The organism is Guyparkeria hydrothermalis (assembly GCF_023555385.1).
GTDB lineage: Bacteria > Pseudomonadota > Gammaproteobacteria > Halothiobacillales > Halothiobacillaceae > Guyparkeria > Guyparkeria hydrothermalis_A.
Genome location: NZ_JAJSED010000001.1, coordinates 914,956 through 1,028,921, shown reverse-complemented (window position 1 = coordinate 1,028,921; position 113,966 = coordinate 914,956). Strand labels below are relative to the sequence as shown.

The window sequence follows — 113,966 nt, the reverse complement described above, 5'->3', positions numbered from 1 at the left end:
AAAGGGGGGAGTCGCAGTGAGACTACCTTCCTTGCAGCGCGTTGAGCTCCAGTGGCGCGGTCCTGATTTGGAGGCTTGGCAGGACCTGCGTAGCCGCGCCGATCGCCAGGCCGCCAAAGTGGGTGGCGGCGATGCTTTCGAGCGGATGGCCCACTTCATCAGAGATGTGGCCGACAAAGGGGATACTGAGCGACTTGTTTCCGTTCTTTCGCAGAAATTGGCTGCCAGAGCTCTGACTTGGCTCTGGTTGACGGACAAGTCGGTGCGAAAGCAGTTGCTAAAGACCCAGTGGGTCGACGCGCTAATCGCTGCACAGCAGCCGAGGATGACACGCGTTACCCTTCTTCAGCTGGCGCAGTTGTACTTCCAACTATTCGATCAGTTGGATGACTTGGATCGCAGCTCGGATCGAAATCTGCGAGAAGTCCTCGAGAGCCAGTTGCTCGATCAGATTGAACGTCTCCCAGCCACCCGAACGCTCGTTCCTGTTGCCGACCCACTGCTCTCCCTCAAAGGAGAGAGTGATGCCCTGATTAATCTGGATGGCCCCAAGAAGCTCGCGACTCGCCTGCGGCATGAGGGCCGAGAGCTAGGGCAGTTTCTGGCAGAAAAAGGTCTGGATGGCTTTGGCGATGGGCGCTATGGCGACGTATGCCGCACTCACTTCTACCTCGAGCATTTGGCCGAGATTCCTCATGGTGAATGGGATCCGGTGTTGGATGAGCTCCTCAAGCCGGAGGTAAGCCACGCCCCCTACGAGGGCGATCAACGTATCGGTCATGCGGCGCTTGGGATTTTGATCGACCGGTGCGAATCGGATGCCCCGGAGGCTTGGCAGAAGTTCATCCTCGACCTAGCAGGTGATCCCCGAATCGCGAGTACCGCCAGGAACTATCGTGAGTGGTGGAAACCGCTGGGTGAGCAGCGCATCGAGAAGGTGCGCGGTTGGCTGGCGAAAGAAGATCTAGCGCTGTTCCTCAGGGCCTTGGAGCAATACGGGGCTGAGGCTCAGGATCCAGACTTCGAACGGATGTTCCCGGAACGGAAGCGGTTCCTTGAGGGACTCTTCGCGATGGGTATCGTGCGGCATGCGCGCCTGATGTTGGGACGCCGGACCAAGCAGACGGTCAGCAAAATCCTCGGGGATGAGATCAAGACCAACTTTGCTCGACTGGGCGACTCGGCGATGGCTGACAAGGCGGTGATCTATCTGGACTGTGGTGACTTCTATCTGATCGAGGGTTCTCACAACTTCAAGCTCTGGGCCTATTTGCGCCACCCCGGCGATATGGTCGTCTCTTACGACCAGAATGAGTTCTCACACTACGATCTTACTGTTCGCATACCTGGCCTTTATAAGCGCCACCATCCCAACCACCCCTATAAGGGGATTGTCCATAACGGCAACTGGCACAAGAACCTGCTCGAATTCCTCGCAGACAATGGGATTCAGCTCGACATCGAGAAAGTGCTTGGCGAGGAGGACTACCGTGCCTATCTCCGCAAACACGGCATGCCTACATCGCGAGGGGGTAGCGCAACCGTGTCAGGTGAGGACAGTAGAAATGACATGCCGCGCGGAGGCTACGTGAGCCCATCCGCGCTGGGGAAGATACGGCAGCCGAAAAGATCGGAACGTGTGAACAAGTTTGCCGGTTTGTCAGGTCAGCAGATATCGATCCTGATGTTCTTCCAGTACAACCCGGGCGCAAGGGCGAAAGAATGCGCAGGCGAACTTGGTTTGAATCAGAAGTTCGTGAACCAGAATCTTTATGGTGACTTGCAGCGATACGTTAGCCAATCGGAAGCTTTCGGTTGGGTCGTGAAGCCAGAATATGGCTCATCTTTGAGAAGTTCTTAATCTGATAAGGAAAGCTCTGTGGGCTTGTTTAACGTCTTGCGTTCGCTGGTCGGTGCTGCTGCCGAGGATCAGGCAACACTGCAGGTGGGGTTCGAGAGCAGCCCGGACTCGACCGGCCTCAATTTCTATTTGCCCCACGGCGACTTCGACCGATTGAAGGCGAGCGCTTCCGGAACCGGTCTGCAGAAAATGCAGATCATCCTTTTGCGGATGCTCGAAGAGCAGGGGATGGCCGAACCTATCGCAAACGGCTTTCACGTTCCCTCGGAGACAGTGGTTCGCCTCGATGAGGAACAGGCGAACGTTTTGCAGTTGCCGCCCATGTTTCCTGGGCGGTTTGAGTCGCATATCTCGAGCCATGCGCGGAACAGCGCCTTCCGTGTGAACCTTTTTGCGGCGTTTCCGGAAGGGAGGGCTCCGTTCGAACGCGTTGGTCCCTTGTTGCGTTTTGGTCCTAGCGAGGCATATCGCCTGAACCCGGGGGAGTTGCTGGGTGTTCAGTCATGGGAGGCCCACCGTGATCTTGAGCCAGGAGAGAGAGGTGAGGCGGCCAACCTTCGGCTGATGGCGGAACTGCAGGTGGCGCAGCGCTCGGGTATGAATATCGATCTCAGCCATTTCGACAAGATCGACGTAGTGGTGCCCGAGCATATTGGTGTCGTGGCCACACAGCATTCCGATGGCAGTGTGACACTAAGCCCGAGTCTGGGTGATGGCTCGACGCCGGATGAGCTTGAGCGTCGTTGGGGCCAGGTGGACATGAACGCCGAAGGGGGCGTCATCCGGGTGGGGAATAGGGTTGTCCTGTTAGAACCGGAAAAGATGGCCGGCGTTAAGGAGGTGCTGGGATCACGGCATATCCCGGCGGACCGAGTCGCAGATTTCATCCGCTCTCCCAGTGCGTTTCTCGATGCAGCGCTGGTAAACCTTGATCTCGGCTTCTCCGCGCGCGTTGAGGGCGTTGGGCGCCTCACGCACATGGACTTTTCCGACCCGGATGCCAAGCCCATGGACTGGTTCGCCACCAGCGTCAGAGCTGAGTCCCCGGGGGCCCTGAAGACCGTCATCAAGTCGGACGAGGATCTTCAGCGCGTGGAGGAGGTTTTTGCCGCCGCGCGAGAGCAGGGTGCGGATACCCTCGAATATGGCGGTAAGCAGATCGACATCAGCGATGCCGAGGCGGTTAGCGCGGTGCTTGACGGCATCAAGCGCGACGGTATTCCATCACAATCGTCCGCGGAGTCAGGACCCAAGGAGGAAAAAGAGCCTGAGGAGACGGTTGGCGTCATTCTGAAGGATGCCGACGAACTTCATACCGAGCTGATTCAGAAGGCGGAAAACGCTCGGGTCACTGCCGAGCCCGACTGGTCCCGCTACGCCCGGTCGCCGTTTCCCCACCAACGCGAAGGCGTCCTCTGGATGCTCGGTTTGATTCGCCAGGCTTTGGCGGAGAAGGCGGACGACCTCTACCGCTTGCAGGGTGGTCTGCTGGCCGACGACATGGGCTTGGGCAAGACCTATATGGGGCTTGTTGCCATGGGCGAATATCTCGCCTCGAGCCTGTCCGATCGATCAGCGAAGAAGCCGATGCTGGTTGTGGCGCCGCTGACCTTGCTGGAGAACTGGGAAGAGGAAGTCCACAAGACCTTCGGCGACATCCCGTTTCGAGACATTGTGGTCCTTCAATCCGGGCGGGATTTGAAGGATTACCGTGTCAGCGGTGCGGCACGAGAGTCCGCGCAGCTTTCATCGCTCCTTGATGAACAGGACCGCGTCGATGAGTCCGACATTCGCTATGCCCTTAATATCGGACCGGATGCCGGGGCGCGGCGATTGGACATGGATCGTCGCCTCGTTCTCACCACCTATCAAACACTGCGCGACTATCAGTTCTCTCTGTGCAAGATCGACTGGGGAATGGTCGTTTTCGACGAAGCGCAGAACATCAAGAATCCCAACACCCTGCAGACACGGGCAGCCAAAGGCCTGAAGGCGGACTTCAAGCTGCTGGCGACCGGGACGCCGGTGGAAAACAGCCTGGGAGACTTCTGGTGCCTGATGGATACGGCGCAGCCCGGTTTACTAGGTAGCTGGGATCACTTCAGGGATGCCTGGATCAAACCGATATTGGCAGCAGACGAGAAAGACCGTGACCAGGTCCGGCAGGAAATCGGCACCGAGCTCCGTCAGACCGTCGGGCCGTTCATGCTGCGTCGGGTGAAGGAAGATCAGTTGCCGGACCTGCCGGTCAAGAAAGTCCATTTCGGCATTGTCGAGTCCACCGATTCGCCGGCCGGAGCATCGAGGAACATGGCAGCTTATATGCGAGGGTCCCAGCTTCAGGCCTACGATGCCGTACTCAATGACTATCGGGCCCAGAGCGAGTCGGAGGACATGAGAGGCCGGGCGTTGTCGGCTCTGCAACGCCTAAGGGAGGCCTCCTTGCACCCGCGCCTCCATTCGGAGGGGGAGCTTTACGCTTCGACCTCTGAAGAGGCCCGTTCCTTCATGCGCGAGTCGGCCAAACTGGGGGTCCTGCTGGACCTCCTGGACGACATCCGCCAGAAGGATGAGAAGGCGATTCTCTTCATGGCCACGAAGAAGTTGCAGCGGGTGCTCAAGCTCTGGTTGGACCAGATTTACGGTCTGGATGTCGGCATCATCAACGGCGACACGCCAAGTGCTCCCCGCAAGTCAGATATCCGTACTCGGAAGCAGTTGATCCGGGACTTCGAGGCCCAGCCGGGCTTCAACCTGTTGATCATGTCACCGATTGCCGCGGGTGTCGGCCTGACAGTGGTGGAAGCCAATCACGCTGTGCACATCGAGCGTCACTGGAACCCGGCCAAGGAAGCGCAGGCCTCCGACCGTATTTACCGTATCGGGCAGAAGCGGGATGTGCACATCTACATGCCGGCGGCCCTGCACCCCGAATTCGACTCGTTCGACCTGCACCTGCATCGCTTGTTGAGTCGCAAATTGATGCTCAAGGATGCCGTGGTTACGACTGAAGAGGTGTCGGAAAGCGAACTGGTTCGTTCGATGGGGCTGTGAGTTCACTCGCGTCGGGCAAACATAGTGGGCGAAACCGGCCTACCCAGGTTGCGAGAGCCAGGTGGCTGATGCGGAGTCATATGGGTACCTGTGATGGTGGGGCAGGGAGAGGGCCCGCTAGGAAGTGCGGGTCAAATATCCAGGTTCAACTGCGCGCAGATGTCTTTCCACCGCTTGCGAATCATGTTTTGCTCCTCGCTCGCGATTGTCGCGTTGCGCAACACGTTTAGCGGGTTCCAAATGCCGTTTTCTTCTTCATAAAAAATGCGTTCATAAACGCTTCCGGTATGGGATTGCCGCCACGGCTCATATGTCTCGGAAAGCACCGTAAATGCGTGGTTCAGTGAGTCGATCCTTTGGTCGATAACTCCTTCTGGAAGGATGAGTGAACTCACGCTCACCCCTTGAGGCTCCATCCCTTCAAACTCCAGCCAGATGCCGCCTTCTTCAGTCCGACTTCGTTGGCGGTTCGGCGTTTTTGCCCCAACTGTAATCTCTATAAAGCGTGTGTGGGGCTGAACTCCGAAGCGAGTGAATCTCTTGTCAATTGAGATCAGACCGCTCGGGATGGTCTTTAGGTGTTTTGATAGCTCTTTTCCTATTCGAGGGTCGGTTTTGATGTTTAGGGCCACCATGAGTCGTGTTCCCTGATCCATTATCTTATGTGATGACTTTTTCTTCAGGCGAGCGAGAAAATCGTCATCATTGAGGTGTCTTTTGTCGACGACGATCTCGCCGGTGGCGCCATCCGAGACGGGCACTTTCCCACCGTAAAAGAACTCCCACCGGCCATCGACCAGCTTGACCGGCACACGAACCTTGTCTTCAGGGAGTTTGCTCATCATTAATCATCCTTGTGGTAACTGATGCCGAGGTGCGAGTGGGGTTGACTATAGGGGCTCTCCAATTTGCGCGAGGCCGCTAGCCAGTTTTTGAGACTACTCTGGGTTGTGTTGACTTCAGGGCGCCAAATATTCCCTCGATAACGTTGTCCTTTCCCGCAAACAGCGCGTCGGGTCCGCCAGAGTGCAGATGACTGAATGGCGGCTCGTACAGCGCCTTTGCGTCCATGACCCCACGAGCGGTCAGCTGGTCGATTACCATTTCGATGAATCGTACCTGTGATGAGGTGAGGCTGCGGTCGGCCAGAAACTGGGAAAACGCTGCTTGCGCGGCCTCGCGGTCCATGCCGACCAGGCTGCGGATGAAGTGGGCCAGGGAGGGAGCTTGACTCTGTTCCAGCAAGCTTGCCAGCAGCGTCTCGCCGTCCTCTTCGCCGATCCGAGTCAGGGTATTCTCCAAGTTTTCGAGGTCCACTTCGGTCAGCGGCTGATTGGTCCGCAACTTGTGGATCACGATGTTATTGAGATGGTCATTCAGGTAGGCCTTGACCTTCTTCGCGTACTGCGTGCCTGTCATCTTGGGCATATCGACAACCGTTTCTTGTCGTACACCCAGCACCTCGTCCTCGAAGTCGGTGTAGACGATCTCACGCCGCTGCTTGTCGAGGAATGGGACAAGGGGACGGAGCCGTTGGCGCATCTCCTCGAGCATCGGAATATTGATGCCTTCCCAGAACTCTTGCTCCTGCAGTGCCTGAAGGTAGCCAAGCTGCTCCTTGACCTTCGGAATGCTGGTCTTCTCTTCGAGCAACGCCGCAATCTCCATGACCCGCCTAAGTACTCTGTCGAATCCCCCTGCATCGGTCTCGATCAGAGCCAGTTGCAATCTCAGGGCGGTGAGATCGAACATTCTTGACTCGATGGCATCGGTTTCCTGTTGGCTGGGTAGCCCAGCGATTTCGTTCGACAAGGTCTCACGCTCTTCTGATCCCAGATGATTCCATGTCTTGCGGTCCTGAAAGCGCTCGACAGCTTGCCGGTGCATCCGCACGATGAAGTTGTCCGGATTCATGGCAGCCACTTCACCATGGAGCCCGTCGGCAAGGCTGGGGGCCACTGAGTTGTCGGGATCCAGGTCCGGTGTCGACTGCAAATGGCTGAGCAACTGTACCCGGGAGCGGAACAGCCGTTTTCCCAGCGGGACGCCACCGCTCGCCTCGATGCCGTCAGGGTTCTCTCGGAAGAAGTCGAAGTTGAAACAGAAATCGAACACCCGGAAGTTTTGCTTGTCGTCTTCCTCGCGTGGCCCGAAGAGTCGTGGGCATAGGCGGGTGCCGCGCCCGATCATTTGCCAGAACTTGATTTTGGAGTAAACGGGCTTGAAGAACACCAGGTTGGCGAGCTCCGGTACATCGATCCCGGTATCCATCATGTCGACCGAGATTGCGATATGTGGTGCCTTGTCTGCCTGTGAAAAGTCGTCGATCAAGCTTTGCGGGTACTTGGCTTGATTGTCGATCACCCTGGCGAAGTGGCCGGCGTAATGGGGATAGTGGTGATTGAAGCGCTCCTCGATGAACTCGGCATGGTTGTGGTTGCGCGCGAAAATGATGGTCTTGGCCAGTCGGTCTCCCCCTTCTACCCGGTGACCGTGTTCCATCAAGTGCTGCAGTACCTTGTCCACGGTGTCCTTGTTGAACAGCCAGTTATTGATGGCTGATGCGTTGACCTCCGTGGGCATGCCCACCTCGTCGGTGTCATCGCCCCAGTCGAGGCCTTCCCACTCGGCCTTTTCGTCGTCACTGAGATCCTCATAGTCGATCCCTTCGCGGGGGAACTTGAGGTCTACCTGCTCGACCTTGGGCGGCACCAGGAAACCATCCTGCACCCCTTGGTCCAGCTCGTAGGCATCAGTGGGCACGCCTGGCTCCAGCTCGAACAGGTCGTAAGTGTTCTTGTCCACCTGCTCCCGTGGGGTTGCGGTCAGGCCGACGAGGAGGGAGTCGAAGTAGCGGAAGATCTCGCCGTACTTCTGGTAAACCGAGCGGTGCGCCTCATCGATGATCACTAGGTCGAAATGCCCCACGCCAAAACGGGCCTCGTCTCCCTGAGTGTCATCGATTAGTCCCATCATGGTGGGATAGGTACAGACGTAGACCCGCCCCTCGGTATCCTTTTCGGTCACCAGGTTAACCGGGCTTGAGTCCGGCAGGAGTGCCTTGAACGCATTGGTTGCCTGGTTGACCAGGGAGACGCGATCGGCCAGAAACAGGGCACGCTTGACCCAACCGGCACGCTGCAGGACATCCACCAGGGCGATAGCGGTGCGGGTCTTGCCGGTACCGGTGGCCATCACGAGCAAGGACTTGCGTCGAGCCATGGCGAACTGTTCGAAAATGCTCGCAATCGCGCGCTTCTGGTAGTAGCGCCCGGCGATTTCGTCCTTTACCTCGGAGGCGTCTAGCCTGTCGCGCTGGGCGCGGCGACGGATCAGGCTGGATAGCTCGTCCTTTTTGTAAAAACCGGCCACATGGCGGGGAGAGTAAAAGGTATCGTCCCACAGCCAGGTCTTATAGCCGTTGGTATAAAAGATGAGCGGGCGCTGCCCGTGCATCCGCTCCAAACAGTCGGCGTAGAGCTTGGCCTGCTGGCGTCCGGCCTTCGGATCTGAGGTGGTTCGCTTCGCTTCCACGACCGCCAATGGCTTGCCGTCATCCCCCCAGAGCACATAGTCGACATATCCCACACCCTTGCTGTTGGGCATGCCGGTGACCTCGTACTCCCTGTCTTCACGCCGATCCAGTGGCCACCCTGCGCGACGGAGTTCGAGATCGATCAGATAGTGGCGTGTCTCCGCCTCGGAGTAGTCATGAGTGTCCGGTTGCTGCTCGGTTTGCTCACGAACCTGGGCGATACGTTCGCGTAGCGCCTGGACCTCGGCGTCGAGGGCATCGCGCTCCTGTTGCTGTTTGAGCGCCGCCTTGTTCTGTTCCTCGAGTTTGGCTTCCAGCGCTTCCAGTTCTTGTCTCGGCACTACATCTTCGTGACTAACCGGTTGCGGGACACGCTCATCACGCCAGGCGGCTCCTGCTCGGGAGGCATCAGGCGTGTAAGTGCGTGTCAGCCAGTAGCAGACATGATGGAGCTCCTTGACCACCTGCCTGGCGTCCGTGTCCGACACCGGCCGCGGGTGATGGACCGCCTGGTTGCCCATCTTCTGGATGACACGCGCCTTCTGGAAGACGGCTTCCGGCAACAGGTTCTGGAAGCTGGGCTCATGGAGGAGCGCCCCCAGATTCCGGTCATAGGGCATCCGCAGCTTGGCGTCGTGCCGATACAGCCAGTGGACCGCCGACTCCAGCGCAAAACGTGCATGAAAACAGGCTGCCCGTGGATCGCCCACGATGTGGCTTTCCGCCCGGGTGGCGGACTCGGCGACGGTGCTGAATTCACGGGGTAGGAAGGTGAAATTGCTCATTAGCTACAGCGTCCCGTTGAAGGCGCGGTGTTGGAGTGAGGCAAAGAGGGCATTCAGCTCGTTTAGGTGGGCACGCATGCGATCCTTTTGGTCTTCGACCGACTCCACGATGGCAGTGAAACGACGTTGAAGATCGAGCGGAGGAACAGGCATTGGATGCGTCTTAAGCTTGCCTGCTGCAATACTTGACTGGTTTACGGCTCGGTTTTCGTGCTTCATTAGTGAAGCGCGATAACCTGGCGATTTTATCAAATAAAGCAAAAAATGCGGCTCGATTCCTGCCGCACACCTCAGTCGTAAAAGGTTCATGCCATGGGCCATAGGGCCATGATGGTCAAGGAATATTGCACATTTGCAAAGGTGTTGCGTGGAATTGATGTGACTAAAAAGAATATCTCCATGCTGCAAGAGATGCTTCTTCACATCATCCAAAGTGAGGTTGGCAAACCCGACCTTATGAGGGTTAACAACGCCTTCTGATATTGTCTCGATCCTCGATATAGGAACCCCTGACGAGTCCTTGCTTTGCTTCACAGAAAATCCGTTACGGATTTCTTCACACTCATCCCCCAGTGTTGATGACCGCCACCCCATCGGGTTGGATGCTGGGTCACCAAACATGTCGATAAAGGTGGATTGCAGGAGGTTGTCGAGCTGTGCGAGCGCTTCGCGCCGTTTGGCCCGCAAGGCGTCTGCCGCATCAAGGGTGGCCGCAATGCGTTTTTGCTCAACGATCGGGGGGAGAGTTATTTTCCAATTTTCAAGGGTGGTTTTTCGTATAGATGGAGGGTTCCCTGTGTTTGCAAAATCAGAAATATTCTTGTTTGTGAAAAGCTGATAGAGATAATTGGTGTCAATCCTCTCGGATGGGTGCACGCCAATGATATTGTTATCGAAGCAAGATTTTCGGCTCAAAATTCTTTTTTTATTTGTTGCTATTGCGGCTCCGATTTTTGGGAAAATAATAGTCCCTTTGGGGTGCACCTTTGCCTTTATTTTCTTCAGGTCTTCTTCATCAACAGAGTTGTTGTGGAATGTCATCCATGACTCGTTACCCACTATGTTCATGTCGGAAACCTTGTAAAAAGGGATTTTCCCCTCTTTCTTTCCCTGAAACTTGTTCGGAAAGGTAGATCCCGAAGCAATGGTCGTCAATTCCCCTAACGAGACAGGCTCCTGAGTGACTTTATTGTCCATTGCTTTAGTCATCCCAGCATCCTCTCCAGCTCCTTCCGCCCTTCGGCAATCTCCTCTTCCAGCGTCGTCAGCCGTTGGAGAATTTCCAGCGGTGAATCATGCTCCACTGCCTCGTATTCGACCTCCTTGTAGCGGTTGATGGAGAGGTCATAGTCGTTGTCGGCAATCTCGGCTCTTGGTACGAGGAAACTACGGTCGCTGCGTTTGCGCTCCTGTTCGGATGCCAGGTCGTGCCAGCGGGCGAGAATATCGGGAAGGTCGCTCTCGTCCGGCTGAGGGTTGCGTTTGTCATCAAGGGAGAAGCCATCTGCCTGCATGTCATAGAACCAGACGTGGTCGGTGCCACCGGAGTTGGTTTTTGTAAATAAAAGGATGGCAGTAGTGACGCCCGCATAAGGTTTGAAGACACCAGACGGCATGGAGATGACGGCGTCCAGTTTTTGGTCTTCGACCAGAAGTTTGCGCAGGGTCTTGTGGGCCTTGCTGGAATTGGAGGTTACGCCGTCCGGCACGATAACGGCGGCTCGGCCACCGGTCTTGAGCAGGCGCAGGAACAGTGCCAGGAACAGCAGCTCGGTCTTTTTGGTCTTGACGGTCTGCAGCAGGTCCTTGGCGGTCGACTCGTAGTCCAGGCTGCCCGCGAAAGGGGGATTTGCCAGGATCAGGGAGTATTTTCCCGCATCGTTCTCGTCCGCCTGGGCCAGCGAGTCCTTGTAGCGGATGTCGGGATTCTCCACGCCGTGCAGCAGCATGTTCATGCTGCCAATGCGAAGCATGGTGGAGTCGAAGTCGTAGCCGTGGAATGTCCCCTCGTTGAAGCGTCGGCGCGAGGCCTCGTCACGGTAGATCTCGCCGCTGTGGTGCTCTCGCAGGTATTCGGAGGCCGCGATCAGGAAGCCCGCCGTGCCACAGGCCGGGTCACAGATCACATCCTTGGGAGTCGGGGCGGTCATCTCCACCATCAGCTTGATGATGTGCCGCGGGGTGCGGAACTGTCCGTTCTGCCCGGCACTGGCGATCTTGCCGAGCATGTACTCGTAGAGGTCACCCTTGGTGTCGGCATCACTCATGTCGATGCTTTCGAGCTGGTCCACTACGTTGGCCAACACCTTCGGGGTCGGCATCAGAAACAAGGCATCCCGCATGTGGTGGGTGTATGTTGAGCCGCCTTCGCCGTCGGCATCACCTTTCTGGCCGAGGGTCTTGATGAACGGGAACACCTCGTCGCGGACGGTGGTGAACATCTGGTTGGGCGCGGTCTCGCTGAAGCGCGACCAGCGTAGGTGGTCCTGGCCAGCCTCGAAGATAGGCTCCTCGATGCTCGCCCCGGTTCGTGCGGCCTTACGCTCCTTGAGCGTATGCAGCTCATCGAGACGCTTGATGAACAGCAGATAGGTCAGCTGCTCGACGACAGTGAGAGGATTGGAGACACCCCCTGCCCACATCGTGTTCCAGATGCGGTCTACCTTGGATTTCAGGTCGCCAGTGATCATTAAGTAGTCCTTGTGTCTTTTTCTGTAGTGTGCCTGACAGGGCCGTTTGCTGTCGGATGAGCTATACGGTTCTGCCGGGCTGCCTTGTGCAATGGGGAAACGCCCCCGGTGCGTCCAAAGCGGCTTAGGCGATGGACTGGGTCTTGTCTCTCGCCAGTCGCTGGAGGGGGGCGAGATATCTCTCCCAGCTCCGCACGATGTCCCTCTCGTGATCCTCCACATCCACGCGACGCCATGTGTCGTGTCGGGAGTAGATCAGGTCCAACTTTAGGGAGGAGGGTGTGTCTCGCCTGACTTGTCGGTACTTCGACCGCTTCTGCTGGAAGATGTCATGGCCAAATCGTGAATTTTCCTCGTGACTGATCAAAGCCAAGTTGGCAAAGGCGTGCAGCAGGTCCCCGGCCCCCTTGCCATCTTCATCGATCGGCTTCTGGGGAGAGATATGCTCGATCGAGTTCTTTGCGGTAATGCGGAAGCCAGCGAGCTGGGAGTCCTGCCTTCGCAACCATTTCCAGAGGACATACTCGGTCTTGTAGAACCAGTAATGCGGGATGTGGTAATCATCTCCTCCCTTGCGTGTGAGTTCGGTCGGGACCTCTTCATGAATTGGAGTTGACCACCGTTCCCTCAGCATCTTGAGTGTTGCCTCGCGCTGCGTGTCCGCGATCCCTTGGGTAAACAGGCACTGTTCAAGATATTCGAGGTATTGCCAGGCGTCCTGGTAAGAAGGGTTTTCGAGTGCCCAGTCGAGGAACGGGGTTAACCAGTAGTGTGTGGTCTTTCCAAGCGAGTGGTAGATCACTGCCTGAAGGAGACAGAGTTCCTTTGGAACGCCGTCTGCTGTTCGTGTGATTCCCTCTGTCGACTTGCGAATCTGGCGAACATCCAACTGCCGATCCTGTTCATCTCTCTCTACCCACTTCACGACATAGCAGTCAAACGCTACCCGCACCTCCCACAGCAACTTAATGAACGCCTTTACGTGCGGTTGGCGCGGCCCCGGCTCCTTGAGGAAAAACTGTTGAAATATCGACAGTAGGTCGCTCTCCCGAATGTGTTCCATGTCCGCCAGCCCGGCCTTGTAGCGGTAGAGGCGGAGACAGTGCTGTAGCAGCATCGGGAAAGAAATAATGCTCTGGACGGAGCTGTCGTCATCGCCCGTGTCGGCTCCTGAGGGTGCGTGCTCTTCGTTGGTCTTGTCCGATTGGAGTATCTCGTCGATACGTAAGGGTCTGGATTCACTGGCCGTCTCTTGCCGCTGAAGTCGATCGACCAAGTCCTTCGTCTTTCCTAATGAACCTGGTGGGCTGAAGTCATACCAGTCGGCGAAGAAGCTGGTGATGGAAGAGCCGAGGGTGCTGGGCAGGTTGCGTTCCACGTACTGATCCAACGCGGCACAGGCATCCCAAAGCCGAGCATAGGCGGTTCGCTCCGACGGGTCAGGGATCTCCTTCAATAGCAGACTCTTGAGGATATCGTGGTGCTGGAGTTGCTCTCCGCGATTGTTGATCACTTCAAACAGCTTGTTCAGATCTGTGCTGGGTGGCACTACGGTCAGTGCGAGCTTCACGTTCTCGTTCACGTAGCGGGCCAACGATTGACGGTCAGGTAGCGTTTTCGCCTCTGTTCGTGACAGGGAGAATTCCGGGTATCGGGCGAGTCGTTCGAGGATCATTTCCAGAGCCGCCGTTTCTGTACTGCTCTCGATCTGATTCGTTAACAACGCATTTTTGAAAAATTCGTTGACGGGTTCGCGCACTTCAAAATAGATGCGTGGTTCCCCGTCGATGCTGGCGAAAGATGCCAGCTCGCTTCCGCCGCCCTGGTCGAGCCAGGCAAGGGCCAGCAGCCAGAGCGTTGTCAGGCGTTGTTGACCGTCAATCAGTTCGAGTTCGGTGCGACCTGATCCCGGATCGGTCCGCGCAATCGCAAGGATCCCGCCGAGGTAATACGCCGACTTTCCTTCCTGCCAAGCCGAGATCAGATCATCCATGAGCCTGTCTACTTGCTCCTCCCGCCAAACATAAAGCCGCTGGTAGAGGGGGATGCGAATGCGCACAGCGCGTTTTGCAAAGTCGTGAAGTGTGACAATTTCGGCGTGAGTATCGACAGACCTCATCTGGCTAGCTCTACCTTCTTACGGAAAGATTGAAATTCGAGGCTTGTAACCCCTTGGTCTTCAACGAAATACTTCCTAAGGCGATCGTAATACCGTTGCTGCACCCGATTTATCTCAGAAACGGAGTCTTCCGGTTGCGTTTCCATTGATCGGAAGATACTTGCAACGGTTTGCTCGTCGCGAATCCGATGCTCCGGACGCATCAGGAAGCTCATCACTTCTTCCGGGCGGTAAGCGGAGGCAATTACATCCAGCAGGTTGTGGTTCGCTTCCTCTAGGTATTTCATGGGCGCACGCTTGAATACGCGCTGCTTTGCCATGCGGATGGCGCCAAGAACGTATTCGAGGGCCCAGCTAAATTTCAGCAGACCGTCTTCGCCGAATTGATCGTGGTACATCAGTACGGCGAGTCGATGTAGCTGGCGGAGATAGGGTGAGTTGTGAGCGGCGACACTCTGGTAAAAGGTTTGGTACCGGGAGAGTTCATGGTTGTTGGGCTTTTCCCAGAAAAGCCGCCTCTCAAGCGCGGAGTACTTCGCCGCATAGAGAAAGAACCCGAGGCCCTCGTGAATGGGCTGCCGCAGCGAGAAGGGCAGATTGGCGGGGTTTCCTGTGAGACGAATGGGCGCTGTGTCCAGTCTGGTGTCACCCTCTGGCCCGAGTCTGAGGCTGCTGGCTAGTTGGTTCCCCGGGGTCGGGTACAGCGGAATCGAGTCAATGCGCTCTGCTGGCGAAGAATGAGTCTGGAAGTGGTCCAGCAGTTGGTTTCGGCTTTCGCGGACGATGGACCGTTGTCCCCGCCAACTACGTGCGCGCCAGAGATAGTAATGGAACAGGTCGGATACCGGGTCCTTTCCCCTTTCGGTGTTTATGGGCACCCCTTCGCCTTCAAGTTTTCTTACCTGCATCTCCTCCCAGCGCCGGGCGCACATGCGCTGGATGGATTCCTGTTTCTCCGGCGCCTGATCGTCTTGAACAGCCCGCAGGTGGTAGGCCTTCAGTAGATCGGTGGTTGCAAGCGGGACGCCGCGGTTGTTCTGGGTGTCAAAAAATGCGAAGGCCAAGTCTTCCTGCCTGACCGCGATCACTGTGAAGCTCAACTTATCAAGCCGTAAAGCGACGTCCCTCAATCGTTGCTGGAGAACGTCGTGGGCTTGGCGGATGTGTTGATGAGAAATGTTGGACCCGAAGCGAAACTGGATGGAGTCCGGCACGGCTCCAAAAATGATGCGAGAAATCAGCGCCAGCGTGGTCAGCCTTTGTTGGCCGTCGATCACATTCAAGCGCCGGTTTGCTCGCGGCCACGCTTCTTCAGGCGCATGGAGAAGAAGCGTTCCCATGTAGTACGGCTCTTCCGTCCCGTGCTTGTCCTGATGGGATTCCAGGTCATCGACCAGCTGCCTCACCTTGTCTTCATCCCAGACGTAGGGGCGTTGATACGTATCTAGGTGTAGTGGGCCTGGTAGTTCATCGACGGTCTTCACCCCGATGTCGATTTCGTTGCTGAGGTCGGGGAACGTGGGATGCAAAGTGAGGCTCCTTGCCTGGGATTCCTTGAGTGCCGCCTAGGTGCCGCGATACCTGCAATGACTCGAGGCTCCTCAAAGCCGCACGGTCGATTTGACCCGATTAGTCTGCCGATCCCGCTCGATGTCAGCAAACGATGCATGGGAGTGTGTAGACGCCACGGAAGCAGCTAGTTGTGCATCGTCGAACCGGGTTGCGGGGATTTAATGGAAAATCTTCTGCTTGATTAGTCGAGATCATAATGTCACCGGATTTCTTTGAAAAAGAGCTCTTTTGTCTGGTTGGCTTCGTTGGTTAGAGCACCAACATGCTGTTTTTAAAAGAAAAAACCGACAATGATGGTGGTAGAGTTTCCTTGCGTATGGCAGGATCTAGCTTGCATGGAGCAACAAACGAGGGGCGACCCACTTTAATTTCTGAGGAATTTGGAAGACATGGACACGTTGTACGTGAGTGACAAAGTCGCGGCAGCTCGGTTTTCTGTCAGTGTGGCCACTTGGTGGCGGTGGACACGCTCTGGCCGAGCGCCGCAGCCGATCAGGTTGAGTCCAGGTTGCACACGCTGGTATGTGCCGGACTTAGACAAGTTTGCCCTTGAGCAGAGGCGGAAAGCCTTCAGTGAAGCGTAAGCCGAAGAGGAGAGGCCGCGAAGCTACTTGGGCTTAGCGGCCTTTTTCATTTCAGTGGCGATGTAGCGAGACCAGTCGGTCATCAAGGCCCTTCTTTGGTCCAGCAATTCGTCTCGCGCGTAAGCTGCACGGGTGGCGTCGGTCGACACGTGAGCCAGGGCGAGCTCGGACACCTCGTCTGGGAAAGAGGTATCGGCCCTCGCCCAGTCCTTGAACGTCGATCGGAATCCGTGGGGGACGATTCGTTGTCCGTCTCGAAATGGGTCGATGTAGCCGCTTCCTCCCCGCTTGATATGGGCTTCGTGCATGCGGCGCACGACGTTGTTTATCGCCATGTCCGACATCTTTCCTTCTCGGGCCGCGGGGAAGACGAGTGAATTCAGCCTTGGTAGGTCCGCGAGAATGCCGATCGCGTGAGGGCTCAAGGGGACACGGTGCGGTTTCCCGGATTTCATCCGTTCTGCTGGGATGGTCCAGAGCCTACTGTCCAGGTCGATCTCGTCCCATGTGGCGCCGCGAACTTCTCCTGAGCGTGCACCCGTATGAATCAGGAATTCTAGGGCTCGGGCACTCATCCCAGCTCGTAACCTCAACTCGCGCATGAATTCGCCCAGCCGCTCGCGGGGCAGGGCCGGGTAGTTGGCCTTTTTCTTGATCTTTGCTGGTTTGGGAAGCACAGCGTCGAGGTTGCCGCGCCAACGAGCCGGGTTATCTCCCTGACGATAGCCGGACACGGTGGCCCAGGAGAGAACGGCCTCGATGCGTTGCCTGACGCGTGTGGCCGTTTCCGTACGCTCGAGCCAGATCGGCTCAAGTGTCTTCAAGACATGGGGCAGGGTGATCTCCGATACCGGCAGGTGACCGATGACCGGGAAAGCTTCTCGCTCAAGAGAGCTGATCCAGTCATTGCTGTGCTTTCGACTCTTGAATTCGACGCTCTTAGAGCGGTGGTACTGACGAGAGGCCTCGGCAAAGGTGACCTCTTTTGCCTGCTCGGCGAGTAGACGTTCCTTGGCCGCCCGGCGCTCTGCGGCCGGGTCGATGCCTTGTCGGATTCGCCGGCGACATTCCCGAGCATCGTCTCGGGCCATCGCCAACGTGACTTCCGGGAAGCCTCCCAAGCCAAAGTGCCGGCGCTTGTTGCCTACCCTCACGCGTAGCACCCAGCTCTTGGAGCCGAATGGCGTGACTTGAAGGAGTAGACCGGGCACGCCACCCACGGCATGAAGTCCCGGCTTCTGGATCTGGCGTATTTCGACGGCGCTTTTCTCTGCAACTTTCTTCGGCATGACGGGTGTCCTGAAGGTGGGCTCGGAAGGCCATATCAATGACTTGCGAGGCGACAATATCCCGTCTCAAAACTATCCAAAACGTTGCGATGGCATGCGTTTTCCTGACACGAATTGACAGGAGGCGAAGGGTGAAACCTCAGCCACATCAACCGCATAGAGTCTCATTGATAGCGCTTGAGACCGGGTGAAATGTGGCAGAGGCCGAGCCTGGCTCCACCAAATCGCAAGAAAAGAGCCCGGATTCGCGCCAAGCGATCCGGGCTCTTTTTGTTGGTCACTATCTTGCGGGACGGTGATCGACCGCCTGGTCCGTCCCGTGGTCGGGATATGAGCGTCCGCGGCGGCGTGTGGTGACCTCCGCGGACGGAATCGGCCTCGGACCGGGCCTACGCGATTGCCGGTCCGGCAGGCTCAGGTGCGCCTGCCGTGGGCCGAGCGCTTACTGGTTGATCCAGTCCGGGATCGAGATGCGATAGACGTAGCGGTCCTGACTGCCGACAAACAGGGTGTCGCCGATCACGACGGGCCCAGCCGGCGCCAGCGCGGTGTTCTTCGTGTTGTTCAACGAGCCGCCCAGTTTGCGCGGTGGCAGGGGGCTGCCGTTCTCGCGCTTGAGGGCATCACCGCTTTCGGCATCGACGACATAAAGCAGGCCACTTGTGTCGCCGAAGAAGACAAGACCATCCGCGATGGCCGGAGCCCCCTTGACCTTGTCTTGTGCCGGGTGCTCCCAGAGTTTCTCGCCGCTGCTGACGTCGTAGGCGAATACCGACTTGGTGTATGGGCTGCCGACGTAGACGTGGCCATCGGCAATCGCCGGGGCACCGGAGGTGTTGTTGTTCTGTTTCGGCCCGCTACCCAGCAGGTCTTTCCAAAGCAGTTTCCCGCTGGCTGCATCGAAGCCGTAGATGAAGTGCATGTAACCCTTGCCGGTGTCCGGAAACTGCGCGCGTTCCTCTTTGGTGGCACTGGCATAGGCCTTCACCGCGGTGATGACGACCACGTTGTCCTTGCCAACGGCCGGCGGCACGTCGGTAAAGCTGCCGATCTCGTCATGCTGCCAAACGATCTTCTGCTGCTCGAGATCGACACCCACCACGGCATCCATCGTGCCGACGTAGAGCATCCCGTCATCGGTGACCGCCGGAGACGACATGCTGACCCAGCCCGGCAGTTCGAGTTTCCACGCCAGCTTGCCGGTCTCGGGGTCAATCGCCCGCAGGTTGGCTCCGCCGGTGGTGGCATACAGGAGGCCATTCCATAGCGCTGGCGTGGGCATCACTTCGCCCACCGTGGGATGGTTCCACAACGTACCGCCCGTTTCCGGGTCGACCGCCATGACGCCGCTCCTGCCGGTGCCGCGGACCCCGGCGCTCTGGAAGACCCGATTCCCGTAAGCCACATACAAGCGCTTGCCGTCCGTAATGGTTTCGGCATGCACCCAATTGGGCGCGTGGCGGAACCACGGGTGGTTGTCGGTCCACAGGGTGCTTCCGTCGTCCAGCGAGAATGCGAACAAACCGCCGGTGGCGTGGTTGCCGACATACAGCCGCCCGTCAACGATCACCGGAGTCGCACGCACCTGATCACCGGTCCGGTAGTGCGCATCCGGCAGGGCAGTGTCTTTCCCATCGTCGAACACCGCATTGTGCTCGGGACCCATTCGGTACTGGGTCCACTCTGTGGGACCAAATGCCAACACCGAACCTGCCCAGCCGGCCAGCAACAGGCCCGCCGATCCATACCTCAGTAGCGCTACGAACATGCCCAACTCCTTGCAATTGCTTGACTGTCGAAGATCCGCAGGCCTGCCCGTCGTTCGGGGCGCCTCGGGTAGCGCCCGCTAGGGCGCCGGGAGATCGCGCGACCGGACATGCGGCTCAGGCCGGTCCAGGTAACTCAGTTGTTTCCGTCGTAAGACCGCGGCGGAACGGGTCCGTTCCGCTGACGAAGAAGAGGGGCTCAGATGGAAATCGGCATTTGACGCCGCGATAGGCGGTCATTCGTGCGGAAAGGGGGCTGGAATAGGACCATCGGGACACCGTGCGGCATGACATCCGGGCATGGGAACGCGGCCAAGGCCGGCCTTGCCAACTATCAAGAAAAAGCCCGGACCGCTTGGCGCGGGTCCGGGCTTTTTTCGTTGGCTGCCTGGCTTACGGGAAGTTGATCGACTTGCTGGTCCGTCCGCTCGACGGTACCCGCAGATCGAAGTCGCGTACGTGGTCACGATAGTTGACCGTGGTCTGGTAGTTTCCGGCGGGCAGGTCGATATAGATCAGCGGCCCGTCGGTCGTCGCCTCGAACAGTGTCTGCCCACTCTGATCGTGGATTGTGACGTTCACCGAGGAGACAAATGCGCCTCGCTGACCCTTCGAAAACTGCAGGGTCACCGGGAAGGACGTTCCGTGCTGTTCAAGCCAGGCCCGTTCGCCCGACCCGAGGCCGCCGGTCATATAACTGACGCCCCGGTTCTCCTGGACGTCGACGGCACTCGAGTCGATCTGGTCCGGTGTCGCCGGCTGGCGTTCCTCCTCGCTGATCGGTTCCCAGCCTGGCTTCTTCCAGGGTTCGTCTTCGGCTGCCAGGACGGGAGGCGCCAGGGCGGTGGAGGCGAGGGTCAGGGCGGTTGCGGCAACAATCGTGCGCATGGCAATACCTCCTCGTTCGGTTGGAACTTGGCTCAGAATCGATGGGATTTGCCTGTCGTGGTCAAGCATAGACCCTCGAGCCGAAGCGGGAGTTCGTCGAACCCGCTGCTTCCCTCCATCGTTTCGAAACGGTTTGAAAACACCGACTCTCGGTGTCCATGCTCAGGGCCTGTCCATAGCAAACCAAGCCATTGTCTCAGGGCCGTTTCGCCGGCCTCATTTTCCAGTAGAGGAGTCGTGTCGATGATCCCGAATTGGTTCAGCCAGCTATCGGTCGCAATGCTGTTGCTGGGTGGTCTGTCGTCGCTTGTCATCGTTGTCGATCTGCTGCGGGGACACCGGCAGCACATGTGGATCATGAATGTCGTCTGGCCGGTGACCGCCCTGTTCGGCACCGTGATTGCGGTCTGGGGCTATTTCCGCTGGGGTCGGCTGGCCACGCGGGAGAAGATGATGGCGGCGAAGGCGCGGGAGCAGACACCGCCGAATCTTGCCCGGACGCCGTTCACGGTCATGGTGGGCAAAGGAACGACCCACTGTGGCAGCGGCTGCACGCTCGGTGACGTGACGGCCGAATTCCTGGCCGTGGGGCTGCCGGCCATCGCCGTCTGGTTCGGCTGGAAAACGCTTTTCGCGGACGACGAGACGGGCAAGATTTTCGCGGTGTGGATCTTCGACTACGTCCTTGCCTTCATCTTCGGCATCGCCTTCCAGTACTTCACCATCAAGCCGATGCGGAACCTTAACCCCATGGATGGCCTGATCCAGGCCATCAAGGCGGACGCGCTCTCGCTGACGGCATGGCAGGTGGGAATGTACGGCTTCATGGCCGTGGCGCACTTCATTCTGGCGGCCCGGGTCTGGGAGCATCCGATCAATCCGACCATGCCGGAGTTCTGGTTTCTGATGCAGATCGCGATGATTTTCGGCTTCATCACCAGCTACCCGGTGAACTGGTGGCTGATCCGGGCCGGTATCAAGGAGAAGATGTGACCGATCGGTCCGTAGAAGGAGATCATGACTCAATGACGACGTGGTTGAGATTTGACACACCCGAAGAGGCCGGCCGCTGGCAGGCGGTGAATGATGTGGTGATGGGCGGCATGTCCGTCGGGCGCTTCGCGGTGGAGGGCGAGCGTGGGGTCTTCAGCGGCACATTGTCTCTAGAGCGGGGCGGCGGTTTTGCTTCCGTGCGTCGGCCGGTTCCCACGGGGACGCTGGCCGGCAGTGATGGTGTTTCGATCCGTCTGCGCGGCGATGGACGCCGCTACCAGTGCCGTGTCGGCACCGAGTCGCTACCGGACGGCGCCTCCTATGCCGCCGGCTTCGACACCATTGACGGAGGCTGGTTGAGCATCACGTTGCCGTGGTCCGACTTCGAGGCCGTGTTCCGCGGCCGAGCCCTTTCCGATGCGTCGCCATTGAATCCGATGCAGATCGAGCGTTTCGGTTTTCTGGTCGCCGATCGTCAGCCGGGTGCGTTTCGTCTGGAAATCGCCACTATCGAGCTGATCTGAAGCCGCCAGCCGCCGCTCCAGTCCTCTCGCTATATCGGCCGTGTCATTCGGCAAACCTTGCCTAAACTGATACCTAGGCAACCGTCCCGTGCGTCCGTCGCGGCCGTGCAGTCGCCGGGCGTGTCATCCCAGGAGAGCATGCGATGAATGGTGAGATCAGCTTCCCCCTCGAGATCGAATTCCGGCACCTGAACCGTTCCGAGGTTCTCGACAACAAGATCCGCGAGAATGTGGCCCGGCTGACGCGCTATTACGAACACATCATGTCGTGTCGGGTGGTGGTCGAGCCGAGCCAGAACCGTCATACCAAGGGGAATCTCTACCACGTGGTGATCGACGTCACGGTGCCGACCGGTGAGCTGGTCGCCAGTCGGGACCCGTCGAAGAACCATGCGCACGAAGACCCGTACGTCGCCGTCCGCGACGCATTCAAGGCCATGCAGAGCCAATTGCAGTCATTCGCGGCGAAGCAGCGTGGTGACGTGAAGCGTCATGAGGCCCCGCCCCACGGTCGCATCGTCGAGCTGGCCCCGGATGGCTTCGGTGTGATTCTGGCCGCGGATGGGCGCGAGGTTAACTTCAGCCGAAACAGCGTGGTGGATTACGACTTCGACAAGCTTCAAGGGGGCGAGACGGTGCGTTTCTCCGAGGTCCAGGGCGAGGATGGGCCGACAGCCAGCACCGTGCACGTTGAAGGCAAGCACCACACGACGGGGTGATCGAAAGGCGCCCGTTTTGGTTGGCCCGACTCTGGTCCTTTGCCATGGGCCGGCCCGTTATCAGAGGAGAGATGCCATGCATGTCGGTGAAATCTGCAACCAGGAAGTCATCACCATCGGGGCGGACGATTCCGCCCAGGAAGCCGCGACCCTGATGCGAAAGGAGCACGTCGGCGATGTCGTGGTGGTGGAGGACGGCCGCAAGCCAGTCGGCATCGTCACGGATCGTGATCTGGTCCTCGAGGTGATGGTGCCCGGGCTCGATCCCGCCGATCTGTCGGCGCGGGAGATCGCCTCCGGCCCGCTGATCACGGTGCGAGCACAGGACAATCTCTTCACCGCCATGGAGATCATGGAGACCAAAGGGGTGCGTCGGTTGCCCGTGGTCCAGGATGATGGTTCGCTGGTCGGTCTGCTGACCGTGGATGATGTCTGGGAGCTGTTGGCCGGCCTCCAGACCCAGTTGGCGGGTGTGGTCAACCGGCAGCGCAAGCAGGAGCGGGAGCGTCGCCCCTGATATCAGGCCCGACCCGCGCCCGGTCTTGCCCGGCGCGGTTGGTCAGTCCGACTCGGCCTTGTCGTTCTGCCCTGCGGTTTCGCTGTCTGAGTCGGGCTGGATGAGCGGCAGGTCGCGGGCGTTCCAGCTACGCAGACCGGAATCGTGTACCCGCATGTTGCGAAAACCCGCCTGGTAGAACATCGCGTAATCGATCGCGCCGCCGGTCCCGCCCAGGCAGGTGATCAGAAACGGCGTCTGCCGCGTGACGCCGTGCTCCTCGAAGAATGACTCGATGCTGGTGGGCTTCATGTAAAGCCGGCCGTCGTCTGTTTCGTTGACGAAATCTTCCCAAGGCTTGTTGATTGTCCCCTCGATGCGGCCGTACTTGGGGTTGGCGGGAAACTTGTCGGTGCCGGCGAAATGCGTGGCCGGCCGTCCGTCGACCACCGGGTAGTCCTCGCGGATGGCAGCCAGTTCGTCGGTGGTTAGCACCAGAGCCGGCAGCGGGCGGGCGACGAAATCCCCGCGCGTCGTCTCGGGCTGGCTGTCTTCAACCGGCCCGCCGGCCTGCTGCCAGCCATGCCAGCCCTGGTCCAGCATGCCGACGTTGGTATGACCGAGGGTGTGCAGGAGCCAGAACAGGTAGTAGGCCCCCAGCACCTCGTTCATGTCGTTGCCCTTGTAATAGATGATGACGCCGTCACCGTCGTTGACGCCCAGATCACGGAACATGGTCTGCAGCGTCTCGGCCGGAAGGTGGACAAGGGCACCATCCTCGTCCTGCTCGCGCCAGGCGGACTTCGTGGTCAGCCGAGCGCCGGGGATATGCCCGTTGAACAGGAAGGAGGTCTCGTTGGAGACCTCGATGATGGCCAGGTCGGGCGCCTCGAGGTGTTCGGCCAGCCAGGCCGGTTCGGCGAGTGGCGGCACGCTGATCGCCCAGGCGCCAGAGGCCGGCAGGCAGGTCAGAAACAGGAAAAGAACCAGTCCTCGTCGCATGACGGACTCCAATGCGGATTCGAAAGACAGATGTCGTCCGGCTTTGGACCCGATTGGCGTTGGAGGTTCCGCTGTCCGCGCGGTTGGGTGCCCCAAAAGAGCCCCCGGGATGGGAGGCGACTCTGCGCCGTAATCACTCAGGGCAGGGGCAGGTGGCATTCACTCCCGGGGGCTTGATTTCGCCGGTCAGGGCCGGGAGCAGGAGAGGTTCAGGGCCGACGGAAGGAGTTGCCGCCGCACGCCGGGCAGGTGGGTAGCGGGCCGAACGTCTCGTGATGCAGGATCTCGCCGCAGTTGGTGCACTTCAGGCGCTTCGGGCTGGTGACGTGGCCGGCCACCCATTCGCGCGGCCGGGTGCGTTCGGCATCGTTGCGGATCTGCTCGAGTGTCACGTCGGTCTGGTCGGCAATCGAGAGCAGTCGGGTGCCGACGTCGCCCGCCCAGTCGCGCAGGGTGTCGCGGATGCTCTCGCCCTCGCTGGCGAGGCTCTCGCGGGTGTGTTCCAGGTCGTCCTTCACCGCCTCGACGATTTCGTGGCGGAAATCCTCGGTGTCGATTGTCGAGGCCTCTTCCTCGGCCAACTGGGCAATGCGGGCGCGATCGGCCGGCTTGTGGCCGGGCTCGTCGAGCAGGCGGGCATAGATCCGTTCGAGCAACTGGTAGTAGCCGTGTCGCAGGGCTTCGTAGGTTTCGCTGTGCTCGTGGCGGGTATCGGTCATTCGCTCTGGCCTCCGTGTTGCCGGCTGGATGGGCCACGTGCCGGTCGACATGGTGCTTGTCGAGTCGTGCAGGGGGTGGCTCCTTTCGGTATTCTAGTGCACTGGTCTGCCCCCGGTGGCGTTGTCGGATATCGAGCGACGCTGCGCCGGGGGCGTTGCCATTGAACAGGTGGCTTTATCGTGGCCGAAGGCCGGCCTCGAACGCAACGTGTCCCGGACGATCGTGGCCCCGCGTCCGGGCAGACGCACATAACCAAGGTAGAAACAGTCCCACATGCACGAGCAATACAACCCCGCGAAAGTCGAGGACGAGGCGCAACGCTTCTGGGAAGAGAACAAGGTATTCCACGTCCGCGAGGATCCGACCCGCGAGAAGTTCTACTGCCTGTCGATGTTCCCGTACCCCTCCGGCCGGCTGCACATGGGGCACGTGCGCAACTACACCATTGGCGACGTCATCAGTCGCTACCAGCGCATGCTGGGCAAGAACGTCCTTCAGCCGATGGGCTGGGATGCCTTCGGGCTGCCGGCGGAGAACGCGGCGCTGAAGAACAAGGCGGCCCCGGCGCGCTGGACCTTCGAGAACATCGACTACATGCGCGGCCAGCTGCAGCGCCTCGGTTTCGCCTACGACTGGGACCGGGAGCTGGCCACCTGCGACCCCGACTACTACCGCTGGGAGCAGTGGCTGTTCACCCGCCTGGTCAAGAAGGGGCTGGCCTACAAGAAGACCGCGGTGGTCAACTGGGACCCGGTCGACCAGACCGTGCTTGCCAACGAGCAGGTCATCGACGGCTGCGGCTGGCGCTCGGGTGCGCCGGTCGAGCGCCGCGAGATCCCGCAGTGGTTCATCCGCATCACCGACTACGCCGACCAGCTGCTCGAGGACCTGGACAAGCTCGAGCAGTGGCCCGAGCAGGTGCGTACCATGCAGGCCAACTGGATCGGCCGCTCGCGCGGCGTGCAGCTCGACTTTGACGTCGAGAGTGGCGAGCCGCTGACCGTGTTCACCACCCGTCCGGACACCCTGTTCGGCGTCACCTATCTCGCCGTCGCCGCCGACCATCCGCTGGCTGTGGCCGCCGGCCTGAAAGACGAGCAGATTGCCGCCTTCCGCGAGGAATGCCGCCACACCAAGGTCGCCGAGGCCGACATGGCGACCATGGAGAAAAAGGGCATGCCGCTGGGCGTGACGGCCACGCACCCGCTGACCGGTGAGTCGGTGCCGGTGTGGGTGGCCAACTTCGTCTTGATGGAATACGGCACCGGCGCGGTGATGTCCGTGCCGGCCCACGACGAGCGCGACTGGGAGTTCGCCAAGAAGCACGATCTCGCGATCAAGCCGGTGATCGAGGGCAGCGAGCCCGCACACGATTTCGGTGAAGGCGCGATGACCGAGAAGGGCACGCTGATCGACTCGGGCGAGTTCACCGGGCTTTCCAGCGAAGCGGCCTTCGATCGGATCGTCGCCAAGCTCGCCGAGGCCGGGCAGGGCAAGGAGACCATCAACTACCGCCTGCGCGACTGGGGCGTCTCGCGTCAGCGCTACTGGGGCTGCCCGATCCCGATCATCAACTGCGAGCATTGCGGCCCGGTGCCGGTGCCCGACGAGGACCTGCCGGTCGTCCTGCCCACCGACGTGGTGATGGAAGGGCCGGGCTCGCCGATCAAGTCCGACCGCGACTTCATCGACACCACCTGCCCGGAGTGCGGCAATCCGGCCGAGCGCGAGACCGATACCTTCGACACCTTCTTCGAGTCGAGCTGGTACTACGCCCGTTTCGCCAGCGCCGGTTCGGACGAGGCGATGCTCGACGAGCGCGCCGCCTACTGGCTGCCGGTCGACCAGTACGTCGGCGGTATCGAGCACGCCGTGCTGCACCTTCTCTACGCGCGCTTCTTCCACAAGCTGATGCGCGACGAGGGCCTGATTCCGGCCGACTGCGCCGAGCCGTTCACCCGCCTGCTCACTCAGGGCATGGTGAACAAGGACGGTGCCAAGATGAGCAAGTCCAAGGGCAACACGGTCGATCCGCAGGAGCTGATCGAGGAGTACGGCGCCGATACCGTGCGTCTGTTCATGATGTTCGCCGCACCGCCCGATCAGGGTCTGGAGTGGTCCGACTCGGGTGTGGAGGGCGCGCACCGCTTCCTCAAGCGCCTGTGGCGTCAGGTGGCCGAGCGCAAAGCCGCCGGCGTCGACCTGACCCGCCGGATCGAGTCGGCCGACGGGCTCGCCGATGCCGACGCGGCGGCCAAGGACCTGTACCGCAAGCTCCACGAGACCATCGGTCGGGTCACCGACGACATCGACAAGCGCCAGACCTTCAACACCGTGATTGCGGCGAACATGGAGCTGTTCAACGATCTGGCTCGTTTCGAGGCGAATGATGCGGCCGGAGAAGCGGTCGTGGCCGCCGTCATTCAGGACATGCTGCGCATGCTCGCGCCGATCGTGCCGCACGTTACCCACACCCTCTGGCACGAGGTCGGCGGGAAGGGCACCATTGCGGATGCGCCCTGGCCGACGCTCGACGAGAAGGCGCTGGTGCGTGACGAGATCGAGATGGTGGTTCAGGTCAACGGCAAGCTGCGTGCGAAGATCCAGGTGCCGGCATCCGCCGACAAGGGCGCCATCGAGACGCAGGCGCTGGAGAACGAGGATGTCCGGCGCTTTACCCAGGACGGCGAGATCAAGCGTGTGATCGTCGTGCCGAACAAACTGGTCAATATCGTGGTGGCAAAGTGATGACGACCCGGGACATGACACCTGCGCGGCAGGGACTCCGCGCACTTTCCTTCTGTCTGGCGACGGCGATGGCATTCGGCATGGTCGGTTCGCTGGCCGGTTGCGGCTATCACCTGCGGGGCATGACGGAGGTAGCGCCCACTTTCGAGCGGGTGCATGTCTCGGGGCTGTCTCGCTCGGGCGAGGTGTACCGCACACTAGAGCAGCAGTTTGCCAACGCCAATGCTCAGTTGGTCGAGGATTCCCGTCAGGCGACCGCCCAGCTGGTGGTCGAGGACGAATCGATCGAGCGCCGTGCCTCGGTGGTCGACCCGACCGCCAACGTCCGTCAGTACGAGCTGCGCCACGAGGTGACCTATCACATCGAGCTGCCCGACGGCTCGCGCACGCCGACGCAGCGCATCAGTCAGGCGCGCAACTACAACTACGACGCGACTGGCGTGCTCGCCTCATCGAGCAACGAGCGGCAGATCCGCAGCGAGCTGGGTGAACTGGTCGGTGAGCTGCTCTTCTACCGCCTGCTCGCACCGGTGGATCGTGACACCCTGATCGCACCCGGCGAGGGGGGCTGACCCGGGCGTGGTCGTCAAGCCGCCGGAGTTCGAGCAGCGACTGGCGCGCGGACTCGAGCCGCTCTATGTCCTGGGCGGTGATCAGCCGTTGCTGATCCAGGAAGCACGCGATGCGATCGTCGCCAAAGCCCGTGAGGCCGGTTGCGACGAGCGGCTGCGCTTCGAGGTCGACGGCAAGTTCGACTGGGGCACGCTGGAAAGCCAGGGAGCGAGCCTGTCACTCTTTTCTAGCCAGCGGATCATCGATCTGCGCCTGCCGACGGGCAAGCCCGGTCGGGTCGGCTCCAAGTCGCTGACCGCGCTGGCTGATCGGATCAAGGGCGGTGGCGAGTCGGACGTCTGGATCGTGAGCCTGCCGCGTTTGGACAACCAGCTGCAGAAGAGCGCCTGGTTCAAGGCGCTGGCGAACGCCGGCGTGGCGGTGCGCTTCAACGATATCCCACTGGCCGCGCTGCCGAACTGGGTGGCGCAGCGGGCCGGTTCGCAGGGCGTCAACCTGACGCGCGATGCCGCCGAGCTGATCGCCGGGCGGGTCGAAGGCAATCTGCTGGCGGCCGCCCAGGAGATCGAGAAGCTTGCCCTGATGGACCTCGAGGGGCCGGTGGACGCCGCCCGGGTCGCCCAGGGCTTGGCCAACCAGTCGCGGGTCGATACCTTTGCCCTGAGTGACGCGATCCTGGCAGCGGATCGCGAGCGGGCGCTCTACCTGCTTTCGCGACTGCGGGCCGAGGGCACCGAGCCGCTTTTGATCCTGTGGGTGATCGCCCGCGATCTGCGTGCGCTGGTGGCGCTGGCGGGCAACGACCAGGCCGGTTTCAAGAAGACGCGCATCCCGGCCTTTCTCGCCCGGCGCTACCAGGCGCGGGCACGCATGTTGCCGGCGAGTGCCTGGCAGCGGCTGCTGGCCGGCTGCGCCGAGGTCGACCGTTGCATCAAGGGCCTCGGCGAGGGCTGCAATGCCGCCGATGGCGGTGCCCGGGTCTGGGCGTTGCTGGACCAGGTGATGCTGCACGCGAGTCGGCCCGGACGCTGATCCGGCACGACACAAGACAATGAATGACGACGGGCGGGTGCTCCCGTCCTGGCAATGATCAGGAGACTGGTGACGATGGCCAACGACAAGACCGTGACCGAAACCATCCAGGCGATGGGCCAGGCGGCCCGACGCGCGGCCCGGGCGCTGTCCCGCGTCGATACCAACGCGAAGAACGCTGCCCTGACGGCAATCGCCGACCAACTGGTCGAGCATACGGGCACGCTGATCGAGGCCAACAAGAAGGACCTCGAAGCGGGGCGTGCCAACGGACTGGACGATGCCATGCTCGACCGGCTGGCCTTCGATTCCGCCGGCATCCAGAAGATGGCCGAGGGCGTGCGCCAGATCGCGGCACTGCCGGACCCGGTCGGCGAGATCACCGACACGGTCTTCCGTCCGTCGGGCATCCAGGTCGGGCATATGCGCGTGCCGCTGGGCGTGATCGGCATCATCTACGAGTCACGGCCCAACGTGACCATCGATGCTGCGGCCCTGTGCCTGAAGTCCGGCAACGCCACCATCCTGCGTGGCGGCTCGGAGGCCATCCACAGCAACCAGGCGCTAGCCGCCTGCATCCGTGACGGGCTGGAGGCCGCCGGCCTGCCGGCGGAGACGGTGCAGATCGTCGGTACTACCGACCGCGAGGCAGTCACCGCCATGCTGCACAGCCCGGAGGCGATCGACGTGATCATCCCGCGTGGCGGCAAGGGGCTGGTCGCGCTGGTTTCGCGCGAGGCGCGTATGCCGGTGATCAAGCACCTCGACGGCGTCTGCCACGTCTACATCGACCCGGACGCGGATCTCGACAAGGCCAAGGCCATCGCGGTCAATGCCAAGACGCACCGCTACGGCGTCTGCAACGCCATGGAGACGCTGCTGGTCGACGAGGCGGTTGCCGAGGCCGTACTGCCGGATCTGGCCAGGCGCTACGGCGAGTTGGATGTCGAATTGCGTGGCTGCGAGCGGTCGCGGGCGATCGTGCCGTCGATGACCGCGGCGACCGAGGAGGACTGGTTCGAGGAGTACCTCGGGCCGATCCTCGCCGTGGCCGTGGTCGACGGGCTGGATGCGGCGATCGAGCACATCGAGACCTACGGTTCGCATCACACCGACACGATCGTCACCGAGAACTACACCCGTGCGCGTCGCTTCCTGCGCGAGGTCGACTCGGCCTCGGTAATGGTCAACGCCTCGACGCGCTTCGCCGACGGCATGGAATACGGTCTGGGCGCCGAGATCGGCATCTCCACCGACAAGATCCACGCCCGTGGCCCGGTCGGTCTCGAGGGGCTGACCTCGCAGAAGTTCATCGTGCTGGGTAACGGCGAGACGCGTCACTGAGCCGCACGATGATCGGGATTTTTGGTGGCACTTTCGACCCGGTCCACATCGGGCACCTGCGGCTTGCCACCGAGGTGGCCGAGACGCTCGGCCTGTCGCGTGTGCACCTGGTGCCGGCGGCGATCCCGCCGCACCGGGGCGAGCCGTTGCTCGACCGGGCCACCCGCCTGGACCTGGTGGCCCGGTCGATCGCCGACGAGCCGGGTTTCGTCCTCGACGACCGTGAGCACCGCCGGGCCGGGCCGTCCTTCACCGCCGACACCCTGGACGAGTTCGCCGCGGAATTCCCGGGCGAGCCACTGGTGCTGATGATGGGTATGGATGCCTTCAACGGCCTGCCGGACTGGCACGAGGTCGAGCGCATCCTCGCGATCGCGCATATCGCCGTGGCTACCCGGCCGGGCTCGGAGGCCACCGGGGCGGCCGCGAAATGGTTGGCCGAGCGTCGGGTCGAGCCAGGCGAACTGGCCGGTGCCCCGGCCGGGCGCATCGTGCCGGTGACCATTACCCGGCTGGACATCTCTGCGACCACGCTCCGTGCGCTGGTCGAGCAGGGGCGGTCGCTGCGCTACCTGGTGCCCGATCCGGTCTCTGCATATTTTGCTTCTGGTTGACCGCCGTGGTTGACCGCATTGGCGGATCGGTCGACCATTTGCCGTCTTTCGACGCCGAATCGACCCCGTTTTGAATCACGGGCGGCCCGAGCCGCCTCAAGCCAAGGTTTTTCGCATGACTGCCAACCAACCGCCATCCTCCCGCACCGAGCCGGTCAAAGAGACCCCGCCGATGCCGGCCGAGGAAATCCTCGAGCACGTCGTAACCGCGCTCGAGAACCTCAAGGCCGTCGATCTGGTCAAGCTCGACGTTCGCGAGCGCTGCAACTTCACCGACTACATGGTGTTCGCCTCGGGCACCTCGGACCGTCACCTGCGGGCCATGGCCGATGAAGCGGTCAAGGAGCTCAAGAAGCACGGCATGCGCCCGATGAACGTCGAGGGCGACGATACGCCGCAGACCGAGTGGGTGCTGGTCGACTTCATCGACGTGATCGTTCACCTGATGATGCCGGAGACTCGCACGCTGTATCAGCTCGAGAAGCTCTGGTCGGCGCCAGCCGCCGACCCGTCCGCCTCGGACTCGTAAGTCGGGTGCGGATCGAGCTGATCAGTGTCGGGCACAAGCTGCCGGACTGGGCCGAGGAGGGCACGCAGACCTACCTCAAGCGCCTGCCGGCCGGTTGCCCGGTACGTCTGACCGAGATCCCGGCTGCACCGCGCGGCAAGAACGCCGACATCGATCGCATCAAGACGATGGAGGCCGAGCGGATCGAGCGGGCCATCCCCAAGGGCGCGCGCGTGATCCTCTTCGACGAGCGCGGTCGCGACCGGGATACCCGGCAGTGGGCGGCTGCCATGGGCGATTGGCTAGTCGAGGCACGCGACGTCGCCTTGATCATCGGCGGCCCGGACGGCGTGGCCAAGTCCCTCAGGCAGCGGGCCGACGAGACCTGGCGTCTGTCCGCGCTGACGCTGCCACATCCGCTGGTACGCGTGCTGGTCGCCGAGCAGCTCTACCGCGCCTGGTCGTTGCACCAGAATCACCCGTACCATCGTGACTGACCCGTGCCGGATCATCGTTCCGGCGGCGGGTCGAATCGTTAGAATGGAATCATGACCCCGACCCATTCGCCCACGCTCTGGCTGGCCAGCGGTTCGCCGCGGCGCCGCGAGTTGCTCGAGCAGGCCGGGTTCGTCATTGCCGGCCGGGCGCGGCCGGTTAGTCCGGTGAACGAATCGCTTGGGTCGACCGAGTCGGCCGAGCAGGGCGCAAGCCGACTGGCGCGGGCCAAGTTGGCTGCTGCACTGGCAGGCCCTGATCTGCCGGAGGGAGCGGTCCTGCTGGCCGCCGATACCCTAGTCTCCGGGTCGGATGGACGACCGTTGGGCAAACCGGCCGATGCGAATGACGCCGAGCGCATGCTGGCCGATCTGGCCGGAGGGTGGCACCAGATTACGACCGCCGTCGCCGTCGGCGACGGGGAGGAGCGCCGCGAGGCGTTGGTCAGTAGTCGGCTACGGCTGGCTCGCCTGTCCTCGGAGGAAATCCGCGCTTACGTGGCGACCGGGGAGCCGCTCGATAAGGCCGGCGGCTACGGCCTGCAGGGGCTTGCCGGCAGCTTCGTCGAGGCGGTCGAGGGCGACTGCAGCGCGGTGGTCGGTCTGCCGCTGGCTGCCACGCGTAGACTGCTTGCGGCATTCGGTATCCGTCCGGCATGGATGGATCGGGGCGAACAAGGAATACAACGAGAATTCAGCAATGAGTGAAGAAGTCCTGATCAACATCACCCCGCAGGAGACCCGTATCGCGATGGTCGAAAACGGGGTGCTCCAGGAGATCAATATCGAGCGTTCGCGCTCGCGCGGGATGGTCGGCAACATCTACCGTGGCCGCGTCACCCGCGTGCTGCCCGGCATGGAGGCCGCCTTCATCGATATTGGCGAGGAGCGCGCGGCCTTTCTGCACGTCTCCGACGTCGAGCTGAAGATGGACGATCCGGACACCGAGCTCGAATCGGCCACGCCCTCGATCGACACGCTGCTACGCACGGGGCAGAACGTGCTGGTGCAGGTGATCAAGGACCCCATCGGTACCAAGGGCGCCCGCCTGACCACCGAGATCACCATTCCCTCGCGCTATCTCGTCTATGTCCCCAACGGGCGCAACATCGGTGTCTCCAGCCGCATTGAAGACAAGAACGAGCGCGAGCGCCTCAAGACCACCCTGACCGAGATCATTCTCGAGGAAGAGGGCTCGCTCGAGGGCGTCGGCGGCCTGATCCTGCGCACGGCGGCCGAGGGCGTCGAGGACGAGCAACTGCGTCACGACTACCGCTTTCTGCGCCGGCTGTGGAGCAACCTCGCCGAGCGTCGCCAGCAGATGACCGACCCAGGGTTGGTCTACGAGGACCTGCCGCTGGCGCTGCGCACGCTGCGCGATACGCTCGGCCAGTTCGTCGAGAAGATCCGCATCGATTCGCGCGAGACCTATCACCGGGCCATTTCTTTCGCCGAGGAGATGGTTCCGGACATCCTGCCGATCGTCGAGCACTACCCGGGTGAGCGGCCGATCTTCGAGTTGCACAACATCGAGGAAGAGATCCAGCGCGCGCTGGAGAAACGTGTGGCACTCAAGTCGGGCGGCTACATCGTCATCGACCAGACCGAGGCGATGACCACCATCGACGTGAATACCGGTGCCTTCGTCGGTCACAAGACCCTCGAGGAGACGATCTTCAAGACCAATCTCGAGGCGGCCGCGTCGATCGCCCGGCAGCTGCGCCTGCGCAACCTCGGCGGGATCATCATCATCGACTTCATCGACATGGCCGAGCCCGAGCACCGCGTTCAGGTCCACCAGGCGCTCAACCGAGCGCTGGAGCGCGATCATGCCCGCACCAAGGTCTGCGACGTCTCCAGCCTTGGTCTCGTTGAGATGACGCGCAAGCGCACCCGCGAGTCGCTCGAGCACGTGCTCTGCGAAACCTGCCCGATCTGCGCCGGGCGCGGGTCGGTCAAGACCGCCGAGACCATCTGCTACGAGATCTTCCGCGAGGTCACCCGGGATGCGCGCCAGTATCGACCCAAGTCGATGCTGGTGATAGCCAGTGCCTCGGTGATCGACCGCCTGCGCGAAGAAGACTCGACCTCGCTGGCTGAACTGCAGGAATTCACCGACGTTCCGCTTAAACTCCAGATTGATCTGCACTATCAGCCCGAGCAGTACGATATCGTCCTGATGTGATTGGGCGTCGCCGGCCAAGCGGCCGGGACCGAGGTGCTGGCAGGCGTACGTGGAGTGGCCAGGTGATGGGAAACAGCAGCGCAAAACGGGAACGCCGTCTTCGCCTGGCGTTGCGTCGCCTGTTGACGGTGGGTGCCCTGCTGCTGGTCCTGGTGGCCGTGGTAAGCGCTGCCTCCCGCGCTCTGCTGCCCTGGGTGGAGCGTTACCAGCCCGACTTCGAGGCGATGGTCAGCGAACAGCTCGACGTGCCGGTTCGCTTCGGCAAACTCGATCTGCGCTGGCAGGGCTACCAGCCCCAGGTCATCCTCCAGGACGTACGTGTCGATGCCGGTCCCCGCGCCGATTCCCTGGCCCTGGGGCTGGCCTGGTGGCGCAGCCTGCTCGAGCGTCGCCTCGTTGCAGACAAGATCACTCTCGATGCGCCGCGTTTCACCCTGATCCGGGGAGCCGATAGCTGGTCGGTGGCGGACCTGTCCCTCGAACCGCGCCCCGGTGTCACCGGCCAGCGGGTGTCCTGGGCACAGGTCGAGGACCAGCTTGCCCGTCTCGGCCACGTCTCGGTGCGTAATGCCGTGGTCGAATTCCGCGACCCCGCCGGTCGGCGCGATCGCCTCACCTTCAGCCTGGCCGCCGAGCTGGATCGCAGCCAATGGCGCGCCTCGGGGACCGCCCGTCTCAGCGGTATCAGCGAGGAGGCCATGCACTTTGCCGGCTCCGGCAATTTTGGCGAGCAGAGCGACGTGTCGTTGTTCGTGCGGGTGGACGACTGGCGTCTGCCCGAGGTGCAGCGCACCCTTGGCCGCTACGGTGGCCCAACGGTCCAACGCAGTCTCGGTGGCTGTCCCGGCGACAATGACCCGATACGTTGCGAGGTCGGCATGCCGCGGGTGGACTCGGGCACGCTCAACGGGCGGCTCTGGCTCGACTGGCGCGACAGCCGGCTACAGGGCATCACCCTGCAGGCCGATATCCAGGACCTGGCGGTGACACGCGAAGCATTTCTGGGCGGCAAGTCGCAGCAGGCGGCTCTGAGCGAGGTGTCGACCACGATGGCATGGTCGCGCGTCGCGGACGGCTGGGATCTGGACGCCGAGGCGGTCCGGATTCGCCCGGTAGAAGGGGCGATGCTGCCCACCGAATTCGTGCGCCTGAAGAATCGCGGGCAGGAACTGCGGTTTGCCACCAATCATGCCGATCTCGGCCACCTCGCCGTCTGGCTGGCGGCCGCTCCGTTGCCCGCCGATTTCCTCGATCTTCTCGACCAGAACGTCCCCCGTGGGCAGGCCCGCGACGTACGCCTGCGGTTCGAGGGCGGGCGTCTGGTCGAGGGGTTCCTCAACCTGCGCGATTTCGGTAATACCACCGGTGTGCCGCTGCGGCCGGTCATCGGTACCCGCTCAGGCCGAGGGGGCGCGGACCTCACCTTGTATCGGCAGCCGGGCGGCTGGTTGGCTCAGGTCGACCAGCGGGACCTGATTCTGGCCGTGCCCGGCATGTTCCGCGAGCCGGTGCCGATCGACCACATCCAGGGTCGGCTGTACTGGTTCGATCGCCAGGGCCTGGCACTTTACAGCCCCGACCTCGTGCTTAACTCGGGCAGCCTCGATCTGGCCGGGCGGTTCTACTACCGCGAGGCCATCGACGACCGCCCCGGGTATCTGGGCATTGATACCGGTTTCGACCTGGACGACACCCGTGAGGCACCGACTTACCTGCCGCGTCACGTGATCGGCTCGGAAACCCTTGCTTGGCTCGACCGCGCGCTCGAGGGCGAGGGCGCGCAAGGGCGCGTGGATGACGGGCACTTCATTTTCCATGGCGATCCCGCGCGGGCGCCATTCACCAGTGGCGGTGGCTATTTCTCGGTGGTGTTCGACTTCGATGACGTGACCCTGCCGTACCGCCCGGGCTGGCCGCCGCTGACCGATTCCGGCGGCCAAATGGCCTTCGTCAACAAGCAGTATCACGTCGATATCGAGCGGGGACAGCTCGGCGAACTGGCGGTGGGCGACTCCCGGGTGAGCATCTTCGATCTCGACGCCCCCAAACTCCAGGTGGCGGTGGATCGTGAAGAGAGCCTCGAGGCGCTGATCTCGACGCTCGAACAGACGCCGCTGGTGGGTGCCTCGTCCTTCGATTGGTTGTCGGTGGAAGGGAACGGCCGGTTCTCGCTCGACCTGCTGATCGGCCTGAGCGACGGCTCGCCGCCGCCGAGCACGACCGGGCAGTACACCTTCGCCGGGAACCGCCTGTCGACCACCGACGGTAGGTTGGAGCTGAACGATGTCACCGGGCATCTGCACTTCACCGATACCCGCTTTTCCGCCGACGACCTGTCGGGTGTGTTCCTCGGCCGACCGTTCCGGGCCCAGGTCGCCCCGCGGGACGGTGTGCAGGGCACCCGGATCCGTGCCCAGACCAGTGTGTCACCCGCGGTTGTGCGCTCGTCCCTCGGTGAGTCCGGAGAAACGCCACTGGCCGCTGCGGTATTCGGATCGATCGACGGGATCACCGATGTCGGGGTACGGGTCGATGTGCCTCACGGCGAGGGTGCTGTGGGTGTACGGGTCGAAAGTGCGCTGACCGGCTGGCAAAGCCGGTTGCCGGCGCCGTTGAACAAGCCCTCGTCCATTAGCTGGCCGCTGCGGCTGGATCTGTCGATCGCCAGGGGCCGGGTCGATGCCGTCTCGGCCCGGATCGAGGGAACCGAGACCTGGCGGGCCGAGTTGGACTTCGCCGACGACGGGGCGCTGTCCAGCAGCCGGGTGGGCAACCGCGACCTCGGTACGGTCGGCGAGGGGCGCGCGGATGCCTCCCATCGGGTCGGCATCTCGCTGGCGTCGCTCTCCGTAGGGCCGTGGATCGATTGGTGGTCGTCCGTGGAGTGGCCGTCCGGCGGGACGAGCGGGGGGACCGGCGGCGGTCCCGCCGACATCTGGCTCGATGCCCGTCTGGGCCAGTTGCGCCTCGGCGACTGGTGGTTGGAGGACCTGAGTCTGGGCCTCTCGCCGCGGAGCGACGGCTGGTGGCTGGGTGTCTCCGGTGAGGAGAATCGTGGCGAGGTTCGCCTGGCAGGGCAGGGGGCGGCATCGCCGGGCCGCCTGGAAGGCAGCTTCGAGCAGCTCAAGCTGCACCGCGAGACGGATAAGCTGCCAACCCCACCGACCCCGTCGGCGGCATGGCCGCTGGCGTCGTTGCCCGACGCCGAGCTGGCGATCCGTGATCTGAGTGTTGACGACATGATGCTGGGGCGGCTCGAGATATCGGCCCGCCAGGGCAGTGGCGATTACCGGATCGACCGGATCGACTGGCAGCCTGTGCCGGCATTGTCCGTCTCCGGAAGCGGTCGGGTCGAGGACAATGTGGGCACCGGCCCCGACGGGCAGCAGACTCGCCTGTCCCTCATGCTCCAGGGTGATGAGTTCGGTCAGGCACTGGCGGCGATCCACGGCGATTCGCCCATCCAGGGTGGCACGGTCGAGGAGGGGAGCCTGTCGATCTCCTGGCCGGGGAGTCCGACGAGCTTTGCCGTGTCGCGGGCGGCCGGGCACGGTCGGTTCACCCTCAACGAAGGTCAGCTCAAGGGAATTGATCCCGGGGCAGGCCGCCTAGTCGGGCTCATGAGTCTGGGGGCGCTGACCGACCGGTTGCGGCTCGATTTCCGTGACGTCACCCGCGAGGGCCTCTATTTCGAGAGCCTGGAGGGGCAGTGGCGGCTCGATCGGGGAACCCTGACGGTGGACAAGCTCGAAATGACCAACCCGTCGATACGCTCGCTGATCGACGGCAACGTCAACCTGGTCGATCAGCAACTCGATCTGACCGCGCGCGTCTACGCCGATTTCGGCATGCTGCTGCCCCTGATCGGCACGGTGGCCGGTGGGCCCCTGGTTGGTGGTGCGGTGCTGGCTCTGCAGGAAACGTTCAGGCAGCTTGACGAGGCACCGGAGCCGTCGATGACCTATCACATTGGTGGCAGTTTCGATCAGCCGCAGGTGACGCGCGGCGGTATCCCGGCCTTGCCGGAAGTCACGGGAGGAGAGTCCGATGCACAGTGAACGTCCCGAAGTCGCCGTCGTGCAGATGAACGGTAGGGCCGACTGGTCGGCGAACCGGCCGGTGGTCGAGCGCCTGGTCGCCGAGGCGGCCGAGGGTGGGGCCTGTCTTGCGGTACTGCCAGAGAACCTGCTGGCGATGCCGGCACATCCCGCCGAGTTGGTGGCCATGGCCGAGCGTGACACCCCGGCCGCGATCGAGTCGCTGTGCGACATGGCGCGTCGTCACGGCATCTGGCTGGTGGCGGGCACGCTGCCTGCCGTTCCAGCCGAGGGCGGGCACGGTTCTCAGGTGGCAGCGCGCAGTCTGGTGATCGATGCAAAAGGCGAGGTCGTGGCCCAGTACGACAAGATTCACTTGTTCGACGTGGTGCTCCCGGACGGCGAGAGCTATCGCGAGTCGGCCACGTTCCGTGCCGGTGACAGCCTGGTGCTCGTCGATACCCCGGCCGGCCGGCTCGGCATGGCGACCTGTTTCGACCTGCGCTTTCCGGAGCTGTTCGCCCGACTGGCTCGTCAGGGGGCGGACTGGTTCTGTCTGCCCTCGGCGTTCACGCGGACGACCGGCCAGGCGCACTGGCATGTGCTGACGCGGGCCCGGGCGATCGAGAACAGCGCGTGGCTGGTGGCCGCCGCCCAGGTCGGCCGGCACGCCGACGGTCGGGAGACGTACGGCCACAGCCTGGTCGCCGACCCCTGGGGGCAGGTGCTGGTCGATGCCGGCAACGAACCCGACTGCGTGCGTTTCGCCCGGCTGGACTACGAGTGGCTGCGCGGCTTGCGGGAACGGTTTCCGGTTCGTCGCCTGCACCGGCCGGATCTCTTTGACGACGGGCAGTGAGATCGCGCCGTCGCCCATGGCGCAAAATGCGCTTGGCCTTTACCATGGTGGCCGTGATTACCCGCGCCGGGTGGCCCTGATGGCCGATCCGGCGCTTTCCTACGGAATAGTTGAGCGAAGATGACCGTACAGACCGACGACCTGCGTATCGAGGAGATCCATCAGCTGACCCCGCCCGAGGTCTTCCGGGCGGAATATGTCCTCTCGGAGAAGGGTGCGGAGACGGTGGATCATGCGCGCCGGACCATCCAGAACATTCTCGAGCGCCGCGACGACCGCCTGATGGTGGTGATGGGGCCATGCTCCATCCACGACGTCGACGCCGCGCGCGACTACGCCGCCCACCTGCGTGAGCTGGCCGAGGAGGTCAAGGAAGACATCTTCCTGGTGATGCGGGTCTATTTCGAAAAGCCGCGCACCACCGTCGGCTGGAAGGGCCTGATCAACGACCCGGACCTCGACGGCAGCTTCAACATCAACAAGGGGCTGGGCGTCGCGCGCCACCTGCTGGTCGACCTGGCCGACATGGGCGTGCCTACCGCGACCGAGTACCTCGACCTGATCAGCCCGCAGTACATTTCCGACTCGATCAGCTGGGGTGCGATCGGTGCGCGGACCACCGAGTCGCAGGTCCACCGCGAGCTGGCCTCGGGGTTGTCCTGCCCGGTGGGCTTCAAGAACGGCACGGACGGCGGCCTGCGCGTGGCGCTAGATGCCATCCGCGCCTCGGGGCGTCCGCACCACTTCCTCTCGGTGACCAAGGCCGGCCGTTCGGCGATCTTCGCCACCAGCGGCAATCCGGACTGCCACATCATCCTGCGCGGCGGTCGGACCACGAACTACGACGCCGCGAGTGTCAGCGAGGCACTCGAGCAGCTGCGACAGGCCGAGATGCCCGAGCGACTGATGATCGACTTCTCGCACGCCAACAGTCAGAAGCAGCACGCCCGCCAGATCCAAGTGGCAGAAGACGTCGCCGGGCAGATTGCCGGCGGCAATGCCGGCATCGTCGGCGCGATGATCGAGAGTCACCTGATCGCCGGGCGTCAGGATGTCGTTTCGGGCAAGTCGCTCACCTACGGCCAGAGCATCACCGATGCCTGCATTGGCTGGGACGACAGCCGCGCCGTCATCCATCGACTGGCCGAGGCGGTGCGCATCCGCCGCGCCGGTGGCGGTGTGCTCGACGAGCTGCCCGATCATGGCTGAACGGCACCGCGCACGGGCCCGTTGCCGCAACCGCCTTGCGGTGATGCTGGCCGGGCTGTGTTTGCCGCTGCTCTCCGCCCCGCTGGCTGCCGAACCGCCCGCCGAGCCGGATATCCAGGCACTGATCGAGAGTGCCGATGGCCACATCATGGCCATCGACCGCCTGACCGTGGCGCCGGCAGGTGCCTGGGTAACGCGCATCCTGTCGGTCGGCGAGCTCGCCGATGCGACCGCCGCGAAAGGCGAATCCACGGCCGGTATCCGTTTCGATTCGGTCGACCAGGGCGGCCGTCTGTGGGTGCTAGGCCTGCCGGCCGGGCTTGATACGGAGTCTCTGCGCGTCAACGGCGCACGGGTCGACAGCGAGGCGGGCGTGCGCGTGGAACGTGAGGTGATCCGCGAAACGCGGCATTACCGTCGCCTGGAACAGCGCCTCGAAACCCGGCAGGCCGACGCCCGTGAGGTGGGGGTCCAGCTCGAGGAAAATGCGCTGCGCCGCCGGATCGCGCGCGACCAGTTGGCCGCGTTGGTGCCTGAGCGGACGGATCTGGACGTGCTGTGGGGCGAGGACGGCCCGGTGGCCGGCCTTATGAACCGCCTGAGCCGCGAGCGGGCCGACTTGCTCGATCGGCAGGCGACAATCCGTGAGGACATCCAGGCTCTGCGTGAGGCACTCGACGAACTGGAAGCCGAGGCGCCCGGATGGCGCGTCGGCGTGGTGCTGAACGCTGATCCCGGTGGACTTGAGTCGGGACAGGATGCCCTGCGGCTCGAGTACCGGGTCGAGAACGCCGGCTGGGAGCCGGTCTACCGGGCGCGACTGGACACCACCGAGTCCCACGTGGACTGGCGTATGACCGCGCGGGTCCACCAGCAGACCGGGGAAGACTGGCCGGCGGTCCCGATGACGCTCGTCACCAGCGACCGGCGTCGCTTTTATCCGGTGCCGGAACTGGCCCCGCTGACCATCGGTTTCATCGACCCCGAGGCCGACCGCCCCGTACGGCCGCTGGCCAAGTCCCAGGCGATGCTCGCCGAGCGCGCGCCAGGGGCGGGGAGCACCCGGGTCGAGGACCGCACCGGCTTCGCCGCTGAGATTGCGATCAACAAGCCGTCGGCGGTGCCGAGCGGTGAGGGCGGCGTGAATCTCGCGGTGCTTGACCAGCGGCTCGATGCCGCGATCGAGCTGCGCGTCGCACCGCAGTCCAGCCGTGACGCCGTGGTGGTGGGCGAGTTCGAACCGAACATCGTTCATCCGCTGCCGGCCGGGCGCTGGGAGGTCTATCGCGACGGCCAGCAGCAGGCGGGGATATCTCGCCCGGCGCTCAAGCCCGAGGAGCCGGTGGAGCTAAGCTTTGGCGTCGACCCGCGCCTGGCAGTCGAGTACAGCCGTCCGCCAGACCAGCGCGCGGAGCATGGCGTGATCGGCAAGTTCCGCCAGATTGAGCGTCATCGACAGATTGCCATCACCAGCCGGCACGAGCAGGCGGTGCCCGTGACCGTGCTGATGCGTCTGCCGACAGCACTGGACGCGGACATCGTGGTCGAGCCGCTGACCGACACCACCAAGCCGGTCGAGCGTGGCTACGACGGCCAGAAGGGCGTCTGGGCATACCGGCGCAAGCTGGCGCCCAACGAGCCGTGGCAGATCGATTTCGCCTATCGGGTCCGCTGGCCCGAGGACAAGCGCATAACGCCGTTCTGATCCGTCCGAACGGCGCGGTTTTTCGTTTCAACCACACCATCCAATCGACTTTTCCAGGGAAGAGGGCCCACCGAGAACATGCTTGATCTGGTTCTGGCTGGCGGCGGCATGATGCTGCCCATCATTATCGCTTCGGTGATCGCCATGGCGATCATCTTCGAGCGTCTTTACACACTGCGTCGCCGTCGCATCATGGGAGGCGACCCGGTCGGGATGGTCGAATCCTGGCAGGGGCAGGGCGGTATCACACCCGGCCGGCTCGACGAGTTGTCGCGCACCTCGCCGCTGGGCCGCATCCTTGCCGCCGGGCTGGAGGGCAGTCACTCGGCCGAGAGCATGCGGGTGCGCATCGAGGACACCGGGCGACACGTGGCGCACGAGATGGAGCGCTACCTGAATACCCTGGGCACGATCGCGCTGATCTCGCCGCTGCTGGGCCTGCTCGGCACGGTGATCGGCATCATCGACGTGTTTCAGGCAATCACTTCCTACAGCGGCGCCGGTGCGGTGGCACCCGAGCTACTTGCCGGCGGGATCGCCAAGGCGCTGATCACCACCGCGGCGGGCATCATGGTGGCGGTGCCGGCGTTCATCTTCCATCGCTACTTCCGCGGGCTGGTCGACGAGCTGGTGATCGACATGGAGGCCGACGCGATTCGCCTGGTCGACATGATCCATCCCGCCGGTGCGGGCCGGAGGCGCGCGGCATGAATTTCCGGCAGCGATCGCGTGAGCCGCTCGAGCTCAACCTGATCCCCCTGATCGACGTGGTGTTCATGCTGCTGATCTTCTTCATGCTCACCACCACCTTTGTTCACGACCGCACGCTCAAGGTCGATCTGCCGGTGTCCGAATCGGGCAGCGCGGAGCGCGCCGAACTGGAGAACCACGTGATCGAACTCGACGCACGTGGCGAGATCGCGGTGGATGGCGACCGGGTCAGTGAACAGGAGCTGCCCGTGGTGCTGGCCGAGATTGCCGAAGATGGCCGACCGGTGGTCCTGTGGGCCGACGCGCAGGTCGTCAACCAGCGTGTGGTGACGGTGCTGGATCATGCGCGTCGCGCCGGCATCCAGAAGATCGGCATGGGGACGACGCCACCCTGATGAATCCCGAATCGCTCACACAGCGAGCTCACGACGTCGCCGGGACGGAGACCTACCGGCGGCTGCTTGGCTACACCTGGCGCTACCTGCGCGTGCTGGTGATCGCGATCGTCGGCATGGTGGTGGCTGGGCTTTCGGAGGTCGGCTTTGCCGCCCTGATGAAGCCACTGCTCGACGGCAGCTTCGTCGAACGCGACCCGACCCTTATCACGTGGATGCCGGTTGCCCTGCTGGGCGTGTTCGTCTTCCGCGTGATCGGTGAATTTGCCTCGAACTACGGCATGGCCTGGGTGGGGCGGTCGGTAATCCGTGATCTGCGCAGCGATACCTTCGACCAGGTCCTGCATCTGCCGCCGCGCTACTTCGATCGCGTGCCCTCGACCGAGGTGCTCACCCGCCTGAATTACCAGAGCGAACAGGTCTCCGAGGCCGCTTCCAAGGCCCTGACCATCCTCATTCGCGACAGCGTGACCGTGATCGGCCTGCTGGTCTGGATGCTGTATCTCTCCTGGCAGTTGACCCTGTTCATCCTGGTGCTGCTGCCGTTGCTGGTGGGGATGGTCGCCGGTATCTCGCGGGCGTTCCGTCGCTACGCGCGGCGTATCCAGGAGTCGATGGGGCAGGTCTCGCACGTCGCCGAGGAGACCATCACCGGGCATCGGGTGGTCAAGCTCTACGGTGGCGAGGACTACGAGAGCGCCCGTTTCGATCGGCAGAACCAGAGCAACTTCCGCGCGTTCATGAAGATGCAGGCGGTGCAGGCCGCCTCTTCGCCGCTGACCCAGTTCGTGCTGGCGATCGGCGTGGCCGGCGTGGTCTGGTTCGCCACCAGCGGCGAGCGCATGGAGCAGATCAGCGTTGGTACGTTCGTCTCGTTCATCACGGCCCTGGCCATGACGCTCGCCCCGGCCAAGCGGCTGATCAATCTCAACGCGATCATCCAGAAGGGCATCGCCGCCGGAGAGAGCCTGTTCGCGCTGCTCGATGAGCCGCGCGAGAACGAGCGAGGCGCCACCCCGGTGGACCGCGTCAGCGGCCGTATCCGCTTCGACGACGTCTGGCTGAGCTACCGCGACCCGGCCCCCGAGAGCCGCGAGGACGGCGACTGGGTGCTGCGCGGGGTCACGCTCGATATTCCCGCCGGTGAGACGGTGGCGTTCGTCGGTCAGTCCGGGGCAGGCAAGTCGAGCCTGATGGGCGTGCTGCCACGATTCGTCGAAATCCAGGCGGGGCGCGTGCTGCTCGACGACACCGCACACGATGACCTGCCGCTGACTGATCTGCGCCGCCAGTTCGCCTATGTCTCGCAGGAGACGGTGCTGTTCAATGCGAGCATCGCGGCGAACATCGGCTACGCCGACGGCGCTGACTATGACCTGGAACGAGTGCGCGAGGCGGCCCGGGCGGCTTTTGCCGACGAATTCATCGAGCAGATGCCCGAGGGTTTCGAGACGAGCGTCGGCGAGAACGGCGTGCTGCTCTCCGGTGGGCAGCGTCAGCGGATCGCCATTGCTCGGGCGTTGTACCGTGATGCCCCCATCCTGTTGCTCGACGAGGCTACCTCGGCGCTCGACACGCGCTCGGAGGGCTACATCCAGCGGGCGCTGGCAAACCTGACCCGGGGGCGGACCACGCTGGTGATTGCGCACCGCTTGTCGACCATCGAGCACGCAGATCGGATCGTCGTCATGGAAGGGGGGCGCATCGTCGAGCAGGGTCGTCACGACGAACTGCTGGCTGCCGACGGCGCCTATGCCGGACTGTATCGGCTCCAGTTCGCCGAACAGGCGGAAGACTGATGCGTTACCCCGGATTCTGGCAACGGCGCGGTCTGACGGCACGCCTGCTCTGGCCGTTAAGTCGGCTGGTGTGCGCGGAGGCCGCCAGGCGGCGCCGTCGCGCCAGCCGCGAGGAGCCTGCCTGCCCGGTGATCGTGGTGGGCAATATCACTGTCGGGGGGACCGGCAAGACGCCGGTCGTCATGGCGCTGGTTGAGGCGTTGCGAGAGGCCGGGTACACGCCGGGCGTGATCAGCCGCGGGTTCGGGGTCAAGGTAGGCATCGAGCCCGTGGATCTCGCCGAGGCGAAAGAGCCGTCCCGCTGCGGCGACGAGCCCTGGTTGATCCACCGACGGACGGGCGTCCCGGTTGTGGTTCACCCGCGTCGACGCCAGGCGGCCGACCAGTTGCTGGCCCGCTATCCGGAAGTCGACGTGATCGTCAGCGACGATGGCCTCCAGCATCACCGGCTCCCGCGCACGCTCGAATGGGTGGTGGTCGACGGCCGACGTGGGCTGGGCAATGGCTGGTGTCTGCCTGCCGGCCCGCTGCGCGAATCGACGGACGTGCTGGGCGAGGTCGACGCGGTCTTGGTCAATGGTGGCGAGCCCGCCGCGATATTGTCAGGCTTGGTGCCTGAAGGCCGGCGGATCGATTTCGCGCCGTCCGCACTGGTGGATGCCTTCGATGACCGTGAACTGCCGGTGTCCAGCTTGGCGGGCAAGGCGGTCCTCGCGGTCGCCGGCATCGGCAACCCCGATCGGTTCTTCGCCATGCTCGAGGCGCGAGGCGCCCGGGTCGCAAAACGTGCGCTGGACGACCATGCCGCGCCAACGACGGCGCAGGCGCGTGCTTGGATGGCAGATGGTCGTCCGGTTGTCATGACCCAGAAGGATGCGGTCAAATGGCCCGAACAGCCGACCCGCCCCGGCCAGGTCCTGGTGGTGCAAGGCGGCATCAAGCTGCCCGACGAACTGATGCAGGCGACCCTGAAGATGCTGGCTGAACGCCGTTCCCATCCCGAAGATTCCACAAGGTGACGTGAATCGATGGACAAGAAACTGCTCGATATCCTGGTGTGCCCCGTGACCAAGGGGCCGCTGATCTACGACAAGGCCAACCGGGAGCTGATCTCGCTTTCCGCGCACCTGGCCTATCCCATCCGTGACGACATCCCGGTGATGCTCGAGGACGAGGCGCGTCAACTGACCGACGACGAATACCAGGCCTGGCGCAAGAAGCACCCGGCCGAAGCGGGGGATGCTGCCTCATGATGGCCGAGACCGACTGGATCGTCATTCCCGCCCGTTACGACTCCAGCCGTCTGCCCGGCAAGCCGCTGGCCGAGATCGACGGCCGGCCGATGATCCACTGGGTTTACGAGCGGGCCATGGCAGCGGGCAGTGAGCACGTGGTCATTGCCACCGACGACGAGCGCATCCAGGAGGCGGCCGCGGAGATCGGTGCGCGGGCGGTGCTGACCAGCGAGGGGCACGAATCCGGCACCGACCGCCTGGCCGAGGTAATCGATCACCTCGAGTTGCCCGACGAGACCGTGGTGGTCAACCTGCAGGGCGACGAGCCGTTGATGCCGCCGGTGTTGCTCGCCCAGGTCGCCAACCTGTTGCGTGCCAAGCCCGATGCCGCGATGGCGACGCTGATGGTGCCGATCACCGAGCGCGAGGAGTTCCTCTCGCCGGACGCGGTGAAGGTGGTTGCCAACGGGCGGGCCGAGGCGATGTATTTCTCTCGCGCGCCGATCCCCTTTCATCGGGATGGCCTGCCGGAAGCAAGAGAAGCGGGTATCTTCGGCTTTCGACACCTTGGCCTGTATGCCTACAGGGCGGGATTCCTGCGCCGTTTCGTGCAAACATCCAGCCCCGAGATCGAGCGCCTCGAGAAGCTCGAGCAGTTGCGGGCATTGTCGATGGGGGAAACGATCGCGATCGCGATCGCCGAGGTCACACCGGCGCCCGGCGTGGACACCGCTGCGGACCTTGAGCGGGTGCGTGCGCTGATGGCCGAGGAGGCCGTCGACTGAACGAGGACCGGCGTGGTCGTCAGTCCTGGTCGCGCTTTCCCTTGCGCTTGAGGTAGATCGCCCCGGCGATGCCCCAGCCGATCAGGAACAGCACGCCGGCACCGTGGCCCAGCCACAGGGTGGCGGCCATGATGCTGCCGAAAACCAGGGTGATAAGCAGAAATTCGAAGGTGCTGCGCTGGATGACCATCGGGTTCGGACTCGTTATGGGCTCGTGTCGTCGGCGTCGAGGAATTCGGTATCCTCGTCGCGGTATGCCGGTTGGCAGATGCACAGGAATCGCAGTGGTGTCTCGCTCTTCGCCTCGATCCGGTGCGCCTGCTGGGGTGCGATGCGGATGATATCACCGGGTACCACCGCGATCCGCTCCTCGCCCAGTTGCAGGACGCCCGCCCCGTCGAGGATGTGATAGACCTCCTCGGCCAGCGGGTGGCGATGCAGGCGAGTACGTTGGCCCGGTGCGACTTCCGCCTCGGCGATGCTCATGCGCTCGATGGCGTGGTGTGTCGGGTGCAGCAGCTCGCGCACGGTCGAGCCATCCGGCGCGTCGATGGGTTCGACCGCGCTGCGGTGGTTGAGATAGGGGCTGCGATCGACTGCGGGCGTCCGGCGACGGGACATCGTTGCTCCTCGAGTACATTCCGACAAGGTTCAGGTAATCGACAGATCATGACAGAAATTCCCTCCAATCTCCCCGAGACCGGGCCGGACGCGCTCGACGATGAAACCCTCTACGCCGATCTGGTTGGGCAGACGGCCAAGATCGGCTGGAGCGAAATCGAGCGGTTCTTCGCCAAGGGGCAGATTCTCAGGATTGCCCCCTCGCTGGACCTGGTCGAGGTGGCGTTCGCCATGATCCGCGATCGCACCGAGCCGGTCGCCGCCTGGCAGGAGGCGGGTGATCTGGCCGCCCTGGATACCGATACCGCGCGCCGCTGGGCCGGTGGCGACGTGACCCTCTGGGCGGTGGTCACCCCGCCGTGGATCCTGGTGCAGGAGACCGACGAGGCCCCGGCCCGGCACTGACCCCGCGACGGAGGGCGGCTGGCATTTCGGCCCGACCTCGGCTACAAGTTAGCTGGCTAATCGAATTCTCCTGCCGGTCGGCTGGATTCGGAAAACGCCGCGGCCGGCACCCACCGTTTCCGAGGTTCCATGAGTCAGGATTCCGCACTGCTTACCCCGGTCGCTCTCGGCGACCTGCACCTGCCCAACCGCGTCATCATGGCGCCGTTGACTCGTTGCCGCGCGACCGTGCCGGGCAACATTCCCAACGACATGATGCGGACCTACTACCGGCAACGCGCCGGTGCCGGGCTGATCATCAGCGAGGCCACCCAGGTGGTACCGGAAGGGCAGGGATACCCTGCGACGCCCGGCATCCACAGCGACGAGCAACAGGCCGGTTGGGAGATGATTACCCGGGCGGTGCACGATGCCGGCGGACGCATGGTCCTGCAGCTGTGGCACGTGGGGCGCGTGTCGCACTCGGACTTCCAGCCCGGCGGCAAGCTGCCGGTGGCGCCGTCGGCCATCGCGATCGACGGGGAAGGCTATGTGCCTTCCGGCGAGAAGAAGCCCTTCGAGACGCCGCGTGCGCTGGAGACCGAGGAGATTCCGCCGCTGGTGGATGCCTATGCGCGGGCCACCGAGCGGGCGCTGGCAGCCGGCGTCGACGGGGTGGAGGTGCATGCGGCCAACGGCTACCTGATCGACCAATTCCTGCGCGACGGGACCAACAAGCGCACCGACCGTTACGGTGGCTCGCTGGAAAACCGCATGCGGTTGTTGCGCGAGGTGTTGGCAGCGGTCATCGGCGTGGCGGGAGCGTCGCGTACCGGCGTGCGCATCTCGCCGTTGCAGCCGATGAACGGCATCCACGACAGTGACCCCTGGGGCACGTTCTCCTACGTGGTGCGGGAGCTCAATCCATTCGGACTGGCGTATCTTCATATTGCCGGCATGGGTGAGGATGCTCCCGGAGCCGCCGGGCCGGCCTTTGATCTGGACGAGCTCGTACCGCTGTTCGACGGGCCGGTGATTCGCAACTACCAGTACGACCAGTCTCGGGCAGAAGCCGACGTGGCCGGCGGACGGGCGGCAGCGGTGGCTTTCGGCGTGCCGTTCATCGCCAATCCCGACCTGGTCGAGCGCATCCGCCGCGACGCGCCGTGGAATGAAGGCGATCCCACCACGTTCTACGGTGGTGGTGAAAAAGGTTATATCGATTACCCGACGCTGGCCGATCTGGCCTGACGTCGTGTCGAGCCGTGAAGACGATAAAAAAGAAAGAGGGAAGGGATAAGCATGAAAGCGATCAAGCAAGCCGTTCGAACCACCGTTGCGGGTACTGCGCTGGCCCTGGCGAGCACGGCGGCCCTGGCGGCCTCCGACCAGCCGGCCACCATCAGTGTCGAGCGACTCTCGATGGAGATGGCCCTCAAGGCCGCCCAGGGGGCGGTGGAGGCCTGCCGCGCCGAGGGCATTCAGATCGGAGTGACGGTAGTCGATCGTGGCGGCAACCCGCAGGTGGTGCTCCGCGACGTTCTCGCTCCGGACCTGACCCTGCGCATCTCGAAGATGAAGGCCTACACCGCACTGTCGTTCAACACCGCCACCTCCACGCTCGAGGAGCGGGGCCAGGGTGCACTCGGCAACGTGCCCGGCCTGATGATGGGGGCCGGTGGCGTCACCATCGAGGCCGGGGGCAAGATCTACGGCGCGATCGGTGTGTCCGGGGCGCCCTCGGGCGATACCGACGAGATGTGTGCCAGCAAGGGCGCCGAAGCGGTCGCCATGGATCTGGAGTTTCTTTGAGCGAATAGCGCCGCTTGGGTAGCGGCCAGCACATGGCCTCGATGCGACAGGCCCGGCAGTGGCCGGGCCTTTGTCGTTGCGGGGCGCGCTTTCAACGGGTTAGCCCCGGGAGGCGCTTCTGGTCGCATTTTTTCTCCCATCGGGTGTTGACGCACCCCCGGTGGATCATTAATATGCCGCCCCACGTCGAGAGACGTATTCCCCGATAGCTCAGTTGGTAGAGCAAGTGACTGTTAATCACTGGGTCGCTGGTTCGAGTCCAGCTCGGGGAGCCAAAGCGCCCGTAGCTCAGTTGGATAGAGCGTCTGGCTACGAACCAGAAGGTCGGGAGTTCGAATCTTCCCGGGCGCGCCAATCAGGTCCCCATCGTCTAGAGGCCTAGGACACCGCCCTTTCACGGCGGTAACAGGGGTTCGAATCCCCTTGGGGACGCCATATAGTCGGGCAGTGCGTGTCACGCGTGCTGCCTTACTTGTTGGTCACCGTAAAACGTGATCGACGCGGCCGGGTAGGCACCGGCCATCAACTAGGTCCCCATCGTCTAGAGGCCTAGGACACCGCCCTTTCACGGCGGTAACAGGGGTTCGAATCCCCTTGGGGACGCCATACGAAGAAAAAGCCCGCGCGGGAAACCGCGCGGGCTTTTTGCTATCCGGGAAGTGAGGTTCAGTGGCCGCCGCCGACCCCGGGGTTGCCGCCACCGAGGGCGCTACCCGTGCCGTCGGCTGTTGGCGAACCACCCAACTTGCCATAGGCGCTACGGTCCATCACTCCCAGCATTTCGTCCTCGCCTAGTGTGTCCTCGCTCTGTTCGAGGTTCTCGTCGTGATACTGCATCAGCAGATCGTCTTCCGGGGTCGCCCAGGGATTGGCATGGCCGGCGTGTGCCGCCCCGGTGACCAGTATGGTGCCGAGGAGGGTGGAAAGGGTGGTCAGTCGCATCGGAATACCTCTTGCGTCTCGTTCGTCAGCCGCCCCGACCGAGGGACGGACTGCTTGTTGTGACCCATAAAAAAATAAATTGTTCCATAAATAAAGACTTAGACGGATTGGCGAAATCGTCTCCGGCAAGGCTCGCTGATGGCTGCTTTACTCCCTAGGCATCACAGCCATCGTCATCATCGGGAGGGCGATATGGGCGGCAAAACCGACGGTCAGGATGGGCGCTTCGTGATCCAGCTCCATGACGCCAGCCAGCGGCATTACGACTTCCGTCTGGAGGTCGATGGCGTGCTGAAGTCGTGGGCGGTGCCCAAGGGGCCGTCCACCGATCCCGCCGAGAAACGCCTGGCCGTGGAGGTGGACGACCACGACATCGACTATGCCGATTTCGAGGGCGTGATTCCGGAAGGGCAGTACGGCGCCGGGACGGTGATGGTCTGGGATCGCGGGGCGTATAGAAACCTCGCAGACGAGGCCTCGGTGGCAGAGGGGCTCGAGCAGGGGCTGGTCGAGGTCTGGCTGGACGGCGAGAAGATTTCCGGCGGCTACGCGCTCAAGCGCATCCAGAAAGGCGAAAAGCCGCAGTGGCTGTTGATCAAGATGCGTGACGAGGCGGCTGATGCCCGTCGCAACCCGGTTTCGACGGAAACGGACTCGGTCAAGAGTGGCCGGTCGCTCGACGAGATTCGCCGGGAGGAGGCATGAACGAGGACGGTGACATCACTCGTCCGGACAAGATCCTGTATCCCGACGATGGCTGGACCAAGGCGGACGTGGTCGGCTATTACCGCCGCGTCGCCGAGTTCATGTTGCCCCATCTGGCCGGCCGGCCGCTGACGCTGCACCGTTTTCCGGACGGCCTCGGCGAGGAAGGGTTCTTTCAGCAGGCATATGCCGAGCACTTCCCCGAGTGGGTCGGTGCGCTGCTGGTGCGTCACGACGAGCCCACTGGGCCGGTCCGCCACATCCTCTGCGAGGACGTCGATTGTCTCGCGTTCCTGGCCGATCAGGCGACCATTACGTTCCATCGCTGGGCTGCGCGCGGCAATGTGATCGATCGACCGGATCTGTTGATCTTCGATCTCGATCCCCCGGACGACGACATGGGCTTGCTCAAGCGCACGGCCCGCCGTGTCGCGGCCCTGATGCGCGACTGTCAGATGTCACCCTTTGTCATGACGACCGGCTCGACCGGCCTGCACGTGGTCGCGCCGCTGCAGGCCCGGCAGGGCTTCGATGACGTGCGCGATCTCGCCGGGGGCATGGCCGAACGGCTTGCGGCTGCCTACCCGGATGAGCTGACCACAGAGCAGCGGCGCGAGGCACGGAAGGGACGGCTGTACCTCGACGTCATGCGCAATGCCTTCGGCCAGACGGCCGTCGCGCCGTATTCCCTGCGTGCCCGGCCCGGTGCGCCGGTGGCTACCCCCCTCGACTGGGTCGAGCTGGACAAGGGCGGCCTGCGTTCGGATAGCTACACCCTGGAGAACGTTTTCCGCCGACTCGGGCAGAAGGGCGATCCCTGGGCCGGCATGTTCGACCAGGCTGCTGACCCCGAGGCCGCTCGCCGGGCTCTTGATCAGCTCGGGTAGGGGAGGCGCCGCGGCGCGGAGCTCAGTCCTCGATCGGTCCGGGGATCTGCCGGCAGTCGAGAGTGGTCTCGTCGCGGGTGAACTGACCTTTCGTCCCTTTGCCGCTGAAGATGATTTGGCCGCTCTCGTCCTCGTAGTGCGAACCCGAAGCGCTGTCGGTTCGAGTCATCATGACGGTCGTGTCGCCGTGGGTCAGGTGGATCTCGCCGCGCCGGATGACGTCGAACACCACGCGTTCGCCCTGGCAGTCGAAGTGATAGGTGGGAATGATCGGTTCGAGCATCATGGCGAGCGTGCGGCTGGAGCCATCCTTCAGCAGCAGCCGTTCGCCGTCCATCTGCCACTCTTCAGTCTGCCGGAGGGCGTTCAGGAACGCTTTTTCCTGACGCATTTTCTCGGCTGAACATTGCTTGCGGGTGGTGCTGATCTCGCCGTAGCCATCTTCCTGACGCGCCTGGCGGTAGTGATTGCAGCCGGCAACGCCACTGAGGTTGCCCTCAGCGTCGACCATCAAGTCGGTGAGGCTGGGGTCGATCGTCGGCAGGGTGGCGATGTTCGAAAGCCGCCAGTGACTGTCGGCCGGTGGCGTGGACGCGGCGAACAGCAGCGGTGCGGCAGCGAGGCCGAGCAGGGCGATAGCCAGGCGGGGCAGGAGTGAAGAGGAAATGCCGGGTTTCATGCAGACAGGCTCCGTGTCGAAATCGAAGAAAGCAGTTTGATAGATCAGGATCGGCTGGACTTGATGAACTCGTCCAGTGCCCGGGCTGTCTCCAGCGGCAACTGGCGCTGAAGGTCCGGGTGCAGGTTCCCGCCGGAGCTGCCGACGATCGGCTGAGTCCAGGTCGGCTGCGCCATGGACCTCGGTCGGCCGAGGTAATCGACCTGAAAGGCGTCCGGGCTGTTCTCCGCGCGCAGGATCAGCGCCGGTGGATCATCGTGGATCTCGATGACCGTGCCGCGGTGCTCCCCGATGTGGATCTCCTGACCGATCAGGGGTTCAAGCAGCTGGAGGATGGTGTTCATGGGCTTCCCATGTGGCGGGCGAGTCGGCTCGCCGGAATGTAAGCTAGGCTTTGAGCCCGGTCGGTCCGATGCCGGCAGGTCGCCCGGGCGTTCAACCCAATCCGATTGATGGTAGCAGGAGCCACCCTTGATGCGTTTCGACCTTCTGGCCAATGAGACCCTCTATAGCGGTTTTTTCTCCCTGCAACGCTACCGGCTGCGCTTCGAGTACTTCGACGGTAGCTGGTCGGAGCCGATCGAACGCGAGATCTTCGAGCGCGGTCACGCCGTTGCGGTGCTGCCGTTCGATCCCGAGCGCGGCGAGGTGGTGCTGATCGAGCAGTTCCGCCCCGGCGCGCTGGAAGCGCCCACCGGGCCCTGGCTGGCCGAGATCGTCGCCGGCATGATCGAGCCGGGCGAATCGGCCGAGGATGTGGCCCGGCGCGAGTCAGACGAGGAAGCGGGGCTGGCCATCGACGAGCTCTATCCGCTCACCCGCTACTGGGTCAGCCCCGGCGGCTGTACCGAGAGCATCTATCTCTTCCTGGCGCGGGTGGACACCTCGCGGATCGATCGCGATGGTGACGGCCTGGTCGACGGCCGGTTCGGCCTGGATCACGAACACGAGGACATCCGGGTGCGGGTGGTGCCGATCGAGCAGGCGGTCGCCGACGTCGAAGGCGGACGGATCGTCGCCGCCGCCCCGGTGATCGCGCTGCTGTGGCTCGACCGGCTGCGGCTTGCCGGCAGGCTTTGACGGTGGCGGACGGGCTAGCCGGCCGGATTTGATAGAATCCCGCCTCTTTCGAATTTATCGCGGTCGGCCGGTCGGGCCGGTGCGAACAACAACCTTCCCAGAATTCATGATCACAAGCCGTTGAGGATCACCAATGCTTGAAGCCTATCGCGAACACAAGGCCGAACGTGCCGAGCAGGACATTCCCCCGCTGGCGCTGAACGCCGAGCAGACAGCCGAGCTGATCGAGCTGATCAAGAACCCGCCGGCCGATGTCGACGGCGACGAGCTCAAGTACCTGCTCTCCCAGCGTGTCCCGCCGGGTGTGGACAAGGCCGCCTACGTCAAGGCCGCTTTCCTCGCCGATCTGGCCAAGGGCGAAGCGAATTCGCCGCTGCTCGACCGTCACGAGGCGGTCGAACTGCTCGGCACCATGATGGGTGGCTATAACGTCGACCCGCTGATCGAGTTGCTCGACGACGAGACGGTCGGTGAGGACGCGGTCAAGGCGCTCTCGAAGCTGGTGATGGTCTACGACGCCTTCCGCGACGTCGAGGACAAGCACCGCGAGGGCAGCAAGAACGCCGGTCGCGTGCTCGAGTCCTGGGCCAACGCCGAGTGGTTCAAGGCCAAGCCCAAGCTCGAGGAAGAGATCGAGGTGATCGTCCTCAAGGTGCCGGGCGAGACCAACACCGACGATCTATCCCCGGCCCAGGAGGCCTGGAGTCGTCCGGACATCCCGTTGCACGCCTGCTCGATGCTGCAGTCGAAGATGCCCGAGGCACTCGACACCATCAAGAAACTGAAGGAGTCCGGCCACAAGATCGCCTACGTCGGCGACGTGGTCGGCACCGGTTCGTCGCGCAAGTCGGCGATCAACTCGGTGCAGTGGCACATCGGTCGCGACATCCCGCACGTGCCCAACAAGCGCACCGGCGGCGTGGTCCTGGGCAGCAAGATCGCCCCGATCTTCTTCAACACCGCCGAGGATTCCGGCGCGCTGCCGATCGAGTGCGACGTCGACCAGATGGAAACCGGTGACGTGCTCACCATCCGTCCCTACGCGGGCGAGGTGCTCAAGAACGGCGAGGTGATCTCGACGTTCAAGATGCGCCCGAGCACGCTGCCCGACGAGGTGCGCGCCGGCGGCCGCATCCCGCTGATCGTCGGCCGCGGCCTGACCGGCAAGGCACGCGAGACGCTCAAGATGGAGCCGTCCGACGAATTCCTGCGCGCCGAGCAGCCGGAAGACACCGGCAAGGGCTTCACGCTCGCGCAGAAGATGGTCGGTCGCGCCTGTGGCGTCGAGGGCGTCCGTCCGGGCACCTACTGCGAGCCGAAGATGGCCACCGTTGGCAGTCAGGACACCACCGGGGCGATGACCCGCGACGAGCTCAAGGAGCTGGCCTGCCTGGGCTTCTCCGCGGATCTGGTCATGCAGTCGTTCTGCCACACCGCGGCCTACCCGCGTCCGGTGGACGTGGCTCTGCAGCACGAGCTGCCGGAGTTCATCTCCACCCGCGGCGGCGTTTCGCTACGCGCCGGTGACGGGGTGATCCACTCCTGGCTCAACCGCATGATCCTGCCGGATACCGTCGGCACCGGCGGCGATTCGCACACCCGCTTCCCGCTGGGCATCTCCTTCCCGGCCGGCTCCGGCCTGGTCGCATTCGCCGCCGCACTGGGTGTGATGCCGCTGGACATGCCGGAATCCGTGCTGGTGCGCTTCAAGGGCGAGATGCAGCCGGGCATTACGCTGCGTGATCTGGTCAACGCGATCCCATACAAGGCGATCCAGAACGGCCAGCTGACCGTCGAGAAGAAGGGCAAGCAGAACGTCTTCAACGGCCGCGTGCTCGAGATCGAGGGCCTGCCGGACCTGAAGGTCGAGCAGGCGTTCGAGTTCGCCGACGCCTCGGCCGAGCGCTCGGCCAACGGCTGTACCGTCCGCCTCGGTCCCGAGCCGATCAAGGAGTTCCTCAAGAGCAACATTACGCTGCTCGAGTGGATGATCAGCCAGGGCTACGAGGACAAGCGCACCTTGGGTCGCCGCATCGAGGCGATGCAGGAATGGCTCGACAACCCCGAGCTGCTCGAGCCGGACGCCGACGCCGAGTACGCCGAGATCATCGAGATCGATCTCAACGAGATCAAGGAGCCGCTGCTCGCCTGCCCGAACGATCCGGACGACATCAAGCCGCTCTCCGAGGTTGCCGGCGACGAGGTCCAGGAAGTGTTCATCGGCTCGTGCATGACCAACATCGGTCACTACCGCGCCGCGGGCAAGGTGCTCGAGTCTTACGGCGGCTCGGTGCCGACCCGCCTGTGGATCGCGCCGCCGACCCGCATGGACCAGCACCAGCTCACCGAGGAGGGTTACTACAACGTCTTCGGTCGCGCCGGTGCCCGGGTCGAGATGCCGGGCTGCTCTCTGTGCATGGGCAACCAGGCGCGCGTCGCCGACGGGGCGACCGTCATGTCGACCTCGACGCGCAACTTCCCCAACCGCATGGGCAAGGATGCGCGCGTCTACCTCGGCTCGGCCGAGCTGTCCGCGGTCACCGCGATCCTCGGCAAGCTGCCGTCGGTCGAGGAGTACCAGGAGCACGTCGCGCACCTGGCCACGATGTCGGCGGACATCTACCGCTACCTCAACTTCAACGAGATCGAGGAGTACCAGGAAGAGGCCACCAAGGGGCTGCAGATGCTCAAGGACATCCCCGTGGTCACCGCCTGATCGGCACGTCCTGTTTTGCCCCGTGACCGGGGCAGGGCTGCTTTCGAACCGCCGGACCGAGGTATTCCTCCGAGAGGAGGGGCACTTCGTCCGGCGGTTTTCTGTTTCGGCCGAAGGCTTCGCGGAGGAAGACCCACAGCGACGAGGTGGTCCACGTCGGCTTAGGGCGCCTCGACGAGCGATCTACCTGCGCTTTCCCGAACATCTCATGGATCGCATGTTTCGTTGAAAATCGCTAATCCCCTGACTAGATTGAGGGTTTGGGCTGGCGAGCGCTCGCGTGTCGCCGGTCGGCGGCATGGTTCGTTACGGTGACGGAGGCGATCGATGAGCAAACGCATGGCTCTGGACGGGCAATCGCTGGATAGGCATGTGGTTCGTGCGGATTCCCCATTCGCGAAGATGCTGGCGCGGGCCGACGTCCGCCTCGACGGCGATCGCCCCTGGGACATGCGTATCCGAGACCCGCGCGCCATCGATCGCATACTCGGCTACGGCAATCTCGGTTTGGGTGAGGCCTACATGGCCGGTTGGGTCGATATCGACCGGGTCGACGAGTTCGTCGTGCGCGTGCTTCGCTCCGGGCTGAGCCGGGAGGTGGGACGCTCGCCGTGGCTGTGGTGGCACGCGCTCAAGGCGCGCCTGTTCAACTGCCAGACCCGCGATCGCTGCTGGGAGGTGGGCGAGCGCCACTACGATATCGGCAACGATTTCTACCGCGACATGCTCGACCCGCGCATGACCTACACCTGCGGTTTCTGGGGCGGAGGCGCCGAGACCCTGGCGGAAGCACAGGAGCACAAGCTCGACATCATCTGTCGCAAGCTCGACCTGAAACCGGGGCAGCGCGTGCTCGACATCGGCTGCGGCTGGGGCAGCTTCATGATCTACGCCGCCGAGCACTACGGCGTGGAATGCGTCGGCCTGACCATCTCGAAGGAACAGGCCGCACTCGGCCGCGAGCTGGCCGGCGATCTGCCGGTGGAATTCCGCCTGATGGACTATCGCGACGTCGACGAGCCCTTTGACCACGTGGTGTCGGTCGGCATGTTCGAACACGTCGGTCGCCACAACTACGACGAATACATGCAAGTCGCCCGTCGCTGCCTCAAGCCCGACGGGCTTTTTTTGCTGCACACCATCGGCACCAACCGCGAGGGCGCGCCGCCGGACCCCTGGATCAGCAAGTACATTTTCCCCAACGGCGAGCTGCCCGCCCTGCAGCAGGTGGTAGACGCCAGCGAGGGGAGGTTTGTCGTCGAGGACATGCACAACTTCGGCGCCGACTACGACCGCACCCTGATGGCCTGGTACGAGAATTTCGAGCAGGCCTGGCCGCTCTGGCGCACGAGCTACGGTGATACCTTCGGTCGGATGTGGAAGTACTACCTGCAATCCTGCGCCGGTGGTTTCCGGGCCCGCCAGATCCAGCTATGGCAGTTCGTCCTGTCGCCTTCGGGCACCCCCGGCGGCTACCGACGCCCCGTATGACTTTTGCCCCTCGACGGGGCGGCTTCTGTCGGTGATCATCGTCTTCCGGCTCAAGACGAACATCACCCACGGAGCCCGATCATGAAACAAGCTATCGAGACCGTCTCCCGCCTGACCTGTCCGGAGTGCGGCGAGTCGTCCCGGCAGACCATGCCGGAAGATGCCTGCCAGTGGTTCTTCGAGTGCCCGTCTTGCGGCGAACTGCTCTCGCCGCTACCGGGGGATTGTTGCGTGTTCTGCTCCTACGGCGACGTTCCCTGTCCGCCGATACAGGAGGCGCGCCGGGACGGCACGGCAGGCTGCTGCGGCAGCTAGATCAAGAGGGCGAGGTGCTGGTGAGGAGGGCGGTCGCCGCTAGCAGGGCCAGTACCAAGCCGATCAGGATGGCGAGATCCCGCCAGTAGCGCCAGTCCTCGCGAGGGTGACGGGAAAACGACCAGCCGCCGTTGTTGGGGCGCGAGCCGTTGGTTGGGGGGCGGCGACGCTGTCGGCGGCGGACGGCAAGGATGATCATGGCCAGCGCGACCAGGGCGACGAGCAAAAGGTCCATCGGATCAGTGCTCGTCGTGTTCCGGGCCGCCGAGGTCCTCGAGACGGACGCGATAGGCCTCTTCCAGCGAGGTGATGCCGGCCAGTGCCATCTCCAGTGCATGACGTGTCAGCGTGCGCATGCCCTTGTCGACCGACAGCTGGCGCAACTCCTCGGTGGTGACGCCGTGGGCGATGTGGTTGGCCATGTCGCGGTCGACGACGATCAACTCGTAGGCCATGGTGCGGCCGACGTAGCCGGTGTGGTCGCAGTGGTCGCATCCCTTGGATCGCCAGAAGGTCGCGTCCTTGTCGACACCCATGGTCTCTTTTATCAGCGCTTCGGGCTGATGCTTCTTCTTGCAATGCGAGCAGAGGATGCGCACCAGTCGTTGCGCGAGCACCGCCATGACCGTCGAGCTGACCAGATAGGGAGCGACGCCCATGTCGACCAGACGGGTGACCGCGCTGGGGGCGTCGTTGGTATGCAGGGTGGAGAACACCAGGTGGCCGGTCAGTGCGGCCTTTACGCCGCTCTCGGCGGTTTCGAGGTCACGCATCTCGCCGATCATGATCACGTCGGGATCGTGGCGCAGGATGTTGCGCAGCGCCCGGCCGAAGGTGTAGCCGATGCCGCCGTGCACCTGCACCTGATCGACGCCGTCCATGTCGTACTCGACCGGGTCCTCGACCGTGATGATATGCGGGTCGGCTGCCTTGACCTCCTGCAGCAGGGAGTAGAGCGTCGTGGTCTTGCCCGACCCGGTCGGCCCCGTGACCAGGATCATGCCCTGGGCCCGGGCGATCAGGTTGCGGATGACCCGCTCGTCGCTCTTGGAAAAGCCCAGTGCGTTGAGCGGTTTGAGGCCCATGTTCTTGTTCAGGATGCGGATGACCACGCTCTCGCCGGTGGAGGTAGGCATCACGGAGATGCGCAGGTCGACCTCCTGCTTGCTCATGTGCACGCGGGCGTGGCCGTCCTGCGGCAGGCGGTGCTCGGCGATGTTCATGCGGCCGAGGATCTTGATGCGGGCGACTACCGCCGCCAGCTCGGACTTCTCGATCGAGCGGATGGTTTGCAGGGCGCCGGAGAGGCGGAACCGCACCAGCACGTTCTCGCGCCGCGGCAGGAAGTGGATGTCCGATGCGCCGCGGCTTATTGCCTGCATCAGGATGGTATTGACCATCTTGACGACCGGCGGGCTGCTGGCCTGGTTCTCGATGTCCGGTTCCTGCTCGTTTGGCTGAACGTCGGCACCCGGCAGTCCGGTTTCCTCACCACTCGACTCGATTCGGTAGGCCCGGTTGATCGCGCTGGTGATCTGGTGCCCGGCGGCCAGTACCGGCTCGATGCCCAGCCCAGTGTAGAAACGCAGGATCGACAGTAATTCCTGGTCGGTGGGCTTCGCGCAGGCAACCACCAGCACCGAGTTACGGCGCGCCAGCGGCAGGACGTTGAGTCGCAGGGCCATTTCGTAGGGGATCAGGGCGGCTACCGTCGGCGGGGGGATGAACCCGCCGAGATTGACCTGCGGGATGCCCAGCTGCGAGCACAGGGCTTCCTCGAGCTGGTCGGGTGAGATCAGCTTGTGCTCGACCAGCCAGTCGCCCAGGTGCATTGCGGGATGGTGTTTGAGCGCCTCGAGCGCCTTTTCGAGGGTGTCGCGGGTGATCGTGCCCCGATGGACGAGTACCTCTCCCAGGCGTTCAACTCGCGCATTGCGCGCCGAGTGCAGCGCCTGGTTGATGTCCGCCTCGCTGCCGATCCTTGTGACCATTCTGGCCTGGGCCGCTTGCGTCATCCCTGTCCGTCTCCGTTTCCGCTGTTCATCATCCCGCTTCTTATCCTACACCCAGTCCGGGCAGGCCGTGCTAACCTGCCGAGCCCCACGGGCCACCCTTGAGCATGCGCATGAGCCACGACAGCCCGCCTTTCTGGCGCAGAAAGCGCCTGAGCGACATGACGCCCGCCGAGTGGGAATCGCTCTGCGACGGCTGTGCCAAGTGCTGTCTGGAGAAGGTCGAGGACGAGGAGGGCGACGTCTACTACACGGACGTCGCCTGCCATCTGCTGGATGCCGGCACCTGCCAGTGCACGGATTATCTCAACCGGCAGACGCGGGTGCCCGGCTGCGTCTGGCTCAAGCCCGAGGACCTCGACGAGTTCGACTGGTTGCCGTCGACCTGCGCCTATCGTCGCATTGCCGAGGGGCGCGATCTGCCGTCGTGGCACCCGCTGGTCACGGGCGATTCGTCGAGCACGGTCAGAAGCGGCCACTCGGTCGCCGGTCGGGCGGTGATCGCCGCCAGTGCCGACCGGGAATCGATCGACTGGGAAGCACATGTCGTCGACTGGCCGCTCGAGGAAAGCGACTGACCCGGCTTGCCCTGCCTGCTTGGCCCCTTGTCACCGCTTGAGCTTGTCCTTCAGGCACTGCATCAGGGCGTTCTCGTCGGGCGGGCCGCCATTCTGCTGAGCCTGCCAGAGTGCCTCGCCGAGGCAGTCGATCATTTCGTGCTCGGCCTCCAGCGGGTCGCCCTTCTTGAGCGAAAGCTCCGCATGCACCGAGCGGATCCCTGCCGGGCGGTCCGTCTGCACCATCTCGCGCAGGGACAGATGCATGCTCATGTGCAGGAACGGGTTGGTCACGCCCATTTCCGGCGGCCAGTCGGCCTCGAGGGCGAACTCCGGCTGGTCGAGCAGCGAGTGGTACTCGGGATGGTCGCGCACCACCTCGAAGATCATCTGTTCGATCGGGGCAAGCGGCTTTTTCTGCTTGCCTTTTGCCCAGGCGTCGATAAAGGGCTGGCGCATCTTGCGGCGGTCGCTTGAGTACATGCTCAGGTCTCTTCGGTAGCGTAACGGGCGATCAGCTCCGGGCTGCATTCCTCGGTCTTGTCGGAAAAGTCGCACAGGTCGCAGACGATGCAGGCGCCGCAGTCCGGCTTGCGCGCCTTGCAGACGTAGCGACCGTGCAGGATCAGCCAGTGGTGGGCATCGAGGCGGTATTCCTTCGGGATCACCTTCAGCAGGCGTTCCTCCACGGCACGCACCGTTTTGCCCTTTGCCAGTCCCGTGCGGTTGGCCACCCGGAAGATGTGCGTGTCGACCGCCATGGTCGGCTGACGGAAGACGGTGTTCAGCACCACGTTGGCGGTCTTGCGGCCCACCCCGGGCAGGGCCTCCAGGGCTTCGCGGTCGGCCGGCACCTCACCGTCGTGTTTCTCGATCAGCTGGCGGGAGAGTGCGTAGACGTTCTTCGCCTTGGTCTTGTACAGGCCGATGGTGCGGATTGCCTCGGTCAGTTCGTCGAGGCCCAGGTCCAGGATGCCCCGAGGCGTGTTTGCCCGTTGGAACAGCGGGCGGGTCGCCTTGTTCACGCCCGCGTCGGTCGCCTGAGCGGAGAGCACCACGGCGACGAGTAGCTCGAATGGGGTCGAGTACTCGAGCTCCGTGGTGGGCTCGGGAAGCTGGCGCTGGAAGCGCGCGAACATCTCGCGTCGGGTGCGGGGGTTCATCGGGTCCGGTCACTCGGGAATCGGGTGGAGGCGTGCATGATAAACTCCGCGCCCTTGCCAAAGAACCGCCAGACGGACATGGGTCCGGGAGAGTCGATTGTGGTGAACAAGCAACTGGGTGTCATCGGAGCAGTCTGGGGCGTGCTGGGCCTGTGCGCGCTGCTGCTCTGGGCCATCTACCGCCTGTCCTTCTATGCCGTCGCTGCCTGGGACGCGCCCTGGGCCTGGTGGCACTGGGCCTTCTTCGCCGTCTGGATGGTATTCATGGTCTACAGCGAGGGTTATAAAGGCTTCCAGAAGGGCTTTTCGCCGCGCGTGGTTGCCCGTGCCGTGCATTTGTCCCGCCACCCGGTGGGCTGGCATGTGGCCCTCGCGCCGCTCTACTGCATGGGCTACATCCACGCGACGAAAAAGCGTCGCATCGTCGCGCTTTCCGTGACCGCCGGCGTGGTGACGCTGGTGCTGTTCGTCAGTCAGTTGCCGCAGCCGTGGCACGGCATCGTCGATATGGGCGTGGTCGCGGGCCTGATCTACGGGGTGGCGGCGATTCTTGCCTTTGCCATCAAGGTCGTCGCCGGTCAGCCGCTCGACTGGCCCACCGACGTGCCGGCCACCGAACCACAGGCCGGCTGACCATGGCCAGGTCGCATGACGATCGCCCCCGCCTGTCGCGAGTCGTCACTCGCAGCGGCGATCGTGGCGAGACCGGACTGGCCGACGGCCGGCGGCTGCCCAAGCAGGACATCGCCATCGAACTGCTGGGTGAGCTCGATGAACTGAACGCACGTCTCGGCTTGCTAGCCGTCTCGCTGGATGATGAACCCCAACGGCTGGACTTCGTCCGCGAGCAGCAGCAGGCGGTATTCGATCTGGGCGGTTTCGTCGCCATGGGCGAGATGGCCGAGCCGTCGCAACTGCCGTCGATCGAGCGTCTCGAGGCCTGGATCGAGGCGGCCAACGCCGATCTGCCGCCCCTGCGCGAGTTCATCCTTCCCGGGGGCAGCGAGGCCATGGCCCGGGCGCACCTCGCGCGCACCGGCACACGTCGGGCCGAACGGTTGGCCTGGGCCTGGTGTTCAGCCGACGAGGGCGCCGCGCTGGCCACCTACCTCAACCGGCTGTCGGATGCCTGGTTCGTCTTCGCCCGCCTGCTCGATCCGGCAGGGCGGCATACCGTCTACTGGCGCGGCGCGTCGTCGGAAGACGCCTCGGATTGATCCCGCGCCGACAGCGAGGTCCGGCCCAGTTCCGCCTGCCATTCCCGATGGTGTTCGCCGAAGCGTGCCAGCGCGGGGATTTCCCTGAGCAAGGCAGCCGGCAGTTCCGGTGCATGCCCCTCGATGGCGTTCTCGATTTCTTCGAGGCTGATGGCCGATCCCGGCCGTGCCGGCAGGAAGCAGGTTGCGTCGTCCGATTCGGTCACGCGCAGCAATTCCGCTTCCACCAGTTTTTCCAGTAGCGGGTCGATCCACACCTCGGCCAGCACCCGGTATCGACCGACGCGCTCGGCCAGCTGGTCCCGATCCGGGGGCAGCTGACCGGCCTCGAAGCGTCGTTCGATCTCGTCGAGCAACACGATGGCGGCCGCGAGGCGCTGGCTGGGATGGGTGCCTTCCTCGTCACCCAGGCTCAGACGGTCGCTGTGCTGCCAGCCATAGCTGATGCCGGCGCCGATCAGCACGATCATCCAGGCGATCTGCAGCCAGACCAGGAACAGCACCAGCGAGGCGAATGCCGAGTACACGGCCGTGTAGCTGGTCGATCCCGCGATCAGCCCGCCGAATACCAGTCCCAGCAGGTTCCAGAGCACCGCGGCGACCAGACCGCCGACCAGGGCGGCGCTCGCCTTTACCCGCGTATTCGGGATGAACAGGTAGAGGAAGGCGAACGCCCCGGTCCAGATCGCCAGTGGCACCAGGTAGCCAAGCCACTTGAGCATGGTCGCCAGGATCGACAGCGCGGCGAAGTCGCGGATCACTGGTGCGGCGAGCAGGGTGGCCGTGAGACTGCCGGCAGCGATCACCAGTACCGGGCCGACCATCAGTACCGAGAGGTAGTTGGCGAAACGTGCCGACATCGAGCGCATCTGGTGCACATGCCAGATGCGGTTGAAGACCCGCTCGATCTTCTGCATCAGGGCGATGACGGTGTAGAAGAGCAGCGCGACGCCTACCGCACCCAATACGCCGACGCGGATGTTGTCGACGAAACTGAGAATCCGCAGTGTCAGCTCGTCGGCGGCATCACCCAGCGGGGCTAGCAGCGAGAGCAGGAACGGCTCGATCACGGATGCCGACCCGAACGCCTTGAGCACCGAGAACGTGACGGCAAGCAACGGCACCATCGACAGGAGCGTGGTGTACGACAGGCTCATGGCGTTGAGTTGCAGGTCGCCGCGGGATGCCGAGGACATCACGTTGAGGAACGCCCGCGTCAGGCGCTGGACAAACTGGGAGAGGCGGCCGGTTGGTCGGTCGTGCCAGATCCAGCGCTTGAGTGGTCGGATCCATTCTGACGGTTTCAGAGGCGTCATCGTGCGATGCGGTCCTTCGGCGAGGTGGTTGTCGGTGGTCGGGAAGAGGCCGATGCCAGCGGCGCTGGCTGCGTTATGATGTCGGGCCCGGCACGCCGAGGGCGTGTCGGCGCCGCGACGGCACCATTGTTCGAGGGAGCTTAGCACCAGATGGAAACGAGACAGACGCTCAACGACCTCCCCGAGGTTCCGGTGGTCCTGGCAATTGCCGGCCACGACCCGAGCGGCGGGGCGGGCATCCACGCGGACATCGAGGCGATCGTCAGCCAGGGCGTGCATCCGGCCACGGCGATCACGGCGCTTACCGTGCAGGACACGGTCAACGTGCACGGCTTCGTGCCCAGCGATCCCAAGCTGGTGATCGACCAGTCGCTTGCGGTGCTCAATGACATGCCGGTCGGAGCGATCAAGATCGGCATGCTCGGCACCGTCGAACTGGTGGAAGCGGTCGCCACCGTGCTGGCGCGTCACCCGGAAATCCCGGTGGTGCTCGACCCGGTGCTCGTGGCCGGTGGGGGCGGCTCGCTGGGCGACAATGCCGTTGCCGCGGCGATTGCCGAACACCTGTTCCCACGCGCCACGATCGCCACCCCCAATGCCCACGAAGGCCGGGTGCTGGCGCCGGAGGGTCGCGATTTGCAGGAGCGCGGCGCCATCCTCTCCGCGCTCGGTGCCGAATACGTGCTCCTCAAGGGTGGCGACGAGCCGGGCGAGAAGGTCGAGAACTGGCTGTTCGGAGTCGATCCGGCACGCCGCTTCGTCTACGAGCGACTGGCCGGCAAGTACCACGGCTCGGGTTGCACTCTCTCCTCGGCGATCGCCGGGCTGATCGCACAGGGCAGTGACCCGGTAAATGCCGTGCATGAGGGCCTGGAATACACGCACCAGACCCTGATGTACGCGGCGGCCATCGGCCGCGGCCAACTGGTGCCGCACCGGCTGTTCTGGGCCGACGACGAGGGTGGCGCCGACATGAACGACGAGCCCCCGGGCTCCTCGCGAGTACACTGAACGACCAAGAGGACGCGATGGAAAACGTTCGCCCCAGCACCGACCAGATGCTGCGTCAGCTCGACCACATCGCTCATGAAATGCAGCAGGCAGGCCTGTGGTCGGACGAGCGCCCCAGCGACGAGGCCCTGGCCAGCCCCAATCCGTTCTGCTTCGACACCCTGGCGTTCCAGGAGTGGCTGCAGTGGAAATTCCTGCCCCAGATGCGCGAGTTGCTGGAGCAGTTCGGCACGCCGCCTGAGAACTGCTCGATGGCGCCGCTGGCCGAGCATCAGTTCCTCGAGCTCGAGGAGGAGACGGACCGGCTGCTGGCGGAGATCGCCGAGTTCGACAATCTCGCCTGGCATTTCTTCAACGCCCGCTGAACCGGGCCCGACCGACTGGACCGGATACCCATGACCGATTCGAACCGCCGTTTTGAAAACGACTGGTCGCTCGCGACCCAGGCCATCCGCACGGGCCACCACCCGACGCCCGAGCGTGAGCACGGCGAGCCGATCTTCACCACTTCGAGCTTCACGTTCGAGTCGGCCGAGCAGGCCGCCGCCCGCTTCGCCGGCGACGAGCCGGGCAACATCTACGCGCGGTTCACCAACCCGACCACGCGCATCTTCGAGGAGCGGCTCGCCGTGATGGAAGGCGGCGAGGACTGCGTTGCCACCGCCTCGGGCATGTCGGCCATCCTGTCGACCGTCATGGCCCTGTGCGAGGCCGGCGACGAGGTCGTGATCGCCCGGCAGGTGTTCGGTACCACCAAGGTGCTGTTCGACAAGTACATGGCCAAGTTCGGCTTGGTGGTCCGCTGGGTGAACCTGACCGACTGGTCACAGTGGGAGGAGGCCGTCGGTGAGCGCACACGGATGCTGTTCATCGAGACGCCATCGAATCCGCTGACCGAGGTCGCGGACATCAGCCGGCTGGCCAAACTGGCCCACGGGCACGATGCCGCGCTGGTGGTCGACAACTGCTTCTGCACCCCGGCACTGCAGCGGCCGCTGAGCCTGGGCGCGGACATCGTCATCCACTCGGCGACCAAGTTCCTCGACGGTCAGGGTCGGGCAATCGGCGGGGCGGTAGTCGGTGACGCCGAGCGCGTCGGCAAGGAAGTGCGCGGTTTCCTGCGCACCTGCGGCCCGACGATGGCGCCGTTCAACGCCTGGATCTTCGCCAAGGGCCTGGAGACGCTCAACCTGCGCATGGAGGCGCACAGCCGCCACGCCCGCGAGGTGGCCGACTGGCTGGTCGCCCATCACAACGTCGCCCGGGTGCATTTCCCGGGACTGCCCGACCATCCTCAGGCAGACATCATTGCCGCGCAACAGACCGGCCCGGGTGCGATTGTCTCCTTCGTGGTCGATGGTGGCCGCCAGGCGGCGTGGAACGTGATCAACGGCACCCGGATGCTCTCGATCACCGCCAATCTCGGCGATACCAAGACCACCATCACCCATCCGGCCAGCACCACGCACGGCCGGTTGTCGCCGGAGGCGCGTGCCGAGGCAGGCATCGACGAGGGCCTGGTGCGGTTGTCTGTCGGACTCGAGGACCCGCAGGACATCATCGCCGATCTGGCTCGCGGGCTGGGCGAGCAGATCGACTGACCCGCCCGCCGGTCAGTCGGGCAGCCGCTTGAGTCGTTGCGGCTGAGGCCGGACCAGCACCAGATCGCCGCTTTCCACGGCTTGGCGGCCGGTGTATCGGATGGTGCTGTCGCGCTCGCCGAGGTAGGTGATGCGGGCCATTCCCAATGACTGCGGTTCGCGAACCGGTCCGGCCGTCGTCTCCGTGGACGGTCGAGTCAAGAGATTGACACCCAGCCAGTCGACCGGCACGCCCGGTTCGACGACCATCAATCGGTCGCCACCGCGCAGGCCGTCCTCACGTCCCAGATCGATCCGCAGGTCGGTAATACCGCCACGCGGTTGCGTGGAGAGTACGCGGCCGACCAACGGGCGGCAGCGGATGGTGTCGAGTACGCCGGTGGCGAGCCGCTCGACGCCCTCGTCGAGCGAGCGGCCCCATTGCGTTTCCCAGAACCGTTCCGAGTGCGCATTGATGTCGGGCGAGAACGGCTTGCCGCCGGTGGCCTCCAGATCGAAACGCCAGGTTGCCAGTCGTGCCCCTTGCGCGCCGTCATCCAGCGTCGCCTGTAGCTGCCCCGCGCGGGGCTGGTACTGATCCGGCACCAACAGGAAGCGGGAGGGACGGCCTTCGGTGGTCACGTCACTGGCGCCCAGGCGGAGGAAGTAGGGCGCGGCATGGCGGGCGAAGGCATCCATTGCCGGTGAAAGCCCTTCGCTACGGGTCGGCGGCAGGGTGCGGACTACCTGATGACCGCCCGCTTCCAGCCGGCGCTCAAGTCGGGCGGCGAGAGCGGACGCGAGCCCGGTCACGTCGCCGGGTTCGTGCACGATACGCGCCTCGGTGATTACCAGCCGATGGCTGGCATGGCAGGCTTCGCTGTCGGCCGCCGTTGCGGAAGATGTCGCTATCGGCAGGAGCAAGGCGGCGAGGGCCAGCCAGGTCGAGCGGCGCCGGATCGGCTGACCGGGGGTGGCAGGTCGAGTCGTTGGGGTCATGTTCGCCAGTATCGTGTTGAATGCGTCCCTTGTCGAAGCACGAGCTGTGCCATTCCGCTCTGTCATCGGTTCGGTGGAAAGAACGTCTATCGTGTTATCCGGATGAAGCGCATCACGACGATGGCGAAGCGGGAGGGTCACATGTCGGTAAACGGCCTCTGGTATCGAGTGCTTGAGTGGGGCTGGTTGCCGCTGTTCGTGCTGCTGGTGGCGGTCTCGCTGCTGACGCGGCCACTGATGCCCATCGACGAAACACGCTATCTCGGTGTGGCCTGGGAGATGTGGCACTCGGGGTCGTGGATCGTGCCGTTGCTGAACGGTGAGCCCTACAGCCACAAGCCGCCGCTACTGTTCTGGCTGATCCATGCCGGTTGGGCGGCGTTCGGCGTCAACGAGATCACTCCGCGTCTGTTAGGCCCGCTCTTCGCCTTCGGCAGCCTGTTCCTGATCCGCGCGGTGGCCAGTCGGCTATTTCCCGAGCGACCGATTCGCGCCGCGTTGGCGCCCTGGGTGCTGCTGGGCACGATCTACTGGCTGGGATTCGCCACCATGGTGATGTTCGATCAGCTGGTGGTGTTCTTCGTCCTGCTGGGCGTGTTCGGTCTGCTGGAAGTGGGGCGAGGCCGGCGACGCGGTTGGGTGTGGCTGTTTCTCGGTACTGCGTTCGGCACGCTCGCCAAGGGGCCGTTCGCCTTGATCTACCTGGTGCCGTTGACGGTCGCGGCACCGTGGTGGGCCGGTGTGGGCTTGTCGTGGGCGTGGTTCGTCCGGGCGGGGCTGGTCGGTTTTCTTGGCTCCTGCGTCGCGTTGCTCTGGGCGCTCTGGGCGGCGAACCTCGGCGGGCCCGAATACGCCGAGTCGATCCTGTGGGGGCAGATGGCCGGCCGCGCCGTCAACGCCTTCGACCACGCGCAGCCGATCTATTACTACCTCTGGGTGTTGCCGCTGCTGTTCCTGCCTTGGAGCCTTCTGCTCGGCCGGGTTCATCTCGTTATCGCCCGGCGCTCTGCAGATGGCAGGCACCTGATATGGCTGTTGATTGCCTGGGTCGGGGCACCGTTCCTGCTGCTGTCGCTCGCCTCGGGCAAGCTGCCCCATTACCTCCTGCCGATGATTCCGGCGCTTGCCGTGATGGTCACCGTCCTGCTGGACGATGCGATCGATTCGGACCGTCTCCTTCGGCTGCGCTCGGCCGCGCTGTTGTGGATCGGGGTCGGCCTGGCCCTGGCCGTTCTGCCCTGGATCAGCGGTCATGTGTTGTTCGAGATGCTGCCGGGTTGGGTTGCCGGCCTCGGTGCCGCCATGATGGCGATGGGCGGATGGTTATGGCGCGCCCGCCGTGCGGACCGGCAGGTGGTCGCCTTGTCGACGGCCACCGTGATCGGGCTCCTGCTCGGTCATCTGGCAATGGCACCGCTGCGGCCGGCCTTCGACCTGCAGCCGTTCGCCGTGCAGATAGGCGAGTGGCAGCACGCCGGCCGGCCGATCGCCTTCATCGGCAAGTACCGTGACGAGTTTCATTTCCATGGCCGCCTGAAGCGTCCAGTGGTGGTCCTGGGCAACGAGGCGGCCGTACGTGATTTCTGCGCCGGCTCGCCGAAGGGCCTTGTGGTGGAGCGATGGCGAGGATCGGTGCCGGCCGAGGCGATCGCGTCGACCCGCTTTCGCAGCAAGTACGATGTGGCCTTTCCCTGTTCGGCCCTGATGGCGGCAGAAGGGATGCCTTGAGACGTCGCTTGTCCGAGAGCTCGGGTCGGAAGGCATCCCTCCGCGGCATGGGCTGCGGTGGTGAAGCGCGGCGGCCCTTGACGGCGGCTTGGGGCTTGCCACCGGGCTGTAGCCGATGCTGCAGAGATGCCAATGGATCGTGCAGCGGGCCCTTAACCTCTATAATGTGGGCTTTGTCCGGCCGGGGCCGAATCTCGTCCCGCCAAGCGCGACCATCTTTCAGCAGTCCTCAGAGGTATCGATGACCGTTCGCACCCGTTTCGCTCCGTCGCCCACCGGCTATCTGCACATTGGCGGCGCCCGTACGGCCCTGTTCAGCTACCTGTTCGCCCGCCGCCACGGCGGCGAATTCGTGCTGCGGGTGGAGGACACCGACCGCGAACGCTCCACGGCCGAATCGGTCAACGCCATTCTCGAGGGCATGACCTGGCTTGGGCTGGACTACGACGAGGGGCCGTTCTACCAGACCGAACGGATGGAACGGTACCGCGAGGTGATCGACCGGCTGCTCGCCGAGGACAAGGCCTACTACTGCTACGCCACGCGCGAGGAGCTCGACGAACTGCGCGAGCAGCAGATGAAGCGCGGCGAGAAGCCGCGTTACGACCGGCGCTATCGTGACTTTACTGGCACGCCGCCGGCGGGCGTCAAGCCGGTGGTGCGCTTCAAGAACCCGCTCGACGGGCTGGTGGTGGTCGAGGACGCCATTCGCGGGCGCGTCACGTTCCGCAACGACGAGCTCGACGACCTGATCATTGCCCGCGGCGACGGCAGCCCGACCTACAACCTAACCGTGGTGGTCGACGACATGGACATGCAGATCACGCATGTCGTGCGCGGCGACGACCACCTCAACAACACCCCGCGCCAGATCAACCTCTACCGGGCGCTGGGCGTCGAGCCGCCATCGTTTGCGCACCTGCCCATGATCCACGGTCCGGACGGTGCCAAGCTTTCCAAGCGTCACGGCGCGGTCAGCGTGGTGCAGTACCGTCACGACGGTTTCCTGCCCGAGGCGCTACTCAACTACCTGGTGCGCCTCGGCTGGTCGCACGGCGACGAGGAGATCTTCTCGCGCGCCGAGCTGGTCCAGCTGTTCGATATCAAGGACGTCAACCACTCGGCGTCGAGCATCAACCCGGAGAAGCTGCGTTGGCTCAACCAGCACTACATGCGCGAGCTTCCGGTCGCCGAGGTTGCCTCCGAGCTGCGCTGGCATCTCGGCCAGCTGGGGATCGATCCCGACGAGCACGGCCCGAAGCCGGCGGCGATCGTGCCGGCCTACGTCGATCGGGTGCACACGCTGGTGGAGATGGCCGAGGAGGCCACTCCGTTCTACCAGGATGCCGTCGAACCCGACCCGAAGGCGCTGGAGAAACTCGACGCCTCGGCGGCGATGGTGGTCGACGCGTTGATCGTCGCGCTCGATGATGACGCCGTATGGGAAAGCAGCGATACGCTCGAATCCGCGGTCAAGGGCGTCGCCAAGACGCTCGACCTTAAGCTGGGCAAGGTTGGCCCCGTGTTGCGACTCGCGTTGCTGGGGCACACTTCCTCTCCCAGTTTCGGCGTGATCCTCCAGCTGATGGGACGCATGCGCAGTATCCAGCGTCTCAACGCCTTCCGGGACCGGATCGGCGCCTGACATGAGGATCGGGGCCATGCGACCGGCGCTTCCGATAACGGTCGCATACCTGTTGCTTGCTTCCTTGTGGATCTGGGCCACCCAGTGGCTGCTGGGTCGGCTGGGCGGCGCCCACTGGGAAATCTCCACCGCCGGGCTCGTGTTCGGCGAGATCTTCGTTCTGGTCACCGGCGCATTGCTCTATGTGCTGGTCGACCGTCTCCACGCGGCCCGCCAGGGTCAACTCGACTTCGGCACGGCGCCGGTTCGTGGCACTCGTTTCTGGTTGCGGGCGATGCTGGTTGCGCTGGTGGTGATCGCTGCCGTGCAGATCTTCATCGCGGCGGTCGCGGCGCGTCAGTACGCCCCCCTGCTGCTGGACAAGGCCCAGCGCGAAGTCAGCAATCTCGCCGCCATTCGCGCGATCGAGCTCGACAACTGGGTCGACCAGCGCGACCAGATGGTCCAGGGACTTGCCCAGCGACGCGAGTGGCTGCAGGAGTGGGTGACCGATCTGGACGATGGCCGCGTCGACGGTTTTCCGGACGATCTGCGTCGCGGTGGTCTGATGACCCGCTTCCAGGCCATCACGCTGCTGGACCCGGACCGTAATCCCCGCCTGCAGACCGGCTCGCCGACCGTGGTGGCCCCGGAGATGCGCCATTTCGACCAGGCCGCGATCACCACCGAGGTGCAGACGGTCAATCGGTTCACGCGCGGGCATGGCGGGGTCGATCTGTTCTGGATCCTGCCCGTCTACGACGACCGGACGGCCGTCAGCCGCGGTCCCTGGTACCTCGTGTTCTGGACGCGCCTGAACACGCGCGCCCTGGTCGACGATGCCGAGGCGAAGAACCGGCGCGTGCAGGCCGACGAGGGCCTGCGCACGCTGCTGATCCGGATGCCGGACTCGCCCGATTCCGGCTCGAGTTTCTGGCCCATGCTCACGCTCGACCCGCGCGGGCAGTCGACCTTGGTCGGGGAGACGCCGGCTCCGATAGTCGATCGGCTGCAGGAGGGTCTGTCCGAATCCGATCCTGAGGCGGCCGAGGGGGTCACTCGCATCGAGGGCAGTGATCGCGTGTACGCCACCGTCGCCCTCGAGCGCCTGCAGGCGCGCCTACTGGTGCTGCAGGACCGCAGGACGGTGCTCGCCCCGGTCGATCAGATGGAAAAATGGCTCAGTCTGACGGCGATCCTGTCCACGCTCGGCACCTTGGCCGCGCTGGTGTTCCTGTGGCGATTCCTGCGCGGGCGGTATCGGGCACAGAGCCGCAGTATCGTGCTGGAGCGTGATTTCTGGCATCACGCCTGGCTGGACATGCCCGCTCTCGGGCTGATCGAAGTCGATCCGAAACACCTCAAGGTGGTGGCCGCCAACAGACAGGCAGCCAATTGGCTGGGCCGGGCGCGCGACTCGCTGGTTGGGCGTTCGCTGTTCGACCTGTTCCGGACCACCGACCCGGCCTCGCCGATGTCGGATGACCCGGAAGTCGCCCTGCGGGCGTATTTCGCCCGCGGCGCGGCCGACCGGATCGCGATGGAAGGGCGAGTGACCGGTCCGGCAATGGTCGGACCGATGTGGCTCGAACTGCGTGTGCTGCGGGATGCCGGCGGTAACCCCGAGCGGATGATCGGCATGCTGCGTCCGGCGCGCGAGACCGACAACACCGCGGTACTCGCGCAGATTGACCACCTGGCGGCCTTCTGCGCGTCGCTGTCGCCCGATGAGCGCAAGCGGATGCGCGACCGTCTTGCCGATCACGCCGTGAGCCCGTTCCTCGAAGTCCTGCCGATTACCGTGAGCAGCGCCGAGGTGCTCGACCGCGATGCACTGCAGCGTCGGCTCGAGACCTGCCTGCCGCCCACCGTTCGCCATCACCACGCGTTGCTGCGGCCGCTGGCTGATGAACTGGGGCGCGTGCTGGTCAGCGGGGAATGGCGCTGGGTTCACAGCGACAACGAGCTGGTCGACTCGGGTCTCGAGGAGGACGGGGCGCCGGTGGTAATCAACGCGGCGGGGCACAGCGTGGTGATTCTGCCGGCGAAAGTCGATTCGACCACCGACGGTGACGCAGCCGCCTGGCTGTACGTCAGCCGCGACCGCTGGGAAATGACGCCGGGCCTGATCGAGGCGATCGAGCGCCTGCACACCATCTGCCAGTGACGGGTCGCCCGGCTGGGCGACCCAAGGCATCAATCCTTGTGCGTTTCCTCGTGGGCGGGGTTTTCCCCGCCTAGATCCCGGTGCATGCCGGCGCGTGCCATCAGCAGGGCGCTGACCGGGGCGGTGATGAAGAGGAAGATCAGGATCAGTATCTCGTGGACCGACAGTCCGCCCCGGCTCGAGAAATAGACCGCCGAGGCGAGCAGGATGCTGCCCACCCCGAGTGTCGAGGCCTTGGTCGGCCCGTGCAGGCGCATGAAGAAGCTCGGCAGCTTGGCCAGGCCGAGCGAGCCCAGCAGCACGAAGGCGGCACCGAACAGGATCAGGCCGCTGACGATCAGTTCGAAAATCATGGCAGGCCTCCGGTTATTCGACGATATCGCCGCGGATCAGGTATTTGCTGAGCGCGACCGTGGTGATGAAGCCCAGCACCGCGATCAGCAGGGCGGCCTCGAAATTGATCGTCGTCTCGAACCATATCCCCAACGCAACCAGCAGAGCGATGGCGTTGATCGACAGGGTGTCGAGCGCCAGCACCCGGTCGACCGTCTCCGGGCCCTTGAACAGGCGATACGCGGCCAGACCCATCGCGATGACGATCAGGATCAGGGCAATGCCCAGGCTGACATGGATCATGACTCGGCTCCCGGGTTGCTGGTTGCGTTTGAGCCCGCCGTGACCGGCTGGCCGAAGATGCGCTGCAGCCGCGCCTCGTAACGCTGCTTGATGCCGAGGATCTCCTCGTCGCGGTCGTCGGCATGCAGGGCGTGTACCCACAGGCTGCGCTGGTCCGCGCTGACCCGGCAGGAGACGGTCCCGGGGGTCAGGGTAATGGTCGCCGCAAGAATGCTGATCGGCAGGGCGCCCTGCAGGTCCAGTTCCAGTTCGAACAGCTGCGAGTTCAGGGCCCGGTTGGGACCGAGGACCTGGCGGGCGACGACGAAATTGGCGTGGATGATGTCCACCAGCACGACGCCCATGTAGCCGAGCAGGGCGGTGAAGTCCTTGATGCCGGCGCCGATTTCCCAGAACCGATGCGTGATCCACGGCACGACCAGCCCGACGATCGCGCCCATGACGATCGAGCCCGGCGCCACGCTGTTGTTGAGTACAAGCCAGGTGATCAGCAGCGCGAGGCTGAGGACCGGCTGGGGGAGGAAACGTCGCATGTCAGTGATGGCCTCCGTCGTTCTCGGCGCCGAACTTGCCGGGCGCGCTGGCCGGATCGAGGACGCCGTTCGGCATCACCGCGTCGAGATAACCGCCCGGCGTGGCCACCTGGGCGGCGGTGTCGGCAAGCCAGCCGGATAGTGGCTGGGCACCCACGACCATGGCCCCGGCGAGGACCAGCGGCAAGGTGGCCGTGCCCAGGCCCGGCATCGCCACGCGCGCATCGGCCGGTGTGGCGTGCGCCGGATGGCCCGGCGTGGCCTGGGCCTGGTAGAACAGGCGGCTGCCGGCCCGCGCCAGCGCGATCACCATGATCAGGCCGCTGGCGAGGATCACCGCGAATACCGGGGCCATCAGCGGGCTGTCTAGGGCCGCGGCGAGGATCATGATCTTGCCGAAGAAGCCGGTCAGCGGCGGCAGGCCGGCCATGGCGATCGCGTAGGCGAAGAACAGCGAGCCGACCAGGATCGCGTGCGGCATCGGCGGGGCGCTCTCGATCCCGTCACCGGCTTCCGGACGATGGCGCAGGATCAGGCCGGCCAGCAGGAAGAAGCCCGCGCTGAGCACGGTGGTGTGCATCCAGTAGTACAGCGCGCCACTGATGGCCGCCTCGCCGCTCTGGCCGGTGACCAGCCCCAGGGCGATCAGGATGGTGCCCACCGAGGCGATGATCAGGTAGGCGACCTGACGGCGAACGAAGCGCGCGGCCACGACGCCCAGCGCGGCGAGTAGCAGGGTGATCAGCCCCAGCCACAACAGCCACGGCGCGATCAGGGCGGTCGTCTCCATGATGCCGCCGATGGTGTTGCCCGAGAGCATGACGCTGTCGACACGCAATACCGAATACAGGCCGACCTTGGTCATGATCGCGAACAGGGCGGCCACCGGAATCGAGGCATGGGCGTAGGCACCGGGCAGCCACAGATACAGCGGGAAGGCCGCGCCCTTGATCAGGAACACCGTGAACAGCAGGAAGATCGCGGTGGTGACCAGCGGCACCGCATCCGGCGCGACCTCGGGCAGCTTGAGAGTGATGTCGGCGAGGTTGAGGCTGCCGACCGTGCCGTAGAGCGCGCCGACGGCGAACAGGAACAGCGTCGAGCCGATCAGGTTGACCACCACGTAGTGAAAGCCGGCCCGGGTGCGCTTGCGGCCGTTGCCGTGCAGCAGCAGGCCGTAGGAGGCCAGCAGCAACACCTCGAAGAACACGAACAGGTTGAACAGGTCTCCGGTGAGGAACGCGCCGTTGAGGCCGAACAGCTGCGCCTGGAACAGGGCATGGAAGTGCGGACCGGCCTGATCCTCGTCGCGGCGGATCGCGTACACGAGGGCGAGCAGGGCGACCGTGGCGGTGAGCAGCAGCATCAGCCCCGACAACCGGTCGAACACCCAGACGATGCCGAACGGGGCGGCCCAGCTGCCCAGCTCGATTACCTGCGGCGTATCGCCCGCCCCGGTGAGCAGCAGGCCGGCACTAACGGCCAGCAGGACGGCGACGCCGGCAATGTCCAGCCCGCGCGAGAGGTTCGGCAGGCGCTGGCCGGTCATCGTCAGGATCGCCGCCAGGCCGACCGGCAGCAGTACCAGCAGGGAGATCAGGTTCGCCGTCATGCGCGCGGCTCCTCGTTGCGGTCGAGGACCCGGTCGGCCTGCGGAATGTGGATGCCGTCGACGTGGTCATTGCCTAGTGCGGCGCGGGCCTTCAGGGCCAGCACGATCACGAAGGCGGTCATGGCGAAGGCGATCACGATCGCGGTCAGTACCAGCGCCTGTGGCAGCGGATCGGTGGGATGCTCGACTGCACCGACCACCGCCGGGGCGGCCGTCTGTAGCCGGCCCATGGTGAACAGGAACAGGTTGACGCCGTAGGACATCAGGGTCAGTCCCAGCACCACGGGGAAGGTCTGCGCGCGCAGCACCAGGTAGACCCCGGCACCGGTAAGCACGCCGATCAGCAGGGAGAGGGCGAGGTTGGTCATGCGTCGTTCCCCCGGCGGGTGGTTCGGTGGACGGGGCTGGTCTCGATGGCGGCGTAGTCCGGGTGCTCGACGGCGTGGTGGGTCAGGCGGCCGAGGTTCAGCAGGATCAGCATGGTCGAGCCGACCACCACCAGGAACACACCCAGGTCGAAGGCGATCGCCGACGCGATCTCGATGTCGCCGATCACCGGCAGGTCGAGATGCGTGAACGCCGAGGTCAGGAACGGCACGCCGAAGACCATCGATACCAGCCCGGTGCCCAGCGCGAGCAGCAGCCCGCCACCGAGGATGCCGTGGATCGGCAGGTGCAGCTTGCGCTCGGCGGTCTCGATGCCGTTGGCCATGTACTGGGCGACCAGCGCACTGGCGACGATCAGGCCGGCGATGAAGCCGCCACCGGGCTCGTTGTGCCCGCGCAGAAAGACGTAGATGCCGAACAGCAGGGTCAGCGGCAACAGGATCTGCGTCAGGGTGCGCAGGATCAGCGGATGCGGGTCCTCGCTCCAGGCGCGGCCGAACGGATCACGCTTGGAGGCCGGCAGCGACAGTCCCTTGAGCATGGCGAAGATGCCCAGTCCGGCCAGTGCCAGCACGGTGATCTCGCCGAAGGTGTCGTAGCCCCGGAAGTCGACCAGAATCACGTTGACCACGTTGTGGCCGCCGCCGCCCGGTACCGACTGGTCGAGGAAATAGCCCGAGATCGAGTCGAACGGCCGGCTGATGATCGCGTAGGTCAGCGCGGCGATGCCGCCGCCGATCGCCGTGGCGATGCCGGCATCGCGCCAGCGCCGCGGTGGGCTGGAAAGCTTGCGGCTCTGCTGCGGCAGGTAGAACAGCGCCAGCAACAGGAGAATCATTGTGACCACCTCGACCGACAACTGCGTCATGGCCAGGTCCGGGGCCGAGAAGCGGGCGAATAGCATCGCCACGCCCAGCCCGACCACGCTCATGGTGATCAGCGCGAACAGGCGCTGGCGGTGCCAGACCGTGGTCACGACCGTGGCGAGGATGATCAGCCCGATGCCGAACCAGGTCACCCAGTCGCCGCCGTCTGCGGTCGCAGCACGTTCGGCGGCGTTCCTGACCGGCTCGAGTCCCAGCGGCAGCCCATAGCCGAGCAGGCCGGCGCCGAAGGCGAAGGCCAGCGTCATGATGACGATGCGACCGAGTCGGCCATTGTCGACCATTGCCGTGAGGCCGGCGCCCGTGCGCATCAGCAGTTCCATCAGCCGGTTGTACGGTACCCGCGCATCGAGATGGGCTAGCGACAGGCTGTGCCAGCGGAAGATCGGCCGGCGCAGCAGGTACAGCACCACGCCGCCGGCCAGTGCCACCGCGCTCATCAACAGCGGGATATTGAAGCCATGCCACAGCGACAGGCTGTAGTAGGGCGGCTCGGCCTGCAGCACGCCGGTCACCGCGATGTGCAGTAGCGGACCGACCACCAGGGCCGGCAGGATGCCCACCGCGAGACACAGCACCACCAGCAGGTCGACCGGGCGCTTCATCATGCCGGGCGGTTCGTGCGGTTTCTTCGGCAGGTCGCCGTCAGGCCGGCCGAAGAAGGTGTCGTGGACGAAACGCAGCGAGTACGCCACCGAGAGCAGGCCACCCAGCGAGACCAGCAGCGGCAGCAGCCATACCGGCCCCATGGAGCCGGCCACGCGCACCGACTCGGTGAAGAACATTTCCTTGGACAGGAAGCCGTTGAACAGCGGCACCCCGGCCATCGCCATTGCCGCGATAATGCCGAGCGCCGCGGTGTGCGGCATGAACCGGATCAGCCCGCCCAGGCGGCGCATGTCGCGCGTGCCGGTCTCGTGGTCGACGATGCCGGCAACCATGAACAGGCTCGCCTTGAAGGTGGCGTGGTTGAGGATGTGGAAGATGCCCGCCACCGCGGCCAGTTGGGTGCCGAAGCCGAACAGCAGCGTGATCAGGCCCAGGTGGCTGATGGTCGAGTAGGCCAGCAGCCCCTTGAGGTCATGGCGGAACAGCGCGGTGTAGGCGCCCAGCAGGAAGGTGATCAGCCCGGCACTGGAGACGATGATCACCCACAGCTCGGTGCCGGCCAGTGCGGGGAAGAAGCGCGCCAGCAGGAAGATGCCGGCCTTCACCATGGTGGCCGAGTGCAGGTAGGCGGAGACCGGCGTCGGCGCTGCCATCGCGTTGGGCAGCCAGAAGTGGAACGGGAACTGGGCCGACTTGGTGAACACGCCCAGCAGGATCAGGATCAGTGCCGGGGCGTAGAGGTCGTGTCCCTTGATCAGCTCGCCGGCGGCCAGCACGTCGGTCAGCTCGTAGGAGCCGACGATGTGGCCGAGGATCAGCACCCCACCGAGTAGCGCCAGCCCGCCGGCACCGGTGATCGCCAGTGCCAGGCGCGCGCCGTAGCGCGCCTCCTTGCGGTGCTGCCAGTAGCTGATCAGCAGGAAGGAGGCCAGCGAGGTCAGCTCCCAGAAGATCACCAGGTTGATCAGGTTCTCGGAGAGCACCACCCCGAGCATCGCCCCCATGAACATCAGCAGGTAGGCGAAGAAGCGCCCCATCGAATCGCCCGGCGAGAGGTAGTATCGGGCGTAGATGACGATCAGCAGGCCGATCACCAGGATCAGGCCGGTGAACATCATCGACAGGCCGTCGAGACGGAAGCCGAAGCTCAGGCCCGCCGCCTCGATCCAGGCGTGCGAGGTGGCCACCGGCATGAGATCGATGTAGCCGTGCACCAGCCAGGCGAACAGTGCCAGCGCCGCCAGTGTCGCCCCGCCGGCGACCCACGCCGCCGCGAAGCGATTGAAACGGGCGCTCCACGCCGCGAGCGGTGCGGCGATAAAGGGCAGCAGGACTACGACGGCCAGGAGTTCGATCGCGTTCACGGACACCGTCCTTAGGGCGGAAAAATCGGGTCGGGATCCCGGACGGACCCCGGATGCCAAAACGGCACAATCGGCCGGAAATCCTAGCACAGAACCGCTCGAAACTGACCGGGGAGGCGCCCCAGCATCGCGTTTGCGGCTTGCCGTACGAGTTAAACCCGCGCGCAGGCGCGAGCCGGCAAAACCCGATCTGCCGCGCCCGATCCGGCCATGGGAGGCACAGGGGATTCGGCCGGGCCGGCATAGTGATAGACTGCCCACTTGATTTCAGGATCCCGCATACTTCGACCGCCGCGCCGCCGCCGAGTTATGGCCTGCGAGCGCGCCCGCAAGGGCAGGGCGTCAGGCGCCGGGATCTTCACACCACCCATGGCCCGTTGGCCGCGCCCCGGGGCCGTCTTCCGGGCGGGCGCAGCCAGCCGGTGGCCATGGCGACTATCGTCGACCAGTAACGGCAGAGTGTTTTGTCAGACAACGTGACACCAACCCAGACCCGAATTCCCGCCGAGACCCATGGCATCTCGCTGAATGACCTGAGCGACAACGCCCGGTTCGTCCTTGAGCGGCTGCACGAGGCCGGCTTCGAAGCCTACGCCGTTGGCGGTTGCGTGCGTGACCTGCTGCGTGGACGAAGCCCCAAGGACTTCGACGTGGTCACCGACGCGCGGCCCGAGCAGGTCAAGCGCCTGTTCAAGCGCGCGCGGATCATCGGCCGGCGCTTCAAGATCGTCCACGTCGTCTTCCGCGACGAGCTGATCGAGGTCACCACCTTCCGTGGCGGGGATGTCGCCGAGGTCAAGCGCGCCGACGGCGGCATGATCACCCGCGACAACGTCTTCGGCACCATCGATGAGGACGTCTGGCGGCGCGACTTCGCCTGCAACGCCCTCTATCTCGACTTCGCCTCGGGCGAACTGGTCGACTACGTTGAGGGACTGACCGACATCCAGAGCGGTCGCCTGCGGGTGATCGGCGAGCCGGAATCGCGCTACCGCGAGGATCCGGTACGCATGCTGCGCGCGGCGCGTTTCGCCGCCAAGCTCGGCTTCCATCTCACCGACGACAGCGAGCGGGCTATCGCGCACTGCCGCGAGACCCTGGCCGACATCTCGCCGGCGCGACTGTTCGACGAGACCGTCAAACTGCTGCAGGGCGGGGCCGGCCGGCAGACCGTGCTCGAGCTCAAGCGTCTCGGCCTGCTGGAATACCTGTTCGACGGGCTCGCCACCTGGATCGAGCCCAACGACCCGGCCAGCGACTGGGACCTGATCGAGGCGGTCCTCGAGGCGACCGACGACCGCGTCGCCAAGGACCTGCCGGTCAACCCCGCCTTCCTGTTCGCCGGCCTGTTCTGGCGCATGCTGGGCCGTCACCGCATCCACTGGCTGCATCAGCGGGTGCCGGCGGACGACGCGCTGGTGCTCGCCGCCGACGAGGTGCTGGGCGTCGCGGCGCGCCGGCTGATGATCCCGCGCCGCTTGGCCGAGATCATTCGCACCATCTGGGCATTGCAACCGGACCTCGAGCGTGCGGCACCGGCCGCGGGGGCGAAGTCGCCGAAGACGCTTACCGACGAGCAACGGGCGCTCATCGATGCGCCGTGGTTCCGCGCGGCGGTCGACTTCCTCTGCCTGCGGGCTCGCACCCACGAGGTCGACGCGTCGGTCTGCGAATTCTGGCGCAAGCATGCTCCGGAGCGCGGCTCTGAGGAGGAGCAGCCGGTCGAGGCCCTCAAGCCCTCGGATTTCGGCAAGAAGCGTCGTCGCCGTCGTCGTCGCCGTTCCGGCGGCAACCGGCAAAAGGCCGGCGCCTGAGGGCAGCCGAGAGCCGGAGGGAGTGATGGTTCGGGAAATCGCGACCATCGGCCTGGGCGCCAACCTTGGCGACCCGGTTGATCAGATCGAGCGCGCTGTCGAGGCCATTGACAGTCTGCCGCTGTGCCGGGTGCGGGCCGTCTCGGGCCTGTACTCCAACCCGCCGATCGGCCCGCAGGACCAGCCGGACTACGTCAACGCCGTCGCGGAAATCGAGACCGCGCTCGCCCCGGCGGCGCTGCTTCGGGCCCTCAAGGGGCTCGAGCGGGCCGCCGGGCGGTCGTACACGCGCCATTGGGGCGAACGGATGCTCGATCTCGACATCCTCGCCTTCGGTGACCGTGAGATGACCACCGCCGAACTGACCATCCCGCATCCCGAGATCGCCCACCGGCACTTCGTGCTCGCGCCGTGGCTCGAGATCCGCCCCGAGGCCTGCCTGCCGGACGGTTCGCGGCTGGCCAGCTGGCTCGAGGCGGTCAGCGATCACCCGTTGCGATTCCTGCGGCCGCTGCGCTGGCAGCGCCATGCGGATCAGGCTTCGTCCACCGGACGCGCGGACGGGCCGCGCCCGTCCCCGACCGATCATCACCCGTCCGATTCAAGGAGGTCGTCATGACCCTTGCCAGACTGCACCAGGCGAAAGCCGATCGGCAGCCGATCGCCATGCTGACCGCCTACGAGGCGGGGCTGGCGCGGACGGCTGCGGCGGCGGGCGTGGATGCGTTCCTGGTGGGCGACTCGCTCGGCATGGTGGTGCAGGGGCAGCGCGACACCCTGGGCGTCACCGTCGATGAGGTGGCCTACCACGCCGCGATGGTCCGCCGCGGCGCCGGGGACGTGCCGGTAATCGCCGACATGCCGTTCCTGAGCGACGCGACCGTCGAGCGGGCGCTCGATGCCGCCGGCGTGCTGATGGGCGAGGGCGGTGCCGACATGGTCAAGCTCGAGGGCGGTGCCGAGAAGGCCGAGATCGTTCGGGTACTTGCCGAGAATGGCGTGCCGGTCTGCGGCCACGTCGGCCTGTTGCCGCAGCGCGTGCGCAAGCTCGGTGGTTATCGCGTCCAGGGACGCGGCGAGGACGGCGCCCGCCGTATCATCGAGGATGCACAGGCACTGGTCGCGGCCGGCGTCGACCTGCTGGTGGTCGAGTGCGTGCCGCACGCGCTCGGCCGGGCGCTCGCCGAGGCGGTCGAGGTGCCGGTGATCGGCATCGGCGCGGGAGCGGACACCGACGGCCAGGTGCTGGTGATGCACGACATGCTGGGACTAACCGAGCGGACCCCGCGCTTCGTGCGCAATTTCATGGACGGTGCGGCCTCGATCCAGGGTGCGTTCGAGGCCTATGTTGACGCGGTACGCACGCGTCGATTCCCCACGGAGGAGGAAAGCTTCTGATGAAGGTGTTGCGAGACATCGACGAGCTGCGCGAGTGGCGCGAGGACACGGGGTTCGATGCCCTCCGGGTGGGTTTCGTCCCCACCATGGGCAACCTGCACGCCGGCCACATGGCGCTGATCGACCATGCCCGTCGTCGCTCCGAGTCGGTGATCGTCAGCATCTTCGTCAATCCGCTGCAGTTCGAGGATCCCGACGACCTCGCGCGTTACCCGCGCACCGAAGAGCGCGATCTCGAGCAGCTGGAGCGCGCGGGCGTCGCCGCCGTTTTCCTGCCCACCGAAGCGGTGCTCTATCCGCACGGACAGAACGACATCGTCCGCGTCGATGCCGGCCCGCTGGGCGCTCGCCTGGAGGGCGCGGCGCGGCCGGGGCACTTTACCGGCGTGGCGACCGTGGTCACCAAGCTGTTCAACCTGGTGCGCCCGGACGTGGCCGTCTTCGGCGAGAAGGATGCCCAGCAGGTCGCGGTGATCCGCCGGCTGGTCACCGATCTGGACTTCCCGGTGGAGCTCGCGATCGAGCCGACCCACCGCGAGCCCGACGGGCTGGCGATCAGTTCGCGCAACCGCTTTCTCAGCGAGGATCAGCGGCGCCGTGCCCCGGCCGTGCATCGCGCGCTCAAGCGGGCGGCCGAGTCGCTGGCCGGCGGGCACACCGTCGCGGCGACGCTCGCCGGGGCCCGTCACTGGCTCGGCCAGCAGGGCTTCGACGTCGACTATCTCGCCTACGTCGACGACGCGCGTTTCGAGGAGCAGACCCGCCTGGTCAAGCACGGTCGGCTGGCCGTGGCCGCGCGGCTCGGCGAAGTGCGCCTGATCGACAACCTCGCGGTTCACAGCCCGTCGCCGGCGATGCCCGAAAGCGAACGCTGACACCCCCGGTTCCAGCCTGCCGTTCGGCCCGGAATTTACGATAAGCCGGCAATTTCGGCACAATACCCGTCTGTCTCGCCGCCCATATCGGCGCCTGGTAGCCCTTGCCGGCAGCGAGACCGTCTACCCTGATACCGATTACAAGAAGCGCAGCCCGTCATGAATCCGAACTATCTCGACTTTGAACAGCCGATCGCCGAGCTCGAGGCAAAGATCCGCGAGTTGCAGCTGATGGACGACGATCGCGGGCTGGACATCGACGAGGAAATCGATCGGCTGCGCAACAAGTCGCAGGAGCTGACCCGCTCGATCTTCGCCAACCTCGGTGCCTGGCAGGTCAACCAGCTGGCCCGTCACCCGCAGCGTCCGTATCTCACCGATTACCTCGAGCGGGTGTTCACCGACTTCCGCGAACTCCACGGCGATCGCGCCTTCGCGGACGACCCGGCGATCATCGGCGGCATGGCCCGTCTCGACGGTCTGCCGGTGATGGTGATCGGCCAGCAAAAGGGGCGTGACACCAAGGAAAAGATCCGCCGCAACTTCGGCATGCCGCGCCCGGAGGGTTACCGCAAGGCCAAGCGCCTGATGGAACTGGCCGAGAAATTCGGCCTGCCGGTGCTGACCTTCATCGACACCCCGGGCGCCTATCCGGGCATCGACGCCGAGGCCCGCGGTCAGAGCGAGGCGATTGCCCGCAATCTCTACGTCATGGCCGAGCTCGAGACCCCGATCATCGTCACGGTGATCGGCGAGGGCGGTTCCGGCGGCGCACTCGCCATCGGTGTGGGCGACCACGTGATGATGCTGCAGTACAGCACCTACTCGGTCATCTCCCCGGAAGGCTGCGCCTCGATTCTCTACAAGAGCGCTGCGAAGGCACCGGAGGCGGCCGAGGCCCTGGGCGTGACCGCCGGCCGGCTCAAGAGCCTCGGGCTGGTCGACGAGATCATCCCCGAACCCTGCGGCGGCGCACACCGCGACGTGCCGGCCATGGCACGCTCGCTCAAGGCCAGTCTGAAGAAGGCCGTCCTCGCCCAGGTCGACCGACCCACGCAGAACCTGCTCGAGCGCCGCTACGAGCGACTGATGTCCTACGGTGAATTCACCGACCGCTGATTCTCCCCGGCGGCCAGTCGGCCCGGAGTGGTCGAGCCTGCCCGCCATTCCTCCCGACGGCTCCCACGTGCTGCTTGCCAGCTCGGGAGGCCGCGACTCGCTCGGTGCGCTCAGTCTGCTGGCGCGCTGGCGCGCGGAGGGTCACATCGCCCGCCTGTCCGTGATCCACGTCGACCACGGCCTTCATCCGGATTCCCCAGACTGGGCGGAAATCGCACGCCAGCAGGCGGCGGCCCTTGATTGCCCGTTCGAGACCCGCCGCGTCTCGGTGCGCCGCGCGACGGTCGGGGCCGGGCGCGGCTCGACCGAGGCCGCTGCCCGCGAGGCCCGTTACCGGGCCTTCGACGCAGCACTGACCGAAGCGGCCGCTGCCGACCCCGACCACGTGCCCGTGCTGGTCACCGCTCACCACGCCGAGGACCAGGCCGAGACCGTGTTGCTGGCATTGATGCGCGCCTCCGGCGGTCAGGGGCTGTCCGGCATGCGGGCGTGGCGACCGCGAGGGGAGTGGGCACACTGGCGCCCCTTCCTGGAGACGCCGCGCGAGCAACTCGAGGCGGCCGCCCGGGACACCGGTCTGGGCTGGGTGGACGATCCGGCCAACGACGACCCCGGTTTTGCCCGCAATCACCTGCGACACCATGTCCTGCCCGAACTGCGCGGTTTCTGGCCCGACGCGGTCGGACGGATCCGCACCAGTGCCCAGCGACTGGTGATGGAGCAACGGCTTCTCGGCGAGCTGGCCGAGATGGATGCCGGCCAGTCGCTTGACGGGCCGGTGCTGGATTGGCGCGAGGCCGCCACGCTCTCGCAGCTGCGGCAGTGCAATTTGTTGCGTCAGTGGCTCGCCCGTCTCGGTTGCCTTCCCCCGCCGCCGGAGCGCCTCGGCGAGTGGCTCGGGCAACTGCGAACGGCCGCCGTCGATCGCCAGCCGTTGCTCGAATGGCCGGGTGGCCAGTTGCGCCGCTATCGCGATCACATCCACTGGTTGCCGTCGCTGCCGGAGCCGACGCGGCCGGTGGACTGGCCGGCCGGGCGCGACTGCGTCACCCTCGACGGCGGTCGAGAGCTGTGCCGCCGGCGGGTGCGCGGGGCCTCGGGGCTGCTGCGCGAGTCGGTAGACGACTGGCGTCTGCGCCCGGTGGGCGGCAGCGAGCGCCTGCGCCCGGCCGAGGGTCGGCCGAGCGTGCCGGTCAAGCAGTGGTTCCAGGATCGGGGCATCCCGCCGTGGGAACGTCCCGCCGCCGTGGGAGTGGAGATCGGTGGTCAGCTGGCCGCCGTGCTGGCGGGCAACGAGCGGCTGGTGGAATTTGCCTTCCGCCCGGAGCCGGACGAGCCGGCCTGGGAACTGGTCGAGGCGCCGGGCTCGGCCGGCGGCTGACGGGGTCAGGCGCCGTCGATCTCGATTCGCCGGCGGCGTGCGCCGCCCGCCTTCTTCAGCGTCACCGTCAGCACCCCGTTGCGATAGCTTGCCTTCGCCGAGTCGGCCTCGACCGGGGTGGGGAGGGGGATCAGTCGGGCGAAGCGGCCGTAGGCGCATTCGGCCACGTGGTATTCACCCTCCTGATGCCGGCTCTGGACGCGTTTCTCGCCGGCAAGCCGCAACTCGTCGCCGTGCACCTCGACCTCGAAATCCTCGCGCTCCAGCCCGGGCGCCTCGAGTCGCACCTCGATGTGCGCGTTCTGGTCGAAGACCTCCACCGGCAGCAGCCCCCAGCCGACATTGCGCCGGTCGAGGTCGCGGGCTTCCTCATCGGATGCCCGGTGGCTCGGGGTGAAGCGGGTCACCGCGTGACCGGCGGCGTCGGTCAGCCGGCGCCAGCCTTCTGCGATGGATGTGCCGATTTGCTCGAAACGGTCGCGAATACGCTCGATGGCTGCCATGTCTCACCTCCGATCATGGATGTGCCTACCGAGGATAATTGGTCGGGATTCGCCGGTTTTCAAGCGGTTGGAGTGGCCGGTTCACGCCGTCTCTTGTGGCGAGAGACGACCCGCTCACGTCAGCCGTTTTCGTAGAGCCAGTTGAGCAGGGCGTCCTGGACCCGGGTGCCGCCGCCGTACTGCACGCCCTGTTCGTTGTGCAGCATCACCACCACGTAGCGACGCCCGGACTTGGCCAGCATGAAGCCGGCGCCGGCGCGCACGTCGCGCAGGGTACCGGTCTTGATGTGCGCATGGCCGCGGATCGAGCCCCGGTCGAGCCGCTTGCGCATGGTGCCGTCGATGCCGGCGATCGGCAGGGTGGCCATCACCTCGGCCATGTAGGGGCTCTTCCACACCGACAGCAGCATGTCGCCCAGCTGCTTCGGCGTGAGCCGGGCGACTCGCGACAGGCCCGAGCCGTTGTCGACCACCGCGTTCTTCCAGTCCAGATCGCGGTCCGCGGCCCAGCGCTCGATGACTTCCACCGACTTGAGTTCGGTGCCCGGCGGGCCCTTCACCTCCGCGCCGATCGTCAGCATGATCTGGCGCGCCATCACGTTGTTGGACCACTTGTTCATCAGCCACAGGTAGTACGACAGCGGCCGCGAATCGTGGGTGAGCAGCTTGGGCGAGCCCGACTGCACCAGCCCCTCGCGCCAGTGGCCCTCGATCTCGCCGCCGGTGGACTCGAACAGGTGCTCGAAGGCGTGGAAGAAGGCATCATGCGGGTCGCCGGCGACACGGTAGTACTGGTGCGGCGCACACTCGCGCGAGACGGTGCCGCGTACCTGGATCTCCGCGGCTGCCTCGGTCGGGTTGCGGATGTCGATCACCGGCCGGTTGGTGTTGCTGCGGCACGGCTTGTTGACCAGGTTGAGGTCGTTTTCCAGGGCCATGCGCGGGTTGGGCGGCCAGGTGCTCACCGATGAGTCGTCCGAGCCGTGCGGCGAGATGCTGATGCGCACCGCGCGATTGTCCAGCAGCAGGGCATTGGGCAACGCGTTGTAGACCCGGTCGGGGCGGTTGTCGAAATCGCCCGGATCGCCGTCGGTCTCCGCGAAGTAGGAATCGTCGAGGATGACGTCACCCTGGATCTCGCGCACGCCCAGTTCCTGCAGGCGCAGGGTGACGTTCCAGAGGTCCTCGCTGCGGAACCACGGGTCGCCGTAGCCCTTGATGTAGAGGTTGCCGTCGATCACGCCGTTGACCGGCCTCGAATCGGCGTAGATTTCCGTTTTCCACTGGTAGGAGGGGCCGAGCACGTCCAGCGAGGCCACCGTGGTGACCAGCTTCATCACCGAGGCCGGGTTGAACGGCTTGTCGCCCTGATGCGCGATGAGCGGGGTGTCGCTGTCGACCGCCTGCACCCACAGGCCGAGGTTGCCGGCACTGAGCTTCTGGTTGGCCAGTTCGGCCTTGACGGCCGAGGGCAGGGCGGAGTCCGCCGCGGGGGCAGCTGGGGGAAGGGGCAGCAGGCTGAGCAGGCCGAATCCGAGCAGGCGGCCGAAGGCATTGTGGCGGGCGTTACGCGTCAAATCCATGGTCGCGTCGAGTCTCCTCTGTGACGACATGTTCACCGGCTTCGGCCAGCCGGGTGTGGGCCATCATGCCACAGCAATTCCGGACTGGGCATGGAGTGTTTCGATACCCCCGATACCGCGCCTGATAGCGCTTTGAGGTAATCGTTGCCATTCAGTAAACTACGGGGCTTCTGATCGCATCCGACTGTCTACCGGCGAGCGTCCCTTGGGTCACGTGGCGCCGTATTCGGACTGCATCAGAGGGCCCTTGTTCCCTACCCATTTCCAATCGACGACAGGCGAAACCGCACTTACATGGCTGAAATCAACCCGATTGCCAACCGTATCGACAACCTCATCGAGCGCTCCGAGTCGCTCCGGGGGTATCTTTAACTACGATGAGAAGAAGGAACGCCTGGAAGAAGTCGACCGCGAGCTGGAAGTCCCCGAGGTCTGGAACGACCCGGAGCGTGCCCAGGCGCTGAACAAGGAGCGTGCCTCGCTGGTGCGCATCGTCGACACGCTTTCCGCGATGCGCGACGGCCTGACCGACTCGCGTGATCTGCTCGAGATGGCCGGCGAGGAAGACGACGAGGACACCATCGCCTCGGTCGAATCCGACGTCGAGGAGTTCGAGAAGCAGGTCGAGGACCTCGAATTCCGCCGCATGTTCTCCGGCGACATGGACGAGTCCAACGCCTTCATGGACATCCAGGCCGGCGCCGGCGGCACCGAGGCGCAGGACTGGGCCTCCATCCTGCTGCGCATGTACCTGCGCTGGGGCGAGAAGCACGGCTTCAAGACCGAGATAACCGAGATCTCCGACGGCGAGGTCGCGGGCATCAAGTCGGCCACCATCCGCTTCGAGGGCGAGTTCGCCTTCGGCTGGCTGCGCACCGAGACCGGCGTGCACCGCCTGGTGCGCAAGTCGCCGTTCGACTCGGACAACCGCCGTCACACCTCGTTTGCCTCGGTGTTCGTCTCCCCCGAGGTCGACGACAACATCGAGATCGAGATCAACCCGGCGGACATCCGTACCGACGTCTACCGCGCCTCCGGCGCTGGCGGTCAGCACGTCAACCGGACGGAATCCGCGGTGCGCTTCACGCACCTCCCCACCGGCGTGGTGGTCGCCTGCCAGTCCGAGCGCTCGCAGATCCAGAACCGCGACCGCGCGATGAAGCAGCTCAAGGCGAAGCTCTACGAGCTGGAGATGCAGAAGCGCCGCGAAGAGGCCCAGGCGGTCGAGGACACCAAGTCCGACGTTGGCTGGGGCAGCCAGATCCGCTCCTACGTGCTCGACCAGAGCCGCATCAAGGACCTGCGCACCAGCCACGAGACCGGCAACACGCAGGCGGTGCTCGACGGCGACCTCGACCCGTTCATCGAGGCCAGCCTCAAGAGCGGCCTCTGATCGCGACACACGCCCATCGACCGGCCGGGATGACCCGGCCGTTTTTCCCTTTCTTCAGGCAGTAAACGAACCATGGCCGAGCAAAAGCCCGAACTCGACGAGAACCAACTGATTGCCGAGCGCCGCGAGAAGCTACGGAGGCTGCGCGAGACCGGCAACCCGTTCCCCAACGACTTCGACCGCGAGAACATGGCCGGGGAACTGCAGGCCGAGTACGGCGAGCACGACAAGCCGTGGTTCGAGGAGAACACCGTGCGCGTCGCGGTCGCCGGCCGCGTCATGGCCAAGCGGGTGATGGGCAAGGCGAGCTTCCTCTCCATCCTCGACCAGTCCGGCCGCATCCAGTTCTACGTCGCCCGCGACGACGTCGGCACCGACGTCTACCAGGACTTCAAGACCTGGGACATCGGCGACATCGTCGGCGGCGAGGGCGTGCTCTTTAAGACCAACAAGGGCGAGCTCTCCGTGCGCGTGGATTCCATCCGCATGCTCACCAAGAGCCTGCGCCCGCTGCCGGACAAGTACCACGGCCTGTCGGACACCGAGGCCCGCTATCGCCAGCGCTACCTCGATCTCGTGATGAACGAGTCGGCGCGCGACACCTTCCGCCTGCGCACCCGCGTGATCCGCTTCATCCGCGACTACCTCGACGGCCACGGCTTCCTGGAGGTCGAGACGCCGATGATGCAGGCCATCCCGGGCGGGGCGTCGGCCAAGCCGTTCGTCACCCACCACAACGCGCTCGACATGCCGCTGTACCTGCGCATCGCGCCGGAACTGTTCCTCAAGCGCCTGGTGGTCGGCGGTTTCGAGCGGGTCTACGAGATCAACCGCAACTTCCGCAACGAGGGCCTGTCCACGCGGCACAACCCCGAGTTCACCATGGTTGAGTTCTACCAGGCCTACGCCGATTACAACGACCTGATGAACCTCACCGAGGACCTGCTGCGCCGCTGCACCGAGGAGGTCCACGGCGGCACGTCGATCGAGTACCAGGGCGACACCTTCGAGTTCGGCAAGCCGTTCGAGCGCCTGACCGTCCGCGAGGCGATCCTGCGCCACAACCCGGACCTCACCGCTGACGACATCGACGACGAGGGCAAGGCGCGCGCGGTCGCCGAGAAGCTGGGCATCCCGCTCAAGGATTCCTACGGGCTCGGCAAGGTACAGATCGAGATCTTCGAGAAGACCGCCGAGCACAAGCTGCACGACCCGACCTTCATCACCGAGTACCCGGCCGAGGTCTCACCGCTGGCCCGTCGCAAGGACGACGATCCGTTCGTCACCGAGCGCTTCGAATTCTTTGTCGGCGGCCGCGAGATCGCCAACGGCTTCTCGGAGCTCAACGACGCCGAGGACCAGGCCGAGCGCTTCGCCCAGCAGGTCAACGAGAAGGAAGCCGGCGACGAGGAGGCCATGCACTTCGACGCCGACTACATCCGCGCGTTGGAGCACGGCATGCCGCCGACGGCGGGGGAGGGGATCGGTATCGATCGGCTGATCATGCTGCTGACCGACTCGGCGTCGATTCGGGATGTGCTCTTGTTTCCGCATATGCGGCCGGAATGATGTTCCATGGTTAAACTTTGGTAAGCTCGAATCTCCATCGAGTGTCCTAGTGGCTCATGATGGGGTCCGATTTCAGGAAGAATCGTTTTAAATCAAGGAGGATTTGCAGTGGGATCTGTTATTTCGAAAACTCTGGGTGGTCTTTCGGCTCGATACTACGTTCGGCAGTTTGTGTTTGGCTTGGCGATGGCTGCCTTGTTTTTTGTTCTGCCAATGCAAAGTGAAACCGCGACGGTTTCATTTGGCCTTGTTGCCTTTGCCGCAATAAGCACTTTTCTATATCCGTACTCACGCTTTGTGTACGAAAGTGTCATCGACTTCATTGTTGGCGAAAATGTGTTTTTTTTGAACGCCTTTGTGATGTTGGTGACTAAGCTCTTCACAATGTTGCTGTGCTGGTTCCTTGCTATTTTTATAGCTCCTGTTGGAATGGCGTACCTCTACTACCACCACAGTAAAAATGAAGAACTCCCGGAGCGGGAAGGGAGCGAGTCTTAAGGGCCTTGTGTGTCTCCCCGCGCGATAGAGCACGGCATGCCGCCGACGGCGGGGGAGGGGATCGGCATCGATCGGTTAATCATACTGTTGACCGACTCGGCGTCGAATTCGGGACGTGCTGCTGTTCCCGCATATGCGGCCGGAGTGAGATTAAGCGTCTTCTAAAGAAAAAGGGAAACCCGCATGTGGCGGGTTTTTTTTATGGTGATAATGTGGTTGATGATAAAAACCCAGAAAGACGGAATCTGTCACTGGCCTCTCTGAGTTTTGTTGCTTATTTCTGGGGTGGCGGGAGTTTGGTGGCAGACAATGTGACACTTCAGTTCATCAGCCTGAAATTTTCCCGCCCTGAAGTTTTAGCCCTATTGGCATGGGTTACATTGTTCTGGTTCTTGTATCGATACTGGCTTCTTAATCGGAATAAATTTCATGACAGTTATGCTGTCGAAATTTTATCAAGAGTAAACCGCGAAGATGCGAACCAATACGTCGCGAAGGCCTTGGGGAATAAAGCCGCAGAAGACAGCGAAGAAGGTTTGCACATAGATAAAATATATTGGAGTGGCCTTCACATGCGTGCCGATTGTGTGTGGGCTTTGAAGGTGGGACGGAATACGGATACTGGACGGATCAGTTCACGAACCGGGGCCGACCCCAAGCGTAGCCAGGAAGTTGTATTCGATGGAATCGGAGGGTGGCGGACCGCTATTGTAATAAATTCGCGAGTTTTCGCTCTAACTGAAGGGTTTTCAAGTTACCTTGTTCCATATGTTCTGTTTTTCATAGCGTTGCTATCAGCTTTAGTTTCCCTGTTTTTGATGTAAAGATGCCTTTTAAAACTTGATCTGAGGTTTCGCACGCTCTCGCGCGATGCAGTCCTGTGTTGGGCGAAGCCCGGCGTGCGAGGCACTTTCTCTTGCTTGCCCAAGAGAAAGTACCCAAAGAGAAGGGCACCCCTCGCCTTGGCCCTACGGGCTTCCCTCCCGTCCGGGGTGCCGCGGACGGGTCGGTTCGACGCGACGTCCTGTCGCGGCGAACCTCGGGGCGGCGTCCATGCCGCCCCGACCCTGCGGCACCCCGGCCGCTCGGCAAGGCGAAGGGGACTTCCCCGCCCGATGACTCCCTGCCATGTATATTTGAGCTCCCAACCCCATTGTTCTTGGTAGCTGATGCCAGATATTGATTGGAATAACAGGCGTCTCCCGAACGATGCGCAGCTGTGGAGCTTGCGCGGGACGCCTACGCGCTGCTTTAGCTACTCCTCGCCCCTTCTGAGTCAGCACGGTGAGTGAAACTCTTCCTATCGTGTTCGCGGCTTACCCACTGCTCCTTGCGGGTGCGGCCCTCATATGGCTGGTTCGTCTGGGGACCCAAGATCGGCTCGATTGGGCAGTGCTAGTGTTGGCTTGTGGCAGCATCATGGCCTTTGTGTTTCTCGCGGGTAGCTGGGCCTTTACCAGTTATTACCTGCGGTACGTTTTTCCTGGCTTGTTTGCCGTTGTCGCGGTGTTTCTGTACCCCCGAACGGGGCGTGGCAACTCTAAAGCTCGGACGCGCTTCAGCGGGATCACGGTCCTGCGTGCTTCGGTATTTCTCTTGTTCTCGGTGCTGAACGCGCTAGTGATTGCGTCGCATTACCCATCGGGCGAGACGCTTGATGTCGATTTCCCGCTTCGCTCCGGCACTTACTACGTGCTCCAGGGTGGGGGCAGTGCCGTCACCAACCCCTTCCACGCCCTGAGTAGCGACAGGAAGGCTGTCGATATCGTCAAGCTGAACCGGTTTGGCAATCGGGCGGACGGTATCGCCCCGCGTGCGTTGAGCGCCTACGAGATCTTCGGCGAGACGCTTCATAGCCCGTGCGAAGGACGCATTGACCGGGTTCGCGACGGTCTGCTGGACAACCCGCCTGGACACCCGGTCACGGAGCAGTCGGAGGGCAACTATGTCGTGTTGCGGTGTGACGAGGCGGATATCTTCATGGCCCACCTCAAGCGCGGCAGCATCAGAGTGGCGCCAGGGGAGGTCGTAACGGCGGGGCAGCCGTTGGCCGAAATCGGCAATTCGGGAAACAGCCTTGAACCACATCTTCATATCAGTGCGACAAAAAACGACCGGGCGATCGGGCTTCAGTTAAACGGGCGGTCATTGTCGATGAACAGCGTGGTCCGCCGAGGTGAAGAGGTGCATAACTAGGCATCCACACGACGGCGGAAGTGCTACCCGGTTCCGCTTCCGGGCGAGCTGGGTCGTAGGAGCGTCATTTCTGAGCCGCTAGCCGGCTTGCTGGAATACAACCCAACTGTTGGCGCAGTCCTGGCAGTTGGAGGTATAAGTCGGGCCGGACTTTTTTACCCGAACCTTTCGTGACTGGCAGGCGGGGCAGGGCATCTTCATGGAGGTGTTTGTCCCGCACGATCCACAGCGTACGTAATAGCCGTATTTGCCGTATTGGCCCGCAAGGTCGGCTGTCTCGCCGCATTTCTTGCAGGCGAGAGTTGCTGCGTCGGCCTTGTTCGGTTGAACCGACGCCGAAACGGCTTCATTCGGTTTCGACGTAGGCTGAATTTGATCCCGTTGTTGTGACGTAAATGTAGCGGACGGCTCCGCGGCATGCGATTGATGGTTCTCCACCAGGAACCGGCCGATTCCTTCGATTTCCTGCTGGCTGAAGCGCGGCTTGGCCTTGACCCAGCTTTCGGCCCAGGTTCCGACCAACTCGCGAATCTTCTTTGCGACGAACTCGCTTTTGACGACTTGATCGGCGATAGCACGCGGCATGTCGTCCCGATGCAGGATCGCGCTGCTGGACACGGCACAGATCGTTTTCCAGTCACGCCCACCGATCTGGGTCTGGATGCCTAGTAGCTTGCCCAGAAACTTCTCAACGTTCTGACGTAGAAGGTCTTTGACAAGCTCCTCCTGCAACTCGGCTTGCCGTACCGGAGAGGGCATGCCGTACCACTGGCCTCGAAAGCTACGGGACCACTCTCCCTGACGGTTGACCTTTACTTCACCGTGGATGCTCTTGGACTCGATGATGACGAGCCCGAACGGATGCACCACGAGGTGGTCGATCTGAGCGTGTTCTCCCTTGTGTTCGACACGAAGGTCGTTGATCACGAGGATCGACTCGTCATCCCCAAACTCGCGGCGCAAATAGAACGCGACGTCCTTTTCCTGCTGATGCCCTGCCTTGGTTCTTTCGTCCTGTCCGGCTGGGCTTTCCTTTTCCTTGATAATCATCCAGCGCTCCTGAGCGATGTTGCCCGTGGCGTCTGAGCGCCTCGGATATGCGACCAAAGAATAATCGCAATATGCATGCGGAATCGAGCATGGATCGACTCACTCAACACCGCCATACGGTATTTCAACGGGTTGAGTGAAAGGTTCGCATGGCCTCGCGCTCGGTTGTGGCGGGCCTTCGGTATATTGGCCATATAAAGGGCATCAACAGAGCCGACGTTGCATGACAGATATCGACTGGAAAAACACCCATGCCGCCATCTGGCGCTCGGGGCCGCAACGACTGCGGTCCGTGCATCGTATCGATCCCGTTGTCCCCGACCAGCTGCTGGGAGTCGAGCGCCAGAAGCAGGCGCTGATGGAGAACACTAGGCGTTTTCTTCATGGTCGCGGCGCGAACAACGCGCTGCTGTGGGGTTCGCGCGGTACGGGCAAGTCGTCGCTGATCAAGGCGATGCTCAATGCCTACGGCGATCAGGGCCTGCGGATGATCGAGGTGGACGCCGATGACCTGGGCGATCTGCCGGAGATCATCGACCCGCTGCTGGACCTGCCGCAGCGGTTCGTCATCTTCTGCGATGACTTGTCTTTCGAGCAGGGCGATTCCCGTTACAAGGGCCTCAAGCGCGTACTGGAAGGCTCGCTGGAGCTGCCGCCGGAGAACGTGGTGGTCTATGCCAGTTCCAACCGCCGACACCTGCTGCCCGAGCAGGTGAGCGACAACGACGGCGCGCGGGTGGTGGACACGGAGCTGCACCACACCGATGCCGTCGAGGAGAAGATCTCGCTCTCCGACCGCTTCGGCCTGTGGCTGTCGTTCTACCCGATCAGCCAGCCGGAGTACCTCGAGATCGTCGACTTCTACTTCCACGACTGGAGCGGCGACCGCGACGAGCTGCACGCGGAAGCCATCAAGTTCGCCCAGACCCGCGGCGTGCGCAGCGGCCGGGTCGCGCGGCAGTTCTTCAACGCCTTCGGCTGAGCCCTGGGCGGTCCGTTCCCGATCCAACCGGAAACGCGTGGCCACGTCCGGGCATCGGTCGTGGTCAGGCAGGTGGTTTGGCGGTGGGGAGGTCGGTTTCCAGCAGGCGTTCGGTGGCACGGATGATGACGCGTGCCACGCGGTAGGTGCTCTCCAGGGACACCCATTCGTTGGGGGCGTGGGAGACGTCGATGCGCCCCGGTCCGTAGAGCACCGTGGGTATGCCGGCGAGACGAACCCAGCCGGCCATGTCGCAGCCGTAGGGGGCGGCGGTCACGGCGGGGGTCTGGCGGAATTCCTCCTCGGCCGATTCGACCATCGCGGTGACCAGGGGGTGGTCCGGGTCCGTCGCCGACGAACCGAAGCCGGCGGCCATGCGCGTGATGCGAGGGGGGTTCTCCACGAGCCAGCGATCCTTTCGACACGCCTTGGCGATCGCGTCGCGAAAGCGCTGTTCCGCCTGGTCGACGCTTTCGTCCAGGGCGACGCCGATGCGCACCTGGGCCTCCAGCGAATCCATGACCGTCGACGACCAGCGCCCGCCGCTGATTACGCCGACGTTGGTGGCGTAGGGGAGCTTGTGTGCCGTCATCAGGGGGTTTGTCTCGCGCGCGTTCACGGCTTGCTCGTCGGCGCGCATGGCATGGAGGAGGGTGATGAAGTGGTCGAGCGCGCTTTCGCCCTGCAGCCGATTGCTTGCGTGCGCGGCGCGGCCCGGCACCTCGATCTTCAGCGACATCGCCCCGGCGTGCGCGATCACCAGTTCCGGGATGTCATCGACGATGGTCGGTTCGGGAAGGATGGCCGCGTCGGCGTCCCAGCCGCCGCGGATGGCGGCCAAAGTGCCGAGTCCGCTGTCCTCTTCGGCCGGCACGGCCGCAAATACCACGCGACCCGGGAAGTTACGCTCGCCGGAGGCGAACGCGGCGAAGGCGGTCATGGCCGCGATCAGGCCGGATTTCATGTCGGCGGCGCCGCAGCCGTAGATCCGGTCGTCGCGCATGACGCCGGAGAAGGGCTCGTCGTTCCAAGGGCCGTAGTCGCCGGGTGGCACGACGTCGACGTGGCCGGTGAGCAGCACCGACGGGCCCGGCCGGTCGCCGCGCACCACGCCCACCACAACCGGTGCCCAGGCCCGTTCGACCTCGTGGCCCGGGTAACGGGGGTCGCGCTGCAGCGAGGCGATCCCGTCGTTCCAGTAGTCGATTTCGGCGTCCAGTTCCTGCAGCCAATCCGCGATCTGGGCGATGGCCGCATCTTCCTGGCCGGTGATCGACGGAATCCGGATCAGCGACACCAGCCGGTCGCGGATCTGGTCCGCATCGGCGAACGACGTACGTCGAACCATGAGGAGACCTCCTATCTGTCGGCCGCGACATGAGCATAGTGCACCGGCCCACGGCCCGGCCATGGCGTGCCGCGCGCCGTCGACAGGGGGCGGGGTGTTGACTAGATTCGGTGGAGAGGCGCGAGCGCGCCCCGGGGCGAATGGAGGGTCGCACGATGCCGTCGAGCGAGCACGTGAACAGGAAGGCGCCACCGCAGCCGGTGCTGACAGGCCGCCGGTTGCGGCTGCGCTCGACCAGTGATGCGGAGATCGAATTCGTCGTCGACCTCGAGCGCCACGTCGACAACGTGGACTACATCGAACAATGGAGTCCCGCCGACCACCGGCACTGCATGCAGACGGCGGACTGCACGCACTGGATCATCGAGGAGATGCGTTCCGGCGATCCGGTCGGCTTCGTGGTGCTGGAAGGCCACTGTGACCCCAATGACGCCCTGCTGCTGCGTCGCCTGGTCATTGCTCGCAAGGGGCGGGGCTTCGGCAAGGAGGCGGTGACGCTGCTGACGCGCTACTGCTTCGAGGTGCTCGCGTTCCACCGCCTGTGGCTGACGGTGCTCAAGGGCAACGAACCGGCCCGGCGTCTCTATCGTCGACTCGGCTTTGTCACCGAAGGGGTCAGCCGGGACAGCGTCAAGGAAGACGATCACTACCTTTCCATGTACGTGATGTCGATGCTGGCGCCGGAATACCCTGACTCGCAGGCCTCCCGCGAGGCCCATTGGCGCGAGAACGCCGGCCAACCGGCGGCCCAGGACACCGGGAGGGAACACTCATGAGTCGCAACGCTACCCCACCGCTGCATGTCGGCGTGCTGTTCGGCGATCCGCGCCTGCCGTATCCCTACCGTCCGGAGGGGCGCCTGACCGAGGAGGATTTCGAGGACATCCGCCGCCTGCGCGAGGCCCTCGAGCCGTTGGACGGCTTCCGCTTCAGCTACTACGACGATCACCTGCGCCTGTACGAGGACCTGCGCGAGGCCGCGCCGGACTTGGTGCTCAACCTCTGCGACACCGGCTATCGCAACGTGGTGCGTCACGACACTCTGGTGGCGGCACTGCTCGAGATCCTCGAGATCCCCTTCACCGGGGCCGGTTCCTTCGCCATGGGCCTGAGCACGGACAAGTCGATGGTGCGGTCGCTGGCGATGGGTATCGGCATACCGGTGCCCAACGAAACCTTTGTCGACCTGACCGCCGATCCGCTGATCCTGCCGGAACTCTACCCGGCGCTGATCAAGCCGAACGCGGCCGACGGCAGCGTCGGGATCACGCGCGACTGCGTGGTGCACAACGACGTTGAGGCGCTGGCCTACCTCGAGCGGCTGCGCGACGAGCTCGACCGGCCGCAGGCCCTGATCCAGGACTTCCTTGCCGGGACCGAGTACACGGTGGGCCTGATCGGCAATCCCGGCGACTTCACCGTGCTGCCGCCGCTCGAGATCGATTACAGCCACCTCGACCCCGGCCTGCCGCCGATCCTGTCCTACGGCTCCAAGGCCGATCCGGAATCCCCGTACTGGCAGCAGCTGGAATTCCGGCGCGCGGACATCGACGATGCCACCTACGCCCAGCTGGTGGACAACAGCGTGCGACTGTTCCAGCGCCTGGGCTGCCGTGACTACGCCCGGTTCGATTTCCGCGCCAGTGTCGACGGCGTGCCGCGCCTGCTGGATGCCAACTACAACCCCACCTGGAGCTGGAACGGCAAGATGGCGTTGATGGCCAGCTGGGCCGGCTACGACTACAGCACGCTCTGGCGCATGATCCTGGAGGCCACGGCGCGCAGATGCGGCTTGCTGGATTGAGCGGCCGGGGTGCCGACCTAAGCGACCGGGTCGTTCGGCCATCCTGCCAGGGAAAGCCCGTGGACAACGCCATCGACATCCGCCCCGAGGAGCCCGCTGATCTCGCGGCCATTCGCGAGGTGACGCGGGCGGCATTCGCGACCCTCGAGATCAGCGATCACACCGAGCAATACATCATCGACGCGTTGCGCGCTGCCGGGGCGCTGACGATCTCGCTGGTTGCCGAAAGGGCAGGGCAGGTGGTCGGCCACATCGCCTTTTCACCGGTGACGATCTCCGACGGCACGCCCGGCTGGTACGGGCCGGTGTCGGTGCTGCCCGAGTACCAGCGGCAGGGCGTCGGCGCGGCGCTGATCCACGCGGGGCTGGCGCAGTTGAAGCGTCTGGGCGCGCGCGGGTGCTGCCTGGTCGGCCACCCGGACTACTACCCGCGCTTCGGCTTCGAGCATCCGTCCGCTCTCCGCGTCGAGGGTGTCCCGTCCGAGGCCTTCTTGGTCCTGCCGTTCGACGGTCCCGTGCCGCGCGGCACCGTCGGTTTCCATGCGGCGTTCGCGGCCACCGGCCCGGCAGCGCCGTCACCGTAAGCGCGGGAGACGAGTGCCAACTCGGATCAGGTGTTGGGTGAGGCGATGAACACCGTCTGGGTGGGGTAGGCGAACTCGATCTCTTCTTCCTCGAAGCGCTGGTGGATGTGCAGGTTCACCGCCTGCTGGACGTCCATGTATTGAGCGTAGTCCGCGCTGAGTACGTAATAGACCGTCTCGAAGTTGAGCGAGAAGTTGCCGTAGGCCTTGAAGTGGGAGCGGTCGAAGCGGGTGCCCTCCGATGCCTCCACCGCCTCGCGCATGATCTCGGGGATGATTTCCAGCTTGGCCCGCGGGGTCTGGTAGGTCACGCCGATCTCGAACACCACGCGCCGCTCGTGCATGCGCCCGTAGTTGCGGATGCGGCTCTGCAGCAGGTCGGAGTTGGAGAACACCAGCTGCTCGCCCGACAGGCTGCGCAGGCGGGTGGTCTTCAACCCCACGTGTTCCACGTTGCCCATCAGGCTGTCGATGATCAGGAAGTCGCCTTCGGCGAAGGGCTTGTCCAGCACGATCGACAACGAGGCGAACAGGTCGCCGAGGATGTTCTGTACCGCCAGAGCGACGGCGATGCCGCCCACGCCCAGCCCGGCGATCAGGGCGGTGACGTTGATACCGAGGTTGTCGAGGGCGAGCAGCAGGACGAACGACCACAGCGCGATGCGGCCGAGGAAGCCGGCCGCGCTGAGGGTCATGGCGCTGCCGGGGTCGGTCTCGCGCCGTTTCAGCCGGTAGCGCTCCAGTCGCTGGACGAGAAAGGTGCTGGACCACAAGCCGGCTTGCACCAGCAGGCCGAGCACGGTCACCGACTGGACGAACTGGTCGCCCTGGGGCGGCAGGTCGTGGTAGAGCGTGCCGAGGTAAAGCGCCACCACCAGCAGGAACCACCACTGGGTGCGCCGCAGTACCGCCACCAGATCATCGTCGAGGGAGTTGCTCGTGTGTTCGGCGAACTTGGCCCAGCGGGCGAGGAGTACGCGCTGGGCCACCAAGAGCAGGGCAAAGACGCCCAGCGCGACACTCGCGGCAACCAGGGCGTCCATCAGGTTGATTTGGCCAATGGTCCATTCCAGGGGGTTCATCACAACCTTCCTCGGGGCCGCGGTCCGGAATGCCGTTTCCAGACGGGCCTGGGTGGGCACTCCGCGACACCTGCAACGTGGTTGGCAAAAGAAATCGGTGTCTCCGAACTATAGACTCCACTCGCGCAGAGGCGAGCCGGGCAAGGGTGAGGCTCGACCCGGCCGGAACAATAAACGCGCCTGCGTTATCTTACGCACGGCGGGCGATGCGCTCGCCTTCCCGGACGTCGACCTTCCACAGCAACAGGGCGCCAGCCAGGAACAGGGCAATCACCGACAGAATGCCCAGACGCGAGCTGTCCGTCAGGAAAGCCACCGTTCCGATCAACCCCGGGCCAATCACGGCGGCAAACTTGCCCATCATGTTGTAAAAGCCGAAGAACTGGCCGGCCTTGTCGGCCGGGATAATCCTTGCATACAGCGATCGGCTCAGGGATTGCACCCCGCCCTGCACCAGGCCGATAACGACGGCGAGCATGTAGAACTCCTGGACCTGCTGCATGAAGTAGGCCCAGATCGTGACCAGCAAATAGACCCCCAGGGCAATCAGGATCCCCGCCTTGGGGCCAATCCGCTCGCCGAGCAGCCCGAATAGCAGCGCCGCGGGAAAGCCGACAAATTGGGTGATCAGGATCGCCACGATCAGATCCTGGCTGTCGAAGCCGATGGACAGGCCGAAGTCGATCGCCATGCGCACCACCGTGTCGACGCCATCGATATACAGCCAGTAGGACACCAGGAACAACCAGACCAACTTGTATTGCCGGATATCGCGGTAGGTCTTGTACAGGTCGCGAAAACCGCCCGTGACGGCACGCTTCAGGCCGACCCGGGCTCCGCCCCGGTCGGCCGGCAGGTTGAAAAGTAGCGGTAGCGTGAACACCGCCCACCAGATGGCGACGCTGACAAAGGCAAAACGCACGGCCTCGGTGCTGTCGACAAAGCCGAACCAGGTCGGGTAGGCCGTCATCAGAATATCGACGCTCAACAGTATCCCGCCCCCCAGATAGCCGAGCGCATAGCCGTAGCCGGATACCAGGTCGTAATGCTCTGGCCGAGACGCCTTGACGATAAGGGCATCGTAAAAGATCACGCTGCCCATAAAGCCGACCACAGCCAGAACATATAAGGTTGCTGCAGCCAACCAGGCTCCTTGTGCCACGCCGTAGAGCGCGGCAGTCATGATCATTCCCAATGCAGCAAAAGAGAGCAGCATGCGTTTTCGGGCCTCGCCAGCATCCGCGATGGCGCCTAGGATCGGTGCGAGCAACACGATGACGATGCCGGCGATGGAATTGGCCATGCCGAGATGGAACGTGCTGGTCGTGACGGATTGACCGGCACTCAGATACTCCTTGAAAAAGACGGGGAAGATGCTGGCGAGCATGACGGCCGCAAATGCCGAGTTGGCCCAGTCGTACATCGCCCAGGAGAGCACTTTCTTGTCGGTCAGGATTTTCCACATAGAAAGCTGTATCCCGTTATCGGCCTCATTCGGGTGCTCGACCCACACGGGCTGGCCCGGCGTAAGCGACTGGTGCTGCGCCCCTGGGGCCGGAAAGCCCGGCGGGTTCGGCTTTTACGGGTTCGTTGCCGGGCCCGAAAGCGGCGATGTGATCGGGCAAGGTGTCCGGTGGCGAAAAAAGGCGCTGTCCAGGGCCTTCACTGATGCGAATGTAGCGCCTGATGGGGCGCTTGGCTCGGTCTACCGTGTTGAGACTCGCCGCGTGCCTCCCCTCGATTTGGGGCAAGGGGCGCCTTGTGACCCTCGTGGATGCATAACTCTCGTGGCCGCCTGGGTGACACTGTGCGGGAGGCGAGGGGGCAGTCGCCCCGTCGAGATAGTCGGTCTGCTCTATGCCGGGAGACAGTGGCGGCCGTTTCGCTCATGATCGGACCCATGTCGATGAGAATCACGGCAACCTTCCAGCGCCTTTCCGCGCCGTCCTCTTTCATCGCCCTGGCGAGCAGTGCCGTCCTGTTGTCCAGCGGGTGCGCCACCACCATCGTGCCCCCGGAGTCGGTGGATCGCCCGCAGGCTGTCTTGGTGCTGGACCATGGTCGCCATTCCAGTTTGGTGCTCCCGCACGCGCATGGTTTCGTTCGCTATGCCTACGGTGACTGGGGCTGGTATGCCGAGATCGATACGGGGACGATCGAGGCCAGCCGGGCCCTGCTCTGGCCGAGCCGTGCCGGCCTGGGGCGCAGCCTCACCGGCGAGCCTGCGACGGAGCAGGGCGTGCGGGAGGGGCTTCGCGTCGGCATCCAGGACATCCATGAGGTGACGGTCGACATGGACCGGGTGACCGCGTTGCGTTCCTCACTCGAGGCCTATCATCGGGCAAACGCCGCCGGCGCGAAGTACAACGCCGTCTACGATTTGACCTTTGTCGAGCATCCCGAGCCGTATGCATTCTGGAACAACTCCAATCACAAGGTTGCCGAGTGGCTGCGGCGGCTGGGTTGCGCGATCGAGGGAAGCGCTGTCTGGGCCTGGTGGCGTGTCAGGCCCGTCGGGGGCTTGGAAGAAGGTGAAGGAGGCGAAAGGCTCATCGCGCGCTAGCGGCCGAATATCTGCTCGCCGCCTGCCACAACGGGGATCCCGTCAGCCAGTTCCTGCAGTCTCATAACGCCGGATGCGTTGCTATCTCCGCCTTCCTGCGGTGACCGTATGAACGGAGGCAATCGCTATCCGAGAGGCGCCGGTGTCCATCGTCGCCTTATGAGGCTCGGCAACGACGGCGACGGAGTCGGACCTCCGCCCTTTCCAGGAGCATCGACCCAATGAACCTATTTCCCGCGATCCTGAGTGCACGTGGAACAACGTGGTGGTTGATCCACCTAACCATGGGGATCGCACGGGTAAGGACGCCCTGATCCGAGATTTCCTCACCGGGACCGAGTACACGGAGGTATATCGTGTCGGTGCTGGCTATACTTTTCGGCTATCTCTCAACCGCACACGGGGGCACTCATCGACGATCTTCTTCAATCGGCGTTGCAGCTCTCGCCCCTGACGATCTATGTCGTGCTGGGCGTGCTGTGCTGGGCCGAGGCCGCATTCTTTCTCGGCTTCGTGACACCCGGAGAGCTCGCCGTGGTGATCGGCGGAATCCTCGCTTCTCGTGGTCAGGTGGAGATGGGCCCGCTGGTGGGTGTCGTGGTGTTTGCCACGATCCTGGGGAATGCGACGGGCTTTTTCATCGGCCGCCACTGGGGCGCCAGAGTGCTTGAATGGGCGCCCCTGCAGCGTTTCTTCGGCCCGTCCATCCGGCACGTGCAGGGCTTCATGCAGCGCAGAGGGGAGTGGGCGATCGTGCTGGGCCGAGTCTCCACGCCCACCCGAATCATCGTGCCTTTTCTCGCTGGTGCCTCGCAGTTGTCCTATCGCCGGTTCCTGCTGTTCGACGTGCCGGCGAGCGTGGCCTGGGCGGTTACGTTCAGCACGCTCGGCGTCGTGCTCGGGGCATCCTGGGACGTTCTGCAGGAGGTGACTGGGACGGCCGCTCTTCTGATACTGATCCTTTTCATCACCGCGTTGGTCATTCGCTGGGTGGCGGTCCGCATCGCGGCAAACCGGCGACGGGTGGAAGAGGTCTTCCTCGTCGCTCTGCGCGTTACCGGCACCGACGGAATCGCCCGCACGCTCGCCCCGGGTCTTCGCTGGCTGGCTCGGCGGCTCAGTCCAAGCATGGCCCATGGATTGAGCCTGACGTTTAGCTTCCTCGCTCTGTTTGGCTCGGTTGGCGGTATCGTCCTGGTGCTCAGCCACACATGGGCGGTCGGCGGCCTCGCGCTGGTCGACTTTCCCGTTCTCGAATGGATTGGTGAGGTGAGAACGGACCAGGCCGTCACGTTCGCGCGCGGCGGTCTCCAGGCGTTTCACTGGCCGGGGATTCTTGCGGTGGCGATCCCGTTAATGGCGTTCGTGCTCTGGCGTGCGGGGTGGGGCGCGGCGCTTCGAATCGGCTTCGGTCTCGCCTTCGCAGTCGGCGGCGCCTATGTGCTCGATCGCTTCGCGCTGGCCGGGGTGGTCCCGAATGCGGAGTTTCCTTCGGTACCCGTCACGGCTGCGGCAGCTCTCGTGGTTCAAACCACGGCGTTCACTTTCAGGATGTGGAACTGGCGGGCCGCGGTGCTTTGCGCCGGCATCGGCACCTTCGTCCTCTTTGCCGTCGGGCTGGGAACGCTCGTGGCAGGCTGGGCCGCACCGTCGGGAATCGTTTTGGGGCTGGCGCTGGGGATAGCGTGGGCCACGGTGGTCGAACTGCTGCTAGAGGCCCTCCGTGAGCAACTGGCCCATCACACCTCCGAACTGGATTCCCGGACTGAACCTGACGTGTAAGGGCGTTTGGTTACCCGGTCCGGTTCACTCGCCGGCGGACGTTACTGATACATGCCTGCACCGACGATAAGTGTCTCGTCACCCACCTCGACGCTCCTTACGTAGGTGGTCTTGAGGGCATCTGCCTGAGGCTGGGTTGGCCGCGGCCAGTGGTAGGTCACCCAGCCATGGCCCTGTTCCTTGGCCAGTTCGATGTACTCGCGCACCAGGTATTTGCCCGTACTGTCCCGGACATCCCAGAGGTTGCGCCCCTCGATGCCGGGAAAGGCGGGATTGACCAACTCCACGCCGTTGTCGGCGGTGACGAACACGTAGGTGTCATGGAAGAAAAAGCGGCTTGTGGGGTCGCGCAGGGTGGGGAATGCGTCCTTTCCCTGTTGTCGCAGCAGATCGGCGGCCGCCTCCACTTCTTCGACGAGAAAGGCCTTCTCCATGCCGCCCCGGTACACCCCGCTACCGATCAGGTAGTCGGTTCCGGAGGGCGAGTGGGCACGCACGATGTAGGTCGATTTCCAGATCGGTTGAAGGTCGTGGGGGCGATTCCACTGGTAGTGCACCCAGCCCTTGCCATCGCCTTCTTTGGCGGCCCTGACGAACATCCGCCCGATCGGCTTGCCGCCGACGTCCTTCAGACGGATCAGGTTCTGCTTTTCGTGCTCGGGGTCCGGCGGGTAGACCTTGCGGTTGCCTTGCAGGTCCCAGGCAAAGAGATACCGGTCACCCCGGTACCAGCGGCTCCCCGGCTCACGAAACGCCGCAAAGACCGACTCCCCTTTGCGGTTGACGGCATCGGCCGCGTCCTCGACGAGCCTGACCGTCTCGCGCGTGGTTTCCATCTCGTAGGGTGGAAGGGAGGCGTCCTGGGCAGCGAGCACGGAGGAGCCCAGCAACAGAGGCAGCGAAAGTAGATATCTGGACCAGCTGTTCACGGCAACCCTCCGATCGATCGTCATGACGGGATGTGAACAAGAGTAGTACTGCGCGGCGTGGCTTTTGCGCGGGAGGACAGGTGTTTGTCCGTGAGTGATGGGCATGGGGCCATCATTGTTCTCCAGTCCGCCGGGTTGGTATACGCTTCGATTTTTCCGGATAACCGTCGAAATGGACTTCCTTCCCGCGATCCTGAATGCGTTCGGTACCTTGTGGTGGGTGATCCCGCTTGCCGTGGTGCTTGCCCTGGCCAAAACGCCCTGGTTCAAGGGCATGTTCGGCGAGCTTCTGGTGAGGGTCACCGCATGGTGGCGGCTGCCCGCCGACGATTACCACCCGCTGCACAATGTCACTCTACGCACGCCGGACGGCACCACGCAGATCGATCACGTTTTCGTCTCGCGTTTTGGCATCTTTGTGGTCGAGACGAAGCACATGAAGGGCTGGATCTTCGGCGGCGAGAACCAGGCGAAATGGACCCAGAAGATCTACCGGAAGACGGTGTCGTTCCAGAATCCGCTTCGGCAGAACTACAAGCACGTCAAGGCGATTGAGGCGATGCTCGACCTGCCGGCCGAGGTGATTCACTCCGTCGTAGTCTTCACCAGCAACAGCACGTTCAAGACACGAATGCCCGCCAACGTGACGGCGGGCGGCGGCTACGTGCGTTACATCCGCTCGTTTGGAACGCCCGTGCTCAACGAGGAGCAGGTGGGGCAGGTGATTGCCGCGATCAGGTCTGGTCGGCTGGCCGCGACACGTGCCACGCACCGTCAGCATGTGGCTCAGCTGAAAATGCGCGCCGATCCGAATGCCGCGAGACGTTGCCCCAAGTGCGGTAGCGAGATGGTGTTGCGGACGGTGAAACGCGGGGCGAATGTCGGCAAGCGTTTCTGGGGATGCTCGACGTTCCCCGCCTGTCGAACCAGGCAGGATGTCGAGTAATGAAAGAGGCGGCGGGTGAGGGTGACGCTCGCCGGCGCCGGTACGCAATCAGCCGGCTGATTGCTCGATCAGGTGCCGGAGGTCCTCGGTGATATTGGCTGTCTTGGTTTCCTCGTCGATCAACAGACGGGTCTTGCCCTGCGGGCCGAAGACGAATACCGCCCCGCTGTGATTGACGATGTAGAAGCCGTCCTCCTGCGGTTCTTCGTAGCTGAAGGCGACACGGTAGCGCTTCGCGACCTCCTTCAGCTGTTCCTGCGTGCCGGTGAGGCCGACGAGGTTGGGGTTGAAACCGGCGACGTACTCGTCGAGCACCTTCTTGTCGCGCTTGGGGTCCACCGCCACGAACAGGATCTCGACCTGGTCGGCTTGGTCGCCCAGGTCCCGGGTTGCCGCGGCCAGCTTGCGTAGGGCCACCGGGCAGACGTGCGGGCAGCTGGTGTAGCCGAAGAACATCAGCTTCACCTTGCCGCGGTACTTCTCGGCGGTGACCTGCTCGCCGTTGTGGTCGGTCAGCTCGAACTCCAGGTCCGGCATGACGCCGGTGATGTCGTGGCCGTGCCAGCCACCCGGTGGCTCCTCGCTGCAGCCGAGCAGCACCAGCGGGAACAGGCAAACGGTCAGAAGGGTCTTGAATCGCGACACGCTTTTACCTCGCGCAGCCAAGGTTGGGGGTGGGGGAAACGGGGTTGTCGAGCTGTTGGGTCTGGCGCTTCCAGCGGTATATCAGCACGAGGCCGCCAACGACGCTCATCATCGCAGCGGGCACCCAGGTGAGCAGGCCGCCGATCGACTGGTCCACTAGGGGAGTGATCGGCAGGATGCGCCCGCAGGCGGCGTAGATGCCAAACAGGTCGTGGTCGCTCAGGGCGATGTAGGCGCCCAGCGCGATCTGCGGGAACATCACCAGGACCAGTACCAGCAGGCGGTAGCCGTAGTGGCGGAAGTCGCTCACGCCCGGCGCGCGCAGGTTGAAGATCATCCACCAGAACAGCAGCCCGTCGATGGCCATGCCCCAGTTCATCGCGTTGTATAGCGGCACGTTGAGCATGGCGTAGAAGTGGATCGACGGGATCAGCCAGAAGTAGATCAGGCCGACGAAGATCGCGCCCGATACCAGTGGCTCCTGGATGGCGGCGTACAGGTGACGCAGCAGCCAGTTTCGGCGCATGGGCGCCACGACGTGACGATGGACGACCTCGGGCAGACCGGCGCCGAGAATCGCTGCCGGGGCCGAGACGGCGATCAGGAACGGGGCGACGTGATGCAGCACCAGGTGCTGCAAGCGATGCATGAAGAAGCTGTGCTGGGCGTAGTACTCGAACTGGGTCTGCAGCATGACGTACATGCCGACAAGCCCGATCCAGAACATCACCGCCTGGCCGATGCCACCGCCCGCACGTCGCCAGCCCCGCTGGTAGAGCAGGCCGGCAGCGACACAGACCAGCAGCACCGTCGGCGAGAATTCGTACGGCAGGAGGAAGGCGAGGCTTTCCTCGAGCACGGTGGGCAGCGTCATGGTCGGTGCCTCATCAGCCCGTCAACTTATCCGATTACCGTCGGCAGGGAGCCGAGCGGCAGGTAGTGATCGGCCAGCATCAGGGCGAACAGCGCGGTCAGGTAGGTGATCGAGAAGCCGAACAGCTTCATTGCCTGCTTGTCGCTGTCGGTGTGCATCAGCCGCCAGGCGCGCAGGATGAAGCTCCCGCTCAGGAGCGTGGCGCCGACCAGGTACACCGGACCGCTCATGCCCACGGCGACCGGAAGGAGGCTCACGGGGAGCATGGCGATCGCGTAGTACAGGGTTTGACGCTTGGTGTACGCCACGCCGTTGGTGACCGGCATCATCGGCACCTTGGCGGCGGCATACTCCGCGCGCCGGGCGATCGCCAGCGGCCAGAAATGCGGCGGCGTCCAGACGAAGATGATCAGGAACAGGGCGATGGCCTCCCAGCCGACCTGGCCGGTGACGGCGGTCCAGCCCAGCAGGGCCGGTGCCGCGCCCGAGGCGCCCCCGAGCACGATGTTCTGCGGGCCGATCCACTTGAGGTAGCGGGTGTAGACCACGGCGTAGCCGACCAGGGTGAGCATGGTCAGGACAGCGGTCAGCGGGTTGACCGCGAACCACAGGAGCCCCAGCGAGGCCCCGGCGAGCAAGGCGGCGAAAACGGTCGCCGCGGTTCTCGAGACATCCCCGGTGGGCAGTGGGCGGGCCTTGGTGCGGCCCATCGCGGCGTCGATCTCGCGGTCGGCGACGTGGTTGAAGGCCGCGGCCGAGAAACCGGCGAGCGTGATGCCGACGGTGCCGGCCACCAGCAGCGTCCAGGGCAGATCCCCCGGCGGGGCGGCCAGCAGCATGGCCACCAGTGCGGTGAACACAACCAGCGAGACGACCTTGGGTTTGCACAGCTTTAAATAGCCGCGCCAGGGGAAGGCGCCAATTGCAGCGACCGTCTGTGCTCGAACATTCATGTGCACACTCCCTTCGGTGCCTGACCCATCGCGGGGGTCAGCGGATTGTTTAGGTGGTGATTGAGGGCGAGAAGCGCCAGCAGCAACAGCGTTGCCGCCGCGTTGTGGGCGACGGCCGTTGCCAGTGGCAGGCCGAACAGGACGTTGGCGGCGCCGATCGTGATCTGTACGCCCAGCAGGGTGCCTACGGCAAGGGCCAGTCTGGGGGCGATGCGGCTCACCTTGATCGTCAGGACCAGTAGGACGACGAACACCACCAGCGCGCCCAGTCGATGCAGCCACTGGGTGGCGATCAGGCCGGGGGTCTGCAGACCTTTGACTTCATGCGGGCCGAACACGCCGCTGTAGTCGGCAGCTGATGGCCACCACTCGCCGTTGCAGGCGGGAAAGCCGGTGCAGGCGAGGCCGGCGTAGTTGGTCGAGGTCCAGCCGCCGAGGAAGATCTGGGCGATCAGCAAGACCAGGCCGAGCAGGGCGAACACGCGCATGCCGGGAGTCACCGTTGATTTCGGCAACTGGGTCGCCCCGGCCGTGCGCAGGCAGCGGTGGCGGTTGTCGAGCCATATCCACCAGAGCATGGAGAGCACGGCCAGCCCGCCGAGCAGATGGGCCGTGAGCACCAGTGGCTTGAGCTGCATGGTCACGGTCCACATGCCCAGCAGGGCCTCGAAGGCGAACAGCGCGGCGAGGGTGGACAGAATGGCGCGGTGACGCTTGTACCACCAGCCGATGCCCACCAGCATCAGGGTCAGCAGGCCGAGGGCGCCGGCGGCATAGCGATGCATCATCTCGTCGAGGCCCTTGCCCGCATCCAGCGCCTGGTCGGGGTTCAGCGCGTTGACCTGGGTTCCGTTGGTCTCCGGCGAGCTGACCGTGAGGTTGCCGTAACAACCCGGCCAGTCAGAGCAGCCCAGGCCGGCGTCGGTCATCCGCACGTAGGCGCCAAGCACGACCACCACCAGGGCGAGAATGGTGGCGAGATACGTCAGTCGGCGGTAGGTGCGTCCGTCGCCCTGGGTGACGGCGCGCTGTTTTGCAGACTTGAAGTCCACCACGTCAAGCCTCCCCAGCCAGACGCAACAGGCGTTCGAGATCCTCCAGCAACCCCTGCGGATCGAACCCGGGGTCGTAGCGCAGCACCAGGAAACCCTGCCGATCCACCACGTAGACGGATCCTTTCTTCAGCGGCCACTGGTTGCTTTCGAGCACCTGCAAGCCCTTGTCGAAATCCGCGGGTTGACCGGTGCCAGCCGGCTCCAGCAGGACCCGTTGCACGGCCCGCATCGCTTCGTCCTGCGCCAGGCGAACCCGGCGGAGGGTGTCCATGAGCGAACGGCAGTCTGCGTCGCAGCCGACCTGGTTCTCGCCGGCGGGCACGTGGTGGAGCAAGGTCCATTTACCCTTGAACAGGCCGGGGTCGACCGGCTCGCCGTCAAGCGTTGTCAGTCCCGCTACCGGCACCCGCTCGACGGGAGTGATCAACTCGCCGTGTTCGAGCCCGCCGCGTTTCTCGAACGGCTGGAGGGTGTACATGGTCCACGATGCGGCCAGTGGCAGGATGAAGACCGCCGCCAGGCTCAGAAGAATGGTCCACTGCCGTCGATTGGCATTCGTCATCACTGCATCCAATTTCAGTTTCTCCTTTGTCTGCCCCGGTGCAGGCCGTGCCACAGGTAGACGATGATCAGCACCATCGCGAATCCGAACCACTGCGCTGCGTAGCCGTGGTGCCGTGACGGCCCGAACTCATGCATGACCTCGACCTTGTGTGCCGCGACCTCCGACCCGTCGGGGTAGAGCACGACCGGTCGTAGCCCGAAGCCCAGTTCCTTCTCCAGCGTTTCGGGCAGGGCGGTCTGCACTACCTTGGGCCAGCCGGTGGCAAAGGTTTCACGATCGGACAAGGCGAACGGCGGCGCTTCGGGCGTCATGGCCAGGCCGGTGACATGCACCGTTCCCGCTGGCACCTCGACGGCGGGTAGTTGCTGACGGCTTTCGCCTTGCGACACCCAGCCGAGGTTGACCAGCACCGCCTCGTCGTCGGCGATGCGCAACGGGGCCAGCACTTCGTAGCCCGCCTGCCGGTTCCGTACCCGGTTATCCAGCAGGAACAGGTGGTCGTCGTACTGGCCACTGGCGCGGGCGTGCAACGGCACGTTGGTCGGGCCGAGTGATCCGGCGGGTACCGGTGCGGCCTGCCTGGCCGCCGACTCGGCTTCGAGCAACTGCTGCTTTTCCGCCGCCCGCTGAACCTGCCAGCTACCCAGCCCGATAAAGACCGGCAGCAGGACCAGCGTGGCGAGGGTTTGCACCAGGGCAGGTCGGAATCGACGGCCCCGGGGAGAGGCCCCCGTCACCGAGGCAGCCTCACCGGAGAGGTCTGCCGTTCGGTTGTCCCTGGCCGTTGCCATGTTCGCTCCTCGCCATGTGGCGCCGCCGCGAGAGTTCTTCACTGGCGTCGAGATTCCGTTCATTGCGCCTGTGGCCGAGTTCGCTCAGGTCCGTCTCAGTGATAGCCGTGCGGGCCTTCCTCGCGAACCGTCTGCGGAGACGGCGGCTCGGTGAAGGTGTGGTACGGCGGCGGAGAGGGCAGGGTCCATTCCAGACCTTTCGCGCCATCCCAGGGACGGTCGCCCGCCTTCTTGCCACCACGGACCGACTGGATGATCAGCCAGATGAACAGCAGCTGGGAGAAGCCGAAGACGAACGAGCCCACGGTCGAGATCATGTTGAAGTCCATGAACTGCAGCGGGTAGTCCGGAATCCGGCGCGGCATGCCGGCCAGACCGGCGAAGTGCATCGGGAAGAACGTGACGTTCACCGAGATCACCGACAACCAGAAGTGCCACTTGGCGAGTGCCGAGTTGTACATGTGGCCGGTCCACTTGGGCAGCCAGTAGTAGACCCCGGCGATGATCGCGAACAGCGAGCCGGTCACCACGACGTAGTGCAGGTGCGCTACGACGAAGTAGGTGTCGTGGTACTGGTAGTCAGCCGGCACGTCGGCCAGCATCAGCCCGGAAAAGCCGCCGATCGTGAACAGGAAGATGAAGGCGAGCGCCCACAGCATCGGTGCCTCGAACGTCATCGACCCCCGCCACATGGTGGCGACCCAGTTGAAGATCTTGATGCCCGTGGGGATCGCGATCAGCATCGTGGTGTACATGAACAGCACCTGCGCCTCGACCGGCAGACCCACCGTGAACATGTGGTGCGCCCAGACGATCGCCGACAGGAAGGTGATCGCGATCACGGCCCAGATCATCGACGTGCGGCCGAACAGCGGCTTGCGGCTGAAGGCCGGCACGATCTCCGAGACGATGCCGAAGGCCGGCAGGATCATGATGTAGACCTCGGGGTGACCGAAGAACCAGAAGATGTGCTGGAACAACACCGGGTCGCCGCCGTTGGTGGCATCGAAGAAGGCTGTACCCAGGTGCCGGTCGGTCAGGAGCATGGTGACCGCGATCGCTAGGGTCGGCATCGCCAGCAGCAGAAGGAAGCCGGTGATCAGCCAGGTCCAGGTGAACAGCGGCATGTCCCAGAGCCGCATCCCCTTGGCGCGCATTTTCAGGATCGTGAGGATGATGTTCAGTGCGCCGAGTATCGAGGAGATGCCCATGATGTGGATCGCCATGATCACCCAATCGATCGACGGCGGGGCGTAGGTCGACGAGAGCGGCGCGTACAGGGTCCAGCCACCGCCGGGTGCGCCCTGCGGCATGAAGAAGCCGATCCACAACATGATCGCCGCCGGTGGCAGCATCCAGAACGCCCAGTTGTTGACGCGCGGCCAGTACATGTCGTCCGCGCCGACCTGCAACGGCACCATCCAGTTGGCCAGGCCCGTCAGCCCCGGCATGATCGCCAGGAAGATCATGGTCAGGCCGTGCATAGTGGTCAGCGAGTTGAAGAACTGGGGCTGTGTCAGCTGCAGCCCCGGCTGGAACAGCTCGGCCCGGATGAGCAGCGCCATGACGCCGCCGACGAGCAGGGCCACCAGGGCCAGCACCATGTACATGGTGCCGACGTCCTTGTGGTTGACCGTCAGCAGCCAGCGCAGCGGGCCCTTACGCGGCCCGTGATGACTGTGTTCGTGTTCCATCTGATCGAGTACGGAATCCGCTGTTTGACTCATCGTGCCGCCTCCACTGCTTCCGGGGTGACCAGGTCACCGGTGTCATTGCTCCAGGCATTTCGTTCATACGTGACCACGGCTGCGATCTCGCGATCG

General features: G+C 64.2%; 105 protein-coding genes, 4 tRNA genes and 1 pseudogene (2 of these 110 only partly in view). 67 read left to right on the top strand and 43 right to left on the bottom strand.

The genetic code is table 11. From position 1 onward, the window contains the following. The 3 genes in view from LV476_RS04750 to LV476_RS04740 are tightly spaced (at most 18 nt apart) and all read left to right on the top strand, a layout consistent with a single transcriptional unit that may run on beyond the window. On the top strand, positions 1–20 hold the end of the coding sequence (locus LV476_RS04750) for a hypothetical protein (protein WP_250073946.1). 760 nt of this gene lie to the left of the window's left edge; 20 of the gene's 780 nt are visible here — the last part of the coding sequence; the start codon falls outside the window, past its left edge; its stop codon occupies positions 18–20. Between the two features lie 11 nt (positions 21–31). Then, positions 32–1,861, top strand: a complete 1,830-nt coding sequence (locus LV476_RS04745) for an EH signature domain-containing protein (RefSeq protein WP_250073944.1) — start codon at positions 32–34, stop codon at positions 1,859–1,861. 18 nt (positions 1,862–1,879) lie between these two features. Continuing rightward, entirely contained in the window at positions 1,880–4,915 is a 3,036-nt protein-coding gene (locus LV476_RS04740) for a DEAD/DEAH box helicase (RefSeq protein WP_250073942.1), read from the top strand. A 131-nt stretch (positions 4,916–5,046) separates the two neighbouring features. Here the strand turns inward: LV476_RS04740 and LV476_RS04735 are convergent, their stop codons facing one another. The 9 genes from LV476_RS04735 to LV476_RS04695 form a co-directional block, all read right to left on the bottom strand. Beyond that, positions 5,047–5,760 (bottom strand): hypothetical protein, encoded by a 714-nt coding sequence (locus LV476_RS04735; protein ID WP_250073940.1) that lies wholly within the window; start codon positions 5,758–5,760, stop codon positions 5,047–5,049. A 76-nt stretch (positions 5,761–5,836) separates the two neighbouring features. Further along, positions 5,837–9,235, bottom strand: coding sequence for a DEAD/DEAH box helicase family protein (locus LV476_RS04730; RefSeq protein WP_250073939.1), 3,399 nt, complete (start codon positions 9,233–9,235; stop codon positions 5,837–5,839). A gap of 3 nt (positions 9,236–9,238) precedes the next feature. Further along, positions 9,239–10,444 (bottom strand): restriction endonuclease subunit S, encoded by a 1,206-nt coding sequence (locus LV476_RS04725; RefSeq protein WP_250073936.1) that lies wholly within the window; start codon positions 10,442–10,444, stop codon positions 9,239–9,241. Next, on the bottom strand, positions 10,441–11,925 hold the full coding sequence (locus LV476_RS04720) for a type I restriction-modification system subunit M (protein ID WP_250073934.1): 1,485 nt from the start codon (positions 11,923–11,925) through the stop codon (positions 10,441–10,443). Before LV476_RS04720 ends, LV476_RS04725 begins: the two co-directional genes overlap by 4 nt. Positions 11,926–12,049: 124 nt before the next feature. Then, on the bottom strand, positions 12,050–14,044 hold the full coding sequence (locus LV476_RS04715) for a DUF262 domain-containing protein (RefSeq protein ID WP_250073932.1): 1,995 nt from the start codon (positions 14,042–14,044) through the stop codon (positions 12,050–12,052). Then, positions 14,041–15,573, bottom strand: coding sequence for a DUF262 domain-containing protein (locus tag LV476_RS04710; RefSeq protein ID WP_250073931.1), 1,533 nt, complete (start codon positions 15,571–15,573; stop codon positions 14,041–14,043). The genes LV476_RS04715 and LV476_RS04710 overlap by 4 nt, the downstream gene beginning before the upstream one ends. 650 nt (positions 15,574–16,223) lie before the next feature. Next, complete coding sequence (locus tag LV476_RS04705) at positions 16,224–17,489, bottom strand: tyrosine-type recombinase/integrase (RefSeq protein ID WP_250073929.1); 1,266 nt, start codon at positions 17,487–17,489, stop codon at positions 16,224–16,226. A 442-nt stretch (positions 17,490–17,931) separates the two neighbouring features. Further along, complete coding sequence (locus tag LV476_RS04700) at positions 17,932–19,218, bottom strand: PQQ-binding-like beta-propeller repeat protein (protein ID WP_250073927.1); 1,287 nt, start codon at positions 19,216–19,218, stop codon at positions 17,932–17,934. A 430-nt stretch (positions 19,219–19,648) separates the two neighbouring features. Continuing rightward, on the bottom strand, positions 19,649–20,143 hold the full coding sequence (locus tag LV476_RS04695; RefSeq protein ID WP_250073926.1) for a hypothetical protein: 495 nt from the start codon (positions 20,141–20,143) through the stop codon (positions 19,649–19,651). A gap of 243 nt (positions 20,144–20,386) precedes the next feature. On the opposite strand from LV476_RS04695, the gene LV476_RS04690 reads away from it, so the two are divergent. The 4 genes from LV476_RS04690 to LV476_RS04675 all read left to right on the top strand — a co-directional run bounded on the left by LV476_RS04690 (position 20,387) and on the right by LV476_RS04675 (position 22,896). Next, a complete protein-coding gene (locus tag LV476_RS04690) occupies positions 20,387–21,136 on the top strand; it encodes a DUF4396 domain-containing protein (RefSeq protein WP_250073924.1) in 750 nt (249 codons plus the stop codon). A 32-nt stretch (positions 21,137–21,168) separates the two neighbouring features. Next, the gene (locus LV476_RS04685; protein ID WP_250073922.1) at positions 21,169–21,660 is read left to right on the top strand and encodes a CIA30 family protein; all 492 of its coding nucleotides are present in this window, start codon (positions 21,169–21,171) and stop codon (positions 21,658–21,660) included. A gap of 143 nt (positions 21,661–21,803) precedes the next feature. Then, entirely contained in the window at positions 21,804–22,379 is a 576-nt protein-coding gene (locus tag LV476_RS04680) for an HPF/RaiA family ribosome-associated protein (RefSeq protein WP_250073920.1), read from the top strand. A 76-nt stretch (positions 22,380–22,455) separates the two neighbouring features. Beyond that, the gene (locus LV476_RS04675) at positions 22,456–22,896 is read left to right on the top strand and encodes a CBS domain-containing protein (protein WP_250073918.1); all 441 of its coding nucleotides are present in this window, start codon (positions 22,456–22,458) and stop codon (positions 22,894–22,896) included. A 42-nt stretch (positions 22,897–22,938) separates the two neighbouring features. On the opposite strand, the gene LV476_RS04670 is transcribed toward LV476_RS04675, so the two are convergent. Both LV476_RS04670 and LV476_RS04665 read right to left on the bottom strand, forming a co-directional pair. Next, positions 22,939–23,877, bottom strand: a complete 939-nt coding sequence (locus LV476_RS04670; protein ID WP_250073916.1) for a sulfurtransferase — start codon at positions 23,875–23,877, stop codon at positions 22,939–22,941. Positions 23,878–24,086: 209 nt separating this feature from the next. Then, positions 24,087–24,596 carry a zinc ribbon-containing protein gene (locus LV476_RS04665; protein ID WP_250073914.1) on the bottom strand — a complete coding sequence of 170 codons (510 nt, stop codon included), beginning with the start codon at positions 24,594–24,596 and terminating at the stop codon, positions 24,087–24,089. A 274-nt stretch (positions 24,597–24,870) separates the two neighbouring features. Between LV476_RS04665 and leuS the strand changes: the two genes are divergently transcribed. From leuS to kdsB, 19 genes are all read left to right on the top strand, one after another. Beyond that, complete coding sequence (gene leuS, locus LV476_RS04660; RefSeq protein WP_250073912.1) at positions 24,871–27,345, top strand: leucine--tRNA ligase; 2,475 nt, start codon at positions 24,871–24,873, stop codon at positions 27,343–27,345. A gap of 14 nt (positions 27,346–27,359) precedes the next feature. Continuing rightward, a complete protein-coding gene (gene lptE / locus LV476_RS04655; RefSeq protein WP_250073910.1) occupies positions 27,360–27,917 on the top strand; it encodes an LPS assembly lipoprotein LptE in 558 nt (185 codons plus the stop codon). 7 nt (positions 27,918–27,924) lie between these two features. Then, a complete protein-coding gene (gene holA, locus LV476_RS04650; RefSeq protein ID WP_250073908.1) occupies positions 27,925–28,950 on the top strand; it encodes a DNA polymerase III subunit delta in 1,026 nt (341 codons plus the stop codon). A 75-nt stretch (positions 28,951–29,025) separates the two neighbouring features. Then, the gene (locus LV476_RS04645; protein WP_250073906.1) at positions 29,026–30,294 is read left to right on the top strand and encodes a glutamate-5-semialdehyde dehydrogenase; all 1,269 of its coding nucleotides are present in this window, start codon (positions 29,026–29,028) and stop codon (positions 30,292–30,294) included. 8 nt (positions 30,295–30,302) lie between these two features. Continuing rightward, positions 30,303–30,908 carry a nicotinate-nucleotide adenylyltransferase gene (nadD, locus tag LV476_RS04640; protein WP_250073904.1) on the top strand — a complete coding sequence of 202 codons (606 nt, stop codon included), beginning with the start codon at positions 30,303–30,305 and terminating at the stop codon, positions 30,906–30,908. A gap of 115 nt (positions 30,909–31,023) precedes the next feature. Next, entirely contained in the window at positions 31,024–31,437 is a 414-nt protein-coding gene (gene rsfS / locus LV476_RS04635; RefSeq protein ID WP_250073901.1) for a ribosome silencing factor, read from the top strand. A gap of 5 nt (positions 31,438–31,442) precedes the next feature. After that, positions 31,443–31,913, top strand: a complete 471-nt coding sequence (rlmH, locus tag LV476_RS04630) for a 23S rRNA (pseudouridine(1915)-N(3))-methyltransferase RlmH (RefSeq protein WP_250073899.1) — start codon at positions 31,443–31,445, stop codon at positions 31,911–31,913. A gap of 51 nt (positions 31,914–31,964) precedes the next feature. Beyond that, entirely contained in the window at positions 31,965–32,618 is a 654-nt protein-coding gene (locus LV476_RS04625) for a Maf family protein (protein ID WP_250073898.1), read from the top strand. Further along, positions 32,611–34,095, top strand: a complete 1,485-nt coding sequence (gene rng, locus LV476_RS04620; RefSeq protein ID WP_250073897.1) for a ribonuclease G — start codon at positions 32,611–32,613, stop codon at positions 34,093–34,095. Before LV476_RS04625 ends, rng begins: the two co-directional genes overlap by 8 nt. A gap of 65 nt (positions 34,096–34,160) precedes the next feature. Further along, positions 34,161–38,153 (top strand): YhdP family protein, encoded by a 3,993-nt coding sequence (locus tag LV476_RS04615; protein WP_250073896.1) that lies wholly within the window; start codon positions 34,161–34,163, stop codon positions 38,151–38,153. Beyond that, complete coding sequence (locus tag LV476_RS04610) at positions 38,143–38,991, top strand: carbon-nitrogen hydrolase family protein (protein WP_250073895.1); 849 nt, start codon at positions 38,143–38,145, stop codon at positions 38,989–38,991. The genes LV476_RS04615 and LV476_RS04610 overlap by 11 nt, the downstream gene beginning before the upstream one ends. A gap of 120 nt (positions 38,992–39,111) precedes the next feature. Further along, positions 39,112–40,200, top strand: a complete 1,089-nt coding sequence (locus tag LV476_RS04605; protein WP_250073894.1) for a 3-deoxy-7-phosphoheptulonate synthase — start codon at positions 39,112–39,114, stop codon at positions 40,198–40,200. Then, positions 40,193–41,905 (top strand): DUF4139 domain-containing protein, encoded by a 1,713-nt coding sequence (locus LV476_RS04600; RefSeq protein ID WP_250073891.1) that lies wholly within the window; start codon positions 40,193–40,195, stop codon positions 41,903–41,905. Before LV476_RS04605 ends, LV476_RS04600 begins: the two co-directional genes overlap by 8 nt. Positions 41,906–41,983: 78 nt before the next feature. Continuing rightward, a complete protein-coding gene (locus tag LV476_RS04595; RefSeq protein WP_250073890.1) occupies positions 41,984–42,616 on the top strand; it encodes a MotA/TolQ/ExbB proton channel family protein in 633 nt (210 codons plus the stop codon). Beyond that, on the top strand, positions 42,613–43,011 hold the full coding sequence (locus LV476_RS04590) for an ExbD/TolR family protein (protein ID WP_250073888.1): 399 nt from the start codon (positions 42,613–42,615) through the stop codon (positions 43,009–43,011). The genes LV476_RS04595 and LV476_RS04590 overlap by 4 nt, the downstream gene beginning before the upstream one ends. Further along, the gene (gene msbA / locus LV476_RS04585) at positions 43,011–44,810 is read left to right on the top strand and encodes a lipid A export permease/ATP-binding protein MsbA (protein ID WP_250073886.1); all 1,800 of its coding nucleotides are present in this window, start codon (positions 43,011–43,013) and stop codon (positions 44,808–44,810) included. The genes LV476_RS04590 and msbA overlap by 1 nt, the downstream gene beginning before the upstream one ends. Then, on the top strand, positions 44,810–45,829 hold the full coding sequence (gene lpxK, locus LV476_RS04580) for a tetraacyldisaccharide 4'-kinase (protein WP_250073884.1): 1,020 nt from the start codon (positions 44,810–44,812) through the stop codon (positions 45,827–45,829). The genes msbA and lpxK overlap by 1 nt, the downstream gene beginning before the upstream one ends. 9 nt (positions 45,830–45,838) lie before the next feature. Continuing rightward, a complete protein-coding gene (locus tag LV476_RS04575) occupies positions 45,839–46,063 on the top strand; it encodes a Trm112 family protein (RefSeq protein ID WP_250073881.1) in 225 nt (74 codons plus the stop codon). Then, positions 46,060–46,830 (top strand): 3-deoxy-manno-octulosonate cytidylyltransferase, encoded by a 771-nt coding sequence (gene kdsB, locus LV476_RS04570; protein WP_250073879.1) that lies wholly within the window; start codon positions 46,060–46,062, stop codon positions 46,828–46,830. Before LV476_RS04575 ends, kdsB begins: the two co-directional genes overlap by 4 nt. Before the next feature lie 19 nt (positions 46,831–46,849). Here kdsB and LV476_RS04565 read toward each other — a convergent pair whose 3' ends face one another. Beyond that, on the bottom strand, positions 46,850–47,020 hold the full coding sequence (locus tag LV476_RS04565) for a hypothetical protein (RefSeq protein WP_250073877.1): 171 nt from the start codon (positions 47,018–47,020) through the stop codon (positions 46,850–46,852). A gap of 14 nt (positions 47,021–47,034) precedes the next feature. Continuing rightward, the gene (locus LV476_RS04560; RefSeq protein ID WP_250073875.1) at positions 47,035–47,451 is read right to left on the bottom strand and encodes a cupin domain-containing protein; all 417 of its coding nucleotides are present in this window, start codon (positions 47,449–47,451) and stop codon (positions 47,035–47,037) included. A 48-nt stretch (positions 47,452–47,499) separates the two neighbouring features. Here LV476_RS04560 and LV476_RS04555 point away from each other — a divergent pair, with 48 nt between their 5' ends. The 7 genes from LV476_RS04555 (at position 47,500) to LV476_RS04525 (ending at position 50,253) form a co-directional block, all read left to right on the top strand. Further along, the gene (locus LV476_RS04555) at positions 47,500–47,856 is read left to right on the top strand and encodes a DUF2288 domain-containing protein (protein WP_250073873.1); all 357 of its coding nucleotides are present in this window, start codon (positions 47,500–47,502) and stop codon (positions 47,854–47,856) included. Between the two features lie 129 nt (positions 47,857–47,985). Continuing rightward, complete coding sequence (locus LV476_RS04550) at positions 47,986–49,086, top strand: alkene reductase (RefSeq protein ID WP_250073871.1); 1,101 nt, start codon at positions 47,986–47,988, stop codon at positions 49,084–49,086. A 51-nt stretch (positions 49,087–49,137) separates the two neighbouring features. Further along, positions 49,138–49,647: a GlcG/HbpS family heme-binding protein gene (locus LV476_RS04545; RefSeq protein ID WP_250073869.1), complete on the top strand. Its 510-nt coding sequence runs from the start codon at positions 49,138–49,140 to the stop codon at positions 49,645–49,647. A gap of 199 nt (positions 49,648–49,846) precedes the next feature. Next, positions 49,847–49,922: transfer RNA gene (locus LV476_RS04540), tRNA-Asn, on the top strand. Positions 49,923–49,924: 2 nt separating this feature from the next. Next, a tRNA-Arg gene (locus tag LV476_RS04535) sits at positions 49,925–50,001 on the top strand. Between the two features lie 5 nt (positions 50,002–50,006). Next, positions 50,007–50,082, top strand: a tRNA-Glu gene (locus LV476_RS04530). A 95-nt stretch (positions 50,083–50,177) separates the two neighbouring features. Further along, positions 50,178–50,253, top strand: a tRNA-Glu gene (locus tag LV476_RS04525). A gap of 60 nt (positions 50,254–50,313) precedes the next feature. Here LV476_RS04525 and LV476_RS04520 read toward each other — a convergent pair. Next, positions 50,314–50,589 carry a hypothetical protein gene (locus tag LV476_RS04520; RefSeq protein ID WP_250073867.1) on the bottom strand — a complete coding sequence of 92 codons (276 nt, stop codon included), beginning with the start codon at positions 50,587–50,589 and terminating at the stop codon, positions 50,314–50,316. A 192-nt stretch (positions 50,590–50,781) separates the two neighbouring features. Here LV476_RS04520 and LV476_RS04515 point away from each other — a divergent pair, with 192 nt between their 5' ends. Both LV476_RS04515 and ligD read left to right on the top strand, forming a co-directional pair. Then, positions 50,782–51,294, top strand: coding sequence for a DNA polymerase ligase N-terminal domain-containing protein (locus tag LV476_RS04515; protein ID WP_250073865.1), 513 nt, complete (start codon positions 50,782–50,784; stop codon positions 51,292–51,294). After that, positions 51,291–52,181, top strand: a complete 891-nt coding sequence (gene ligD, locus LV476_RS04510) for a non-homologous end-joining DNA ligase (protein ID WP_250073863.1) — start codon at positions 51,291–51,293, stop codon at positions 52,179–52,181. Before LV476_RS04515 ends, ligD begins: the two co-directional genes overlap by 4 nt. 22 nt (positions 52,182–52,203) lie before the next feature. On the opposite strand, the gene LV476_RS04505 is transcribed toward ligD, so the two are convergent. Next, positions 52,204–52,860: an META domain-containing protein gene (locus LV476_RS04505; protein ID WP_250073861.1), complete on the bottom strand. Its 657-nt coding sequence runs from the start codon at positions 52,858–52,860 to the stop codon at positions 52,204–52,206. A 44-nt stretch (positions 52,861–52,904) separates the two neighbouring features. Further along, entirely contained in the window at positions 52,905–53,204 is a 300-nt protein-coding gene (locus LV476_RS04500; RefSeq protein ID WP_250073859.1) for a hypothetical protein, read from the bottom strand. A 130-nt stretch (positions 53,205–53,334) separates the two neighbouring features. On the opposite strand from LV476_RS04500, the gene LV476_RS04495 reads away from it, so the two are divergent. From LV476_RS04495 to LV476_RS04480, 4 genes are all read left to right on the top strand, one after another. Then, positions 53,335–53,940, top strand: coding sequence for an NUDIX domain-containing protein (locus LV476_RS04495; RefSeq protein ID WP_250073857.1), 606 nt, complete (start codon positions 53,335–53,337; stop codon positions 53,938–53,940). Positions 53,941–54,073: 133 nt separating this feature from the next. Further along, complete coding sequence (gene acnB, locus LV476_RS04490; protein ID WP_250073855.1) at positions 54,074–56,656, top strand: bifunctional aconitate hydratase 2/2-methylisocitrate dehydratase; 2,583 nt, start codon at positions 54,074–54,076, stop codon at positions 56,654–56,656. Between the two features lie 327 nt (positions 56,657–56,983). Beyond that, on the top strand, positions 56,984–58,147 hold the full coding sequence (cfa, locus tag LV476_RS04485) for a cyclopropane fatty acyl phospholipid synthase (RefSeq protein ID WP_349665994.1): 1,164 nt from the start codon (positions 56,984–56,986) through the stop codon (positions 58,145–58,147). Positions 58,148–58,228: 81 nt separating this feature from the next. Beyond that, positions 58,229–58,462, top strand: a complete 234-nt coding sequence (locus LV476_RS04480; RefSeq protein WP_250073853.1) for a GDCCVxC domain-containing (seleno)protein — start codon at positions 58,229–58,231, stop codon at positions 58,460–58,462. Position 58,463: 1 nt separating this feature from the next. Here the strand turns inward: LV476_RS04480 and LV476_RS04475 are convergent, their stop codons facing one another. After that, positions 58,464–58,697, bottom strand: a complete 234-nt coding sequence (locus LV476_RS04475; protein ID WP_250073851.1) for a hypothetical protein — start codon at positions 58,695–58,697, stop codon at positions 58,464–58,466. Positions 58,698–58,701: 4 nt separating this feature from the next. Beyond that, on the bottom strand, positions 58,702–60,453 hold the full coding sequence (locus LV476_RS04470) for a GspE/PulE family protein (protein ID WP_250073849.1): 1,752 nt from the start codon (positions 60,451–60,453) through the stop codon (positions 58,702–58,704). A gap of 134 nt (positions 60,454–60,587) precedes the next feature. Here LV476_RS04470 and LV476_RS04465 point away from each other — a divergent pair, with 134 nt between their 5' ends. Further along, entirely contained in the window at positions 60,588–61,052 is a 465-nt protein-coding gene (locus tag LV476_RS04465; RefSeq protein ID WP_250073847.1) for a YcgN family cysteine cluster protein, read from the top strand. Between the two features lie 30 nt (positions 61,053–61,082). On the opposite strand, the gene LV476_RS04460 is transcribed toward LV476_RS04465, so the two are convergent. Both LV476_RS04460 and nth read right to left on the bottom strand, forming a co-directional pair. Beyond that, positions 61,083–61,514 carry a DUF1841 family protein gene (locus tag LV476_RS04460; RefSeq protein WP_250073845.1) on the bottom strand — a complete coding sequence of 144 codons (432 nt, stop codon included), beginning with the start codon at positions 61,512–61,514 and terminating at the stop codon, positions 61,083–61,085. A 2-nt stretch (positions 61,515–61,516) separates the two neighbouring features. Beyond that, positions 61,517–62,194 (bottom strand): endonuclease III, encoded by a 678-nt coding sequence (gene nth, locus LV476_RS04455; RefSeq protein ID WP_250073842.1) that lies wholly within the window; start codon positions 62,192–62,194, stop codon positions 61,517–61,519. A gap of 102 nt (positions 62,195–62,296) precedes the next feature. On the opposite strand from nth, the gene LV476_RS04450 reads away from it, so the two are divergent. Beyond that, positions 62,297–62,827 (top strand): hypothetical protein, encoded by a 531-nt coding sequence (locus LV476_RS04450; RefSeq protein WP_250073841.1) that lies wholly within the window; start codon positions 62,297–62,299, stop codon positions 62,825–62,827. A 2-nt stretch (positions 62,828–62,829) separates the two neighbouring features. Continuing rightward, entirely contained in the window at positions 62,830–63,411 is a 582-nt protein-coding gene (locus tag LV476_RS04445; protein WP_250073839.1) for a cob(I)yrinic acid a,c-diamide adenosyltransferase, read from the top strand. On the opposite strand, the gene LV476_RS04440 is transcribed toward LV476_RS04445, so the two are convergent. Continuing rightward, positions 63,372–64,727: a YihY/virulence factor BrkB family protein gene (locus tag LV476_RS04440; RefSeq protein WP_250073837.1), complete on the bottom strand. Its 1,356-nt coding sequence runs from the start codon at positions 64,725–64,727 to the stop codon at positions 63,372–63,374. The genes LV476_RS04445 and LV476_RS04440 overlap by 40 nt on opposite strands. Before the next feature lie 150 nt (positions 64,728–64,877). Here LV476_RS04440 and thiD point away from each other — a divergent pair, with 150 nt between their 5' ends. The 3 genes from thiD to LV476_RS04425 are packed head-to-tail and all read left to right on the top strand — an operon-like array spanning position 64,878 to position 67,339. Then, the gene (gene thiD, locus LV476_RS04435; RefSeq protein ID WP_250073835.1) at positions 64,878–65,738 is read left to right on the top strand and encodes a bifunctional hydroxymethylpyrimidine kinase/phosphomethylpyrimidine kinase; all 861 of its coding nucleotides are present in this window, start codon (positions 64,878–64,880) and stop codon (positions 65,736–65,738) included. Between the two features lie 17 nt (positions 65,739–65,755). Further along, a complete protein-coding gene (locus LV476_RS04430; protein WP_250073833.1) occupies positions 65,756–66,103 on the top strand; it encodes a YqcC family protein in 348 nt (115 codons plus the stop codon). Positions 66,104–66,133: 30 nt separating this feature from the next. Continuing rightward, positions 66,134–67,339, top strand: coding sequence for an O-succinylhomoserine sulfhydrylase (locus LV476_RS04425; protein WP_250073831.1), 1,206 nt, complete (start codon positions 66,134–66,136; stop codon positions 67,337–67,339). A 12-nt stretch (positions 67,340–67,351) separates the two neighbouring features. On the opposite strand, the gene LV476_RS04420 is transcribed toward LV476_RS04425, so the two are convergent. Then, positions 67,352–68,317, bottom strand: a complete 966-nt coding sequence (locus LV476_RS04420; RefSeq protein WP_250073829.1) for a hypothetical protein — start codon at positions 68,315–68,317, stop codon at positions 67,352–67,354. 141 nt (positions 68,318–68,458) lie between these two features. Here LV476_RS04420 and LV476_RS04415 point away from each other — a divergent pair, with 141 nt between their 5' ends. From LV476_RS04415 to LV476_RS04405, 3 genes are all read left to right on the top strand, one after another. Further along, the gene (locus LV476_RS04415) at positions 68,459–70,045 is read left to right on the top strand and encodes an ArnT family glycosyltransferase (RefSeq protein WP_250073828.1); all 1,587 of its coding nucleotides are present in this window, start codon (positions 68,459–68,461) and stop codon (positions 70,043–70,045) included. A 241-nt stretch (positions 70,046–70,286) separates the two neighbouring features. Continuing rightward, on the top strand, positions 70,287–71,690 hold the full coding sequence (gene gltX / locus LV476_RS04410; protein WP_250073826.1) for a glutamate--tRNA ligase: 1,404 nt from the start codon (positions 70,287–70,289) through the stop codon (positions 71,688–71,690). 16 nt (positions 71,691–71,706) lie between these two features. Beyond that, on the top strand, positions 71,707–73,836 hold the full coding sequence (locus LV476_RS04405) for a hypothetical protein (RefSeq protein WP_250073824.1): 2,130 nt from the start codon (positions 71,707–71,709) through the stop codon (positions 73,834–73,836). Between the two features lie 29 nt (positions 73,837–73,865). On the opposite strand, the gene LV476_RS04400 is transcribed toward LV476_RS04405, so the two are convergent. The 6 genes from LV476_RS04400 to LV476_RS04375 are packed head-to-tail and all read right to left on the bottom strand — an operon-like array spanning position 73,866 to position 79,861. Next, complete coding sequence (locus LV476_RS04400; protein ID WP_250073822.1) at positions 73,866–74,189, bottom strand: Na+/H+ antiporter subunit G; 324 nt, start codon at positions 74,187–74,189, stop codon at positions 73,866–73,868. A gap of 13 nt (positions 74,190–74,202) precedes the next feature. Beyond that, complete coding sequence (locus tag LV476_RS04395; protein ID WP_250073820.1) at positions 74,203–74,472, bottom strand: K+/H+ antiporter subunit F; 270 nt, start codon at positions 74,470–74,472, stop codon at positions 74,203–74,205. Then, a complete protein-coding gene (locus LV476_RS04390; RefSeq protein WP_250073818.1) occupies positions 74,469–75,005 on the bottom strand; it encodes a Na+/H+ antiporter subunit E in 537 nt (178 codons plus the stop codon). The genes LV476_RS04395 and LV476_RS04390 overlap by 4 nt, the downstream gene beginning before the upstream one ends. A 1-nt stretch (position 75,006) precedes the next feature. After that, positions 75,007–76,617, bottom strand: a complete 1,611-nt coding sequence (locus LV476_RS04385; protein ID WP_250073817.1) for a monovalent cation/H+ antiporter subunit D — start codon at positions 76,615–76,617, stop codon at positions 75,007–75,009. Continuing rightward, positions 76,614–76,985, bottom strand: a complete 372-nt coding sequence (locus tag LV476_RS04380) for a Na+/H+ antiporter subunit C (protein ID WP_250073815.1) — start codon at positions 76,983–76,985, stop codon at positions 76,614–76,616. Before LV476_RS04380 ends, LV476_RS04385 begins: the two co-directional genes overlap by 4 nt. Next, the gene (locus tag LV476_RS04375; RefSeq protein ID WP_250073814.1) at positions 76,982–79,861 is read right to left on the bottom strand and encodes a monovalent cation/H+ antiporter subunit A; all 2,880 of its coding nucleotides are present in this window, start codon (positions 79,859–79,861) and stop codon (positions 76,982–76,984) included. The genes LV476_RS04380 and LV476_RS04375 overlap by 4 nt, the downstream gene beginning before the upstream one ends. A 476-nt stretch (positions 79,862–80,337) precedes the next feature. Here LV476_RS04375 and pcnB point away from each other — a divergent pair, with 476 nt between their 5' ends. The 6 genes from pcnB (at position 80,338) to tilS (ending at position 86,448) form a co-directional block, all read left to right on the top strand. Next, a complete protein-coding gene (gene pcnB, locus LV476_RS04370) occupies positions 80,338–81,675 on the top strand; it encodes a polynucleotide adenylyltransferase PcnB (protein WP_250073813.1) in 1,338 nt (445 codons plus the stop codon). Positions 81,676–81,700: 25 nt separating this feature from the next. Then, the gene (folK, locus tag LV476_RS04365; protein WP_250073811.1) at positions 81,701–82,294 is read left to right on the top strand and encodes a 2-amino-4-hydroxy-6-hydroxymethyldihydropteridine diphosphokinase; all 594 of its coding nucleotides are present in this window, start codon (positions 81,701–81,703) and stop codon (positions 82,292–82,294) included. Further along, positions 82,291–83,073, top strand: coding sequence for a 3-methyl-2-oxobutanoate hydroxymethyltransferase (gene panB, locus LV476_RS04360; protein ID WP_250073809.1), 783 nt, complete (start codon positions 82,291–82,293; stop codon positions 83,071–83,073). The genes folK and panB overlap by 4 nt, the downstream gene beginning before the upstream one ends. Then, on the top strand, positions 83,073–83,948 hold the full coding sequence (panC, locus tag LV476_RS04355; RefSeq protein WP_250073808.1) for a pantoate--beta-alanine ligase: 876 nt from the start codon (positions 83,073–83,075) through the stop codon (positions 83,946–83,948). The genes panB and panC overlap by 1 nt, the downstream gene beginning before the upstream one ends. Before the next feature lie 159 nt (positions 83,949–84,107). Beyond that, on the top strand, positions 84,108–85,067 hold the full coding sequence (locus LV476_RS04350) for an acetyl-CoA carboxylase carboxyltransferase subunit alpha (protein WP_250073806.1): 960 nt from the start codon (positions 84,108–84,110) through the stop codon (positions 85,065–85,067). A 67-nt stretch (positions 85,068–85,134) separates the two neighbouring features. Further along, the gene (tilS, locus tag LV476_RS04345) at positions 85,135–86,448 is read left to right on the top strand and encodes a tRNA lysidine(34) synthetase TilS (RefSeq protein ID WP_250073805.1); all 1,314 of its coding nucleotides are present in this window, start codon (positions 85,135–85,137) and stop codon (positions 86,446–86,448) included. Positions 86,449–86,453: 5 nt separating this feature from the next. On the opposite strand, the gene LV476_RS04340 is transcribed toward tilS, so the two are convergent. After that, complete coding sequence (locus tag LV476_RS04340) at positions 86,454–86,951, bottom strand: Hsp20/alpha crystallin family protein (RefSeq protein WP_250073803.1); 498 nt, start codon at positions 86,949–86,951, stop codon at positions 86,454–86,456. Between the two features lie 119 nt (positions 86,952–87,070). Further along, a complete protein-coding gene (gene dacB, locus LV476_RS04335; protein WP_250073801.1) occupies positions 87,071–88,534 on the bottom strand; it encodes a D-alanyl-D-alanine carboxypeptidase/D-alanyl-D-alanine endopeptidase in 1,464 nt (487 codons plus the stop codon). A 294-nt stretch (positions 88,535–88,828) separates the two neighbouring features. On the opposite strand from dacB, the gene prfB reads away from it, so the two are divergent. From prfB to LV476_RS04305, 6 genes and pseudogenes are all read left to right on the top strand, one after another. After that, a protein-coding gene (gene prfB / locus LV476_RS04330; protein WP_250073799.1) for a peptide chain release factor 2 occupies positions 88,829–89,927 on the top strand; the annotation gives its coding sequence in 2 pieces (ribosomal slippage) (positions 88,829–88,903 and positions 88,905–89,927; 1,098 coding nt in all). Positions 89,928–89,999: 72 nt separating this feature from the next. After that, positions 90,000–91,496, top strand: a complete 1,497-nt coding sequence (gene lysS / locus LV476_RS04325) for a lysine--tRNA ligase (RefSeq protein ID WP_250073796.1) — start codon at positions 90,000–90,002, stop codon at positions 91,494–91,496. Between the two features lie 108 nt (positions 91,497–91,604). Next, on the top strand, positions 91,605–91,994 hold the full coding sequence (locus LV476_RS04320; RefSeq protein WP_250073794.1) for a hypothetical protein: 390 nt from the start codon (positions 91,605–91,607) through the stop codon (positions 91,992–91,994). Positions 91,995–92,012: 18 nt separating this feature from the next. Beyond that, positions 92,013–92,142, top strand: a pseudogene (locus LV476_RS04315) (amino acid--tRNA ligase-related protein); the annotation flags it as partial. A gap of 37 nt (positions 92,143–92,179) precedes the next feature. Then, the gene (locus LV476_RS04310; protein WP_250073791.1) at positions 92,180–92,818 is read left to right on the top strand and encodes a hypothetical protein; all 639 of its coding nucleotides are present in this window, start codon (positions 92,180–92,182) and stop codon (positions 92,816–92,818) included. 595 nt (positions 92,819–93,413) lie between these two features. After that, positions 93,414–94,190: a M23 family metallopeptidase gene (locus LV476_RS04305; RefSeq protein WP_250073789.1), complete on the top strand. Its 777-nt coding sequence runs from the start codon at positions 93,414–93,416 to the stop codon at positions 94,188–94,190. Between the two features lie 78 nt (positions 94,191–94,268). Here the strand turns inward: LV476_RS04305 and LV476_RS04300 are convergent, their stop codons facing one another. Continuing rightward, complete coding sequence (locus LV476_RS04300) at positions 94,269–95,240, bottom strand: nuclease-related domain-containing protein (RefSeq protein WP_250073786.1); 972 nt, start codon at positions 95,238–95,240, stop codon at positions 94,269–94,271. A 223-nt stretch (positions 95,241–95,463) separates the two neighbouring features. On the opposite strand from LV476_RS04300, the gene LV476_RS04295 reads away from it, so the two are divergent. Further along, positions 95,464–96,222: an ATP-binding protein gene (locus LV476_RS04295; RefSeq protein WP_250073784.1), complete on the top strand. Its 759-nt coding sequence runs from the start codon at positions 95,464–95,466 to the stop codon at positions 96,220–96,222. Positions 96,223–96,286: 64 nt separating this feature from the next. Here LV476_RS04295 and LV476_RS04290 read toward each other — a convergent pair whose 3' ends face one another. Continuing rightward, complete coding sequence (locus LV476_RS04290) at positions 96,287–97,570, bottom strand: M20 family metallopeptidase (protein ID WP_250073782.1); 1,284 nt, start codon at positions 97,568–97,570, stop codon at positions 96,287–96,289. Between the two features lie 155 nt (positions 97,571–97,725). Between LV476_RS04290 and LV476_RS04285 the strand changes: the two genes are divergently transcribed. Genes LV476_RS04285 through LV476_RS04275 form a run of 3 tightly spaced genes read left to right on the top strand, consistent with a single transcriptional unit; the run spans position 97,726 to position 99,958 of the window. Then, positions 97,726–98,346: a GNAT family N-acetyltransferase gene (locus LV476_RS04285; protein ID WP_250073780.1), complete on the top strand. Its 621-nt coding sequence runs from the start codon at positions 97,726–97,728 to the stop codon at positions 98,344–98,346. Next, positions 98,343–99,374 carry a D-alanine--D-alanine ligase family protein gene (locus LV476_RS04280; protein ID WP_250073778.1) on the top strand — a complete coding sequence of 344 codons (1,032 nt, stop codon included), beginning with the start codon at positions 98,343–98,345 and terminating at the stop codon, positions 99,372–99,374. The genes LV476_RS04285 and LV476_RS04280 overlap by 4 nt, the downstream gene beginning before the upstream one ends. A 59-nt stretch (positions 99,375–99,433) precedes the next feature. Then, on the top strand, positions 99,434–99,958 hold the full coding sequence (locus LV476_RS04275; RefSeq protein WP_250073775.1) for a GNAT family N-acetyltransferase: 525 nt from the start codon (positions 99,434–99,436) through the stop codon (positions 99,956–99,958). A 26-nt stretch (positions 99,959–99,984) separates the two neighbouring features. On the opposite strand, the gene LV476_RS04270 is transcribed toward LV476_RS04275, so the two are convergent. Continuing rightward, the gene (locus LV476_RS04270; RefSeq protein WP_250073773.1) at positions 99,985–101,040 is read right to left on the bottom strand and encodes a mechanosensitive ion channel family protein; all 1,056 of its coding nucleotides are present in this window, start codon (positions 101,038–101,040) and stop codon (positions 99,985–99,987) included. A gap of 190 nt (positions 101,041–101,230) precedes the next feature. Then, the gene (locus LV476_RS04265) at positions 101,231–102,553 is read right to left on the bottom strand and encodes an MFS transporter (protein ID WP_349665993.1); all 1,323 of its coding nucleotides are present in this window, start codon (positions 102,551–102,553) and stop codon (positions 101,231–101,233) included. A gap of 387 nt (positions 102,554–102,940) precedes the next feature. Between LV476_RS04265 and LV476_RS04260 the strand changes: the two genes are divergently transcribed. Beyond that, positions 102,941–103,603 (top strand): hypothetical protein, encoded by a 663-nt coding sequence (locus tag LV476_RS04260; protein ID WP_250073770.1) that lies wholly within the window; start codon positions 102,941–102,943, stop codon positions 103,601–103,603. Positions 103,604–104,068: 465 nt separating this feature from the next. Further along, a complete protein-coding gene (locus LV476_RS04255) occupies positions 104,069–105,385 on the top strand; it encodes a DedA family protein (protein WP_250073768.1) in 1,317 nt (438 codons plus the stop codon). Positions 105,386–105,426: 41 nt separating this feature from the next. Here LV476_RS04255 and LV476_RS04250 read toward each other — a convergent pair whose 3' ends face one another. Continuing rightward, positions 105,427–106,314: a cache domain-containing protein gene (locus LV476_RS04250; protein WP_250073766.1), complete on the bottom strand. Its 888-nt coding sequence runs from the start codon at positions 106,312–106,314 to the stop codon at positions 105,427–105,429. Between the two features lie 97 nt (positions 106,315–106,411). Between LV476_RS04250 and LV476_RS04245 the strand changes: the two genes are divergently transcribed. Beyond that, positions 106,412–107,260: a nuclease-related domain-containing protein gene (locus tag LV476_RS04245; RefSeq protein ID WP_349666010.1), complete on the top strand. Its 849-nt coding sequence runs from the start codon at positions 106,412–106,414 to the stop codon at positions 107,258–107,260. Positions 107,261–107,308: 48 nt separating this feature from the next. On the opposite strand, the gene LV476_RS04240 is transcribed toward LV476_RS04245, so the two are convergent. The 8 genes from LV476_RS04240 to coxB form a co-directional block, all read right to left on the bottom strand. Then, positions 107,309–107,905, bottom strand: coding sequence for an SCO family protein (locus LV476_RS04240; RefSeq protein ID WP_250073764.1), 597 nt, complete (start codon positions 107,903–107,905; stop codon positions 107,309–107,311). Between the two features lie 4 nt (positions 107,906–107,909). Continuing rightward, positions 107,910–108,779 carry a cytochrome c oxidase assembly protein gene (locus LV476_RS04235; RefSeq protein ID WP_250073763.1) on the bottom strand — a complete coding sequence of 290 codons (870 nt, stop codon included), beginning with the start codon at positions 108,777–108,779 and terminating at the stop codon, positions 107,910–107,912. 26 nt (positions 108,780–108,805) lie between these two features. After that, positions 108,806–109,732: a heme o synthase gene (gene cyoE / locus LV476_RS04230; protein ID WP_250073761.1), complete on the bottom strand. Its 927-nt coding sequence runs from the start codon at positions 109,730–109,732 to the stop codon at positions 108,806–108,808. Continuing rightward, positions 109,729–110,784 carry a COX15/CtaA family protein gene (locus tag LV476_RS04225; protein WP_250073759.1) on the bottom strand — a complete coding sequence of 352 codons (1,056 nt, stop codon included), beginning with the start codon at positions 110,782–110,784 and terminating at the stop codon, positions 109,729–109,731. The genes cyoE and LV476_RS04225 overlap by 4 nt, the downstream gene beginning before the upstream one ends. Positions 110,785–110,788: 4 nt before the next feature. After that, positions 110,789–111,349, bottom strand: coding sequence for a hypothetical protein (locus LV476_RS04220; RefSeq protein WP_250073757.1), 561 nt, complete (start codon positions 111,347–111,349; stop codon positions 110,789–110,791). Between the two features lie 14 nt (positions 111,350–111,363). Next, on the bottom strand, positions 111,364–112,143 hold the full coding sequence (locus tag LV476_RS04215) for an SURF1 family protein (RefSeq protein WP_250073756.1): 780 nt from the start codon (positions 112,141–112,143) through the stop codon (positions 111,364–111,366). Positions 112,144–112,238: 95 nt separating this feature from the next. Continuing rightward, on the bottom strand, positions 112,239–113,870 hold the full coding sequence (gene ctaD, locus LV476_RS04210; RefSeq protein ID WP_250073754.1) for a cytochrome c oxidase subunit I: 1,632 nt from the start codon (positions 113,868–113,870) through the stop codon (positions 112,239–112,241). After that, positions 113,867–113,966: the 3' portion of a cytochrome c oxidase subunit II gene (gene coxB / locus LV476_RS04205; RefSeq protein WP_250073752.1), read on the bottom strand. 1,040 nt of this gene lie beyond the right edge of the window; 100 of the gene's 1,140 nt are visible here — the last part of the coding sequence; the start codon falls outside the window, past its right edge; it ends in the stop codon at positions 113,867–113,869. The genes ctaD and coxB overlap by 4 nt, the downstream gene beginning before the upstream one ends.

Excerpts from the sequence above, each read along its gene's own strand:
- LV476_RS04340 (WP_250073803.1), bottom strand. The coding sequence starts at position 86,951 with ATGGCAGCCATCGAGCGTATTCGCGACCGTTTCGAGCAAATCGGCACA.
- lpxK (WP_250073884.1), top strand. The coding sequence starts at position 44,810 with ATGCGTTACCCCGGATTCTGGCAACGGCGCGGTCTGACGGCACGCCTG.
- lptE (WP_250073910.1), top strand. The coding sequence starts at position 27,360 with ATGACACCTGCGCGGCAGGGACTCCGCGCACTTTCCTTCTGTCTGGCG.
- LV476_RS04295 (WP_250073784.1), top strand. The coding sequence starts at position 95,464 with ATGACAGATATCGACTGGAAAAACACCCATGCCGCCATCTGGCGCTCG.
- LV476_RS04215 (WP_250073756.1), bottom strand. The coding sequence starts at position 112,143 with ATGGCAACGGCCAGGGACAACCGAACGGCAGACCTCTCCGGTGAGGCT.
- rsfS (WP_250073901.1), top strand. The coding sequence starts at position 31,024 with ATGACTGCCAACCAACCGCCATCCTCCCGCACCGAGCCGGTCAAAGAG.
- nadD (WP_250073904.1), top strand. The coding sequence starts at position 30,303 with ATGATCGGGATTTTTGGTGGCACTTTCGACCCGGTCCACATCGGGCAC.
- LV476_RS04440 (WP_250073837.1), bottom strand. The coding sequence starts at position 64,727 with ATGACGCCTCTGAAACCGTCAGAATGGATCCGACCACTCAAGCGCTGG.
- cyoE (WP_250073761.1), bottom strand. The coding sequence starts at position 109,732 with ATGAATGTTCGAGCACAGACGGTCGCTGCAATTGGCGCCTTCCCCTGG.
- LV476_RS04280 (WP_250073778.1), top strand. The coding sequence starts at position 98,343 with ATGAGTCGCAACGCTACCCCACCGCTGCATGTCGGCGTGCTGTTCGGC.
- LV476_RS04505 (WP_250073861.1), bottom strand. The coding sequence starts at position 52,860 with ATGAAACCCGGCATTTCCTCTTCACTCCTGCCCCGCCTGGCTATCGCC.
- LV476_RS04405 (WP_250073824.1), top strand. The coding sequence starts at position 71,707 with ATGCGACCGGCGCTTCCGATAACGGTCGCATACCTGTTGCTTGCTTCC.
- LV476_RS04235 (WP_250073763.1), bottom strand. The coding sequence starts at position 108,779 with ATGACGCTGCCCACCGTGCTCGAGGAAAGCCTCGCCTTCCTCCTGCCG.
- LV476_RS04555 (WP_250073873.1), top strand. The coding sequence starts at position 47,500 with ATGACAGAAATTCCCTCCAATCTCCCCGAGACCGGGCCGGACGCGCTC.
- LV476_RS04595 (WP_250073890.1), top strand. The coding sequence starts at position 41,984 with ATGCTTGATCTGGTTCTGGCTGGCGGCGGCATGATGCTGCCCATCATT.
- LV476_RS04550 (WP_250073871.1), top strand. The coding sequence starts at position 47,986 with ATGAGTCAGGATTCCGCACTGCTTACCCCGGTCGCTCTCGGCGACCTG.
- gltX (WP_250073826.1), top strand. The coding sequence starts at position 70,287 with ATGACCGTTCGCACCCGTTTCGCTCCGTCGCCCACCGGCTATCTGCAC.
- LV476_RS04575 (WP_250073881.1), top strand. The coding sequence starts at position 45,839 with ATGGACAAGAAACTGCTCGATATCCTGGTGTGCCCCGTGACCAAGGGG.
- panB (WP_250073809.1), top strand. The coding sequence starts at position 82,291 with ATGACCCTTGCCAGACTGCACCAGGCGAAAGCCGATCGGCAGCCGATC.
- LV476_RS04220 (WP_250073757.1), bottom strand. The coding sequence starts at position 111,349 with ATGACGAATGCCAATCGACGGCAGTGGACCATTCTTCTGAGCCTGGCG.
- acnB (WP_250073855.1), top strand. The coding sequence starts at position 54,074 with ATGCTTGAAGCCTATCGCGAACACAAGGCCGAACGTGCCGAGCAGGAC.
- LV476_RS04665 (WP_250073914.1), bottom strand. The coding sequence starts at position 24,596 with ATGACCGATACCCGCCACGAGCACAGCGAAACCTACGAAGCCCTGCGA.
- lysS (WP_250073796.1), top strand. The coding sequence starts at position 90,000 with ATGGCCGAGCAAAAGCCCGAACTCGACGAGAACCAACTGATTGCCGAG.
- msbA (WP_250073886.1), top strand. The coding sequence starts at position 43,011 with ATGAATCCCGAATCGCTCACACAGCGAGCTCACGACGTCGCCGGGACG.
- LV476_RS04285 (WP_250073780.1), top strand. The coding sequence starts at position 97,726 with ATGCCGTCGAGCGAGCACGTGAACAGGAAGGCGCCACCGCAGCCGGTG.
- LV476_RS04685 (WP_250073922.1), top strand. The coding sequence starts at position 21,169 with ATGACGACGTGGTTGAGATTTGACACACCCGAAGAGGCCGGCCGCTGG.
- LV476_RS04605 (WP_250073894.1), top strand. The coding sequence starts at position 39,112 with ATGACCGTACAGACCGACGACCTGCGTATCGAGGAGATCCATCAGCTG.
- LV476_RS04515 (WP_250073865.1), top strand. The coding sequence starts at position 50,782 with ATGGGCGGCAAAACCGACGGTCAGGATGGGCGCTTCGTGATCCAGCTC.
- LV476_RS04600 (WP_250073891.1), top strand. The coding sequence starts at position 40,193 with ATGGCTGAACGGCACCGCGCACGGGCCCGTTGCCGCAACCGCCTTGCG.
- cfa (WP_349665994.1), top strand. The coding sequence starts at position 56,984 with ATGAGCAAACGCATGGCTCTGGACGGGCAATCGCTGGATAGGCATGTG.
- LV476_RS04715 (WP_250073932.1), bottom strand. The coding sequence starts at position 14,044 with ATGAGGTCTGTCGATACTCACGCCGAAATTGTCACACTTCACGACTTT.
- ctaD (WP_250073754.1), bottom strand. The coding sequence starts at position 113,870 with ATGAGTCAAACAGCGGATTCCGTACTCGATCAGATGGAACACGAACAC.
- LV476_RS04475 (WP_250073851.1), bottom strand. The coding sequence starts at position 58,697 with ATGGACCTTTTGCTCGTCGCCCTGGTCGCGCTGGCCATGATCATCCTT.
- LV476_RS04415 (WP_250073828.1), top strand. The coding sequence starts at position 68,459 with ATGTCGGTAAACGGCCTCTGGTATCGAGTGCTTGAGTGGGGCTGGTTG.
- ligD (WP_250073863.1), top strand. The coding sequence starts at position 51,291 with ATGAACGAGGACGGTGACATCACTCGTCCGGACAAGATCCTGTATCCC.
- LV476_RS04290 (WP_250073782.1), bottom strand. The coding sequence starts at position 97,570 with ATGGTTCGACGTACGTCGTTCGCCGATGCGGACCAGATCCGCGACCGG.
- LV476_RS04425 (WP_250073831.1), top strand. The coding sequence starts at position 66,134 with ATGACCGATTCGAACCGCCGTTTTGAAAACGACTGGTCGCTCGCGACC.
- LV476_RS04305 (WP_250073789.1), top strand. The coding sequence starts at position 93,414 with ATGGCCTTTGTGTTTCTCGCGGGTAGCTGGGCCTTTACCAGTTATTAC.
- LV476_RS04645 (WP_250073906.1), top strand. The coding sequence starts at position 29,026 with ATGGCCAACGACAAGACCGTGACCGAAACCATCCAGGCGATGGGCCAG.
- LV476_RS04725 (WP_250073936.1), bottom strand. The coding sequence starts at position 10,444 with ATGACTAAAGCAATGGACAATAAAGTCACTCAGGAGCCTGTCTCGTTA.
- LV476_RS04470 (WP_250073849.1), bottom strand. The coding sequence starts at position 60,453 with ATGGTCACAAGGATCGGCAGCGAGGCGGACATCAACCAGGCGCTGCAC.
- thiD (WP_250073835.1), top strand. The coding sequence starts at position 64,878 with ATGGAAACGAGACAGACGCTCAACGACCTCCCCGAGGTTCCGGTGGTC.
- LV476_RS04730 (WP_250073939.1), bottom strand. The coding sequence starts at position 9,235 with ATGAGCAATTTCACCTTCCTACCCCGTGAATTCAGCACCGTCGCCGAG.
- LV476_RS04385 (WP_250073817.1), bottom strand. The coding sequence starts at position 76,617 with ATGACGGCGAACCTGATCTCCCTGCTGGTACTGCTGCCGGTCGGCCTG.
- LV476_RS04495 (WP_250073857.1), top strand. The coding sequence starts at position 53,335 with ATGCGTTTCGACCTTCTGGCCAATGAGACCCTCTATAGCGGTTTTTTC.
- LV476_RS04420 (WP_250073829.1), bottom strand. The coding sequence starts at position 68,317 with ATGACCCCAACGACTCGACCTGCCACCCCCGGTCAGCCGATCCGGCGC.
- LV476_RS04520 (WP_250073867.1), bottom strand. The coding sequence starts at position 50,589 with ATGCGACTGACCACCCTTTCCACCCTCCTCGGCACCATACTGGTCACC.
- LV476_RS04460 (WP_250073845.1), bottom strand. The coding sequence starts at position 61,514 with ATGTACTCAAGCGACCGCCGCAAGATGCGCCAGCCCTTTATCGACGCC.
- LV476_RS04400 (WP_250073822.1), bottom strand. The coding sequence starts at position 74,189 with ATGATTTTCGAACTGATCGTCAGCGGCCTGATCCTGTTCGGTGCCGCC.
- LV476_RS04270 (WP_250073773.1), bottom strand. The coding sequence starts at position 101,040 with ATGAACCCCCTGGAATGGACCATTGGCCAAATCAACCTGATGGACGCC.
- LV476_RS04680 (WP_250073920.1), top strand. The coding sequence starts at position 21,804 with ATGAATGGTGAGATCAGCTTCCCCCTCGAGATCGAATTCCGGCACCTG.
- LV476_RS04615 (WP_250073896.1), top strand. The coding sequence starts at position 34,161 with ATGGGAAACAGCAGCGCAAAACGGGAACGCCGTCTTCGCCTGGCGTTG.
- kdsB (WP_250073879.1), top strand. The coding sequence starts at position 46,060 with ATGATGGCCGAGACCGACTGGATCGTCATTCCCGCCCGTTACGACTCC.
- LV476_RS04670 (WP_250073916.1), bottom strand. The coding sequence starts at position 23,877 with ATGCGACGAGGACTGGTTCTTTTCCTGTTTCTGACCTGCCTGCCGGCC.
- LV476_RS04380 (WP_250073815.1), bottom strand. The coding sequence starts at position 76,985 with ATGACCAACCTCGCCCTCTCCCTGCTGATCGGCGTGCTTACCGGTGCC.
- rng (WP_250073897.1), top strand. The coding sequence starts at position 32,611 with ATGAGTGAAGAAGTCCTGATCAACATCACCCCGCAGGAGACCCGTATC.
- LV476_RS04720 (WP_250073934.1), bottom strand. The coding sequence starts at position 11,925 with ATGATCACTGGCGACCTGAAATCCAAGGTAGACCGCATCTGGAACACG.
- leuS (WP_250073912.1), top strand. The coding sequence starts at position 24,871 with ATGCACGAGCAATACAACCCCGCGAAAGTCGAGGACGAGGCGCAACGC.
- LV476_RS04560 (WP_250073875.1), bottom strand. The coding sequence starts at position 47,451 with ATGTCCCGTCGCCGGACGCCCGCAGTCGATCGCAGCCCCTATCTCAAC.
- panC (WP_250073808.1), top strand. The coding sequence starts at position 83,073 with ATGAAGGTGTTGCGAGACATCGACGAGCTGCGCGAGTGGCGCGAGGAC.
- LV476_RS04565 (WP_250073877.1), bottom strand. The coding sequence starts at position 47,020 with ATGGTCATCCAGCGCAGCACCTTCGAATTTCTGCTTATCACCCTGGTT.
- dacB (WP_250073801.1), bottom strand. The coding sequence starts at position 88,534 with ATGGATTTGACGCGTAACGCCCGCCACAATGCCTTCGGCCGCCTGCTC.
- LV476_RS04735 (WP_250073940.1), bottom strand. The coding sequence starts at position 5,760 with ATGATGAGCAAACTCCCTGAAGACAAGGTTCGTGTGCCGGTCAAGCTG.
- LV476_RS04350 (WP_250073806.1), top strand. The coding sequence starts at position 84,108 with ATGAATCCGAACTATCTCGACTTTGAACAGCCGATCGCCGAGCTCGAG.
- LV476_RS04395 (WP_250073820.1), bottom strand. The coding sequence starts at position 74,472 with ATGATCCATGTCAGCCTGGGCATTGCCCTGATCCTGATCGTCATCGCG.
- LV476_RS04300 (WP_250073786.1), bottom strand. The coding sequence starts at position 95,240 with ATGATTATCAAGGAAAAGGAAAGCCCAGCCGGACAGGACGAAAGAACC.
- LV476_RS04500 (WP_250073859.1), bottom strand. The coding sequence starts at position 53,204 with ATGAACACCATCCTCCAGCTGCTTGAACCCCTGATCGGTCAGGAGATC.
- LV476_RS04390 (WP_250073818.1), bottom strand. The coding sequence starts at position 75,005 with ATGCGACGTTTCCTCCCCCAGCCGGTCCTCAGCCTCGCGCTGCTGATC.
- LV476_RS04590 (WP_250073888.1), top strand. The coding sequence starts at position 42,613 with ATGAATTTCCGGCAGCGATCGCGTGAGCCGCTCGAGCTCAACCTGATC.
- LV476_RS04690 (WP_250073924.1), top strand. The coding sequence starts at position 20,387 with ATGATCCCGAATTGGTTCAGCCAGCTATCGGTCGCAATGCTGTTGCTG.
- folK (WP_250073811.1), top strand. The coding sequence starts at position 81,701 with ATGGTTCGGGAAATCGCGACCATCGGCCTGGGCGCCAACCTTGGCGAC.
- LV476_RS04260 (WP_250073770.1), top strand. The coding sequence starts at position 102,941 with ATGTCGATGAGAATCACGGCAACCTTCCAGCGCCTTTCCGCGCCGTCC.
- LV476_RS04480 (WP_250073853.1), top strand. The coding sequence starts at position 58,229 with ATGAAACAAGCTATCGAGACCGTCTCCCGCCTGACCTGTCCGGAGTGC.
- LV476_RS04465 (WP_250073847.1), top strand. The coding sequence starts at position 60,588 with ATGAGCCACGACAGCCCGCCTTTCTGGCGCAGAAAGCGCCTGAGCGAC.
- LV476_RS04705 (WP_250073929.1), bottom strand. The coding sequence starts at position 17,489 with ATGCCGAAGAAAGTTGCAGAGAAAAGCGCCGTCGAAATACGCCAGATC.
- LV476_RS04430 (WP_250073833.1), top strand. The coding sequence starts at position 65,756 with ATGGAAAACGTTCGCCCCAGCACCGACCAGATGCTGCGTCAGCTCGAC.
- LV476_RS04625 (WP_250073898.1), top strand. The coding sequence starts at position 31,965 with ATGACCCCGACCCATTCGCCCACGCTCTGGCTGGCCAGCGGTTCGCCG.
- LV476_RS04695 (WP_250073926.1), bottom strand. The coding sequence starts at position 20,143 with ATGCGCACGATTGTTGCCGCAACCGCCCTGACCCTCGCCTCCACCGCC.
- LV476_RS04610 (WP_250073895.1), top strand. The coding sequence starts at position 38,143 with ATGCACAGTGAACGTCCCGAAGTCGCCGTCGTGCAGATGAACGGTAGG.
- nth (WP_250073842.1), bottom strand. The coding sequence starts at position 62,194 with ATGAACCCCCGCACCCGACGCGAGATGTTCGCGCGCTTCCAGCGCCAG.
- LV476_RS04245 (WP_349666010.1), top strand. The coding sequence starts at position 106,412 with ATGGGCATGGGGCCATCATTGTTCTCCAGTCCGCCGGGTTGGTATACG.
- LV476_RS04545 (WP_250073869.1), top strand. The coding sequence starts at position 49,138 with ATGAAAGCGATCAAGCAAGCCGTTCGAACCACCGTTGCGGGTACTGCG.
- LV476_RS04675 (WP_250073918.1), top strand. The coding sequence starts at position 22,456 with ATGCATGTCGGTGAAATCTGCAACCAGGAAGTCATCACCATCGGGGCG.
- LV476_RS04445 (WP_250073839.1), top strand. The coding sequence starts at position 62,830 with ATGGCCAGGTCGCATGACGATCGCCCCCGCCTGTCGCGAGTCGTCACT.